This window comes from Erythrobacter sp. (assembly GCA_019739335.1).
Classification (GTDB): domain Bacteria; phylum Pseudomonadota; class Alphaproteobacteria; order Sphingomonadales; family Sphingomonadaceae; genus Alteraurantiacibacter.
The window spans coordinates 966,899-1,078,776 of the sequence record CP073261.1 but is presented as its reverse complement, the minus strand read 5'-3'; the positions used below and the strand labels follow the sequence as shown (position 1 = coordinate 1,078,776).

116 protein-coding genes and 2 tRNA genes (2 of these 118 running past the window's edge) are annotated in these 111,878 nt (G+C 63.9%); 57 read left to right on the top strand and 61 right to left on the bottom strand.

The features are described 5' to 3' along the window. The 8 genes from ribA to pabB all read right to left on the bottom strand — a co-directional run. Positions 1-935, bottom strand: partial view of a GTP cyclohydrolase II gene (gene ribA / locus JY451_05300; GenBank protein QZH75992.1) — the 5' portion only. Its footprint begins 103 nt before the window's first position; only the first 935 of its 1,038 coding nucleotides appear in the window; its start codon is at positions 933-935; its stop codon lies off the left edge, out of view. A 29-nt stretch (positions 936-964) separates the two neighbouring features. Next, a complete protein-coding gene (locus JY451_05295; GenBank protein QZH75991.1) occupies positions 965-1,756 on the bottom strand; it encodes an exodeoxyribonuclease III in 792 nt (263 codons plus the stop codon). 242 nt (positions 1,757-1,998) lie between these two features. After that, on the bottom strand, positions 1,999-2,670 hold the full coding sequence (locus JY451_05290) for an outer membrane lipoprotein carrier protein LolA (protein QZH75990.1): 672 nt from the start codon (positions 2,668-2,670) through the stop codon (positions 1,999-2,001). Positions 2,671-2,760: 90 nt separating this feature from the next. Further along, positions 2,761-2,928, bottom strand: a complete 168-nt coding sequence (rpmG, locus tag JY451_05285; GenBank protein ID QZH75989.1) for a 50S ribosomal protein L33 — start codon at positions 2,926-2,928, stop codon at positions 2,761-2,763. 146 nt (positions 2,929-3,074) lie between these two features. Continuing rightward, entirely contained in the window at positions 3,075-3,470 is a 396-nt protein-coding gene (arfB, locus tag JY451_05280; protein ID QZH76573.1) for an aminoacyl-tRNA hydrolase, read from the bottom strand. A 20-nt stretch (positions 3,471-3,490) separates the two neighbouring features. Further along, on the bottom strand, positions 3,491-4,147 hold the full coding sequence (locus JY451_05275; protein ID QZH75988.1) for an RNA pseudouridine synthase: 657 nt from the start codon (positions 4,145-4,147) through the stop codon (positions 3,491-3,493). Next, positions 4,144-5,262 carry a pyridoxal phosphate-dependent aminotransferase gene (locus JY451_05270; GenBank protein QZH76572.1) on the bottom strand — a complete coding sequence of 373 codons (1,119 nt, stop codon included), beginning with the start codon at positions 5,260-5,262 and terminating at the stop codon, positions 4,144-4,146. Before JY451_05270 ends, JY451_05275 begins: the two co-directional genes overlap by 4 nt. A gap of 56 nt (positions 5,263-5,318) precedes the next feature. Then, the gene (gene pabB / locus JY451_05265; GenBank protein QZH75987.1) at positions 5,319-7,112 is read right to left on the bottom strand and encodes an aminodeoxychorismate synthase component I; all 1,794 of its coding nucleotides are present in this window, start codon (positions 7,110-7,112) and stop codon (positions 5,319-5,321) included. A 57-nt stretch (positions 7,113-7,169) separates the two neighbouring features. Between pabB and JY451_05260 the strand changes: the two genes are divergently transcribed. Further along, the gene (locus tag JY451_05260; protein QZH75986.1) at positions 7,170-8,744 is read left to right on the top strand and encodes a DUF853 family protein; all 1,575 of its coding nucleotides are present in this window, start codon (positions 7,170-7,172) and stop codon (positions 8,742-8,744) included. 134 nt (positions 8,745-8,878) lie between these two features. Here JY451_05260 and JY451_05255 read toward each other — a convergent pair whose 3' ends face one another. From JY451_05255 to JY451_05235, 5 genes are all read right to left on the bottom strand, one after another. Continuing rightward, complete coding sequence (locus tag JY451_05255) at positions 8,879-10,297, bottom strand: two-component sensor histidine kinase (protein ID QZH75985.1); 1,419 nt, start codon at positions 10,295-10,297, stop codon at positions 8,879-8,881. A 5-nt stretch (positions 10,298-10,302) separates the two neighbouring features. Next, positions 10,303-11,040, bottom strand: coding sequence for a response regulator (locus JY451_05250; protein QZH75984.1), 738 nt, complete (start codon positions 11,038-11,040; stop codon positions 10,303-10,305). Further along, on the bottom strand, positions 11,037-11,594 hold the full coding sequence (locus JY451_05245; protein ID QZH75983.1) for an EF-hand domain-containing protein: 558 nt from the start codon (positions 11,592-11,594) through the stop codon (positions 11,037-11,039). The genes JY451_05250 and JY451_05245 overlap by 4 nt, the downstream gene beginning before the upstream one ends. A gap of 208 nt (positions 11,595-11,802) precedes the next feature. Next, entirely contained in the window at positions 11,803-12,117 is a 315-nt protein-coding gene (locus tag JY451_05240) for a cupin domain-containing protein (GenBank protein QZH76571.1), read from the bottom strand. A 77-nt stretch (positions 12,118-12,194) separates the two neighbouring features. Beyond that, positions 12,195-14,000, bottom strand: a complete 1,806-nt coding sequence (locus JY451_05235; protein ID QZH75982.1) for an aminopeptidase P family protein — start codon at positions 13,998-14,000, stop codon at positions 12,195-12,197. 116 nt (positions 14,001-14,116) lie between these two features. On the opposite strand from JY451_05235, the gene JY451_05230 reads away from it, so the two are divergent. The 3 genes from JY451_05230 to JY451_05220 all read left to right on the top strand — a co-directional run bounded on the left by JY451_05230 (position 14,117) and on the right by JY451_05220 (position 17,788). Then, a complete protein-coding gene (locus tag JY451_05230; GenBank protein ID QZH75981.1) occupies positions 14,117-16,285 on the top strand; it encodes a S9 family peptidase in 2,169 nt (722 codons plus the stop codon). Continuing rightward, positions 16,282-16,701 carry an acyl-CoA thioesterase gene (locus tag JY451_05225; protein ID QZH75980.1) on the top strand — a complete coding sequence of 140 codons (420 nt, stop codon included), beginning with the start codon at positions 16,282-16,284 and terminating at the stop codon, positions 16,699-16,701. The genes JY451_05230 and JY451_05225 overlap by 4 nt, the downstream gene beginning before the upstream one ends. Before the next feature lie 124 nt (positions 16,702-16,825). Then, positions 16,826-17,788: a DUF1080 domain-containing protein gene (locus JY451_05220; protein QZH75979.1), complete on the top strand. Its 963-nt coding sequence runs from the start codon at positions 16,826-16,828 to the stop codon at positions 17,786-17,788. A 49-nt stretch (positions 17,789-17,837) separates the two neighbouring features. Here JY451_05220 and JY451_05215 read toward each other — a convergent pair whose 3' ends face one another. Both JY451_05215 and ald read right to left on the bottom strand, forming a co-directional pair. Next, the gene (locus tag JY451_05215; protein QZH75978.1) at positions 17,838-19,541 is read right to left on the bottom strand and encodes a diguanylate cyclase; all 1,704 of its coding nucleotides are present in this window, start codon (positions 19,539-19,541) and stop codon (positions 17,838-17,840) included. Between the two features lie 99 nt (positions 19,542-19,640). Next, on the bottom strand, positions 19,641-20,756 hold the full coding sequence (gene ald, locus JY451_05210) for an alanine dehydrogenase (protein QZH75977.1): 1,116 nt from the start codon (positions 20,754-20,756) through the stop codon (positions 19,641-19,643). 162 nt (positions 20,757-20,918) lie between these two features. On the opposite strand from ald, the gene JY451_05205 reads away from it, so the two are divergent. Then, entirely contained in the window at positions 20,919-21,101 is a 183-nt protein-coding gene (locus JY451_05205) for a DUF1328 domain-containing protein (protein QZH75976.1), read from the top strand. Here JY451_05205 and JY451_05200 read toward each other — a convergent pair. Then, positions 21,098-22,543 carry an ATP-binding protein gene (locus tag JY451_05200; protein ID QZH75975.1) on the bottom strand — a complete coding sequence of 482 codons (1,446 nt, stop codon included), beginning with the start codon at positions 22,541-22,543 and terminating at the stop codon, positions 21,098-21,100. The genes JY451_05205 and JY451_05200 overlap by 4 nt on opposite strands. Before the next feature lie 94 nt (positions 22,544-22,637). On the opposite strand from JY451_05200, the gene JY451_05195 reads away from it, so the two are divergent. Continuing rightward, positions 22,638-24,200, top strand: a complete 1,563-nt coding sequence (locus tag JY451_05195) for a tannase/feruloyl esterase family alpha/beta hydrolase (protein QZH75974.1) — start codon at positions 22,638-22,640, stop codon at positions 24,198-24,200. A gap of 24 nt (positions 24,201-24,224) precedes the next feature. Here the strand turns inward: JY451_05195 and JY451_05190 are convergent, their stop codons facing one another. The 8 genes from JY451_05190 to JY451_05155 all read right to left on the bottom strand — a co-directional run bounded on the left by JY451_05190 (position 24,225) and on the right by JY451_05155 (position 32,190). Beyond that, positions 24,225-24,746, bottom strand: coding sequence for a hypothetical protein (locus JY451_05190; protein QZH75973.1), 522 nt, complete (start codon positions 24,744-24,746; stop codon positions 24,225-24,227). A 109-nt stretch (positions 24,747-24,855) separates the two neighbouring features. Next, a complete protein-coding gene (locus tag JY451_05185; protein QZH76769.1) occupies positions 24,856-25,614 on the bottom strand; it encodes a hypothetical protein in 759 nt (252 codons plus the stop codon). Further along, positions 25,541-26,689, bottom strand: a complete 1,149-nt coding sequence (locus JY451_05180; protein ID QZH75972.1) for a hypothetical protein — start codon at positions 26,687-26,689, stop codon at positions 25,541-25,543. The genes JY451_05185 and JY451_05180 overlap by 74 nt, the downstream gene beginning before the upstream one ends. Further along, a complete protein-coding gene (locus JY451_05175) occupies positions 26,679-27,578 on the bottom strand; it encodes a hypothetical protein (GenBank protein QZH75971.1) in 900 nt (299 codons plus the stop codon). The genes JY451_05180 and JY451_05175 overlap by 11 nt, the downstream gene beginning before the upstream one ends. Positions 27,579-27,710: 132 nt before the next feature. Beyond that, positions 27,711-28,616 carry a 30S ribosomal protein S6--L-glutamate ligase gene (gene rimK, locus JY451_05170; protein QZH75970.1) on the bottom strand — a complete coding sequence of 302 codons (906 nt, stop codon included), beginning with the start codon at positions 28,614-28,616 and terminating at the stop codon, positions 27,711-27,713. After that, positions 28,613-29,071 (bottom strand): ATP-dependent zinc protease, encoded by a 459-nt coding sequence (locus JY451_05165; protein ID QZH75969.1) that lies wholly within the window; start codon positions 29,069-29,071, stop codon positions 28,613-28,615. Before JY451_05165 ends, rimK begins: the two co-directional genes overlap by 4 nt. Before the next feature lie 42 nt (positions 29,072-29,113). Beyond that, positions 29,114-31,462, bottom strand: a complete 2,349-nt coding sequence (locus JY451_05160; GenBank protein ID QZH75968.1) for a DNA translocase FtsK 4TM domain-containing protein — start codon at positions 31,460-31,462, stop codon at positions 29,114-29,116. Between the two features lie 191 nt (positions 31,463-31,653). Then, positions 31,654-32,190, bottom strand: a complete 537-nt coding sequence (locus JY451_05155) for a thiamine phosphate synthase (GenBank protein ID QZH75967.1) — start codon at positions 32,188-32,190, stop codon at positions 31,654-31,656. Positions 32,191-32,213: 23 nt separating this feature from the next. On the opposite strand from JY451_05155, the gene JY451_05150 reads away from it, so the two are divergent. The 3 genes from JY451_05150 to JY451_05140 all read left to right on the top strand — a co-directional run bounded on the left by JY451_05150 (position 32,214) and on the right by JY451_05140 (position 33,868). Beyond that, positions 32,214-32,894: a YggS family pyridoxal phosphate-dependent enzyme gene (locus JY451_05150; protein QZH75966.1), complete on the top strand. Its 681-nt coding sequence runs from the start codon at positions 32,214-32,216 to the stop codon at positions 32,892-32,894. 58 nt (positions 32,895-32,952) lie between these two features. Next, positions 32,953-33,420: a hypothetical protein gene (locus JY451_05145; protein ID QZH75965.1), complete on the top strand. Its 468-nt coding sequence runs from the start codon at positions 32,953-32,955 to the stop codon at positions 33,418-33,420. 109 nt (positions 33,421-33,529) lie between these two features. Then, the gene (locus tag JY451_05140; GenBank protein QZH75964.1) at positions 33,530-33,868 is read left to right on the top strand and encodes a PilZ domain-containing protein; all 339 of its coding nucleotides are present in this window, start codon (positions 33,530-33,532) and stop codon (positions 33,866-33,868) included. A gap of 25 nt (positions 33,869-33,893) precedes the next feature. On the opposite strand, the gene JY451_05135 is transcribed toward JY451_05140, so the two are convergent. Then, positions 33,894-36,662, bottom strand: a complete 2,769-nt coding sequence (locus tag JY451_05135; GenBank protein ID QZH75963.1) for a [protein-PII] uridylyltransferase — start codon at positions 36,660-36,662, stop codon at positions 33,894-33,896. Between the two features lie 149 nt (positions 36,663-36,811). On the opposite strand from JY451_05135, the gene JY451_05130 reads away from it, so the two are divergent. Together JY451_05130 and JY451_05125 are read left to right on the top strand one after the other, a co-directional pair. Next, complete coding sequence (locus JY451_05130) at positions 36,812-37,741, top strand: prolipoprotein diacylglyceryl transferase (protein ID QZH75962.1); 930 nt, start codon at positions 36,812-36,814, stop codon at positions 37,739-37,741. Continuing rightward, positions 37,738-38,838 carry an SAM-dependent methyltransferase gene (locus tag JY451_05125; protein QZH75961.1) on the top strand — a complete coding sequence of 367 codons (1,101 nt, stop codon included), beginning with the start codon at positions 37,738-37,740 and terminating at the stop codon, positions 38,836-38,838. Before JY451_05130 ends, JY451_05125 begins: the two co-directional genes overlap by 4 nt. Positions 38,839-38,841: 3 nt before the next feature. Here JY451_05125 and JY451_05120 read toward each other — a convergent pair whose 3' ends face one another. Further along, complete coding sequence (locus tag JY451_05120; protein QZH75960.1) at positions 38,842-40,299, bottom strand: PAS domain-containing protein; 1,458 nt, start codon at positions 40,297-40,299, stop codon at positions 38,842-38,844. A gap of 202 nt (positions 40,300-40,501) precedes the next feature. On the opposite strand from JY451_05120, the gene JY451_05115 reads away from it, so the two are divergent. The 6 genes from JY451_05115 to JY451_05090 all read left to right on the top strand — a co-directional run bounded on the left by JY451_05115 (position 40,502) and on the right by JY451_05090 (position 46,694). Beyond that, positions 40,502-41,662, top strand: coding sequence for an acyl-CoA dehydrogenase family protein (locus tag JY451_05115; GenBank protein ID QZH75959.1), 1,161 nt, complete (start codon positions 40,502-40,504; stop codon positions 41,660-41,662). A 157-nt stretch (positions 41,663-41,819) separates the two neighbouring features. After that, positions 41,820-42,836, top strand: coding sequence for an esterase (locus tag JY451_05110; GenBank protein ID QZH75958.1), 1,017 nt, complete (start codon positions 41,820-41,822; stop codon positions 42,834-42,836). Continuing rightward, positions 42,833-44,434, top strand: coding sequence for a methylcrotonoyl-CoA carboxylase (locus tag JY451_05105; GenBank protein QZH75957.1), 1,602 nt, complete (start codon positions 42,833-42,835; stop codon positions 44,432-44,434). Before JY451_05110 ends, JY451_05105 begins: the two co-directional genes overlap by 4 nt. Before the next feature lie 76 nt (positions 44,435-44,510). Further along, a complete protein-coding gene (locus tag JY451_05100) occupies positions 44,511-45,173 on the top strand; it encodes a 1-acyl-sn-glycerol-3-phosphate acyltransferase (protein ID QZH75956.1) in 663 nt (220 codons plus the stop codon). After that, a complete protein-coding gene (locus tag JY451_05095) occupies positions 45,166-45,963 on the top strand; it encodes a DUF1295 domain-containing protein (GenBank protein ID QZH75955.1) in 798 nt (265 codons plus the stop codon). Before JY451_05100 ends, JY451_05095 begins: the two co-directional genes overlap by 8 nt. Before the next feature lie 77 nt (positions 45,964-46,040). Then, positions 46,041-46,694 carry a hypothetical protein gene (locus tag JY451_05090; GenBank protein QZH75954.1) on the top strand — a complete coding sequence of 218 codons (654 nt, stop codon included), beginning with the start codon at positions 46,041-46,043 and terminating at the stop codon, positions 46,692-46,694. A gap of 9 nt (positions 46,695-46,703) precedes the next feature. On the opposite strand, the gene JY451_05085 is transcribed toward JY451_05090, so the two are convergent. The 5 genes from JY451_05085 to JY451_05065 all read right to left on the bottom strand — a co-directional run bounded on the left by JY451_05085 (position 46,704) and on the right by JY451_05065 (position 53,640). Further along, a complete protein-coding gene (locus JY451_05085; protein QZH75953.1) occupies positions 46,704-47,423 on the bottom strand; it encodes a M50 family metallopeptidase in 720 nt (239 codons plus the stop codon). Continuing rightward, a complete protein-coding gene (locus tag JY451_05080; GenBank protein ID QZH75952.1) occupies positions 47,423-48,499 on the bottom strand; it encodes an AI-2E family transporter in 1,077 nt (358 codons plus the stop codon). The genes JY451_05085 and JY451_05080 overlap by 1 nt, the downstream gene beginning before the upstream one ends. Positions 48,500-48,521: 22 nt before the next feature. After that, positions 48,522-48,911 (bottom strand): hypothetical protein, encoded by a 390-nt coding sequence (locus JY451_05075; protein ID QZH75951.1) that lies wholly within the window; start codon positions 48,909-48,911, stop codon positions 48,522-48,524. Continuing rightward, the gene (gyrB, locus tag JY451_05070) at positions 48,908-51,475 is read right to left on the bottom strand and encodes a DNA topoisomerase (ATP-hydrolyzing) subunit B (protein ID QZH76570.1); all 2,568 of its coding nucleotides are present in this window, start codon (positions 51,473-51,475) and stop codon (positions 48,908-48,910) included. The genes JY451_05075 and gyrB overlap by 4 nt, the downstream gene beginning before the upstream one ends. A gap of 320 nt (positions 51,476-51,795) precedes the next feature. Then, on the bottom strand, positions 51,796-53,640 hold the full coding sequence (locus JY451_05065; GenBank protein QZH75950.1) for a hypothetical protein: 1,845 nt from the start codon (positions 53,638-53,640) through the stop codon (positions 51,796-51,798). Positions 53,641-53,789: 149 nt separating this feature from the next. On the opposite strand from JY451_05065, the gene JY451_05060 reads away from it, so the two are divergent. The 4 genes from JY451_05060 (at position 53,790) to JY451_05045 (ending at position 57,736) form a co-directional block, all read left to right on the top strand. Further along, positions 53,790-54,647, top strand: coding sequence for a winged helix-turn-helix domain-containing protein (locus JY451_05060; protein QZH75949.1), 858 nt, complete (start codon positions 53,790-53,792; stop codon positions 54,645-54,647). An 86-nt stretch (positions 54,648-54,733) separates the two neighbouring features. After that, on the top strand, positions 54,734-56,302 hold the full coding sequence (gene guaA / locus JY451_05055) for a glutamine-hydrolyzing GMP synthase (GenBank protein ID QZH76569.1): 1,569 nt from the start codon (positions 54,734-54,736) through the stop codon (positions 56,300-56,302). Between the two features lie 104 nt (positions 56,303-56,406). After that, complete coding sequence (locus JY451_05050) at positions 56,407-56,862, top strand: CHRD domain-containing protein (protein ID QZH75948.1); 456 nt, start codon at positions 56,407-56,409, stop codon at positions 56,860-56,862. An 85-nt stretch (positions 56,863-56,947) separates the two neighbouring features. Then, a complete protein-coding gene (locus JY451_05045) occupies positions 56,948-57,736 on the top strand; it encodes a hypothetical protein (protein ID QZH75947.1) in 789 nt (262 codons plus the stop codon). 3 nt (positions 57,737-57,739) lie between these two features. On the opposite strand, the gene JY451_05040 is transcribed toward JY451_05045, so the two are convergent. From JY451_05040 to JY451_05030, 3 genes are all read right to left on the bottom strand, one after another. Then, positions 57,740-58,294 (bottom strand): DUF924 domain-containing protein, encoded by a 555-nt coding sequence (locus JY451_05040; GenBank protein QZH75946.1) that lies wholly within the window; start codon positions 58,292-58,294, stop codon positions 57,740-57,742. A gap of 7 nt (positions 58,295-58,301) precedes the next feature. After that, on the bottom strand, positions 58,302-58,703 hold the full coding sequence (locus tag JY451_05035) for a hypothetical protein (GenBank protein QZH75945.1): 402 nt from the start codon (positions 58,701-58,703) through the stop codon (positions 58,302-58,304). A gap of 64 nt (positions 58,704-58,767) precedes the next feature. After that, the gene (locus JY451_05030) at positions 58,768-59,010 is read right to left on the bottom strand and encodes a zinc-finger domain-containing protein (GenBank protein ID QZH75944.1); all 243 of its coding nucleotides are present in this window, start codon (positions 59,008-59,010) and stop codon (positions 58,768-58,770) included. Positions 59,011-59,066: 56 nt separating this feature from the next. Here JY451_05030 and JY451_05025 point away from each other — a divergent pair, with 56 nt between their 5' ends. Genes JY451_05025 through JY451_05015 form a run of 3 tightly spaced genes read left to right on the top strand, consistent with a single transcriptional unit; the run spans position 59,067 to position 62,188 of the window. Continuing rightward, positions 59,067-59,999 (top strand): ABC transporter ATP-binding protein, encoded by a 933-nt coding sequence (locus JY451_05025; protein QZH75943.1) that lies wholly within the window; start codon positions 59,067-59,069, stop codon positions 59,997-59,999. Position 60,000: 1 nt separating this feature from the next. Then, positions 60,001-61,599, top strand: coding sequence for an L-aspartate oxidase (nadB, locus tag JY451_05020; protein ID QZH75942.1), 1,599 nt, complete (start codon positions 60,001-60,003; stop codon positions 61,597-61,599). A gap of 52 nt (positions 61,600-61,651) precedes the next feature. Next, on the top strand, positions 61,652-62,188 hold the full coding sequence (locus JY451_05015) for a hypothetical protein (GenBank protein ID QZH75941.1): 537 nt from the start codon (positions 61,652-61,654) through the stop codon (positions 62,186-62,188). Between the two features lie 5 nt (positions 62,189-62,193). Here JY451_05015 and JY451_05010 read toward each other — a convergent pair whose 3' ends face one another. Further along, positions 62,194-62,412, bottom strand: coding sequence for a hypothetical protein (locus JY451_05010; protein ID QZH76568.1), 219 nt, complete (start codon positions 62,410-62,412; stop codon positions 62,194-62,196). An 831-nt stretch (positions 62,413-63,243) separates the two neighbouring features. Here JY451_05010 and JY451_05005 point away from each other — a divergent pair. The 5 genes from JY451_05005 to JY451_04985 all read left to right on the top strand — a co-directional run bounded on the left by JY451_05005 (position 63,244) and on the right by JY451_04985 (position 66,718). Next, a complete protein-coding gene (locus JY451_05005; GenBank protein QZH75940.1) occupies positions 63,244-65,250 on the top strand; it encodes a ribonucleoside-diphosphate reductase subunit alpha in 2,007 nt (668 codons plus the stop codon). 148 nt (positions 65,251-65,398) lie between these two features. Continuing rightward, a complete protein-coding gene (locus JY451_05000) occupies positions 65,399-65,737 on the top strand; it encodes a hypothetical protein (GenBank protein QZH75939.1) in 339 nt (112 codons plus the stop codon). Continuing rightward, positions 65,724-66,023, top strand: a complete 300-nt coding sequence (locus tag JY451_04995; GenBank protein ID QZH75938.1) for a hypothetical protein — start codon at positions 65,724-65,726, stop codon at positions 66,021-66,023. The genes JY451_05000 and JY451_04995 overlap by 14 nt, the downstream gene beginning before the upstream one ends. 71 nt (positions 66,024-66,094) lie before the next feature. Then, the gene (locus tag JY451_04990) at positions 66,095-66,265 is read left to right on the top strand and encodes a hypothetical protein (protein ID QZH75937.1); all 171 of its coding nucleotides are present in this window, start codon (positions 66,095-66,097) and stop codon (positions 66,263-66,265) included. A 186-nt stretch (positions 66,266-66,451) separates the two neighbouring features. Further along, positions 66,452-66,718 (top strand): hypothetical protein, encoded by a 267-nt coding sequence (locus JY451_04985; protein QZH75936.1) that lies wholly within the window; start codon positions 66,452-66,454, stop codon positions 66,716-66,718. Here the strand turns inward: JY451_04985 and JY451_04980 are convergent. Beyond that, positions 66,715-67,578 (bottom strand): arylamine N-acetyltransferase, encoded by an 864-nt coding sequence (locus JY451_04980; protein ID QZH75935.1) that lies wholly within the window; start codon positions 67,576-67,578, stop codon positions 66,715-66,717. The genes JY451_04985 and JY451_04980 overlap by 4 nt on opposite strands. 170 nt (positions 67,579-67,748) lie before the next feature. Here JY451_04980 and JY451_04975 point away from each other — a divergent pair, with 170 nt between their 5' ends. Then, the gene (locus tag JY451_04975; protein ID QZH75934.1) at positions 67,749-68,144 is read left to right on the top strand and encodes a PepSY domain-containing protein; all 396 of its coding nucleotides are present in this window, start codon (positions 67,749-67,751) and stop codon (positions 68,142-68,144) included. A gap of 54 nt (positions 68,145-68,198) precedes the next feature. Continuing rightward, the gene (locus JY451_04970; GenBank protein QZH75933.1) at positions 68,199-68,504 is read left to right on the top strand and encodes a hypothetical protein; all 306 of its coding nucleotides are present in this window, start codon (positions 68,199-68,201) and stop codon (positions 68,502-68,504) included. Between the two features lie 3 nt (positions 68,505-68,507). On the opposite strand, the gene JY451_04965 is transcribed toward JY451_04970, so the two are convergent. Both JY451_04965 and JY451_04960 read right to left on the bottom strand, forming a co-directional pair. Beyond that, positions 68,508-68,666, bottom strand: a complete 159-nt coding sequence (locus JY451_04965; protein ID QZH75932.1) for a hypothetical protein — start codon at positions 68,664-68,666, stop codon at positions 68,508-68,510. Between the two features lie 34 nt (positions 68,667-68,700). Next, positions 68,701-68,907 carry a hypothetical protein gene (locus tag JY451_04960; GenBank protein ID QZH75931.1) on the bottom strand — a complete coding sequence of 69 codons (207 nt, stop codon included), beginning with the start codon at positions 68,905-68,907 and terminating at the stop codon, positions 68,701-68,703. Between the two features lie 183 nt (positions 68,908-69,090). On the opposite strand from JY451_04960, the gene JY451_04955 reads away from it, so the two are divergent. The 4 genes from JY451_04955 (at position 69,091) to JY451_04940 (ending at position 71,940) form a co-directional block, all read left to right on the top strand. Further along, positions 69,091-70,164 (top strand): ribonucleotide-diphosphate reductase subunit beta, encoded by a 1,074-nt coding sequence (locus JY451_04955; GenBank protein QZH75930.1) that lies wholly within the window; start codon positions 69,091-69,093, stop codon positions 70,162-70,164. Further along, positions 70,161-70,592, top strand: coding sequence for a TIR domain-containing protein (locus tag JY451_04950; protein QZH75929.1), 432 nt, complete (start codon positions 70,161-70,163; stop codon positions 70,590-70,592). The genes JY451_04955 and JY451_04950 overlap by 4 nt, the downstream gene beginning before the upstream one ends. Positions 70,593-71,132: 540 nt before the next feature. Beyond that, positions 71,133-71,627, top strand: a complete 495-nt coding sequence (locus tag JY451_04945) for a hypothetical protein (GenBank protein ID QZH75928.1) — start codon at positions 71,133-71,135, stop codon at positions 71,625-71,627. 148 nt (positions 71,628-71,775) lie between these two features. Continuing rightward, the gene (locus tag JY451_04940; GenBank protein ID QZH75927.1) at positions 71,776-71,940 is read left to right on the top strand and encodes an excalibur calcium-binding domain-containing protein; all 165 of its coding nucleotides are present in this window, start codon (positions 71,776-71,778) and stop codon (positions 71,938-71,940) included. A gap of 126 nt (positions 71,941-72,066) precedes the next feature. Here JY451_04940 and JY451_04935 read toward each other — a convergent pair whose 3' ends face one another. Beyond that, positions 72,067-72,495: a DUF559 domain-containing protein gene (locus JY451_04935; protein QZH75926.1), complete on the bottom strand. Its 429-nt coding sequence runs from the start codon at positions 72,493-72,495 to the stop codon at positions 72,067-72,069. A gap of 10 nt (positions 72,496-72,505) precedes the next feature. Here JY451_04935 and JY451_04930 point away from each other — a divergent pair, with 10 nt between their 5' ends. The 3 genes from JY451_04930 to JY451_04920 all read left to right on the top strand — a co-directional run bounded on the left by JY451_04930 (position 72,506) and on the right by JY451_04920 (position 73,933). Further along, positions 72,506-73,033 carry a YdcH family protein gene (locus JY451_04930; GenBank protein QZH76567.1) on the top strand — a complete coding sequence of 176 codons (528 nt, stop codon included), beginning with the start codon at positions 72,506-72,508 and terminating at the stop codon, positions 73,031-73,033. A 164-nt stretch (positions 73,034-73,197) separates the two neighbouring features. Further along, entirely contained in the window at positions 73,198-73,485 is a 288-nt protein-coding gene (locus JY451_04925) for a hypothetical protein (GenBank protein QZH75925.1), read from the top strand. A gap of 154 nt (positions 73,486-73,639) precedes the next feature. Beyond that, positions 73,640-73,933 (top strand): zf-TFIIB domain-containing protein, encoded by a 294-nt coding sequence (locus JY451_04920; protein QZH75924.1) that lies wholly within the window; start codon positions 73,640-73,642, stop codon positions 73,931-73,933. A gap of 22 nt (positions 73,934-73,955) precedes the next feature. Here the strand turns inward: JY451_04920 and JY451_04915 are convergent, their stop codons facing one another. Continuing rightward, positions 73,956-74,621, bottom strand: a complete 666-nt coding sequence (locus JY451_04915) for a hypothetical protein (GenBank protein ID QZH75923.1) — start codon at positions 74,619-74,621, stop codon at positions 73,956-73,958. A 123-nt stretch (positions 74,622-74,744) separates the two neighbouring features. Here JY451_04915 and JY451_04910 point away from each other — a divergent pair, with 123 nt between their 5' ends. After that, complete coding sequence (locus tag JY451_04910) at positions 74,745-74,987, top strand: hypothetical protein (GenBank protein QZH75922.1); 243 nt, start codon at positions 74,745-74,747, stop codon at positions 74,985-74,987. 26 nt (positions 74,988-75,013) lie between these two features. Here the strand turns inward: JY451_04910 and JY451_04905 are convergent, their stop codons facing one another. The 4 genes from JY451_04905 to JY451_04890 all read right to left on the bottom strand — a co-directional run bounded on the left by JY451_04905 (position 75,014) and on the right by JY451_04890 (position 76,499). Then, positions 75,014-75,610 (bottom strand): nuclear transport factor 2 family protein, encoded by a 597-nt coding sequence (locus JY451_04905; GenBank protein ID QZH75921.1) that lies wholly within the window; start codon positions 75,608-75,610, stop codon positions 75,014-75,016. A gap of 11 nt (positions 75,611-75,621) precedes the next feature. Beyond that, positions 75,622-76,176 (bottom strand): dCTP deaminase, encoded by a 555-nt coding sequence (locus JY451_04900; GenBank protein ID QZH75920.1) that lies wholly within the window; start codon positions 76,174-76,176, stop codon positions 75,622-75,624. Between the two features lie 112 nt (positions 76,177-76,288). Then, positions 76,289-76,364, bottom strand: a tRNA-Thr gene (locus tag JY451_04895). Between the two features lie 61 nt (positions 76,365-76,425). Beyond that, a tRNA-Cys gene (locus JY451_04890) sits at positions 76,426-76,499 on the bottom strand. A gap of 84 nt (positions 76,500-76,583) precedes the next feature. Between JY451_04890 and JY451_04885 the strand changes: the two genes are divergently transcribed. Both JY451_04885 and JY451_04880 read left to right on the top strand, forming a co-directional pair. Beyond that, complete coding sequence (locus JY451_04885) at positions 76,584-78,065, top strand: FAD-dependent oxidoreductase (GenBank protein QZH75919.1); 1,482 nt, start codon at positions 76,584-76,586, stop codon at positions 78,063-78,065. A gap of 94 nt (positions 78,066-78,159) precedes the next feature. After that, positions 78,160-78,447 carry a PilZ domain-containing protein gene (locus tag JY451_04880; GenBank protein ID QZH75918.1) on the top strand — a complete coding sequence of 96 codons (288 nt, stop codon included), beginning with the start codon at positions 78,160-78,162 and terminating at the stop codon, positions 78,445-78,447. Between the two features lie 2 nt (positions 78,448-78,449). On the opposite strand, the gene JY451_04875 is transcribed toward JY451_04880, so the two are convergent. From JY451_04875 to JY451_04860, 4 genes are all read right to left on the bottom strand, one after another. Continuing rightward, complete coding sequence (locus JY451_04875) at positions 78,450-80,102, bottom strand: dihydroxy-acid dehydratase (protein QZH76566.1); 1,653 nt, start codon at positions 80,100-80,102, stop codon at positions 78,450-78,452. 18 nt (positions 80,103-80,120) lie between these two features. Then, on the bottom strand, positions 80,121-81,527 hold the full coding sequence (locus JY451_04870) for an MFS transporter (GenBank protein ID QZH75917.1): 1,407 nt from the start codon (positions 81,525-81,527) through the stop codon (positions 80,121-80,123). 69 nt (positions 81,528-81,596) lie between these two features. Next, positions 81,597-81,995: a winged helix-turn-helix transcriptional regulator gene (locus JY451_04865; GenBank protein QZH76565.1), complete on the bottom strand. Its 399-nt coding sequence runs from the start codon at positions 81,993-81,995 to the stop codon at positions 81,597-81,599. A gap of 420 nt (positions 81,996-82,415) precedes the next feature. Beyond that, positions 82,416-83,615 (bottom strand): LL-diaminopimelate aminotransferase, encoded by a 1,200-nt coding sequence (locus JY451_04860; GenBank protein ID QZH75916.1) that lies wholly within the window; start codon positions 83,613-83,615, stop codon positions 82,416-82,418. A gap of 134 nt (positions 83,616-83,749) precedes the next feature. Between JY451_04860 and phaC the strand changes: the two genes are divergently transcribed. The 6 genes from phaC to JY451_04830 all read left to right on the top strand — a co-directional run bounded on the left by phaC (position 83,750) and on the right by JY451_04830 (position 90,004). After that, positions 83,750-85,624 (top strand): class I poly(R)-hydroxyalkanoic acid synthase, encoded by a 1,875-nt coding sequence (gene phaC, locus JY451_04855; GenBank protein ID QZH75915.1) that lies wholly within the window; start codon positions 83,750-83,752, stop codon positions 85,622-85,624. A gap of 137 nt (positions 85,625-85,761) precedes the next feature. Further along, positions 85,762-86,637, top strand: coding sequence for a phasin family protein (locus tag JY451_04850; GenBank protein QZH75914.1), 876 nt, complete (start codon positions 85,762-85,764; stop codon positions 86,635-86,637). A 239-nt stretch (positions 86,638-86,876) separates the two neighbouring features. Then, positions 86,877-87,233 (top strand): ATP-dependent Clp protease adapter ClpS, encoded by a 357-nt coding sequence (gene clpS / locus JY451_04845; protein QZH76564.1) that lies wholly within the window; start codon positions 86,877-86,879, stop codon positions 87,231-87,233. An 87-nt stretch (positions 87,234-87,320) separates the two neighbouring features. Next, positions 87,321-88,577 (top strand): LptF/LptG family permease, encoded by a 1,257-nt coding sequence (locus JY451_04840; GenBank protein QZH75913.1) that lies wholly within the window; start codon positions 87,321-87,323, stop codon positions 88,575-88,577. Further along, positions 88,567-89,664, top strand: a complete 1,098-nt coding sequence (lptG, locus tag JY451_04835; GenBank protein QZH75912.1) for an LPS export ABC transporter permease LptG — start codon at positions 88,567-88,569, stop codon at positions 89,662-89,664. The genes JY451_04840 and lptG overlap by 11 nt, the downstream gene beginning before the upstream one ends. Before the next feature lie 82 nt (positions 89,665-89,746). Continuing rightward, positions 89,747-90,004, top strand: coding sequence for a hypothetical protein (locus JY451_04830; protein ID QZH75911.1), 258 nt, complete (start codon positions 89,747-89,749; stop codon positions 90,002-90,004). Between the two features lie 62 nt (positions 90,005-90,066). On the opposite strand, the gene JY451_04825 is transcribed toward JY451_04830, so the two are convergent. After that, on the bottom strand, positions 90,067-91,152 hold the full coding sequence (locus tag JY451_04825) for a fatty acid desaturase (protein QZH76563.1): 1,086 nt from the start codon (positions 91,150-91,152) through the stop codon (positions 90,067-90,069). Positions 91,153-91,250: 98 nt separating this feature from the next. Here JY451_04825 and JY451_04820 point away from each other — a divergent pair, with 98 nt between their 5' ends. The 3 genes from JY451_04820 to JY451_04810 all read left to right on the top strand — a co-directional run bounded on the left by JY451_04820 (position 91,251) and on the right by JY451_04810 (position 94,019). Continuing rightward, positions 91,251-92,411 (top strand): N-acetyltransferase, encoded by a 1,161-nt coding sequence (locus JY451_04820; protein QZH75910.1) that lies wholly within the window; start codon positions 91,251-91,253, stop codon positions 92,409-92,411. A gap of 174 nt (positions 92,412-92,585) precedes the next feature. After that, on the top strand, positions 92,586-92,927 hold the full coding sequence (locus tag JY451_04815; GenBank protein ID QZH76562.1) for a response regulator: 342 nt from the start codon (positions 92,586-92,588) through the stop codon (positions 92,925-92,927). Positions 92,928-93,224: 297 nt separating this feature from the next. Next, on the top strand, positions 93,225-94,019 hold the full coding sequence (locus tag JY451_04810; GenBank protein ID QZH75909.1) for a response regulator: 795 nt from the start codon (positions 93,225-93,227) through the stop codon (positions 94,017-94,019). Here the strand turns inward: JY451_04810 and JY451_04805 are convergent. The 7 genes from JY451_04805 to JY451_04775 form a co-directional block, all read right to left on the bottom strand. After that, positions 94,012-95,388, bottom strand: coding sequence for an MATE family efflux transporter (locus JY451_04805; protein QZH75908.1), 1,377 nt, complete (start codon positions 95,386-95,388; stop codon positions 94,012-94,014). The two genes, JY451_04810 and JY451_04805, sit on opposite strands and share 8 nt — an antisense overlap. Before the next feature lie 53 nt (positions 95,389-95,441). Further along, on the bottom strand, positions 95,442-96,443 hold the full coding sequence (locus JY451_04800) for an alcohol dehydrogenase catalytic domain-containing protein (protein QZH75907.1): 1,002 nt from the start codon (positions 96,441-96,443) through the stop codon (positions 95,442-95,444). 4 nt (positions 96,444-96,447) lie between these two features. Continuing rightward, positions 96,448-97,566 carry an NAD(P)-dependent alcohol dehydrogenase gene (locus tag JY451_04795; protein QZH75906.1) on the bottom strand — a complete coding sequence of 373 codons (1,119 nt, stop codon included), beginning with the start codon at positions 97,564-97,566 and terminating at the stop codon, positions 96,448-96,450. Positions 97,567-97,576: 10 nt separating this feature from the next. Continuing rightward, entirely contained in the window at positions 97,577-98,437 is an 861-nt protein-coding gene (locus tag JY451_04790; protein ID QZH75905.1) for an SDR family oxidoreductase, read from the bottom strand. Further along, positions 98,434-98,976 carry a 2,4'-dihydroxyacetophenone dioxygenase family protein gene (locus JY451_04785; protein QZH75904.1) on the bottom strand — a complete coding sequence of 181 codons (543 nt, stop codon included), beginning with the start codon at positions 98,974-98,976 and terminating at the stop codon, positions 98,434-98,436. Before JY451_04785 ends, JY451_04790 begins: the two co-directional genes overlap by 4 nt. Positions 98,977-98,988: 12 nt before the next feature. After that, positions 98,989-99,528 (bottom strand): 2,4'-dihydroxyacetophenone dioxygenase family protein, encoded by a 540-nt coding sequence (locus tag JY451_04780; GenBank protein QZH75903.1) that lies wholly within the window; start codon positions 99,526-99,528, stop codon positions 98,989-98,991. 73 nt (positions 99,529-99,601) lie between these two features. Further along, positions 99,602-100,927: an MFS transporter gene (locus tag JY451_04775; GenBank protein QZH75902.1), complete on the bottom strand. Its 1,326-nt coding sequence runs from the start codon at positions 100,925-100,927 to the stop codon at positions 99,602-99,604. A 121-nt stretch (positions 100,928-101,048) separates the two neighbouring features. Here JY451_04775 and JY451_04770 point away from each other — a divergent pair, with 121 nt between their 5' ends. Next, the gene (locus JY451_04770; protein ID QZH75901.1) at positions 101,049-101,807 is read left to right on the top strand and encodes a class II aldolase/adducin family protein; all 759 of its coding nucleotides are present in this window, start codon (positions 101,049-101,051) and stop codon (positions 101,805-101,807) included. Between the two features lie 10 nt (positions 101,808-101,817). Continuing rightward, positions 101,818-102,378, top strand: a complete 561-nt coding sequence (locus JY451_04765) for a (2Fe-2S)-binding protein (protein ID QZH75900.1) — start codon at positions 101,818-101,820, stop codon at positions 102,376-102,378. On the opposite strand, the gene JY451_04760 is transcribed toward JY451_04765, so the two are convergent. Continuing rightward, positions 102,379-104,517, bottom strand: coding sequence for a TonB-dependent siderophore receptor (locus tag JY451_04760; protein ID QZH75899.1), 2,139 nt, complete (start codon positions 104,515-104,517; stop codon positions 102,379-102,381). Positions 104,518-104,622: 105 nt separating this feature from the next. Between JY451_04760 and JY451_04755 the strand changes: the two genes are divergently transcribed. Both JY451_04755 and JY451_04750 read left to right on the top strand, forming a co-directional pair. Further along, positions 104,623-104,967 (top strand): arsenate reductase family protein, encoded by a 345-nt coding sequence (locus JY451_04755; GenBank protein ID QZH75898.1) that lies wholly within the window; start codon positions 104,623-104,625, stop codon positions 104,965-104,967. 124 nt (positions 104,968-105,091) lie between these two features. Beyond that, entirely contained in the window at positions 105,092-105,724 is a 633-nt protein-coding gene (locus JY451_04750; GenBank protein ID QZH75897.1) for a methyltransferase, read from the top strand. A 7-nt stretch (positions 105,725-105,731) separates the two neighbouring features. Here the strand turns inward: JY451_04750 and JY451_04745 are convergent, their stop codons facing one another. Then, on the bottom strand, positions 105,732-106,562 hold the full coding sequence (locus tag JY451_04745) for a glycerophosphoryl diester phosphodiesterase membrane domain-containing protein (GenBank protein ID QZH75896.1): 831 nt from the start codon (positions 106,560-106,562) through the stop codon (positions 105,732-105,734). 91 nt (positions 106,563-106,653) lie between these two features. Here JY451_04745 and lipB point away from each other — a divergent pair, with 91 nt between their 5' ends. After that, positions 106,654-107,316: a lipoyl(octanoyl) transferase LipB gene (gene lipB / locus JY451_04740; protein ID QZH76561.1), complete on the top strand. Its 663-nt coding sequence runs from the start codon at positions 106,654-106,656 to the stop codon at positions 107,314-107,316. A 26-nt stretch (positions 107,317-107,342) separates the two neighbouring features. After that, entirely contained in the window at positions 107,343-107,621 is a 279-nt protein-coding gene (locus JY451_04735) for a hypothetical protein (protein QZH75895.1), read from the top strand. 5 nt (positions 107,622-107,626) lie between these two features. Here JY451_04735 and JY451_04730 read toward each other — a convergent pair whose 3' ends face one another. Next, on the bottom strand, positions 107,627-108,508 hold the full coding sequence (locus JY451_04730) for a CoA ester lyase (protein ID QZH75894.1): 882 nt from the start codon (positions 108,506-108,508) through the stop codon (positions 107,627-107,629). A gap of 88 nt (positions 108,509-108,596) precedes the next feature. On the opposite strand from JY451_04730, the gene JY451_04725 reads away from it, so the two are divergent. After that, the gene (locus JY451_04725; protein QZH76560.1) at positions 108,597-109,475 is read left to right on the top strand and encodes a DMT family transporter; all 879 of its coding nucleotides are present in this window, start codon (positions 108,597-108,599) and stop codon (positions 109,473-109,475) included. On the opposite strand, the gene JY451_04720 is transcribed toward JY451_04725, so the two are convergent. Together JY451_04720 and JY451_04715 are read right to left on the bottom strand one after the other, a co-directional pair. Beyond that, positions 109,450-110,793: a DUF2254 domain-containing protein gene (locus tag JY451_04720; protein QZH75893.1), complete on the bottom strand. Its 1,344-nt coding sequence runs from the start codon at positions 110,791-110,793 to the stop codon at positions 109,450-109,452. The genes JY451_04725 and JY451_04720 overlap by 26 nt on opposite strands. 288 nt (positions 110,794-111,081) lie before the next feature. Beyond that, positions 111,082-111,878, bottom strand: partial view of an aminomethyltransferase family protein gene (locus tag JY451_04715; protein ID QZH75892.1) — the 3' portion only. The gene runs 613 nt beyond the window's last position; 797 of the gene's 1,410 nt are visible here — the last part of the coding sequence; its start codon lies beyond the right edge, outside the window — the gene reads right to left on this strand; the stop codon is at positions 111,082-111,084.

The following is a 111,878-nucleotide window of genomic DNA, read 5'->3' as shown; positions in this document are numbered from 1 at the left end:
CCCGCCGCTTCCAGCGCCGCCACCTTCGCAGGATTGTTGGTCAGCAGCCGGACGGCGGGCACCGCCAGCAGGTCAAGCATCCGCGCCGCCAGCGGGAAGTCGCGCGCTTCCTCGGGCAGGCCGAGGCGGCGGTTGGCCTCGAGCGTGTCCAAGCCTTCGTCCTGCAAGCGATAGGCGCGCAGTTTGTTGACGAGGCCGATGCCACGCCCTTCCTGCCGCATGTAGAGCAGGACCCCCCAGCCGCCCGCTGCTGCCTCGGCGCTCATCGCTGCCAGCGCCGCGTCGAGCTGGGGGCCGCAATCGCATTTGAGGCTGCCGAAAATATCGCCAGTCAGGCATTCGGAGTGCAGCCGAACCAACGGCGCGCGGTCCGATGTCTGCTGCCCTAGCACCAGCGCCACGTGTTCGCGCATATCGTTCACCGAGCGGAAGGCGACGATTTCCGCCGTCTCCTCGTGGGTGATGGGCAGGTGGGCACGGGTGGCGATGGCGAGGTTGTGCGGATCGCTCCACAAGGCCAGGTCGCCGGTTGCAAGCGTCACAGGCTCTCCAGCGGGGATTGGATCGACCATGAAGGCGGGCAGGACTCCGGCGATGCGTGCCAGTTCCAGTGCGACCACCGCTTCTTCCCCCCAAGGCAAGTCCTCGGCAGAGAACGGCCCCTTCATCGGGTGCACCGGATCAAGCGCCGGATCGGCTACCGGCAGCGTGGCCTGCAGATCGAGCGGTTCCGCCGCGCGGATCAGCACCGGCGAATGCCCGTCCGCCGCCGCGCGCTGGTTGGTCAGCCGCAGCGTTTCCGCGCGCGCCGCCGAAATCAGCAGGCAGGTCGAGGTGGCATTGCGGACCGGTGCAGTCTCCACCGGTAGTAGCACCGGCGCATCGCCCACCTTGATCGGCCAGCCGTGCCGCAGCGCGTCGACCGCCTGCGCCACGCGGCGTGCCGGACTTGGCGTGTCCTCGCTCAGAGGTCGAACTCCGTCACCAGCGGGACGTGATCGCTGGGTTGTTCCCAGTTGCGGGTGTGCTCGGCAATGCGGTGCTCGCGGCTCTGCGCGGCGAGGTCGGGCGAGGCCCACATATGATCGAGCCGCCGCCCGCGATCCTTGCCTTGCCAGTAGGTCCGGTAGGACCACCACGAATAGTTGCGCTCGGGCGCAGGGATATGTTTGCGGCCCAGATCGACCCAGCCGTGCGCGTCCTGCAACAGGCCCAGACGTTCGACTTCGATCGGGGTGTGGCTGACCACCTTGAGCAGGGCCTTGTGATCGTAGACATCGCAGTCGAGCGGGGCGACGTTGAAATCGCCTACCAGCAGGCTGGGTCGGTCGATGGCCTCGGCCCAGCGAGTCATGCGTTCGACGAAATCGAGCTTCTGGCCGAATTTTGGATTGGCCTCCCGGTCGGGCAGATCGCCACCCGCGGGAATATAGACGTTCTCGATCACCAGGCCTTTGCCATCACCCAGCAGTTCGACGCCAACATGCCGCGCCTCGCCGTTGTCCTGCCAGTCGTGGCGTGAGAATTCCTTGAGCGGCACACGGCTGACGGTGGCGACGCCGTGATAGCCTTTCTGGCCATGCACCGCCTGATGGACATAGCCGAGTTCGGCAAAGGCCTGCGCGGGGAACAGGTGCTCCTGGCACTTGATCTCCTGCAGGCAGAGCACGTCGGGCGCTTCCTGCTCAAGGAATTGCGCAACGAGCGGCATCCGCAGGCGGACCGAATTGATGTTCCAGGTGGCGACAGAGATCATGCCCAACCCCTAGGCGGGGAAAAAGCATAAAAAAACCCCCGTCGCGGGGGCATTGCGACGGGGGTTCCTTAACAAGCGTTCGTCACGCTTAACAAAGCAGCGGCTTGTTGAAGCCAGGGCAACAGGGGGGAAACCCGGCCTCACCGCGCCTTGCCTTCGTAAAATAGGGATGCGAGCCTGTCTCGCCAATGAATATCTGCGGGCATTTGTCGCAAATTTACAACAATTGGGCGGGCGGGCGTTTATCCCGGCCGACGGGTGGTGCGGCGCGGATCGCGGTAGGTGAAGGCGCTGTTGGGCACGGTCATGCCATAGCGGTGATTGCGCAGCCGCACGGTGGTGCGGGTGTTCTGCGAATCCAGCGCGACCCAGCTTGCCAGTTCGAGCCCGCCGGGCGCGCTTGCGTCTTCGACAAACACCAGCGTGATCACGCCGAACTCTGGACGATCGGGATCGCGGACCTGCACGCTAATGACGTTGTCGGTGGAACTGGGCTGGAGCGTGCCATAGCGGCGCATGTCGCGATCGGGATCGAGCAGTGCCCCCAGCGGCGAATTGCTGATCGGCCAGCGTTCGACCTGGCTGACATCGTAGTCGACCAGCGTCAGCGCGCGACCGTCCGACACGACGAGCATGTTCACATCGTCGGTGTATTCGAAGCGGATGCGGCCGGGATTGCGCAGCGTCAGCACACCCGCGACGGAATTGCCCGCCCGGTCGGTCTGGGTGAAATCGGCGCGCATGGTAGTAATGGCGCGCAGGGCGCGTACCGCGCGGTCGAGCTCGTTGGCTTGCGCAGGCGCTGCGACAGCGGGAGCCACCGGCAGCGCGAGAGTTGCGGGGATCGCCAAGGTTGCCGCGCCGAAAAGGGCGACAGCAAGCGGGCGGGTGATGCGGTTTTTCAAGGCGTTCATGCTCCACAATTGGGGGTGCAGCGTTGAACTGTCACTGAACCCGGTACGTTCCCGGTGTTCATCAAATCAAGGGGTACGCAGGCGCGCGCCTTACTTGATCTTGCCTTCCTTGTACTCGACATGCTTGCGGGCAACCGGATCGTACTTGCGGAAGGTGAACTTCTCGGTGTGGTTGCGCGGGTTCTTCTTGGTCACATAGAAGTGGCCGGTATCCGCGGTGGAATTGAGGCGGATCTTGATGGTTGCGGGCTTCGCCATTGTCTTGCTTCCAGCTAATCGAGAAGGGCACCCGCCTGCACGGACCGCCCGAAAAAACACGGGCGACGCCCAGCGCCGCCCTCACAGTGCGCGCCTCTGCGCAAGAATCGGGGAAAAGTCAAGCCGTGCTGCTGCGCCGCGCGCGATCAGGAAAGGTCGATCTTGCCCCGCAGCGCTTTCTTCTCCCCCTGCGCCTTCTTGCCCGCCAGCCGCTTGACCTTGCCCACCCGGTTCACGCGCGTCTTGGCGCGCTTCTTCGGTTCGGTCAGCGCCGCCGTCACCATTTCCGCCAGCCGCTCGCGCGCTTCGCGGCGGTTGGCTTCCTGCGTGCGGTGGTTGCGCGCGTCGATGACGATCTCGCCGGCGAGGTTGAGGCGGTTGCCCGCCAGATCCTTCAGGCGGTGGAATACCTTGGGCGCCAGGCCGAGCGCGTAGATATTCACCCGCAGCTGCACCGCTGTCGCCACCTTGTTGACGTTCTGCCCACCGGGGCCGCTCGCGGTGACGAAATTTTCTTCGGCGATGGCATTGGCGCGGTTCATGATCGAATCGCGCTGGCCGGTCACTCTTCCGCTCCGAGCATCACGAAATCGGCGGGCAGCGGGGCCCCTGCGACGATATCGCTCTTGCCCTCACGCGGCACTGTGAGCGCGCGGGCGTGGAGCATGGTGCGGGTGACGCGGGCATCCTTGTGCCCATAGACCGGATCGCCGAGCAGGCTGCGCCCGAACATATGTTCGGCGTGGACGCGAATCTGGTGGGTGCGCCCGGTTTCGGGGCGGAATTCCACCAGCGTGATCCCGCCGGGCAATTCCGCCAGCTTGCGCCAGTGGGTGATCGCGGGCTTGCCTTTCTTGGCGACGATCATCCGCCAGCCCTTCTCGGCGCTGGAAATCTTCGACAGGCCCAGCTCGATCGTGCCTTCGTCCTCGGCGACCGTCCCGGCGACAATGCCGAGATAGACCTTCTGCACCGCCCGCGCCTCGAAAGCGGCATTGAACCGGCGCAGCGCCTTGTGGTTACGCGCCAGCAGCAGACAGCCGCTGGTGTCGGTGTCGAGCCGGTGGACCGGCACCGGCGCGGTCTGGAAGCCGAGCTTGAGCGAATCGAGATGATCCTCAAGGCTCGCTCCGCCCTTGCGCGGGCGTTCGATCGGCAGGCCGGCGGGCTTGTCGATCACGAGCGCCTCGCCGTCTTCGTAGAGGATGGGGATGTTCATGCCAGCGCGCTCTCTATCCTCGCGAGCGCCGCGTCCAGCACTTCCTCGCTGGCGGCAAAGCTGATGCGGAAGCCATTGCGCCCGCCGAAGGCCGAGGCGGCGACGGTGGCGACCCCATGATCGAGCAGGTGCAGCGCCAGCTTGCCGTCGTCGCCGCCAAAGCGGTCCATCAGCGGGCTCGCATCGATCAGGCAGTAGAAGGCGCCATCGGGCACGGGGGTGGAAAGGCCGGGAACCGCGTTCACTCGCGCCACCACCATGTCGCGGCGGCGGCGGAACGTTTCGCGCCAATCGGCGAGGAATTTCTGCGGCCCCTCGAAGGCGGCGACAGCGGCGGCCTGGCTGATTGAGGCGGGATTGCCGCTGGAATTGCTTTGCAAGCGCCCCATCGCCTCGACCAGCCAGCGCGGCCCTGTAGCGACACCGATGCGGAAGCCCGTCATCGCGTGGCTTTTGGAGACGCCGGAGACGGTCAGAATCCGGTCCGCCAGGTCGGGCGCGAGCGCCGCCAGCGTGGCGTGCGGCTGGCCGGTGTAGGACAAGGGCGCGTAGATATCGTCACTCAGCACCAGAATGCGCGGGTGGCGGCGCAGCACTTCGGCGATCCCCAGCAGCATATCGGCCGGATAGACCGCCCCGGTCGGGTTGCCCGGGCTATTGAGCAGCAGCCAGTTGGTGGCGGGCGTGATCAGTGCCTCGAAATCGCCGGGATCGAAGCGATACCCGCGCGCCGGGCCGGTTATCAGCGGCACCACCCGCCCGCCGCAGAAGCGCACCATCTGCGGATAGCTGACCCACCACGGGCTGGGCACGATCACTTCGTCACCTGCACTGACCATCGCCGCCAGCGCTTCGAAAATCGCCTGCTTGCCCCCGGCAGTGACGATCACTTCGCTCGCTTGCGTCACCAGTCCGAGATCGCGGCGGAAATGCAGCGCGGCAGCTTCCTTCAGCCGCGCGGTTCCGGTGACGGGCGTGTAGCGCGTGTCCCCCGCGTCGAGCGCAGCCTTGGCGGCTTCGATCACATGTGCGGGCGTGTCGAAGTCGGGTTCGCCGACGCTGAGCGAGAAGATGTCGCGTCCGGCTGCGCGCAATTCGCTTGCCCTGTCGGTCATCGCGGTGGTGGGCGAGGCCTCGATGCGCAGGAGCGCCTGGCTGAGATGAGCCGCACTCATGCGAGCACCGCAGGCATCAGGCCGCGCAGGGCATTGCCGATGAAGAACCCGCCCGCCAGATCGTCCAGCGTCAGTTCCACCTCGCGCGCGCGGCCCGCGTCGATCAGCGAGCGGCGCAGCACGCCGGGGAGCAGGCCCAGCGCCAGCGGTGGAGTGAGCAACACACCGTCACGCTCGACGAACAGGCTGGTCCAGCTTCCTTCGGTGACGAGGCCGCTGTCGCGCACCAGCAGCGCCTCGTCCGCGCCCGCATCGCGCGCCGCTGCCAGTGCTGCCTCATAGAAAGAACGGTCGCTGCTCTTGTGCCGCAGCCGCCAGTCGTGCGCCACGGTGGGGTGCGGCAGGGCAATGCAGCGCCTGGCGGGAGGCAGGCTCGTGTCGAGCGGAGAGCTTTCCAGCGTCACTGCCCCGCTGCGCGCCAGCAGCAGGCGCACTCTCGCGGGACGCTCCAGCTCGAAGCACAAAGCCTGGATGCGGTTGCGGGTGTCGTGGCGGTCGAAGGAAAAGCCCAGTTCCGCCGCGCTGGCTTTCAGCCGTTCGAGGTGCAATTCGAGTAGCGCAATGCCCTCGGACGGATCGAAGCGCATGGTCTCGATCAGGTCATGACCCCCGGCGGGCCCACGGACGAAGGCGGACTTGATCAGGCATTCGCGCCATTCGCCCATCGCCTCGCTGTCCGCCACGATCGCTCCGCCCACGCCGAGCACCGCCTTGTGCCGCTGGTTCTCGCCCGGCGTCAGGCGGATGGTGCGGATGGCGACGTTGAACGCGGCATCGCCATCCGGCGCGATCCGCCCGATGGTGCCGCAATAGGGGCCGCGCGCATCGCGCTCCACTTCGTCGATCAGTTCCATCGCCCGGATCTTCGGCGCGCCGGTGATCGATCCGCAGGGGAACAGCGCGTGCAGCATGTCCACCGCGCCCTTCCCCTCTCGCAAGCGCGCGCGAACGGTGGAGACCATCTGGTGGACGGTGGGGTAGGTCTCGACCGCGAAGGCCGCTTCCACCTTCACGCTGCCCGCTTCGGCCACGCGGCTGAGATCGTTGCGCATCAGGTCGACGATCATCAGGTTTTCCGCCCGGTCCTTGATCGAGGCGCCCAGTTCGGCGCGGATCGCGGCGTCCTGCGCGGGATCGGCAAGCCGCGGACGGGTGCCCTTCATCGGCTTCACCTTGGCCTCGCGCCCCTTGAGCGAGAAGAACAGTTCGGGGCTGAAGCTGAGCAGGTAGTGCGAACCGTCGAATACCAGCCCGCCGTAGCCTGCGCCTGCCGTGGGGCGGATCGCGGCATAGAGTGCCAGCGGATCGCCGCGCGCGGGGCCTGCCAGCGGGAAGGTTAGATTGGCCTGGTAGATGTCGCCCGCGTGGATCGCTTCCTGCAAGCGATCAAACGCGGCGCAATAGGCTCCGGCGGAGATCTGCGGATCGAGCGGACCGATGCTCGCCGTTCCGCTCGCGCGCGAGGCCAGCCATCCGGGCATTTCGGCAGCCGGGATAATCTCTGGCGCGTCGAACAGGCCCAGCCACACCAGCGGCCCGTCCGCCCCGTTGCGCGCACCGGCCAGGGCGGCGAGCCGTCCTTCCAGCGCTAGCCCCGCCTCATAGGCGAGATAGCCAGCGAGGTGTTTACCCGATTTTACCCGCGCTGCCTCGGCGGCTGCCAGCACGGTCCGCACTTCGGCGGGCTTGCGCGCGACAAACACCTCGATGGGCGCGGAAAAGAAATGCGCATCACTCGCCCCTTCGGCGCGCGCATCGTCGAGCAAAACAAAGGGGCTCTTGCCATCCATCCGCCCCGCTCTAGGGTTCCGCTCGGAATCGGGCAACACGCGAAATAAGGGGTAGGGATGAGCGATATTTTCATCGGCAACGATCTGGGCGGCAACCGGCAGGCGCTCGATCTGGGCCGGGCCAATCGCCACGGGCTGATCGCGGGGGCGACCGGCACCGGCAAGACCGTGACGCTGCAAGGCCTGGCCGAAAGCTTTTCCGCCGCCGGGGTTCCGGTATTCGTGGCCGATGTCAAGGGCGACCTTTCGGGCATCGCCATGCCTGGCTCCTCTCAGTTCAAGCACGCCGACAAGCTGGAAAGCCGCGCTGCCGAACTGGGCATGACCGACTATGCCTACAGCGACAATCCGGTGGTGTTCTGGGATCTTTATGGCGAACAGGGCCACCCGATCCGCACCACTGTTTCGGAAATGGGGCCGCTGCTGCTCGCTCGCCTGCTCGATCTCAACGAAACCCAGGAAGGCGTGCTGCAGATCGTGTTCCGCTATGCCGACGAGAACGGCCTGCTGCTGCTCGATTTCGAGGATCTACGCGCCATGCTCAATTGGGCGCACGAGAATGCGCAGGAGCTTTCGGGCACTTACGGTAATGTCTCGAAGCCCTCGGTCGGCGCTATCCAGCGGCAATTGCTGAGCTTCGAATCGCAGGGGGCCAATCACTTCTTCGGCGAACCGGCGCTGGAGATCGACGATTTCCTCAAGGTGGATGAGCAGGGGCGCGGGCATGTGAACGTGCTCGCCGCCGACAAGCTGATGGAAAGCCCCAAGCTCTACGCCACTTTCCTGCTGTGGCTGCTGGCCGAACTGTTCGAGAGCCTGCCCGAGGTGGGCGACCCGGAAAAACCCAAGCTGGTGTTCTTCTTCGACGAGGCGCACCTGCTGTTCGACGATGCCCCCAAGGCCTTGCAGGACACCATCGAGCGAGTGGTGCGGCTGATCCGTTCGAAGGGCGTGGGGGTCTATTTCGTCACCCAGAACCCAATCGACATTCCCGAGGAAGTGGCCGGGCAGCTCGGCAACCGGGTGCAGCACGCGCTGCGCGCCTTCACCCCGAAGGACCAGCGCGCGATCCGCGCGGCGGCGGAGACATTCCGCATCAATCCCGATCTCGATGTCGCCACCGCCATCACCGAACTGAAGGTGGGCGAGGCGCTGGTCTCGACGCTCGACGACGAAGGTGCGCCCACCGTGGTGCAGCGCACGCTGGTCAAGCCGCCGCGCTCACGGCTGGGGCCGGTGACGCCGAAGGAACGTGCGATCATCCAGTCGGTCAGCCCGTTCGAAGGCAAGTACGAAACGCGCGTGGACCGCGAAAGTGCGGAGGAAGTGCTGGCGCAAAAGGCCGCCGACGCTGCCGCCACAGCCGAGGAAGTAGCCGAAAAAGGCAAGGAGGAAGTCGCCAGACAACCGCGCAAGAGCACCAGTATCTGGGAAAAGGCCGGCAAGGCCGCGATGGGTGCCGCCGCTGCCTCTGCGGCCTCGGTCGCCGCAGGAGCCATCACCGGCCGCCGCAGCCGCGCCAACCCGATGCGCACCGCTGCCACCAGCGCGGCAGGCTCGATTGCAACCGAACTGGGCGGCTCGATTGCCGGGCGGTTCGTGCGGAACTTGATTGGCGGGTTGATGCGCTGAGAACTCGTCATTGCGAGGAGCCGAAGGCGACGCGGCAATCCATCTCCCAAGCGTTCGTCTTGGTGCTCCGGCAGGAGATGGATTGGTTGGCCTTTGGCCCTCTGCGAGTCCGCTTCGCTCGCAATGACGAAGGGTTAGAGAGGCAATCGCAACTCCGCCACCAGCCCCGTCACAGCACCACCAGCCCCCACCGCATTCGCCAGCCGCAAAGTCCCGCCATGCTGCTCCGCAATCGCACGAGCCAGCGTGAGGCCCAGCCCCGCACCTCCGGTTTCGCGGTTGCGTGACGCCTCGCCGCGCGCGAAGGGTTCGAACATCGCGGCGATCTCGGCTTCGGGGATGCCCGGCCCGCTGTCAGCAATGCGGATCACTGCTGCGCCATTCTCCTTCACCAGCGTGATTCGCGCCTGCTCTCCGTAGCGCAGCGCGTTGGAAATGAGATTGCGCAGGGCCCGGCGCAGCCAGGTCGCGCGCAGGGGCAAGGCCATGCGCTCGCTCGCTTCGAGCACCACGTCCTCGCCCATGTCCTCGTATTCCTCGACCACCGCGCCGACCAGGGCAGACAAATCGGTGCGTTCGAGCGGGTCCGACGGGCGGCCGACGCGGGCGAGCGAGAGGATGTCGTCGAGCGAGGTGGTGATATCCTCGATGGTCGCCGCCATCCGCGCGCGTTCGGTATCGTCCTCGACGCTTTCGATCCGCACCCGCAACGCGGCGAGCGGGGTCTTGAGATCGTGGCCGATGGCACCCAGCATCACGTCTTTCTCATCGAGGAGCGTGGCGATGCGAGCTTCCATCGCATTATGGGCGGCGATCAGGCGGCGGGCGTCTTCAGGCCCGGTCGGTTCCAGCGGCGGCTCCCCGTTGCGGGTTCCGCCAAAGCTCTCGACGCGATGGGTCAGTGCGGCGAGCGGGCGGGTGATCCGCCGCAGCAGGACGGCCAGCCCGCCCACCAGAACCAGGTACAGGATCAGGGTCTGCACGATGACCCCTGCCATCACCCCGCGGTTGCCCGCGGGGCGCGGAGCGCGGGCGACGAGCCAGCGGTCTTCCCCTTCGCGTTTCAGCCCCGCCAGCACCAGTTCCCCGTCGGGGTTCCAACGACGGCGGACGAACCGCGAATCGCGGCTAATGCCCCCCATGATGAAGCGATCATCCGAAACGCGCCGTGACAGCACCACCAGTTCGGCAATTGCGATATCCTGCTCGGTCAACACTTCGCGCAGCGCTTCCTCGCGCTGCGCATCGCGCGTCTCGCCGCTTTCCTGTGGGGACTGGAGCGCACGTTCGATCCGCAGGCGGCGGCGCTCGCCGCGATTGCGCCGGTCGCCCCGTGCACTCTCACCGCCACCAGCGCGGAAATCGACGCGCGGATCGGCGACCAGCTGGAAGGCGAGTTCGGCCACCAGCCCGTTCTCGATGCGCTTCTGTTCGGCGCGATAGATCAGCACGGCGGAAATCGCCTGCGCCACCAGCAAGGCCAGCGCGACTGCCAGCAGCATCTGACCCAAAAGACTCTTGGGCAGCAGGCTCTTCGGGAAGAAGCGGCGCATGGCGCTCAGTCGGCCTGCGGCACGAAACGGCGCACTTCGCAGGCGAGGCGGTAGCCGCCGCCCCAGACCGTCTGGATCAGCTTGGGATCGCGGCTGTCGACTTCGATCTTGCGCCTCAGACGACTGACCTGGTTGTCCACCGCGCGATCGAACAGGTGCGCCTCGCGCCCCTGCACCATGTCGAGCAGCCGGTCCCGGTCGAGCACCTGCCGGGGATGATCGAGGAAGGCGACGAGGAGGCGGAATTCGGCGGTCGAGATCGGCACCACCGTGCCTTCGGGATCGGTCAGGCGGCGCTTGAGCGGATCGAGCTGCCAGCCATCGAACTGGTAATGCGCTTCGGTTTCAGGCGCGGCTGTCGCGCCGTTCTTGCCCGCGCGGCGCAGGACCGAGCGGATGCGCGCCACCAGCTCGCGCGGTTCGAACGGTTTGACCACGTAATCGTCGGCACCGATTTCCAGCCCGACGATCCGGTCGGTCGCTTCGTCCCGGGCCGTGAGGAAAATGACCGGGAGATTCTTCGATTCGGTCAGATGGCGGCAGAGCGAGAGGCCGTCCTCGCCCGGCATCATGATGTCGAGCAGCACCAGCTGCGGCGTATCTTCAACAAGCGCGGCACGTGCCTTGGCGGCATCGCTCGCCTGCCGCACGGCAAACCCCTGGCGCGAGAGGTATTCGGCCAGGGGTTCGCGCAGACTGGCTTCGTCATCCACCAGCAGCAGTTTGATCGGTTCTTCGCTCACTCGGCGGGCTGGCCACCACGGCGGCCCCGGCGTTCGCCGCGCTGGGCCTGCCGCTCTTCAGCGGTGACAGTCCCGTCGCTATCGGCATCCATGCGGTCGAAGCGGGTAAGCGCAGCGGCAGTGAATTCGGCCTGGCTGATCGCGCCGTCACCGTCAGTATCGGCGCGCTGCATCATCATGCCGCGCATTTCGCCGCCACCGCGCATTCCGCGTCGGCCCATGCGGTGGCCGCCACGGCCTTCGGTGCCGCGCTCAGCACGCCGCTCTTCACGCGCTTCACCGCGAGCCTCGCGGGATGCCTGCATTTCCTCGAAGCTCAGCTGGCCGTTGCCATCAGCATCCTGTGCGTCGAAACGGGCGCGCATCCGGGCTTCGCGGTCGGCGGTATTGATCACGCCATCCGAATTGGCATCCATCCGGGCAAATTGTGTTGCGGCACGGGTTTCGGCTGCGGAACGGGTAACGTCACCGCCGCGCTGCGCCTCTTGCGCATAGGCGATGCCGCCAGCGGTCAGGCTGGTGGCTGCAAGGGCAAGGATCAGGGTCTTTTTCATGTGTCACTCTCCACGGGAGTAGAAGGGTAGAGCAACGAGGCACCGCCTTGAAGGGGGGAGGGAGGAGGATCGGCACCCCGCTGCTCTATGTTCCAGCTTCTACGGGTCACATGTCGCACGGATATGCCGGGATCGGGCAAAAGTGTCGCATATTGTCGCGCGCAGCGCTCGGCGTTCACCTGCGCTTTACTTGCGGGCGGGACAGGGATCAGGTTCGTGGCCGATGCTGGGTGCCGAGGCCGGCAGTGATGAACAACGCTTCCGCCTCGGTATCGACATCTGCCGTGTGCCAGACTCCTGGCGGATTGATCGCATATTCGCCGCGCGTCAGGCGAATGGACTGCTGATCGCCATCGATGTCCTGTATCAACGTGATTGCGCCGTCGGTGCAGATGACGACTTCCGCGCCTTCGGGATGCATTTCCCACATCGCCCAGCTTTCGGCGAAGCGGTATTGCGAAACCAGCCGCGCCTCCGCTCCGTCCGCAGCGGTGCGTTCGCCATAACGTTCGTACCAATCCATGCCGTCGAATGGCGGTAGCGGTTCCGCCGTGGCACCAAGGCCGAGGTTGATCCAGTTCTCGCTCAGCCGGTGTTTGGTCACAGCGGAGCGCAGCCGCGTTCGAGCCAGGCCAACGCTTCTCCTTCGAGTTGCGGGACGAGCACTTCACGCACCTTGGCGTGGTAGCTGTTCCACCAGGCGATCTCGGCTTCGCTCAGCAGGCTCTTGTCCACCAGGGTGCGATCGATCGGCACCAGCGTGAGCGTTTCGAAGCCGAACCAGTCGCCTTCCATGCCTTCGATCTCGCGCGGTTCCACCAGTACCAGGTTCTCGATGCGGATGCCGTATTCGCCGGCCTTGTAATAACCCGGTTCGTTCGAGAGGATCATCCCGGCGAGCAGTTCCTGATCGGTGCCCGCCTGCCCGCCGCGCCCCTTGGCGATCCGCTGCGGGCCTTCGTGGACCGAGAGGAAGCTGCCGACCCCGTGGCCGGTGCCATGCGCGTAATCGACTCCTGCGGCCCACAGGAATTGCCGCGCCAGCACGTCCAGTGCCGAACCCGGTGTGCCGGCGGGGAAGGTCTGGGTGTCGAGCGCGATATGGCCCTTGAGCACGCGGGTGAAGCGGTCCTTTACTTCGGCAGGCGGAGCGTCGGGGCCGATCCACACGGTGCGGGTAATATCGGTGGTGCCGTCACGATACTGCCCGCCCGAATCGACCAGGTACACCGAGTTGGGTTCGAGCGGCAGGCAGGTCTCCTCGCTCACCCGGTAATGGCAGATGGCCCCGTTGGAGCCTGCGCCCGAAATGGTATCGAAGCTGAGATCGACCAGTTGGCCGGTCTCTTCGCGGAAACCCCGCAACCTGGCGGCGGCGGACAGTTCGTCCACCGTGCCCTTCGGCCCTTCGCCTTCGAGCCAGTGCAGGAACCGGGTGACCGCCGCTCCGTCGCGCGCCTGCGCGGCGCGGTGCCCGGCCTGTTCGGCAGGAGTCTTGATCGCCTTGGGCAGCAAAGCGGGATCGGTTTCGCTGACGATCTGCGCGCCGACCTCGTCCAGCCGGTCGAAAATCGCATAGACCGAGCGTTCGGGATCGGCAGCCACGCGCTTGCCCGCCAATTCGGCGAAAGCGGCGGAGAAGCTGTCGCGATCGCGGATCCGCACGGCATTGCCCAGTGCTGCGGTGACTTCGGGAGTGACCTTTTCGGGCGCGATGAACCAGTCTGCCGTGCCGTCCGCCTGCACCATCAGGTAGGACAGCGCAACCGGTGTGCGGTCCACGTCTGCGCCGCGAATGTTGAGCGTCCAGGCCACCGAATCGAGCGCGGAGATCACCACTGCATCGAGTCCCTCGGCCTTCAGCCAATCGGCAATTGCGCCGCGCTTGTCGGTGCTGGAACGGCCGGTGAGTGCATCGTCCTGCACGAATGCGGGCGCGGCGGAGGCTTCGGGCCGGTCCGCCCAGACGGCATCGATGGGATTGCTGTCCACTGGCACTAGCTCCATGCCTGCCTTCGCCAGCCGGGCACCCGCAGCGCGCGCCCAGCCGCGCGTGTGCAGCCACGGATCGAAGCCGATGCGCGCGCCCGAAGGCGCCTTTCCGGCCACCCAGTCTCCCATCGAATCCTTGGGAACCGAGCAGTAATCGAACAGGCGCCCGTCCACCTGGTCGCGCACCTGGATGGTGTAGCGACCGTCGACAAACATCGCCGCATGATCCTTCAGCACCACTGCGCTTCCCGCCGAACCGCCGAAGCCCGTCAGCCACGCCAGCCTCTGGGCATAGGAACCGACATATTCGGACAGGTGCTCATCGCTGATCGGCACCACGAAGCCATCGAGCTGGCGGCGGGCAAGCTCCTCCCTGAGAGCGGAGAGGCGGGCTTCGTGGGTCTGCATCAGCATGGCGGGCTCTTTTCCGGTTTCGTGTGCAATCGAATGGCGATAGGCACTCCACATAGTCCCTCAAGGCTCCGGTTTCCAGCCGCAGCCGGGGGCGTCCATGCCAGAGGGATTATCCGATGTCGCAAATCCGCCCGCTAGCCCTTGCCGCCCTGCTGGGCATCGCTACGGCGCTTCCCGCAATGGCCCAATCGACCGAAAGCGAAAGCGAACCCGTGAACCACGATACCAGCATCGCGCCGCCGCGCGCCGAGCAGCGCCCGCACACCTACACGCACCACGGCATCACCATTTCCGATCCCTACAACTGGCTGCGCGATGCCTCCTATCCGACCATCGATGATCCCGACGTGCTCGCCTATCTCAATGCCGAGAACGCCTATTTCGAAGCGCAGATGGGCGGACAGGCGGCGCTGGTGGACGAACTGTTCGCCGAAATGCGCGCCCGCATCAAGGAAGCCGATGCCTCGGTGCCGCAGCGCGACGGGGATTACGAATACTGGTCCGAATTCGAGGAAGGCGGGCAATATCGCAAGCACTACCGTCGGCCCGTCGGCACTGACGAACGGCAACTGATCCTCGATGGACCGGCGCTGGCCGAAGGGCTGGAATATTTCAGCCTCGGCGCGATGTCGGTGAGCGAGGACGGGCGCTATCTCGCCTATTCGACCGATACCAGCGGCGGCGAATTCTACACCGGTTTCGTCAAGGACCTGACGACGGGAGAACTGCTGCCCGACCGGATCGAGAACCTCAATTCGGGCCTGATCTGGGCGGCGGGGGACTCGATGCTGGTCTATGGCCGCGCCAACGAGAACTGGCGCGTCGATCGCATTTTCGCGCACCGTGTCGGCGAGACCGGCGAGGACCGGGAAATCTACCACGAGGAGCAACTGGGCTTCACCGTCTCCCCCGGCCTCTCCTCCAATCGCGAATGGCTGATCCTCGCCACGGGGGACAACGAGACCAGCGAAGTCCGCCTGCTGCCCGCTTCCGATCCCTTTGCCGAGCCGCTGCTGGTGCGCGCGCGGGAGACCGGGGTCGAATACGACGTGGACGTGCGTGACGAGACATTGTTCGTCCTCACCAACGACAATCACGTCAACTTCCGCCTCGCCACCGCGCCGATGTCCGCGCCTGCAGAGTGGACCACGCTGATTGAAGGTTCTGACAGCTTCTACCTCACCGATTTTGACCTATTCCGCGATTTCTACGTCACCGAAGGGCGGCTGGCCGGCCTCGATCAGGTGCAGGTGCGCTATTACGACGATCCGGCGCGGGTGGACCCGATCAGCTTTCCCGAAGCCGCCTATTCGGCGGGTCTCGGCAACAATCCCGAATGGGCGATGGACGCCTTGCGGCTGAGCTACGAAAGCCCGATCACCCCTGCCACCGTCTACGATTACCACGTCGCCAGCCGTGAGCTCGAGACGCTGAAGGTGCAGGAGATTCCCAGCGGTTTCGATCCCTCGCTCTACACCGTGGAGCGAATCGCAGTGCGCGCACGCGACGGGGCGATGGTGCCCGTCAGCGTGATGTATCGCCGCGACCGTGAACCCGGCGGGCCGCTGCATCTCTATGCCTATGGCGCCTATGGCTATGCCGTGCCTCCCGGCTTTTCGACGACGCGCCTGAGCCTCGTCGATCGCGGGGTCGCCTATGCTATCGCCCACATTCGCGGCGGGGACGATCTGGGGCGCAACTGGTATCTCCAGGGCAAGATGGAGGAGCGGACCAACACCTTCAACGATTTCGTCGATGTCGGGCGGGCGCTGGTGGCGCGCGGGCTGACGGCGGAGGGCCGGATTTCCGCCAGCGGCGGCTCGGCTGGTGGCGAACTGATGGGCGCGGTGGTCAACCAGGCACCCGAACTGTTCGGCGCGGTGGTGGCGCACGTGCCCTTCGTCGATGTGCTGGGCACCATGCTCGACGAGACGCTGCCGCTGACTCCCGGCGAATGGCCCGAATGGGGCAATCCCATCGAGAGCAAGGCAGCGTTTACGCATATCCTGAGTTATTCGCCCTACGATCAGGTCTCCGCGCAGGACTATCCGCCGATGCTGGTGACCGCCGGGCTGAACGATCCGCGCGTGACCTACTGGGAACCCGCCAAATGGGTCGCCCGCCTGCGTGAATTGAAGACCGACGACAACCTGCTGCTGCTCAAGACCAATATGGGCGCCGGCCACGGCGGGCGTTCGGGGAGGTTCGAGGGCCTGCGCGAAACGGCGGAGGAAGTGGCGTTTATCCTGTGGCAGCTGGGGGTGGTGGAGCAGGGGAGCGAGTGAGCAACCACTTCACTCTCACCTTCACCGCGCTGCCCGAACACATCGACATTAATGGGCACGTCAACAACACCGTCTGGCTGCGCTGGATGGAAGACTTGTCGGGCGCGCACTGGGATGCACAGGCGCGTGCGGAGGACCGGGACCGCTACGCCTGGTTCGTTTTGCGCCACGAGATCGACTATCGCGGCAATGTCGGCCTTGGCGCGGTGGTGACAGGAACCACCGAAATCCGCGAAGGCCCCAGAGGCCCGCGCTTCAACCGGCATTACCGCTTCACCAATGAAGCAGACCGCGAACTGGTGCGCGCCAAGACGACCTGGGCCATGATCGACAGGGCCAGCGGCAAGCTGATGCGCGTACCCGGCGAAGTCGCCGCGCCGTTTATGCCCGAAGGCGGGTGGGAGCGGGCTGTCTGAGGATTCGGCAAAAGCCGCTATGCGCGGCAAAGCGCCCTGGAATGGCGCAATCTTTTGGCCTTCATCCTCGCCCCGCCGACGCGCTAGAGGGAGCTAAAGGTCATCGAAAAAGGGGAAAGTGATCATGGTACCGAAAGCCACAATAGTTGCGCTTGCCCTTGCATGCGGCGCATGTGCCCAGACATCAGGACCCGAAAGCGCATCCGGGCCGACTTCGCTTGACCGGGCGCGCGAGGTAAGCGGCGGCCTTTCGGCCATGTCGCAGCAACTGCGGCTTGTCGACCTGCCGACACCCACCGGCCCCGCCCGCAGCCTGTTCAATGGCCGTGATCTCAGCAACTGGGACAGCTGGCTTGGCTACCCCGATCCTGCGGTCACCTATCGCGACGATCCGGGAGCATCGCCCGTCGGCACCAGCCGCGATACGGCGGGTGATTTCGCGGTGCGCATGATCGACGGGGCGCCAGCCATCTGGATCAGGGGCGAGACCTGGGGCAGCCTGGTCCACCGTGAGGATCTGCGCGACTACCACCTGCGGCTGGAATTCAAATGGGGGGAGGAGACCTTTGCCCCCCGCGAAGCGCTGCCGCAGAACAATGGCCTGCTCTATCACACCCACGGCGAGCCGGGCGCGGTGTTCGGTACCTGGTCCCCGTCGATGGAGTTCGAGATCATGCGCGGCTCTACGGGAATGCTGGTGACGGTAGGCAGGGATGTGCGCGGCCGCACTACGGTTGCGCATGACGCTGCGCTGATCGAACCACACCTGCGCTTTCAGCTGGGGGGGACCGAGGTGGACATGGCCAACCGCACCCCCACCTGGAACGTCGAGACTGCGCAGGATGTGGAACTGCCGGTCGGGGAGTGGAACACGCTGGACCTCTATGTGCTCGGTGACCGCGCAGTGCATGTGGTGAACGGGGTTCCGGTGGCGCAGGTGTGGGATATGGCGACGGTGGCACCAGACGGCTCGCGCCAGCCGCTGACGTATGGCCGGATCCAGCTCCAGTCCGAAGGAGCCGAAACCTGGTTCCGCAATATCACGGTCGAACCCATCGCCAGCCTGCCGCGGATTGTCGCCGGGTAAACCTACCAAAGCCACAACGGCACGATATGACCGGGGCCCCTACAGCCAATCACGCCGCCACGCGGCGGTCGTTCTTGCGGCGGTCCGCCTTGCGGTGCGGTCGGAACACTTTGAGCCGCTCGCTGGCGGTGCAGTTGCGACCGTTTTCCTTGGCTTCGTAAAGCAGCCGGTCGGCGTGTTCATACAGCGACAGGAAGCCCGCGTCCGGCCAGGCGTCCGCCGGAGCTTCCACCACGCCCATGCTGGCGGTGACGGTAATCGGCACGGCGGCACAATTCTCTACCGCCGCCGCAATCGCTAGGCGCAATTCCTCGGCGCGCGCCAGCGCATGGTCGCCGCGCAGCAGCAGCACGAATTCCTCGCCACCCATGCGGAAGGCGCGCATCTGGTCATCGCGGCTGCGCAGCACCTTGCCCACGCAGCGCAGCACTTCATCGCCCGCGGCATGGCCGAAGCGATCGTTGACCGCCTTGAAATGATCGAGATCGATCGCGGCCAGCGCGGTGAAGCCTTCTGCGCGCAGGCCGGCAAACCGGGCTTCGAGCGCACGGCGGTTGAGCAGACCGGTCAGCGGATCGCGTTCTGACAGTTCCTCCATCACTCGCGCCGTGCTGCGGGCGCTATCGCGCTCGCGCTTGATGGTCATGAAGCGGTCGGCAACCGCAAAGGATGTCACCACGACTTCGAAAGCGAGGGCAAGGCATTGCTGCCACAGGCCCTCGATCGGGGCATTGATCGGCCCGAACAGGGTCGAGAATATCCGCATCAGCCCGACCAGTATCAGCGGGGTGTAGGCAAGGACAATGAAGCGGATCGCGCGGCTGCCATTCCTCCAGGCACGCCCCATCAACACCAGCAGCATGATCACGAAGAGCAAGTAGCCTGCGTAGTAGGCCTGTATCGCACCAGCGCCAAACACTGCCGGACCCAGGTACATTGTCAGCCCCAGGCCAATTGCGAGCACCGGAAGCGCTTGCGCGACCCGGCGATCGGTGCGGCTGAAAATGCCCGGCTCGATAAAGCTCATCAGGAACAGGGTGGATGCAGCGACCATCAGGTCAAATGATAGCGTGGATAGCGCCGGGAGGAGGTGCGGATCGATCGTCCACACCAGTTGCGTCACGCCGGTCACGGTCGCCGTGTTCACCGCGGCAAGGAAGCAAAACAGCCCGTGATAGAGCGGAAACCGCTGACGCAGGGTGCGGGCGAAGCCGAGATCGAAGAACACCGGTGCGAGCAGGAGACCGCACAGCAAGGCAGCGAACAGGTGCGAAAGCCCGGCGACCTTTTCGAACGGCGGGCCGCTGACCGCCGCAACATCCCGCATCCGTCCGGGAAAGTTCGGATTGTCGATGGCAAGAATGATTGCGGTTGCCGGTGAACCGAGTTGGGGAACCGGAACGAATGCCTCCCAGAAGGTCTCCCCATCGGTGAGATCATCCGGGCCAAGGCGATTCGACACGCGGCTGCCATCGGCGGCAACTGACTGGACCTCGAGCACGTCAAAGCGTTGGCGGCGCATCGAGATATAGTCGGCGGGTGCTTGCGCAAGCCGCTGATCGAGACGGACGACTATGCGCTGCCCTTCGCTCGGCCATGCATCCGGATTGCAGTTCCAGCGCCCTGCTTGGCGCGCCAGTTCCTCCAGCTCTTCACCGGAAGCTGCAACAGTGTGGCACACCGAGCCGGGCGCAAAGTGCGCTTCCTGCGCGCGCGCAGGTCCGGGCAGGGCCAGCCCGCTTATGGCCAGCAACAGGCTAAGAAAAAAGATTGGAATCCCCCGCATGATGCAGGGATTGGTATCCCCACTGCCCTTCTATCGGGTTAACCCAACAGGGGTATTGCTACGCGCTCAGGCGATCGCCTCGGCGATCGGCAGCAGCTCGTATCCCAGCTCGCTCGCCACTGCCGGATAGGTCACCCGGCCCGCGTGGACGTTCAGCCCCTGCGCCAAGTGCGGATCTCGGCGCATCGCTTCCTTCCACCCCAGATTGGCGATGCGGATGGCGTGGGGCAAGGTGACGTTGTTGAGCGCATAGGTGGAGGTGCGGCTCACCGCTCCGGGCATGTTGGCAACGCAGTAATGCACGATATCGTCCACCACATAGGTCGGATCGTCATGCGTGGTGGCCTTGCTGGTTTCGAAGCAACCGCCCTGGTCGATGGCCACGTCCACCAGAACCGCGCCCGGCTTCATCGTCTTGAGCATGGCGCACGTCACCAGCTTGGGCGCGGCAGCACCGGGAACGAGAACGGCGCCCACCACCATATCCGCTTCGGCCACGGCTTCCTCGATGTTCGCGCGACTGGCAAAGCGCGTGCTTGCCCGGGCTTCGAAATGGGTGCCGACCTTTTCCAGCACTTCCGGATTCAGGTCCATGATGACGGTATCCGCGCCCAGCCCGGCAGACATTTGCGCGGCGTTGAAGCCGACTACGCCGCCGCCGATAATGACGACCTTGCCGGGCATAACGCCCGGCACTCCGCCCAGCAGCACACCGCGCCCGCCGTGTGCCTTTTCCAGCGCGCTGGCGCCCGCCTGGATGCTCATCCGTCCCGCCACCTGGCTCATCGGCTTCAGCAGCGGCAGGCCGCCGTGTGGGCTGGTGACGGTTTCATAGGCGATGCAGGTCGCACCCGAATTGACGAGTTCCCTGGTCTGCTCCGGATCGGGGGCGAGGTGGAGATAGGTGTAAAGCAACTGGCCTTCGCGCAGCATGGCGCGTTCTCCGGCCTGCGGTTCCTTCACCTTCACGATCATTTCGCATTCAGCGAAGATTTCCGCCGCTGTGGGGACCACCTTTGCCCCGCGCTCCTCGTAATGCCGGTCGAACGCGCCGATGCCGTCGCCCGCGCCGGTCTCGATCCAGACCTCGTGCCCATTGGCGACCAGCTCACCCGCGCTTTCGGGCGTCAGGCCGACACGGTATTCGCGGTTCTTGATTTCCTTCGGGCAGCCGATGCGCATGACGAGTCTCCTTGCCGGGGGTCGTTACGACTGAAACCGGAAAAGGGCAATCTGCGGCGGGCTGATGGCTGCTGATCCTTTTACGCCCGAGCGAAGTTGCGGAACTCTCGGCCTGGGCAGCCATTGGTCTGACAGACAAACTCGCATTTCTGGAGGAATTTCATGTACGGCTGGGCATTTACCCTCGCCATCGTCGCCCTAATCGCGGCGATCCTCGGCTTCAGCGGCGTTGCCGGCGCGCTGGCCAATATTGCGCTGATCATCTTCGTGATCGCCTTGATCGGAACAGTGGTGTTCCTCGTCATGGGCTGGAAGGCTGCAAAAGGCGTCGGCCGCCGGCTCTAGCCGGCGTGCACTGCTTCGATGCCGGGGACGGTAATGGTTCGGTCCCCGCCGAAGTCTTCGTGGACGCAGATCAGCCCGGTCTTTTCGAGATGTTCGAGCAGGCGGCGGATGCGGCCCGGTGAAGCGGTGCCGTAAACGCGCGCAAGCGTCGCTTCGTCGGGGGTGCCGTGCCCTTGCGCGGCGGAGACGAGGATGGCGAGATATGGCGCGAGGACATCGTCCGCGACCCCTTCTGCCAGCCGTTCGACAGCGGCGCGCGGCGACGCCTCCAATTGGTCGACCCCGGCGGCAGCAAAGGCGAAGCGGCGGCGGAATGCGGGCATGTCGATATGCGCCGAGGCGATGCCGCGCTCCCGGCAGCGGGTGGCAAAGCTGCGGAACAGGGTGGCGGTGGGGAGGAAGGTTGCGCCTTCTTCGGCTGCGAGTTCCCACAGCACCTCCTCCACCGATCCAGTGGGAGCGGGCCCGGCGGGTTCGGCCCCGCGTTCGGCCCCGATCTCTGCAATGCTCTGCGCCAATTGCTCCAACGCCGGGGCTGGCGGGGACGAAGGCGGCGACGGGCGATGCACAGCCTCGGCAGCTTCCTGCGCCAGTTCGGCGTGCAGCAGTGCGCCCATTTCCACCGCATCGGCCTGCGGCAACGGAGTTAGCGCGGCAGCGCCGCTTTTGCCCCCCGATTGCACCGTGCCGATATGCACCGCCACCGGCCGGCGGCTAATTGCCGGGCCAAGGCCGAGGAAATGCCCGCGCTGGAGGTCGCGAATCCGCTCCGCCTGCTTGCGATCCATCCCGAGCAGGTCCGCCGCGCGCTGCATGTCGATATCGAGGAAAGTGCGCCCCATCAGGAAGTTGCTGGCTTCCGCCGCGACATTCTTCGCCAGCTTGGCGAGCCGCTGGGTGGCGACGATTCCCGCCAGCCCGCGTTTGCGGCCCCGGCACATGAGGTTGGTCATCGCCGCCAGCGACATCCGCCGGGTGTCTTCCGCCATCTCACCTGCGGCTGACGGCGCGAACATCTGCGCTTCGTCCACCACCACCAGCACCGGATACCAATGTTCACGCGGGGCATCGAACAGTGCGGTGAGGAATTGCGCGGCGCAGCGGATTTGCGCTTCGACTTCGAGATCGTCGAGCGCCAGCACCACCGAGGCGCGATGCTGGCGGATGCGGCCCGCCAATGCCTCGATCTCGCGCGGGGAATAGCTTGCGCCCTCGATTACCACGTGATCGAAATGATCGGCCAGCGAAGTGAAATCGCCTTCAGGATCGATCACCACCTGTTGCACCAGGCCCGCGCTCTGTTCGAGCAGCCGGCGCAGCAAGTGCGACTTGCCGCTGCCCGAATTGCCCTGCACGAGGAGCCGGGTGGCGAGCAGTTCCTCCACGTCGATGGCTACCGGCGTGCCATGCGCGTCCCGCCCGATTTCGATTTCCGCTTTCACGGGTGGGGGGATAGGAGAGGCGGGGCGCTTGGCCTAGGTGCGGCAAGCAGTTTATCCAGCGATCAGTGAAGATCGCGGGTTGGGGAGAGAGATTATGGGTAAGCGGGCAATCGCCTTGGTGGCAGTGGGCGCGGCGGCACTGGCAGCGGGTTCAGCGGGCGGCACTCCGGCGCAAACAGGAACCAGCGATTTCGGCGCACGCTGTGAAGTCCTGACTGGCCAGCGGATGGGCGAGGTGGTCATCACCTCGGCAGAGTTCCTGCCCGAAGGTCGCACCATCCCCGCCGGATTCGGTGGCCCGGAGGTGCAGATGCCGCCGCATTGTCTCGTCACCGGGACGATCAACCGGCGGACCGGGGCTGGCGGGGTCGAATACGGGATCGGTTTCGAACTGGCCCTGCCGCTCGAATGGACCGGCCGGTACCTGTTGCAGGGCGGCGGAGGGCTCAACGGCTCGGTGCGCCCGCCCGTCGGCCCGGTGGCGGCGGGTGCGGACAATGCCCTGGCGCGGGGTTTCGCCGTTGCCAGCCATGACAGCGGCCATCGCGGCGCGGTGTTCGACAACAGCTTCTACGCCGACCAACGGGCGGCGCTCAATTTCGCCGAAGCCTCGGTGCGTACCGTTACGCTGGCAACCCGCGCGATCACCGCGCAATTCTATCAGGCCGACCCGCACCATTCGTACATGACCGGCTGTTCCACCGGTGGGCGCGAGGGGATGCTGGCGAGCCAGCGCTATCCCGAGCTGTTCGACGGGATCGTGGTCGGCGCCCCCGCCATGCGCCCCGGGCATGGCAACCTGGCGATCGAACTGGCGCAGGTGCAGTTGAACGCCACACAACCCGCCGGGACCAGCACGCCCGCCGGTTTCGATGCCACCGAGCGACGCGTGATCGAGCGTGAACTGACCCGCCAGTGCGACGGGCGGGACGGGCGCGAGGATGGCATCATCGCCAATGTCGAGGCCTGCCGCGCCTTCGATCCCTCGGCGCTGCAATGCCGGGCCGGGCAGACTGGGGGCCAGACCAGCGAATGCATTGCCTCTCCCAAGGTCGAGGTGCTGCGCGAGGCCTTCGCGGGTCGCGACTTCTACACGGCGATCCCCTGGGACACCGGCATCACCTATAACGGCCCCGGCATCGCGGGCTATCTCCCTTCCGGCCAGCCCGGCCCGTTTGGTCCCGCCACTTCGGCCCGCGCGATGGATGAAGCGGCCCGTCTGCGCGAACTCGAATGGGATGCCGTGGGGCGGCTGACCGACACTGCCTACTGGACCAATCTTTCGACCTATCTCGGGCGCGGCAGCAAGATCATGTACTACCACGGCGTCTCCGATCCGTGGTTCTCCGCCTACGACACCTGGGACTATTTCGAGCGCGCCCGCGAAGCCAATGGCGCCGAGGCATGGGATCAGGCGGCGCGGTTCTACATGATGCCGGGGATGCTCCATTGTGGCGGCGGCGAGAGTTTCGACCGGATCGACCTGCTGACGGCGATGGTGGAATGGGTGGAAGGCGGCACTGCGCCCGCAGGCCTCACCGCAACCCGCAGCAGCGGCGCACCGGGAGAACGTCCGCTCTGCCCGCATCCGGCCTATCCGCACTATGTCGGCGGCGATCCCGATACGGCAGCGAGTTATGCCTGCAGGGGAGGGTGAAGCGACGCCTGGAATGCCCAAGCCTCAGGCCGCGCGCTGGAAATTCTCCACATTGCGCACCGCATCGGCGCCGTATTCGGCGTGCAGCTTCAGCTTCGCGAGCGTCGTGTGGACGGCCTGGTCCATCAGCGCGGCTTCTTCGAGCCATTCGCTGCGGGGCAAGCCCGCTTCGAAATGGGCTTCGGTCAGTAGCCGGACGATGCAGGTCGCCGCGCCGGTCGGGGCGATTTCATAGCGTTCGCTGGCGTGGGTGATGCGGCCTGCGCGCGGGGTGATCTGGGTGTCGAAAGCGTAGAGGCGGCCGGGTTCGGCATCGCTCACCACGATGGTGAAAACGTGTTCGGGCAGCAGATCGAGATGCAGGCGGAACCGCCCGGTGGCGACCGTTTCCACTGTGCCCACCGCGTGCTTCCAGCAGGTCGGATCGGCGAAATTGAGCAGGCCGAACAGCGTATCGGCGGCGCAATCCACTGCGATGGCGGCTTCTATGATGGCCGGACCCTGCTGAACGGGTGTGGCAGACTTTGCTTTGAACATACCGAACATGGGATTTTCCCCCTTTGCGACCCGTCAGGCATAAGACAACTGGCTTAAGACCGCCTGCGCGAACGTGGTTAATACCGGCTAACCATCATGATTTGCTGCTGGCCATGCGTCAGAACTTCTCTCCCGCCAGGATCATTGCCCGGCGCAGGCCTTTCTGGTTGATGTTCTGGATTTCGATGCCGGGGTGGGCGTTCACTTCCAGCACCATCGGCCCGTCGTTCTCGTCCAGAATGATATCGACGCCCAGATAGCCGAGCCCGATGGCGGCGCTGCATTTGGAGCTCATCAGCAGCACCCGGTCCCATTCGGGCACGGTGAAATCGATCAGTTTCGCGCCGGTATCGGGATGATGGGTGATTTCCTGCCCCACCACCATGGCCCGGGTGATGATGCCCGTCTCGATATCCACCGCCGCGCCGATGGCGCGCTGGTGGAGGTTGGCCTTGCCGTCCGAAGCTACGGTGGGAATGCGCATCATCGCCATCAGCGGATGTTCGCGCAGCGAAATCACCCGCACATCGGGCAGGCCTTCGGGCACCAGCCCGGCGATGCGCTTGTCGGGGCGGATCAGCGGTTCGATCAGCGCCGCGTCCTCGGCGGCGGTATCACCCGAAAAACCGCCATCGACGATCCGGCGCAGGTGGTTCATCACATCTGTCGCAGTAAGCTTGGTACCCGATCCCTTGTACCAGTCGTTGCCCTCGCGCCGCACTGCCAGCAGGATGCCATCGCCCTGGCTGCCGCGCGCAGGCTTGATCGCCCAGCTGTCGGGCAAGTCGCGCAGCGGATCGAAATCAAGCAGATCCCCATAGCTGGAGATGACGCATACCGTTCCGGTGGTTACCACGCCGCCAGCGTTCAGCGCCACCTTGGCTGCCACCTTGTCGCGCGCTGCCTCGATGGCCCAGCGCGGGTTGTACTTCGAGATGATCGCGTTGCGCAGGTTGATGCCGAGGATCTCGTCGATGTGTCCCTTCTGCGGAATTCTCAGTGGCGAAGCCGAAGGTCGATCCGAAGTTGGGCTCCGGGAAAAGCGGGACCACCACCGCCGGGCTGGCCTCGACAGCTCGGTCGGTATCCCGGACGGCAATTCCAGCACGTTCGTCGAGAGTTGCAGCAGCCTTGGCATTGCGTCTTCCTTCAAGCCAGATCGGGGCGAAACGTTTGATTTCGGACAGCCGCAGCCCGCGATACCGGCCCAGCAGGGCAATCGCGAGCCCGGCGAAACCGGGGAGCACCAGCGGCGAAATCTCGATCAGGGTGAGCGCGACGTGGCTCACCATCACGAACTGGATCACCAATGCCAGCACCAGTGTGTTGAGCGCCATCTGCGCGGCGGGGGCGGGGCCGTCCTTTTCCCATTGCCGCCACCAGCGTTCGACGCACAGTGCGGTCACCACCACGGGGAAGGCATCGACCTGCAATTCGGTGTCGAGCACCTGCTGCAATCCTGCGAGCACGAAGACCACGAACGAAATCAGCACCCCGAGGAAGCCCACCCGCGTCATCCGCAGCTTGAGCAGCGACGGCGCCGCGATCATGCCGACGCCCACCGCCGCAATCAGCACCACCGGCCCGAACACCGGGCCGATCTGGAGGAAGGCGATGGCGATCAGCATCGGGGTGAACAGGCCGAAGGCCTTCATCCCGATGAAACTGCGCGCCAGCACCACCAGGAAGGCACCGATCGGCAGCGCCATCAGCAGGTTGGACGGCTTCATGCCCCAGACGGCATAGGACACCGCCCGTTCGCCCAGCGAACTCGGCATCTGGAACGGGTTTTCGGTGCGGATCAGGCCGAGGATCACCAGCACGCCGATGAGGCCGATCACGGCAGCCCCGATCAGCGCCGGGCGCTTGATCTGCGGGGTGGCCTTTGCAAGCACCCGCCGCCATTTTCGCCAGCGGCTCAGCCGCCAATGCCGCACGGCTCTAGAAGGCATAGCCGACACTCAGCGACAGGCGATAGCCACGCCGGTCCCGAACCGGATCGTTGCTATCGCCGAACACGTACTTGGCTTCCGCTTCGATGCGCCACTGGCCCGGCCACCACAGCAGTTCCACTTCGGGAACGATCTGGCTGTCCTCGCGCGCTTCGCCTGCTGGGGTCAGCCGACCGCCAAAGCGGGTCTGGCGCAGTTCCACGGCGGGGCGCACCCTGAGGTCACTGGTGAGCGGGTGGGTGTAGGAAACACTGGCGCTTTCGCGGCTGTAGCGCCGGTCCGGATTGGCGGAATCGATGCTTTCGGTGCGCAGGTCGAAATTGATATAGTGATAGCGTCCCAGCCGGTGGCGGTAATCGGCATCCACGCGCAGGCCATCGCCCGTGGACGATGCGCCCCCTGGTCCTGCGCCATCGTCATACTCGCGATCCCGCCAGGTTCCGCGCAGGCGGAAGCGGTGCGCCTGTTCAGGTTCGAACTGCACGAGGATCGAGGTTTGCCGCTCGTCGGTATCGGCGGATTCGACCGAGACCAGATCGTCATAGGCGCGAAGGGCGAGTTCGACTTCCCATTGCTCGCCCAGCTCCTGTGTGAGCGAGGCCGAAATGCGGTCGCGATTGTAACCTGACCGCCCGGTGGCCGAACCGAACCGCTCGACCTCGATCCGGTCGGCCTCAAGCCGCAATTGTGTCGTCTCGTTGCCAAGTTCGACTCCGATTTGCCCGCGCAGATAGCCACCGTCACCGTTGATGATCAGCTCGTCGTCACGGTCCTCGCTTTGCGACAGGACTACGCCCGCCTCCAGCCGCGCAAAGGGATCGAGGCTCCAGCCGCCGCCGGGATCTGCCTGCGCGGCAATAGGGGTGGCGACCGCAAGCCCCACCGCCATGGAAAGCACCCGAAAATGTGCGCGAAAAATGGCTGCCCCGTTCATACTCGGGGCTTTTACGTAGTGATGGTTTACAACTTGCTAACTGTAAAACGAAAGGTTTGACCGCCCCGATCCGGACCCGCTCCGGCCCTATCCCTTGCCCCGCGTCTTCGTCTTCCCGGCGATTGCATTGTCTTCGAGGAATGCGATGATCTTTCCTGCAACATCGATGCCGGTCGCCGCTTCCACGCCTTCCAGTCCGGGAGAGGAATTGACTTCCATCACCACCGGGCCGTGGTTTGATCGCAGCATATCCACCCCGCACACGTTCAGACCCATGTGCTTGGCCGCGCGCACCGCGGTCGAGCGCTCTTCTGGGGTGATCTTGATGATCTTGGCGCTGCCGCCGCGGTGCAGGTTCGAACGGAAATCGTCTGCCGCGCCGGTACGCTGCATGGCTGCCACCACCTTGCCTCCCACCACCAGCGCGCGAATGTCGGTGCCGCCCGCTTCCTTGATGAATTCCTGCACCAGGATGTTGACCTTGGCCCCGCGAAACGCCTCGATCACCGATTTGGCGCTGCTCATGGTTTCGGCCAGCACCACCCCGATGCCCTGCGTGCCTTCGAGCAGCTTGATCACCACCGGCGGCCCCTTGACCGCCTTGATGATCTCCTCCGCCTGCTTGGGGTCATTGGCATAGGCGGTCAGCGGCAGGCCCAGCCCGTGCTTGGCAAGGATCTGCATCGAACGCAGCTTGTCGCGGCTGCGACCGATGGCAACGCTTTCGTTGAGCGGCCAGACCCCCGCCATCTCGAACTGCCGCAGCACCGCCAGCCCGTAATGCGTGATCGATGCGCCGATGCGCGGGATCACTGCATCGTACTTGCCGAGAGTCTTGCCTTCGTACAGCACCGTGGGGCGATGGCTGGCGATGTTCACCGAACAGCGGGTGGTGTTGAGGATATCGAGCGTGTGTCCGCGCGCCTCTGCCGCTTCGACGAGCCGTTGGTGCGAATAGAGCGTGGGGTTGCGCGCCAGCATGGCGATTTTCATGATCTGTGTCCTTTGGCCGGACGCATTCCCGGCGTCTGCAACCAGCTATGCCCGGAATCGACGACAAACCGGCGACGCAGCGAGGAACGCCCGATCAGCATCGGCAGCTTCATGTCCGAACGGTCGGCAAGGCTGATTTCCACGCGAAAGATCTGCCCGCCGATCCTGAGCGGAGTCTTGATGATCATCCGCCGCTGGGTCTCGCCATTGGAACTGGTCACACCGCGCCAATCCACCTGCACCGCTTCGCAGACCTGTCGCACGTGCTGCGCCGGAAAATCGACCGCAAACCGCACGAAATTCCTCCCGTCTCGCTCGAATTGCGCGAGCACGGTGGCGTGCAGCGAGGAAGTGCGTGCGCCGGTATCGATCTTGGCGGGGATGGCGTGGAGGCCGAGATCGGGCAGGTCCACCCGTTCGCGCCAGCCGATCACTTCGATGGGCCGGGCCGCCATTTTAGCAGGCTTTCCGGAGGCTTGGTCAGACATGCCCGCCCCCTAGAGCGGATTGCCGTCCCTGTCGCGGTAGATTTCGCGGCGGCCGACGTGGTTGGCCGGGCCGACCAGTCCGTCTTCCTCCATCCGCTCGATCCACTTGGCGGCGGTGTTGTAGCCCACTCCCATCTGCCGCTGAAGCCACGATCCGCTGGCCTTCTGGTTCTCGATCACGATCTGGCAGGCCTGCCGGTACTTGCGCTCTTCCGGATTGTCGGAGCCGGTGAACTCGTCCTCGTCGTAGCCGTAGCCGCCGTCTTCCGGCTCCTCGGTAACCGAATCGACATAGGCGGGGGCGCCCTGCGCGCGCCAGTGTTCGGCCACCTTCTCGACTTCCTCGTCGGAGACGAATGGCCCGTGGACGCGGGCGAGCGAGCCGGTGTTCGGCTTGTAAAGCATATCGCCCTTGCCGAGCAGCTGTTCGGCGCCCTGTTCGCCGAGGATGGTGCGCGAATCGATGCGGCTGGTGACGTTGAAGCTGATGCGGGTAGGGAGGTTGGCCTTGATGACCCCGGTAATGACATCGACCGAAGGACGCTGCGTCGCCATGATCAGGTGGATGCCCGCCGCGCGGCTCTTCTGGCTGAGCCGCTGGATCAGCACTTCGATTTCCTTGCCTACGGTCACCATCAGGTCGGCCAGTTCGTCCACGATCAGCACGATCTGCGGCAGCGCGGCGTAATCGAGTTCCTTCTCCTCGACCACCGCTTCGCCGGTGTCGGGATCGTAACCGGTCTGCACCGTCCGCTTCAATGGCTTGCCCTTGGCAGCGGCGGCGGCGACGCGTTCGTTGAAGCCGAGCAGATTGCGCGCGCCGATCTCGCTCATCATCCGGTAGCGGCGTTCCATTTCCTCCACCGCCCACTTGAGCGAGCGTACCGATTTGTGCGGCTCGGTCACCACCGGGGCGAGCAAGTGGGGGATGTCGTCGTAACTCTTGAGTTCGAGCACCTTGGGATCGATCAGGATCAGGCGGCACTGCGCGGGCGTGAAGCGATATAGCAGGCTGAGCAGGATTGCGTTGAGCCCCACCGACTTGCCCGAACCCGTGGTGCCCGCCACCAGCAGGTGCGGCATGGCGGCGAGATCGGCCACGATGGGATCGCCCGAGATTCCCTTACCCAGAATGATCGGCAGCCCGCCCTTGTTGGCCGCAAAGGCCTCGCTTTCGACCAGTTCGCGGAAGTTGACCGTCTGCCGGTTGGCATTGGGCAGTTCGATGCCCATCACCGTCTTGCCGGGGATCGAGGCGACGCGGGCGCTGATCGCACTCATGTTGCGGGCGATGTCTTCGGCAAGGCCGATTACCCGGCTGGCCTTGATACCGGGGGCAGGCTCGAGTTCGTACATGGTGACGACGGGGCCGGTCTTGACCGCCACGATCTCGCCCTTGACGTTGAAATCGTCGAGCACGGTTTCGAGCAGGCGGGCATTGCGTTCGAGCGCCAGCTTGTCGAGCGGCGGGGCCTGGTTGCCCTTGGCTTCCTCCAGCAGTTCGACAGAGGGCAATTCGTACTCGGCGAACAGGTCCTTCTGGCTGACCTTGGGTTCGGGCCTCGCGCGGCGCGGCGGAGCGGCGGCATCGCTGATTTCGGGCGCGCGGCGACGTTCGGCCAGGGCTTGCTCGTCGTCGTCGCGCTCGTCCTCGTCTTCCGCCACTGCGGGTTTGCGGCGTTGCTTGCGGGATTCGGGCTTGAGAGGATTGACCGGATCAGTGAGGCGCGGACGATTCCTGATCCAGTCGGGTACGGTGAGCAGACTCGCCCAGTCGAGCGCGAAAACCCGGCCCGCCAGTACCGCGCCGCCGATCAGGGTGGCGAGGCCAGCGCCAAGGATGGTCCAGACCCGCGCCGGTTCGGGCAGCAGTCCGGCCAGGGCCTGGATCGCGCCTTCGCCCAGCAGGCCCACGAGCCCGCCAAAGCCTGCCGGCCAGGAGTGGTTGCCGGGATCGGTGACGAGCGCGAAAGTCGTCGCCAGCAGGGCCATCGCCAACAGCAGCAGGCCGACCGCGCGCCACCATTTGCCGTCCCAGTGCTCTTCTTCCTCGGCATCGCGCCACAGCTTGCGCGCAGTGGCATAGGTGAGCGGCAGGAACAGCAGCGAAGTCCAGCCGAATGCAGTGAGCGCCAGATCGGCCATGAAGGCGCCGGGCTTGCCCATCCAGTTGTCCACCACGTCCCCGGCAGCGGTGGAAAGCGAGGGATCGGTCTGGCTGTAGCTGACCAGCGCCAGTGCAAGGAAAACTGTGAAGCCGAACAGCAACACCGCGCCCGTCAGCTGCGCAGAACGCGCGAGCGAGCGGCGGAAAGCGGCTTTCCAGTCTGTCCCGGCAGTGTTGGCCCGCGTGGCCATGGTGAATCCCCTTGCGTATGCGTCCCGACGGGGAGAATCCCACATGGGGACTCATGGGTCAATTTGTTTGTCATGAAGCCGCGTCCGCGGCTTCGTCCTCCCGGCTATTCCCTCCGCTTCACTGCGGGGCCGGTCCGGGCGGGCGGTTGCCCTTGCGGGCCTTCGGCCCGAGATTTGGCAAATTCAGCGTTTCAGGCTGAAAGCCCATCAATCGCAGCCCAACGCTCACATCCAAGGCGGCGCGAAGTGACGGAGTTCATCCCTCCCAGCGCGATGACCGGCATTTGCGCCTGCCGCGCGAGGCTATGCCAGCGCAGCGGGCCGAGCACCTTGCCGCCGGGATGCGAATTGGTCGGGAAGGCCGCAGAAAGCATCACCGCGTCCGCCCCCACGCGATTGGCCTGCGCAATCTCGCTCATATCATGTGCCGTGGCCACCCGCAGCAGATCGCATCGACGCGGATAGAGCGCCAGCGGGGCACCATAGATCCCGTCCGCACCCCATTCGCGCGCCGTCAGCGCCGAGTCGGCGAGGATCACCAGATGCCCCTCGGCGCGCGCGACCCGCGCCAGCTGGCGATATCGCGCCAGCCGCCCTTTCGGTGGCAGGTGGTAATGCCGGTAAACGAAGGCGGAAGGCGCGCCCAGTTGCCGCAGCCGAATTTCGAGCACCTCATCGTTGCGCGCGTCGGAAAGCAGCCACAGGCGGGGGAGGGACTGGAAAGACATGCCTCTCGCGCTATAGCGCGCCCATGAGTGAAAGTGCCACTGCCTCCGATTCTTCTGGTCGCATCGCCGCCGTGAACGCGGAAATCGCCCGCGCCTGCGCCATCGCCCGCCGCAAGCCGGAGGAGGTCACGCTGGTCGCGGTCAGCAAGACCCACAGCGCCGGGGATATCGCGCCCTTGATAGCCGCCGGACAGCGGGTATTCGGCGAAAACCGGGTGCAGGAAGCGCAGGCCAAGTGGCCAGCCCTGCGTGAAGCGACCCCTGGCATTCAACTGCACCTCGTCGGCAGCCTGCAATCGAACAAGGCGGAAGACGCCGCGCGGCTGTTCGATTGTATCCACTCTCTAGACCGGCCGAGCCTTGTCACCGCGCTGGCCAGGGCCTTCGACAAGTTCGGGCGGCAGGTTGCATCATTTGTGCAGGTCGATATCGGGCAGGAAGTGCAGAAAGGCGGCTGCCCGATTGCCGATTTGCCCGCCTTGCTGGCACAGGCGCGCGCGGCTGAACTGCCTCTTGCCGGGCTGATGTGCGTCCCCCCCGCAGGCATCGAACCCGCCCCCTATTTCGCGCTGCTGGCCAAGCTGGCCGACGATCACGGCCTGACAGGCCGCAGCATGGGGATGAGCGGGGACTTCCCCACCGCGATCATGCTTGGCGCGACCCATGTGCGCGTAGGTACCGCGCTGTTTGGCGCCCGCACTTGACGCGGGGGTGCTGCACGCGCCAAGTCCTTCATATCCGCCAATTCCGGGACGCCACGCCATGACCAGCCGCCTTCTCGCCCTGCCGCTCCTGCTCCTTTTCGCCGCGCCCGCCGCTGCACAGGACGACCCCTATGCCGCCTGCGCCGCGATGGAGAGCGATGCCGAGCGGCTGGCCTGTTTCGACGCCACCTATGCGCGCCAAAGCGTGGTGATAGCCGAGCGGGCGGAGCAGGCCGCAGAACAGCGCGAGGAGGTGTTCGGTTTTCGTGCCAGTGACGAGAATATCGAGCGTGACGCCACCGACAACAGTGTCACCGCCACCGTCACCGAGATCCTCCAAGGCGCGCGCCGGTCACAAGTGGTGCTGTTCGACAACGGCCAGCTTTGGCGCGAGATCGACGGCTCGACTCTGCGCAATCGCGTCCGCGTGGGATGGGTGGGAACGATCTCGCGCCACTGGAGCGGGGCGTACGAAATCCGCTTCGAAGAGGGCTCGGGCTATCTGCGCGTCGAACGGATGCGATAATCTTGCTACAGGTCGTACTTTACGCAGGTACGCCGCAACCGAACCTTAATGCCACCGGGGGTATTGCGTTGCAACACACAGACCCCCTCAGGAATTGCAAGGTTAACGGGTGAACGCGATGATAGATGTGGCCCAGCAGACCGGTCTGTCCGAAGGCACCGACTCCGATCACCGGAACAATGGCCGGGCGCGTGTCGATATCGATTGCGATATCCGGATCGGCAACCGCGCCTGGCGCCGGGCGCAACTGGCGGATCTGACGCCGGACGGCTTCCAGGTCACCATTCTCGACATGCCGCCGCGCGGCACTCCGCTGTTTATCCGCTTCGCCGGAATCCAGTTGCTTCAGGCCGAAGTGTGCTGGGCAAAGGTGGACACGGCGGGTTGCCGCTTCCTGACCCCGATCAGCCCCTACGTCTTTGATCACATCGTCGCCACCTGCGGCTGACGCAAGCCGGCAGCATTGCGCCGCGCTATTGCGCCGCTTCCTCCAGTTCGGTCTCGCCCGCCGCAACTGCATCGAGCAGGGCCCGTTCCACCTTGCGTAGCCGTTCCGCCGAATCGACCTTCATCCCCAAGAGGTCGGTGACGTAGAAGGTATCCACCGCGCGCTCCCCGTAATGGGTAATGTGCGCCGAATTGATCAACAGGTTCTGTTCGAACATCGCCCGCGTCAGCCGGTTGAGCAGCGCCGGGCGATCGGTTGCGTTGACCTCGATAACCGTAAAGCGGCTGCTCGCGTCATTATCAAAGGTAACTTCAGCCGAAACGCGGAAATTCTGCGCCCGCATGTGCTTCAGCGGGCGCTTGGCCAGGCTCGGTACCATGTCGATGCGATTTGCCAGTGCATCCTCGATCGCCTTCTGCAGGCGCTTGAGCTGCGATGGCTCGCTGAACGGCTTGCCCAGCGGGTCTTGCACCAGGAAATTGTCCACCGCCTTGCCAACCTTGTTGGTGTGGATGCGAGCGTCGCAGATATTGCCGCCTGCCAGATGGATGGCCCCGGCAATGCGGAAGAACAGGCCCGGATGATCGTTGCCGATCACCGTCACAAGCGTGGCCCCCAGTGCAGCGTAATACACGGTATGGATCGAAAGCGAATCCTGCGCTGCGCGGGCTGCAGCATAATGCGCGAGGTTGATGGCGATCACGTCTTCCGGCTCGGCGATCCAGTAGGTATCGTCGAAACGATCATCCAGATCGGCCACCAAGTGCGCCTTTGCGCCGAGCAGGTCGCCCACCCGCTCCTTCTTCGCCGCCACCCGCTCGGCGCGCCCGTGGGTCTTGTGTCCGAGCCGCAGCAATTCCTGCGCCGCTTCGTAGCAATCGGCGAGCAATTGCCGCTTCCAGCTGTTCCACACCCCCGGCCCGACCGCGCGGATATCGACGATGGTGAGCACGGTCAGCAGCCGCAACCGTTCAAGGCTCTGCACTTCGGCGACGAAATTGGCGATGGTGCGCGGATCGGACAGGTCGCGCTTGAAGGCGGTGGCGCTCATCCACAGGTGGTAGCGGACCAGCCAGGCGACGAGTTCGGTCTCCTTCTCGTCCAGCCCCAGCCGCGGGCACAGCTTGCGCGCCACCTCTGCCCCCAGCACCGAATGATCGCCGCCGCGCCCCTTGGCGATATCGTGCAGCAAGGTGGCGACGAACAGTACCCGGCGGTTGACCAGCTTGGGTATGATCTCGCTGGCGAGGGGGTGATCCTCGCCGTGCAATCCGCGCTCGATCTCGCTGAGCAGACCGATGGCGCGGATGGTGTGTTCGTCCACCGTATAATGATGATACATGTCGAACTGCATCTGCGCGTTGACCTTGCCGAAATCCGGCACGAACCGGCCGAAAACGCCGGCTTCGTTCATCCAGCGCAGCACCGTCTCAGGATCGCGCTTGCCTGCCAGCACCTGCATGAACAGGTCGTTGGCCCGCGGGTCGCGGCGAACTTCGGGGCCGATCAGCCCGGCATCGCGGCGGGCGATGCGGATGGTGCCGGGGTGGACTTCCAGCCCCTCGCGTTCGGCCACGGCGAACACTTCGAGCAGGCGCACCGGGTCTTTGGCGAACCAGTCGTCCGAGGGCGCAGCCAGCCTGTCTCCTTCGGCCAGATAGCCATCGACCTTCCGCGAGCGGCCCCGGCGGATCGAGGAAAAGAACCCTGCCACCCGGCTCTTTTGCGTCGCCTGTTCCTCCAGCTCGGCAAGGAACACCCCCGTCAGGTGGCCGACGTGCTTGGCCTGGAGGAAGTAGAACTGCATGAACCGTTCGACCGCGCTTTTGCCGGGGCGGTCGGCATACTGCATCCGCTCGGCCACTTCGCGTTGGAGATCGAAGGTCAGCCGGTCCTCTCCGCGACCCGAGATCGAATGCAGGTGCGCGCGCACTGCCAGCAGGAACCCTTCGGCACGGCGGAAGCTGCGGTATTCGCGTTCGGTGAACAGCCCGGTTTCGACCAGATCGGCGGCGCTTTTGACCCGGTGGGTATATTTGCCGATCCAGTAGAGCGTCTGCAAATCGCGCAGGCCGCCCTTGCCATCCTTCACATTGGGTTCGACGACATAGCGCGAATCGCCCATCCGCTTGTGCCGCGCGTTGCTTTCCTCGAGCTTCTCCTGCACGAAAGTGGCCTGGGTGCCGGGGACGACTTCGTTCCAGAACTGGGCGCTGGCCATGTCGTACACGCCCTTATCACCCCACAGGTAACGCCCTTCGAGCAGCGCGGTGCGGATCGTCAGGTCGCCCCTCGCCATCCGCACCATTTCCGCCAGCGAACGGCTGGAATGGCCGACCTGCAAGTTCAGGTCCCACAGGTAATAGAGGATCGCCTCGATCACCTGTTCGCACCAGCTGGTCGGCTTGTGCGGGGTGATAAACGCCAGGTCGACATCCGAATAGGGTGCCATCTCGCCGCGCCCGTAGCCGCCCACTGCCAGCAGCGCGATACGTTCGCCGCTCGAACGGTTGGCGGCAGGATAGACGTGGTCGATCACGTGATCGTGGATAACCCGGATCAGCTGGTCGATCAGGAATGCCTGGCTGTGCGCGTGCTCGTGCCCCGCGCCGGGGTGTCGGGCGAGCCTGGTACCGATTTCCTTGCGACCTTCGGCCAGCGCGTGGCGCAGCGCATCGACCACCCGCTGCCGCCCAGCCGTTGCGCCGTGCTGCTCGACGATTGCGGCGACGCTGGCCGCAAGCGCGCGGCGATCGATGATCTTGCGCTGCTGGGGGATGCTGGGAAGGTTCACGCGGGCGGAAATAGGCGCGCGCTGGCCGCATTGCAAAGCGGCAATCCCTTCCGTGCGGGTTAGCGGGGCTTTAACCCGCGCCTGCTCTATGCCAAAGCCGCGCGCATAACGGGCCGCGCGCGGTCGCAACGCCAAGGGGCGCACATACAATGCTGGATATGCTGGCCACAGCATCGGGCGAAGTCATCCGCTGGAGCGAGCTGGGCCTGCGCCCCGGCCTCGATCTCGGGTTTTTCGAGCTGAAGTACTATTCGCTCGCCTATCTGGCGGGGATTATTTTCGCCTACTGGCACCTGTCGAGAATGATCAAGGCTCCTGGCGCGCCGATGGCGCAGGTCCATGTCGATGACCTGTTTTTCTGGTGTACGCTGGGCATCATCCTCGGCGGGCGGATCGGTTATCTGACCTTTTACGAACCCGGCCTGTGGACCGACTTTTCGGGCGATGGCTTCATCTCCTGGCGCGCGCTGCGATTGTGGGACGGCGGGATGAGCTTCCACGGCGGACTGGCCGGCGTGGTAGCAGCCATCGGCTATGTCAGCTGGCGCGGCGGGCTGCCGTTCCTGCGGGTCTGCGATTATATCAGCGTCAATGTCGGCATGGGGATGCTGCTCGGGCGGCTGGCGAATTTCATCAACGGCGAGTTGTGGGGTCGCGTTGCGGGGCCGGACGCGCCACTGGCAATGATCTTCCCGACCGATCCCGACGCGCTCCCGCGCCATCCCAGCCAGCTCTACCAGGCGTTTGGTGAGGGGCTGCTGGTGCTGGTGGTAATGCTGAGCCTGTTCTGGCTGACCCGCGCGCGCTTCCGCACCGGGTTTCTTGTCGGCGTGTTCACCGTGCTGATCGCGGTAGCCCGCTTCACGGTTGAATTCTTCCGCCAGCCGGACGCACAGCTGACCGAATTCGCCGAGCGCACCGGGCTCAGCATGGGGCAATGGCTGACGGTGCCGATGCTCGTGCTGGGGCTGGGGCTGGTGGTCTGGTCTTTGACCCGCCCGGCCACCGCCACCGGCGCGAAGAAAATCCCGGCAACGCCCACGGGCGCGCCGCCGGAGGTGGATACCACTTCCGCATGAGCGACTTGCGCGAAGAGGATGCCCGGCGCGACCTTGGCGAAACCTTCCGGCGCCTGATCGCAGCTACCGGGCCAATCAGCCTGGCGCATTACATGGGCGAATCCAATGCCCGCTATTATACCGATCGCAAGCCCATAGGCGGTCCCAGCAGTGTGGGGGGCGGGGACTTCATCACCGCCCCCGAAGTGAGCCAGATGTTCGGCGAGCTGATCGGGCTGTGGCTGGCGGACATGTGGATCCGCGCCGGGCGAACCGAGCCGGTGCATTATGTCGAGCTTGGCCCCGGTAGGGGCACGCTCGCGCGCGATGCCTTCCGGGCGATGCTGCGCTACGGACTCAAGCCGAAGATGCACCTTGTGGAGACTTCGCGGCGGATGCGCGATGCACAACTGGCGACGCTTCCCGAAGCAATCCATCACCACGATCTCTCCCGCATTCCGCTGGCCGGACCGGTGTTGCTGGTGGCCAACGAATTCCTCGATGCCTTGCCGGTGCGGCAGCTTGTGAAAACCGAGGAAGGCTGGCGCGAGATCATGGTGAGCGTGGACACCGCGGGCAATTTCATCGAAGTGCCCGGTCGCCAACCGATGGATTCCGCGGTGGCCGAAGCGAAACGCAATTCACAGCTGGGTACGGTGATCGAAACCTCGCCCGCCTGCGCCACCATTCTGTTCGAAGTGGCGGGGCGGCTGGCGGAACAGGGCGGTGCGGCCCTGTTCATCGATTACGGCCATGCCGATGGGCGTTCCGGTGCCAGCTTGCAAGCGGTACGCGATCACCAGAGGGTCGGCGTGTTCGATGCTCCGGGAGAAGTGGACCTCTCCGCCCATGTCGATTTCGCGCAGATGGAACAGATCGCCCGTTCGCGGGGCGCGCGGGTGCTCGGCACGGTGGAGCAGGGGGCCTGGCTGAAAGCGCTGGGGATCGACCAGCGCGCCGAGGCGCTGGCCAAATTCGCCCCGCAGCACCGCGAAGCGCTGATGCGCGCGCGCGACCGGCTGACTTCGCCCGAGCAAATGGGCAGCCTGTTCAAGGTGATGGGCCTGACCGGACCCGACTGGCCTGATGCAGTCGGCTTCGCCCCGCCCGTCGCCTGACCGCTAACGCGCGATAGATTTCTTCGAGACGGTCAGTTGCACAACCAGTCCGTCGGGCGTGAACCGGCGTTCCCAGCTGCCGCCGAGCTGCCCCTTCACGCTCATTTCCACCAGCCGCGAACCGAAACCGTCCTGCCCGCTATCAACTGCGGGAGGGCCACCATGCTCGGCCCAGTTCAGCGCGATGTGTTCGCCGCGATCCTCCACCGCCAATGTCACATGGCCAACCTCTCCCGAAAGAGCGCCATACTTCGCGGAATTTGTCGCGAGCTCGTGGAATACCAGCGCCAGTGGCGTCGCGGCATTCAGGCCGATGGCACTGTCTGCCCCGCTCACCAGCACCCGCGGGGTGCTCGCATTGTCAGAGTAGGGCGCGAACAGTGCTGCCAGCAATCCCTGCAACCGATCCTGCGCCGACGCTGCACCCGGCTGGACGAAATCGTGCGCCCGGCCCAGCGCGCGGAGCACTTCGACCAGTTCGTCTGCATAGGGCTGGTGTTCAGGCGTTTTGCGCACCTTTAAGGTTGCCAGTCCGATCATTACCGCGAAGATGTTCTTGATCCGGTGCGACAATTCGCTGGCGATCATGTCGCGCTGTTCCAGCGCCTGGCGCAATTCGTGGACGTCGGTGACCGTGCCGAACCAGCGCTTGGTTCCGTCCGCTTCGGTTACCGGTAGGGCCTGCCCCATTACCCAACGGTAACTTCCATCAGCGAAACGCAGCCGATATTCTGCAGCAAATTCCTCCCCGCTCCTGAGTGCCCCATACCAATCTGCGAAGATCATCTCGTGATCGTCGGGATGGATGAAGCGCTGCCATTCGTCGGAAGATCCCGGCGGCGCCGCGCCGATCTGCTTTTCCCAGCGAGCGTTGAAATAGTCGAAATTGCCCTCCGCATCGGCAGACCAGGCGATCTGCGGCATGCCTTCGAGAATGCGTTGCAGGCGGTCTTCGCGCAAGGCGATTTCCCGCTCCGCCCGAATGCTTTCACGCTGCGCGTTGAGCCGACGCATTACCGCCTGACCCAGCACTTCCATACCCTGACGCTGAAGCGCGGTGAGCCCATCTGGTCGCACGACCGTGCCGATGACGCAAAGCGCACCTAGCGGCACTCCTTCTGCAGAAATCAGCGGTTGTCCGGCATAGAAGCGGATAGCAGGCGCGGAAGTGACCATTGCATGGGAAGCGAAACGCGGATCGCCGGTGGCATCGCGCACTTCCATCAGTCCCGGCGACAGCATTGCCTCGGCGCAGAAGGAGCCGTCGCGCGAAGCCTCGCACACGTCGAGTCCCAGGCCGGAAAGGAAGCGCTGGCGCAATTGCTCAACCAGCGTGACCTGCGCAATCGGCACATCGCACAAGCGCGCGGCAAATTGCACGATGGCGGCGAGTTCGGCATCGTCCTGCAGTGAATCAGGCGCGAAACTATCGAGCACGCGCAAACGCTCAGCCTCGTCCACGATTCGTGGAGCGGGGACAAACTTTCCCGGATCTGGTAGAATAGTATTTAAATTCAAAGGCTTATTCCCCAACAGGCGAGCTTTAGCGCGGTTTTGCGGGAATTGCAAAGCCGAGCTTATCAGTGCCGGTTTCGCGTGCAACCTGTTTGCCTCCCCGCGCTCGCTTGCTATTGCCCCCGCCGACCAACCAAGGACCATTCCCATGCGTGCCACTCCCGATTTCGACTTCGGCCTGACCGAAGAGGCCAAGATGATCCGCGAAAGCGTTGCCCGCTTCGCCGACGAGCGGATTGCGCCGCTGGCTGCACAGGTGGATGCCGAGGACTGGTTCCCGATCGAGCTCTGGCCCGAGATGGGTGAACTGGGCCTGCACGGCATGACCGTAAGCGAGGCCGACGGCGGCACCGGGCTCGGCTATCTCGAACATACCATCGCGGTGGAGGAGGTTAGCCGCGCCAGCGCCTCGGTCGGGCTCAGCTACGGCGCGCATTCGAACCTCTGCGTCAACCAGATCGCCCGCTGGGGCAATGCCGCGCAGAAAGCGAAATACCTCCCTGGCCTGATTTCGGGCGAACATGTGGGTTCACTGGCGATGAGCGAGCCGGGGGCGGGTTCGGACGTCGTTTCTATGAAACTGAAGGCCGATGCCGTGCAGGGCGGCTACGTGCTCAACGGCACCAAGTTCTGGATCACCAACGGTCACGCTGCACAGACACTGGTGGTCTATGCCCGCACCGATGCCGATGCCGGCAGCAAGGGCATCACCGCCTTCCTGATCGAGCGGGACATGCCCGGCTTCTCCTGCGGGCAGAAGATCGCAAAAATGGGCATGAAGGGCTCGATCACCAGCGAACTGGTATTCGACAATTGCGAGGTGCCTGCAGAGAACGTGCTCGGAGAAATAGGCAGGGGCGTGCAGGTGCTGATGAGCGGGCTCGATTACGAGCGCGTGGTGCTCTCCGGCGTCCAGCTCGGCATCATGCAGGCCTGCCTCGACACGGTGATCCCCTATGTCCGCGAACGCAGCCAGTTCGGCAAGCCGATCGGCGCGTTTCAGCTGATCCAGGCCAAGGTGGCGGACATGTATGTCGCGCTGCAATCGGCGCGCGCCTATGCCTATGCCGTGGCCCGCGCCTGCGATGCCGGTCAGACCACGCGTTTCGACGCGGCGGGCGCGATCCTGCTGGCGAGCGAAAACGCCTTCCGCGTAGCGGGCGAAGCGGTGCAGGCGCTGGGCGGCGCGGGCTACACCACCGACTGGCCTGTCGAACGCTACCTGCGCGACGCAAAGCTGCTGGACATCGGCGCGGGGACGAACGAGATCAGGCGGATGCTGATCGGGCGGGAATTGATCGGGGTTTAGCGCCCTCCTTGCCATCCAGACAACACCGCCGGGGTGATAACTTCCTGCGCCATCTTCAGCTGCCCGGCGCTCCCGCCTACGGCATGGCCGATGCGATTGTCGGGCGATTGTCAGGCGCGGCCCCTCCGCCTAGGGACATGCAAGAGGAGGAGGAATCATGCTGAAATCCGCCGTTACCGCTCTGTCCGCCCTGCTGTTGCTGGCTGCCCCCGCTGCTGCGCAGGACACCGCACGGGTGGCGCAGTTGACCTTCGAGGCGCCCTCGCTGGCGGGCAATCTCGAAGGCAATTCCACCGCGCGCAATGTCGTGGTCGTCACTCCTCCCGGCTATGACGAGAACCCCGAACGCCGCTATCCGGTGGTCTATTTCCTGCACGGTTACTGGATGCCGGTCGAGGTGCAGCAGGCCGGCTTCCGGCTGGACGAGGCGGTGCAGGCGTCCAGCGAGACGGGGCATGATTTCATCATGGTGATGCCCGACGGGTTCTCGAAGCTGCGCGGCGGCTTCTATTCGTCCGGGCCGATCGTGGGTGACTATGAAAGCATGGTGGCGGATGATCTGGTCGGCTGGGTCGATGCCAATTACCGGACGCTTGCCGATCCCGCCTCGCGCGGGCTGGCTGGGCATTCGATGGGCGGCTACGGCACGATCCGCATCGCCATGCACCGCCCCGGCATCTTCTCCAGCATCTACATGATGAGCGCCTGCTGCCTGCCGCCGATGGAAATGACGCCCGATCAGGCGCGCGCCATCGAAGCCATGAGCGAGGAGGACGTGGCCGCCGCCGAATTCTTCCAGCTGGCGAGCGTGTCGACGCTGGCAACCTGGTCGCCCGATCCAACAGCCGAGCACTTCCTCCGTATCGACACCGGCCTGCGCGAAGACGGCACCATCGATCCGCTGATCAACCAGCGCCTCGCTGCCAATTCGCCGGTAGTACTGATGCCGCAATTCCTGCCCGAACTGGCGGCACTGGAAGGCTTTGCGATGGACATCGGCGATGCCGACTTCCTGCTCGAAGGCAATGCCCAGTTCCGCCGCGAGCTGGATCGCTTCGGCGTGGAATACCAGTTCGAACTCTACGAAGGCGACCACGGCAACCGCATCCGCGAACGCATCCGCACCGAAGTGCTGCCGTTCTTTGCACAGCATCTTGCAATCGAGGCCCAATGACCGCTCCTGTACTGTCTTCCAAGCTCGACCGCGAAAGCCCCGAAGCCAAGGCGAGGTTCGCGTATAACAAGGCGCTCGCAGAAGACCTGCGCACTCGCGTGGCCGAGGCCGCGCTGGGCGGGCCGGAGAAGCACCGCGAGCGGCATGTTTCGCGCGGCAAGCTGCTGCCGCGCGAGCGGGTCGAGCGGCTGCTCGATCCCGGTTCGCCGTTTCTGGAGATCGGTCAGCTGGCGGCCAACGGCATGTACGAGGGAGATGTCAGCGGTGCCTCGATCATTGCCGGGATCGGCCGGGTGTCCGGGCGGCAGGTGATGATCGCCGCCAACGATCCGACGGTGAAGGGCGGTGCCTATTACCCGATGACGGTGAAGAAGCACCTGCGCGCGCAGGAAGTGGCGCAGGAAAACCGCCTGCCGTGCATCTACCTGGTCGACAGCGGCGGGGCCAACCTGCCCTATCAGGCGGAGGTTTTCCCGGACCGCGACCATTTCGGGCGGATTTTCTACAATCAGGCGCAAATGAGCAGCATGGGCATCCCGCAGATCGCCTGCGTGATGGGCAGCTGCACTGCGGGCGGGGCTTATGTCCCGGCGATGAGCGACGAGAGCGTGATCGTACGCGAACAGGGGACGATCTTCCTCGCCGGTCCGCCTTTGGTGAAAGCCGCGACGGGCGAGGAAATCAGCGCCGAGGATCTGGGCGGCGGAGCGCTCCACGCGAGAAAGAGCGGCGTGGTCGATCACCTCGCCGAGAACGACGAGCATGCGCTTACCATTGTGCGCGATATCGTCTCGCATCTGGGCTCTTCCACAAAAGCTCAAGTGGACATGAGGGAGCCGCGCGCCCCGCGATTCGACGCCGACGATCTCTACGCGCTGATACCCGACGACGTGCGCGCGCCCTACGATGTGCACGAAGTGATCGCCCGGCTGGTGGACGGCAGCGAGATCCATGAATTCAAGCGCGAATACGGTGCCACGCTGGTCACCGGCTTCGCGCATATCTGGGGAATGCCGGTCGCGATCCTCGCCAACAACGGGGTGCTGTTTTCCGAAAGCGCGCAGAAGGGAGCGCATTTCATCGAACTCGCCTGCCAGCGCGGCATCCCGCTGCTGTTCCTGCAGAATATCTCCGGCTTCATGGTCGGCGGCAAGTACGAAGCCGAAGGCATCGCCAAGCACGGCGCCAAGCTGGTGACGGCAGTGGCGACGGCGCAGGTGCCCAAGGTGACGGTGGTGATCGGCGGCAGCTTCGGCGCGGGCAATTACGGTATGTGCGGGCGGGCCTACTCCCCGCGCTTCCTGTTCACCTGGCCCAACGCGCGGATCTCGGTGATGGGCGGCGAACAGGCGGCTTCGGTGCTGGCGACAGTGCACCGCGATGCGGATTCCTGGACGCCCGAACAGGCCGAGGCGTTCAAGGCCCCGATCCGGCAGAAGTACGAGGACGAGGGCAACCCGTATTATGCGACTGCGAGGTTGTGGGACGACGGAGTGATCGACCCGGTACAAACGCGGGACGTGCTGGGGCTGGCGTTCGCTGCTTGTCTGGAAGCGCCGATTGCGGATGCGCCGCGCTTTGGGGTGTTTCGGATGTGAGGCGTCGAGGGGGCAACGATTATGGCACTTAAATCCTCCCCAAACCTAGCCCGTGGAGGTTGGGAGAAGAACGCGCGTGACCCGCACCCCTAGCCTCCTCTCCCGCATAGTCTGGCGCTTGCTACGCGGCCTCTACCGGTGGAAAGGCTATCGGCTCGAAGGTTGCGCGCCACACATTCCGAAGTTCATCCTCATCGGCGCTCCGCACACTACCAATTGGGATTTTGTCTTCTTCGCCGGGGCGGTAAAGGAACTGGGGATCAGCCCCAGCTTCATCGGCAAGCACACGCTGTTCAAATGGCCGATGACGCGGTTCATGCTCGACATGGGCGGAATGCCGATCGATCGATCCTCCCCGCGCGGCTATGTCGGCACGGTCATCGAGGCGGTGAAGACGGCGGACCGGATTGCGCTGGTGATCGCGCCGGAGGGCAGCCGCAACAGCGACGGGCGCTGGCGCAGCGGGTTCTATCATATCGCCCTGGGTGCAGGGGTGCCGATTGTTCCGGCCTGGGTAAACCAGCAGACCAAGCGCGGCGGGCTTGGCGAACCGATCTGGCCGAGCGGCGATTTCCATGCCGATCTGGCCAAGCTGGCCGCGTTCTATCGCGAGAACTACCCCGAATGTGCGCGGTTCGCGGTGCTGGCCGAGCAGGCTAGCGGCGAAGTGGCGACGCCCAAGCCGCTCTCGCCCCGCCCGTTGCTGGTAATTCCGCCTGTAAGGCTGGACGATGGCTGAAGCGCTGGCGCTCAACGCCGCTGCTATGTTTGCCGCGGCGCTGGCGTTGTGGCTGCTCTCGCTGGTGATGCACAAGGTCAGTTACGCCGATGCCGTCTGGGGGCTGGCGATGGCCGGGCTGGCAGTGCTGAGTTGGTGGCAGGCGGAGCCGCAGGGGCCCTCGGCTCATCTTATCGCGGCAATGACGATCGTGTGGGGTCTGCGCCTGGGACTGCACCTGCTGCGGCGTTTCCTCCGCCACGGGGAGGACAAGCGTTACGCCGCCATGCTCGCTCCCGCGCGCGAAGCGGGCCGCTTTGCCATGACCGCGTTGTGGAAGGTCTGGTTGCTGCAGGCCGCGCTGATCCTGCTGGTGAGCAGCCCGTCGCAGGTGGGCATCCTCGCCAGCGACGCCGTGCAAACCCCCGGCTCGCTCGCCTGGATCGGGATTGCGATCTACTTCCTCGGTCTGCTGTTCGAATGGGTGGGCGACTGGCAGCTCGACCGGTTCAAGGCCGATCCGTTCAATCGCGGCAAGGTGATGGATTGCGGCCTGTGGCGTTATACCCGCCATCCCAATTACTTCGGTGACGCCTGCGTCTGGTGGGGAATCTGGCTGGTGGCGGTGACTATCGCTCCGGAAGCCGTGATCTGGACTTTGCCAGGGCCGCTGTTCCTGACCTTCACGCTTGTCCGCTGGTCCGGAGCAGGGATGACCGAGGAAGGAATGCGAGAGAGATATGGCGCGGCGTTTGCCGACTATGTGCGACGAACTCCCGCGTTTGTCCCCTGGGTTCCGCGCAAGTCCTGACAGCCGTTGAGCGGAACGGCCAACGTTATCGCGCGTTAGGAAGCGCAAGGCGGAGGGGTCTCTACTGGAGAATTCCGATGGACCAGAATACACTTATTGCCATACTCGCCCTCGTGGTGCTGGTTATTATCATCGGCGTGTGGCTGATGGTGCGGCGGCGGCATACCGACCATCTTCGCGACCGCTTCGGCGACGAATACGACCGGACGGTGAAGGAAAGTGGCGATCGCACTGCTGCGGAACGCGCGCTGCTCGAACGCGAGAAGCGGGTCGAGGCGCTGGAAATTCGCCAGCTTACCGCCGACGAGAACCAGCGCTTTGCCACCGAGTGGCGAGAAGTGAAGGCGGTGTTCGTCGATAGTCCGACCGAAGCAGTGCTGCACGCGGACCGGATGCTGGCGACGATGATGAAGACCGTCGGCTACCCGATGGCCGATTTCGACCGCCGCTTCGAAGACCTGACGGTGAACCACGGCGATGTTGCGCGGCATTACCGTGAAGGCAATGCCATCGTCCAGCGCCACGGCCAGGGCGCCGCCACCACCGAAGACATGCGGCAGGCGATGAAGCATTACGAAGCGGTGTTCGATCACCTCTCGACCGGCAATGAGGCTGCGCCCACCGTCGCCGAAACGCACGACCCAAATCCGCCGGCGACGACCCGCAGAACCGATCTGGACGGGGACGGGCAATCTGATCTGCGAGCACCCTCTGCGGCTGTGCGCGATTGATGAAAGGGGTCAGCCCTCGCGCTTGAGCGCGTATTTGAGACTGGCCCCAACCATCAGACCCGAGAGCCCGATGATCAGCGCCGCCCAGAGCCAGTGGGGCAGCCACAGTTCTGCCTCCATTGCTCCAGTGTCCGAGAGCATCGCCTGCCCGCCGACCACGCCGCTTTCGGAAAACAGGTAGCTCCAGTCGGCGAACATGCTCAGCGCGCCGAGCACGCCGAAGAATTGCAGCGCGAATACTTGCCACGATGCGGGACCGCGCAGCGCGAGCCAGGCAATCCCCAAGGCCAGCAACGGCAGCACCGCCCACCCGACCAGGCTGCGCACCCAGATCAGCGTCGACAAAGCGAGGGCCAAGGCCAGCGCCAGCAGCGCCGGCTTCCAATAGCGATGCGCCGAACTGGCTAGGATCAACAGCGAGCCCAGCACACTCGGCCCCAGCGGCCCGCCCATCGCGATGAAAGCGCGAGTGAAACCGGAGGCATCCATTGCCGTGCTCGATTGCGCGTAGCCGGAGCCATCGGCATTGATCACCAGCAGTTCGAAGCGGTTCCCCGTCGCCAGCGCCGCGAGTCCGTGGCCCATTTCGTGATACCAGGTGGAGAGGATCACGAACGGGAACATCAGGTAATTGCCCAGCGGTACGGCAGGCAGCATGGTGACCAGCACGGCGGCAAGGATCAGCCGCCCGACCTGCTCCTCCCGCGAACCGGGGCGCACCAGCGACATCAGGCTGACCCCGCGTCAGGATTGCGCGAGGCGTAGAGGATCGACCATCCGGCGAGGAACAGCCCCGCGATCATCGGCCCGACCACGATCCCCGCGAGTCCCATCGCCGCGATGCCGCCCAATGTGGAAATCAGGATCATCCAGTCGGGAATGCCGGTATCGCGTCCGACCAATATGGGCCGCAGCACATTGTCCACCATACCGATCACCGCTACACCGGAGACAAGCACCAGTACGCCCTGCCAGATCTCCCCCGTCGCCAGGAGGTAGATCGCCACCGGCGCCCAGACGATCGCCGGGCCCACCGCGGGCAGCAGCGAGAACAGCGCGGTCAGCAAGCCGAGCAGCACTACCGAAGGCATTCCCGCGATCCAGTAGGTGATTGCCCCCAGCGCGCCCTGCACCAACCCAACCACCACCGATCCCTTGATCGTCGCACGGACGATCGACAGGAACCGCTCGGCCAGCCGCTCCGCCACGTCGCCTGCGAGAGGTAGGTGCGCGAGCAACCGCTGGCCCATCTGCCTGCCGTCGCGGAGGAGGAAATAGGTGACATAGAGCCCGACGCCGAACGAAAGCACAAAACCCACTGCACTGCCGGTGATTGCCAGTGCCTGTTGCGCGATCAGGCCCGAGCTTTCGAGCGCGAGATCCTGTGCGCGTTGTTGCACCAGTTCTGCGGTGCCCAGACCTTCCATATCGAGATTATCGCGCACCGCTGCGGGCAGTGCGGACTGGATAGTCTCAAACCATCCGGCAAGGTCGATATCGCCTCGTTGGAAAGCGAGCACGACTGCCGTCGCCTGCTCCACCACCACTCCGCCGATGAACAGCGCGGGGATGATCACCGCAACGGTAATCACCAGCAGCGTGGCAATGGCCGCGCGATTGCCTCCGCCGCCCAGGTTGCGCAGGAACCACTGGTAGAGCGGCTGGAACATGATCGCCGCCAGCGTCGCCCACAGCAGCGGCGAAGCAAACGGCCAGATGACGACGATGAAGGCGAGGGTGACCAGCGCGAGGAACAGCAGATAGCCGCCACTTTCCAGCCTTGCGCGTCCTTCTCCCTGCGTCATCCGTCTCTTTCCCCCTTCGTAGTCAAGTCGCCAGATAGGCCAGACCGCCGCCCAGCAAAAGTGTCGGCAGGGCCAGCGCGCGAAAAACCCACGGCGGAATCCGCTCAGCCCACCATGCAGAATAGTGGTTGTGCCACTGGCGGGGCGCGACCATGATGACGATCGAACTGGCGACCAGGAACCAGCCGCCCAGCTCGAACAGGAGCGGAGCCTTTGATTCAACCGCGCGCAGGATCATCGCCGCGCCGACTAGCGCCCGCGGCACATGTTCGCCGAAATGGATCGCCCTGGTGCTGCCCATCGCTGCCAGCGAGCGCACCGCGACCTGCGGGGAAAGCGCCATTATAACGGCAACCAGCCCCAGCCACAGCGCCGCGATCAGGATCGCGCCCAGAGCCAGCGGCTGGATCACACGTCGAGATTGGCCACGTTGAGGGCGTTATCCTGGATGAATTCGCGACGAGGCTCGACCACGTCGCCCATCAGCCGGGTGAAGATCTCATCGGTGACGTCGGCGTCCTCCACCTTCACCTGCAGCAATTCGCGGTTTTCCGGATCAAGCGTGGTTTCCCACAACTGCTCGGCGTTCATCTCGCCCAGACCCTTGTAGCGGCTGATCGCCAGGCCCTTGCGCCCGGCGGCCAGTACCGCTTCGAGCAACTGGCTGGGGCGGGTGATTGCGCCTTCGGGGTCGAAGCTCGGCGTCTCCGCAGCGGTGTCCTCGCTGTCCTCCTCGACCGGCTGCACCGAGGTGCTGCCGATCTTCACCAGCCGCGTCGGCGAGGCATAGGTATCCGCCTGCTCGACCCCGCGCTTGTGCAGCTTGCGCGCCTCGGCTGAATCGAGGAACTTGCCGTCGATCAGGTGGACATCGGCCACCCCGCGCCACACCCGGTCGAACCGCACGTCGCCATCGTCAGTGAGCCGCGCAGACCATTGCGCTTCGACATCGCTCAGCTGGATCTGCGCCGCCGCGTGGGCGAGCCGTTCATTCCGCTGCGCTTTCGACAGTTCGGGATCGAGCACGCCCGCCATCGCCATCGCTTCGATCACGGCGGCATCGTATTTCTTCGGCACGAAAGCCATCAGGTTCTTCAGCAGCAGCGCCTTGTCGACCAGATCGGCAAGGTCGGCACCCGAACGTGCACCCCCGGCGGTTTCCAGCACCCGGTCGTTCAGTCCGTTTTCAACCAGATAGCGATCGAGCGCGCCCTGATCCTTGAGGTAAACCTCGCTGCGCCCCTTGGCGACCTTGAACAGCGGCGGCTGGGCAATGAACAGGTGCCCCGCCTTGATGATGTCGGGCATCTGCCTGTGGAAGAAGGTCAGCAACAGCGTGCGGATATGCGCGCCGTCGACGTCGGCGTCGGTCATGATGACGATCTTGTGGTAGCGCAGCTTTTCAAGATTGAACTCGTCGCGCAAGCCCGTGCCCATCGCCTGGATCAGCGTGCCGACTTCACGGCTGGAAATGATCCGGTCGAACCGCGCGCGCTCCACGTTGAGAATCTTGCCCCGCAGCGGCAGGATCGCCTGATATTTGGAATCGCGCCCGCTCTTGGCCGAGCCACCGGCGCTGTCGCCTTCGACGAGGAACAGTTCGCTCTTGGCCGGATCGCGCTCGCGGCAATCGGAGAGCTTGCCCGGCAGGCTGGCGATGCTCATCGCGCCCTTGCGGCTCATCTCGCGGGCCTTGCGCGCGGCTTCGCGAGCGGCGGCGGCATCGATGATCTTGGCGACGATGGCCTTGGCGTCGGCGGGGTTTTCCTCCAGCCATTCGCTCATCTTCTCGCCCATCAGGCTTTCCAGCGGCTGGCGCACTTCGGAGGACACCAGCTTGTCCTTGGTCTGGCTGGAGAACTTGGGATCGGGCAGCTTGACCGAGACAATCGCGGTCAGCCCCTCGCGCATGTCCTCGCCCGAAAGCGTGATCTTGGTGTTCTTGAGCAGGCCCGATGCGGTGGCGTAGTTGTTGAGCGTACGGGTCAGCGCGGCACGGAAGGCGGCGAGGTGGGTGCCGCCGTCGCGCTGGGGAATGTTGTTGGTGAAGCAGAGGACGTTTTCGTAATACGAATCGTTCCATTCCAGCGCCACGTCGATGCCGATGCCGTCCTTTTCGGCTGACACCGAGATCGGTTCGGGCACCAGCGGCGCCTTGTTGCGATCGAGCCATTTGACGAAGGCCGCAATTCCGCCCTCGTAGAACAGGTCATGCTCCACGGTTTCCTCGTGGCGCCGATCGCGCAGCAGGATGCGGACGCCCGAATTGAGGAAAGCCAGTTCGCGGTAGCGGTGCTCCAGCTTGTCGAAATCGAATTCGAGCACGTTCTTGAACGTCTCTTCGCTGGCCTTGAAGGTGACGCGGGTGCCTTTCTTCAGCCCGTTGTCGTCGCCATTGGAGGCAACCGGCGGTGCATCGCCGGTAACGCGCAGGGACTCCACCGCATCGCCGCCTTCGAAGCGCATCCAGTGCTCCTTGCCCTCGCGCCAGATTACGAGTTCGAGCCATTCGGAAAGAGCATTGACCACCGACACGCCCACACCGTGCAGGCCGCCGGAAACCTTGTAGGCATTGTCGTCGTTGGTATTCTCGAATTTCCCGCCTGCGTGCAGCTGGGTCATGATGACTTCGGCGGCGGAAACGCCTTCCTCGGAATGGATTCCGGTGGGGATACCGCGGCCGTTGTCTTCCACCGAGACTGAGCCATCGGCATTCAGTTCGATCAGCACCAGGTCGCAATGGCCTGCCAGCGCCTCGTCGATGGCATTGTCGGAAACCTCGAACACCATGTGGTGCAGCCCGCTGCCATCGTCGGTATCGCCGATGTACATGCCGGGCCGCTTGCGCACGGCATCGAGTCCTTTGAGCACCTTGATGCTCTCCGCCCCGTATTCGCCCATCCGCTTGGCATTATTGGGGGTGAGATCGGGGGTGTTTTCGCGATTCTGCTCGGGGGTATCTGTCATGCCGAGCATATAGGAATTGCCAAGGGAAATAGGAAGCATTCCGGCCCGCCGCAGGCAGGTGTTCCACAGCTATTGCAAGGAGGGGAAAGGGTGGCCCGGAAGCGGGTTTGGGGGGAGGGTGCTTCCGGGCCGGGGTTCGGGATGGGAATGAAATTCCCGGCGCGCCGCTTACCCGGCGTCGCCTGACGGGGCGCAGATAGGCGGTGTAATATTGTTAGGCAAATGCGAAATAGTCGCCAAGTGTTGCGTCCGATGCAACAATCTATTGCATGGCCCTCACCATTGGCAAACCCCGCGCTGCCGGGGCGTCAGCAACAGGCGGGTGGCTGCTAGCGCGGGTTCGGAATCCTGAAGGTAATGCCGATCGTGCCCTGATAGATCCAGGCATCGTCACGCCCGAGGCCAGCGATCACACCGGCGAGCACCGCGTCGCCATCCTCGGGCGCAAAGGGCGCGGCGAGGTTGGAGAACCAGCTGGCCGAGCCGCCGATGGTGAGCGCGACATCGTCGCTCAGCGCCACGCTGACCCCAGCGCCAAGGTCGCCGCGAAACAGCGCGCCCTTGTCCTTGTCCTCTAGCTCAATGGTGAAGCCGGGCGCGTCCGAACCGAAATTGAGCGTGTTGACCTCGGTTAGCGCGAGGCGGGAATCACGGTAGAACACCCCGGCGCTGCCCCCGCCATGCGCGATCACGCGCGGCGCCAGCGGGATGGCGATGCCACCGGCCAACCCGGCCCCGAACAGATGTTCGCGGATCTCGAAAGCGCGGTCCTGCTCGAAAGCGAAGCTGAAGCCGCCCGAGGTAGTGCCCGAAGCCCCCGCGCGCACGCCGTAATCGCTCTCACTGAAAGTGTAGCTGGTCCAGAACGAGGCTCCGAACAGGGGCTGGGTCGGAAAGCTCTCGCCCCCGTCGAACCACGATTCGTTCCATGCGCCGCCACTATAGATGCCAAGCTCGAAGACCGGCACGATGCCTCTGCGACCCGCGATCTGCACAGAGCCGGCCACAGTGATGTCCTGGCGCTCGACGCGCGCGGTGCCGCCGACGCCCTCAGAGGCGCTGATCCCGGTGCTGCCGTTGGGCGATTCGGCGCCGTTGACCACGCCCGAGCGGGTTCCGGACGGGACATCGAACACGCTTGAACCCGACCCTTCGCCGTAACTGGCGCCGAAGCGCAGCGGCAGGCTTCCGGCATTGAACTCGATGAACCCTGCCAGGCGGAAGTAGTCGATTCCGCGCGGGCTGGTTCCGGCTGCGACTTCCTCGCCGCCCTGCTCCTGGAAGCCGCCGCTCGCCTGCGGGACGCGTGCCTGGCCGAAGCCGCCGAGCAAGCCGATGGTCGGCCCGTTGCTCTGCGGGCCCGGCCGGGGTGCGCAAAATTCCTCGTAGATCGCCCGCATTTCGGCGATCATCGAATCGCGCATGGCGTCAGGTATCGTCATGAATGACAATTGCAGGAAGGAATCGCGCAACTCCGCGACCCGCCGGCAATCGCCGTTGCGCGCGGCAATCTCCATCTGTGCGACCATCGGCCCGATCAGGTCCAGCCGCGCCTGCTGCGCGGGGGTGAGCGCTGGCGCGCCCGCTCCGGCGGCGTCAGGAGTCGGCGTCGCGTCCGCATCCCCTGGCGTCATACCGCTCGAGCGCGTCCCCGCGTCCGGATCGTCGGAGATATCGGCGCTATCATCCGCGTCGGGCGCGGCCTCCGCCTGTGGTGAAGGGGCCAGCGCTGACGGATCGACGAACCGTCCCTCATCGTCCATGACTAAGCGGGATCGCCTTTCGCATTCGGGTAACGACGCGCGCCAGCGGGTCAGAATGTCGTCCACCGATGCCGATACGGCTGACGCCTGGCCAGCGTCCACCTGACTCGGGGCACCTGCTTCGGCGGCGGCCGCGGCTGCGCGCGCAATCGCCCGGCCTTCGTTTGCCAGACCTTGGAGCGTTTCAAGTTCGCTCCGGAATCCTTCAAGGTCGCACGGCTCCAATGGTTGGGCGGATCCGAACAGATCGTACAGACGGCTGTTCGAGTCTGCGGCGCGCACCGCGAAATCGCGCAGCATTTCTGTCTCCTGCGCCGCCACCGGGGCAGCCAGAGCCAGAGTGATCATGCTCGCGCCAGCCAGTGCCATGGCCTGCAATTTCCGCTTCATCGCCTTCCCCCCGTCGATCATAGGCCGGATCGCTGCGCCCGCGACCTTCAGGCTACTTCCAGCCGAACGTGCACCATGTCTTTCCCGAGTTCTGAAAAATTATGAAAACGCGCTCTCTAGGACGTATCGACGGCGCTGAAAAACAATGTCATATCGGGACCGGAGGGCCGATGGACCACGGCGTGACGCGTTTCGGCAAGGTCGAGTTGGACGCCGCGCACAGCCGGTTGACGGTGAACGGCCGCCGGGTCGAGATTGACCGTCCCTGCATCGCCATCCTCGCCATCCTGCTCAGCGATCCCGGCAGCACCGTGGACAAGGATCGCCTGCTCGAAGCGGGCTGGCCCGGCCGCGTCGTGCACGAGAACTCGCTCGCCAAGGCGATCGGGCGACTGCGCATCGCGCTGGGCGAGGATGGCCACGCGCTCAGGACGGTCCACGGCTACGGCTACCGGCTGGAAACCGAGCCGGAGCCGGCCGCCACTTCGGCGGTCCGGCCCGCCACGCCGAGGCTCGACCGCAACAAGGCGGCACTGATCGCGGCGAGCCTGGCGGTGGGGGTGCTCGCAACCTGGTGGCTGGTCAGCGCGCCGCGTACCGGCTCGGCATCGGAACTTTCCGCGCTCCAGCGCGGCGAGGCCGCCGACGCGGTCGGACGCGTGCTGTGGGTCGACGACAACCCCGACAACAATTCCGAGGAGACCAGCTACCTTGAGCGGCGGGGGATCGCCGTCTACCAGGCCCCCAGCACCGAGCAGGCGCTCGCCTTGCTGGAAATGTACGATTATAACGCGGTCATTTCCGACATGAATCGCGGCGAAACGCCACTGGCAGGGCTTGAACTGGTGCGCGAGATGCGGCGTCGCAATGACCCTACGCCGTTCTTCCTTTATACTGTGGTGCCTTCCGTGGCGCAGGAGCGATTGCTTGCCGAGGCTGGCGGGCAACGGGCTGCCGTGACTTCGGATGAGCTTTACGCGGCATTGTTGCCATTGTTCGAAATCGACGACGAAGTGTCGCCGCGCTGACACTGCTTTCGCTGCGAAGATCGCGGCGTTCGGCTCTCGCCATCTTCTAGACAGGCAGGCGCCGCCGACCTAAGCGCCTGCCCATGATGAATCAGCCCACCGACTCCATCCTGATCGTCGATTTCGGCAGTCAGGTGACTCAACTCATCGCCCGCCGGGTGCGGGAAGCCGGGGTCTATTCCGAAATCGCTCCGTTCACGCTGGCGGAGGAAGCGTTTCACCGGCTGAAACCCAAGGGCATTATTCTCTCCGGATCACCCGCCGGCGTGCCGGAGGAAGGCAGCCCGCGCGCGCCGGCCATGCTGTTCGAAGCCGGGGTGCCGATCCTCGGCATCTGTTACGGCCAGCAGGTGATGAGCCACCAGTTGGGCGGCGAAGTGCGGCCGGGCCACGAAGTGGGTGACGGCGGCGAATTCGGACGGGCCTTTCTCACCGTCACGAAAGAATGCGCGCTGTTCGATGGGCTGTGGCAGGTGGGCGAGCGACACCAGGTGTGGATGAGCCACGGCGACAAGGTAACCCGCTTTGCGCCCGGTTTTGAAATCGTCGCCGTCAGCGATGGTGCGCCCTTCGCGGTGATCGCCGACGAAGCGCGGCAGTTCTACGGCACCCAGTTCCATCCCGAAGTGGTGCACACCCCCGATGGGGCGAAACTGCTGGCCAACTTCGTCCACCGCGTCTGCGGGCTCAAGGGGGACTGGACGATGGCCGCCTATCGCGAGACCAAGGTCGCCGATATCCGGCGGCAGGTTGGCAGTGGGCGCGTGATTTGCGGGCTTTCGGGCGGGGTCGACAGCTCGGTCGCCGCGATCCTGATCCACGAAGCAGTCGGCGACCAGCTCACCTGCGTCTTCGTCGATCACGGGCTGCTGCGGATGAATGAGCGCGAGCAGGTCGAGAGCCTGTTCCGCGATCATTACAACATCCCGCTGGTGGTGGTCGATGCCGAGGAACGCTTCATGGCGGGTCTCGCGGGCGAGACCGACCCGGAGAAGAAGCGCAAGTTCATTGGCGGTGAATTCATCAAGGTCTTCGAGGAAGAAGCGGCCAGGATCGGCGGCGCGGATTTCCTTGCCCAGGGCACGCTCTACCCCGATGTGATCGAGAGCGTCAGCTTCACCGGCGGGCCGAGCGTGACGATCAAGAGCCACCACAATGTCGGCGGCCTGCCCGAACGCATGAACATGCAGCTGGTCGAACCCCTGCGGGAACTGTTCAAGGACGAAGTGCGGGTGCTGGGCCGCGAACTGGGGCTGAACGAGTTGTTCGTCGGCCGCCACCCCTTCCCCGGCCCCGGCCTCGCGATCCGCATCCCCGGCGAAGTCACCAAGGAGCGCTGCGACATCCTGCGCAAGGCCGACGCGATCTATCTCGAGGAAATCCGCAACGCCGGCCTCTACGACGCGATCTGGCAGGCCTTCGCGGTGCTGCTGCCGGTCAAGACCGTGGGCGTGATGGGCGATCACCGCACCTATGACAACGTTTGTGCGCTACGCGCGGTGACGAGCATGGACGGGATGACGGCGGACATCTATCCCTTCGATGCCGCTTTCCTGACCCAGTGCGCCACCCGCATCGTCAACGAGGTGAAGGGCATCAACCGGGTGGTCTACGACTACACCAGCAAGCCCCCGGGAACGATTGAATGGGAGTAGGCGCATCGCTCACCGCGTCACTGCCGCAGGGAACGTAAATTCGTGACCACTCGTTGGAGCTGACATGGGCGCGAGGTCGCACGTGTCGCCCGAGGAGAAATGCCATGAAAATTGCTGCAAGTCTGGCCGCTAGCGCTGCCATTATCGCCTTGTCCGGCTGTGCCACGCTCGAAGAGAGTGTCGCCGAGGAAGTCGCCGAAACCTATTACGCCACGCTCACCGGAGCTGCCGAAGTCGGCGGCGGGGATACCGATGGCGCAGGTGAAGCGGAGATTTCCTTCTCCGACGAAACCGACCAGGTCTGCTGGGACCTGAACAACATCCGCAACATCGGGCCTATTACTGCCGCGCATATCCACTTCGGTAGGGCAGGAACGAACGGCCCGCCGGTGTTCCCGCTGCGCGCGTCGAACGAAGGGACATATACCGGCTGCACCGATGCCGCCGAATGGACACAGAACCGGCTCGACGGCAATCCGCAGGATTTTTACGTCAACGTCCACACAGCACAGTATCCCAACGGCGCGATCCGCGGCCAGCTGCGCGACGACGACAATTAAGTAGAGCCTTCGAGGCCGCGCGCGTTGCTTGGTGCAACTCCGCGCGGCCTTGCATGATAAGGCGATTCAGGCGATTGCCGCGTCCATGAGCTGGGACGACTATTTCGCCGAAGATGCAGGCGCCTCCGAGGCCGAGGAACGCGGCAAGGGCCGCACGGTCACGGTCGGCTGGACGGTCCGCTGGCCCGGGGCAGGCGGCTCGATCTGGGGCCCGCCCAAGGCCTTCGCACGCACCGATCCCAAGAGCGCCAGTGCCAAGTCTATTCAGGCCTGCCCGGCGGCGATCGATTTCGACCGGCGGCATTTCGTCATTCCCTGCCCGGTCGATCTGGAACTCGCCTTCGTGCGCAATGGGCAGGGACAATTGCAGCTGACCGACGCCGATGGCGAGCAATCGGCGATGCGGCCGCAGGGGCGGGCGAATCTGTTCCAGTTGCAGCCGCCGAGCGAATGGCGGCATCCCGATCGCCCGATCCTGCAATTCACTGCGCCCTATGTCTTCGTGGCGGACCAGCCGTGCTACGTCGTGCAGACCGCGCCCTACCTGCACTGGTTCCCGCAGGCGCGCCCCGGGGTGGCGATGGGCGGGCGGTTCCCGGTCCACATCTGGCCGCGCCCGCTGGCCTGGGCGTTCGAATGGTACGACCTCTCCCAGCCGCTCAAGCTGACGCGCGGGGAGCCGTGGTTCTATGTTTCGTTCGAGACAGAGAATCCCTCGGCGCGGGTTCGGCTGGTCGAACAGGAACTGACGCCGGAACTGACCACCTTTCTCGATTCGATCATCGACGTGTCGAATTACGTCAACAAGACCTATGGCCTGTTCGGCGAGGCGCAGCGGCGGCGACCGGAGAAGCTGGTCAAGCCGAAGGGCTGAGCGTCACCAGGCAAATCCCGCTTCCACCGCGCGCTTTTCCGCAGGAGTGCTTCGGCGAGCGAGTACCTTATTACGATGCGGGAAGCGGCTGAAGCGGGCTATCATCCGGTAATGGCTGCGCGCAAAGGCGAGATTGCTGCCACTATTGATGCGCCGGAACACTTTCAGCGATAGCCGCTGATCGGCGATATGCTCGCTGTGCATCAGCGGCATCGCGAGAAATTGCGCCTGCTCTCCTGTAAGCGCCGAGTCGAAACCCAGATCCAGCGCCTGACGGGTAATTGCGCAAGCGAGCGGATCGGTGGCGAAGGCGCGCGGGGTTCCGCGAAATAAATTGCGCGGCACCTGGTCGAACAACAGCACCGCCGCCAATGCTTCGGCGGGCGTGGCGGTAAAGCTGGCGGGCGGCATAAGAAAAAGCGCCTCCAGCTCTGGCCGGAAGCGCTTTTCGATTTCTCTGTCCAGTTCCGCCGATCCGCCGAACCAGGCACGCGGGGTCAGGCGATGGAACCAGAAGTGCAGCAGTTCCCCGGCCCAGCGCCGCTGTGCCCCGCTCACCCGTGGATCAGCCTTCGGCCACCTCGGTGTAGGGCACGAAATCACCCAGGAACAGGTTTCCGGTGAAGAAGCCCGAACCGCGATCAATCGTGCGCATCACGTCGTGGCGGCACAGGCGGCTGCCGTGACGTTCGATGATCGGCACGTCCCACGCGCCCAGGTCTTCGGGATTGCTGGCCCGCGCGACCCACAGCGTGTCGCCGTCACGATAGGCAAGGCCCACGCGCTCGACCACCCGCAGGCGGTTGCTGTTGAAGGTATTGATGCAAGACTGCGGTTCGCCAGCAACCCGGCCATCGACCAGCTCGGCAAAGGCAGCTTCGGCACGTTCGGCCCGATCCTGCGCGGACGCGGGAACGGCCAGCGCGAGTGCAGCGGTGGCAGCTGCGGCAATCATCGGTATTTTCATGACGATTCTCCTGTTTGCCGTGGCCTAGCAGGATATCACTGAACGCAGGCTGACCGCAAGCGGCCTAGGCAGCGGCTCCCGCGGCGGTCACATCGGGTGCATCGCCCCCGTCTGCCGGACCGCCCTTCAGCACGAAGCGCCGGTCGCAATAGCCGCAATCGACATACCCTTTCTCGTCGATCTGCATCCAGACGCGCGGGTGGCCGAGGCTGGCGGGCAGATAATTCGCACCGCCGCGAATGTCCCCGGCGCCATCGCACCAGACGCGATCGGTTTCGACAAGAGTGGTTTGTGGTGCCTGTTCCATTCCCGCGCTCCTATCGCTTTACGCAGGGCTGGAAAAGCCCCTAAGAGCACGTCGATATGACCGAAGCCGCAATTGAAATCCGCGACCTGCGCAAGACCTATGCCGGGAGCAAAAAAGCCCCGCCCAAGCTGGCGCTCGACGGGGTGAGTTTCGATGTGCCGCAGGGGCAGGTGTTCGGACTGCTCGGTCCGAACGGCGCGGGCAAGTCCACCCTGATCAACATCATGGCCGGGCTGGTGAACAAGACCGGCGGGACGGTGAAGATCTGGGGCCATGATATCGATGCCGACCATCGCAATGCGAAACTCAACATCGGCATCGTGCCGCAGGAAATCGTCTTCGATCCGTTCTTCACCCCGTTCGAAGTGCTGGAAAACCAGGCCGGTATGTACGGCATCGCCAAGACGCTGCGCCGCAGCGAGGACCTGCTGCGCGCGGTGCGGCTGGAGGACAAGCGCAACGCCTATGCCCGAACGCTTTCGGGCGGGATGAAGCGGCGACTGCTGATTGCCAAGGCCATGGTCCATTCGCCACCGATCCTGGTGCTGGACGAGCCGACGGCCGGGGTGGACGTGGAACTGCGCCGCCAGCTGTGGGAACTGGTGCAGCAACTGAACGGCGAGGGGGTGACGGTGGTGCTGACTACCCACTACCTCGAAGAGGCCGAGCAGCTTTGCGAGCGCATCGCCATTATCGACAAGGGGAAGGTGATCGCCAACAAGACCACCCGCGAACTGGTGGGCATGGCGCGCGAGAAGATTGTCCGCGTCACGCTGGACAAGGACCTCGCCGGCCCGATTATGGAAGCGGCCTTCACCAAGGCCGAGGTGATCGAGGACCGGGTGCTCGAAGTCACTTATAACCGCGATGCTGCCAGCGCGGGGCAGGTGTTGGCACTGATCCAGCAGCACGGCTATGGCATCGAGGACGTGACGACACGCGAGGCGGACCTCGAAGATGTATTCGTGCAGTTGACCGGGGCGGGGTGAGATGGCGGCAAGCGAATACGACGTCCTCATCATTGGTTCCGGCGCCGCCGGTCTCACCGCCGCGCTCACCCTGGCGACGAAGCTCCAGGTGCTGGTGCTGGCAAAGGGCCCGCTCAACTCCGGTTCGACCGCATGGGCGCAGGGCGGGATCGCTGCCGTGCTCGATGCAGGTGATACGTTCGAGGATCACATCCGCGACACGATGGTCGCCGGGGCGGGGCTGAACGATCTGGCGACGGTGGAAATGGTCATCGAGCGCGCCCCTGCCGCGATTGACCGGCTGTGCGAACTGGGCGTGCCGTTCAACCGTGAGCGGATCGAGGAAGGCGGCGACCTCCACCTCACGCGCGAAGGCGGGCATTCGCATCGCCGCATCGTCCATGTGAACGACGCGACCGGCTGGGCAGTGCAGGCGGCGCTGCTGAAGGCGGCGGAGGAAAATCCCAACATAACCCTGCTGCCCGAACAGAGCTGCGTCGATCTGATCACCGGGCGCAACGAGGAGCGCTATTCGGGTTCGGGCCGGGTCTGGGGCGCCTATGCGCTCGACAGCGCGAGCGGCAAGGTGGTGGCCTATACCGCGCGGGCGACGATCCTGGCGGCGGGCGGCGCGGGGCGCGTGTATCAGTTCAGCACTTCTCCGCGCGGGGCGACGGGGGACGGGATCGCGATGGCCTGGCGTGCGGGGGCGCGAGTTTCCAACATGGAGATGATGCAGTTCCACCCCACCTGCCTGTACAATCTGGAGGTCAAGAACTTCCTCATCACCGAGGCCGTGCGCGGCGAGGGCGGGCGGCTCTACCATCCCGAAACCGGCCACCGCTTCATGGCCGATTACGATCCTGAACGGATGGAACTGGCCCCGCGCGATGTGGTTGCCCGCGCGATCGACGACCAGATCAAGCGCTACGGCCTCGATTACGTCCATCTCGACATCAGCCACCAGCCGCCGGAATTCGTCCGCGAGCATTTCCCCAACATCTACGAAAAGCTGATCGGCCTCGGCATCGACATGACCACGCAGCCGATCCCGGTGGTTCCTGCGCAGCACTATACCTGCGGCGGCGTGGTGATCGATCTCGATGGCCGCACCGACCTGCCGGGGCTCTATGCGGCGGGCGAATGCACCGAAAGTGGGCTGCACGGCGCGAACCGGCTGGCATCGAACTCGCTGCTCGAATGCTTCGTGTTCGGCGAGGCGGCGGCGCAGCATATTCTCACGCGCTGGGACAGCTTCGAAGCCCCCCCGCTAGTGCGCGAGTGGGACGAAAGCCGGGTGACCGATTCGGACGAGGAAGTAGTCATCAAGCAGAACTGGACCGAAATCCGGCGGATGATGTGGAACTATGTCGGCATCGTCCGCACCACCAAACGGCTCGAACGCGCCAAACACCGCATCGACCTGCTGGCGAGCGAGATCGCCGACTATTACGGCCATTTCCGGGTGACGACCGACCTGATCGAACTCAGGAACCTCCACCAGTGCGCCGACCTGATCGTGCAGTGCGCGCTGCGGCGGCACGAGAGTAGGGGGCTGCACTATACGCTCGATTATCCGGAGACCGACGCAGTGGCGGTGGATACGGTGCTGGTGCCTTGAACAGAGAATAGTAGACTACGGAAGGACAAAGGGGGGAATTGTCATGCCATTTGTGAACGAGACCGATTTTAACGACCAAAAACATCGCACTGATGTTGCCAAGGGCATTGTTGCCCCTCAGCCAACGTCCCTTCAGGCGGGCACTCGCCTGTACCGCTTCGGAGATACTTTCGAGAAAGCAAAATCCGGCACTTGGTGGATATCGGCCAAACAGTTTGCGATTATCGACGGCTACGCGAGCGAGAAAGGTATCCCGTCAACGCACGCTGCCCGGCTGCTGGCTTCCGTCCTGCATTCATACAGCACAATGCGTGTTATGGTTAGCGTTCGGTTGCTCACCGATTTGCGTGCTTGGACGGGCCTGTCCAGGCCTCAGCAGCGCACTTACGAAGGTCATGTCCTGGAAACGATCGACACCACCCAAACTTTTGCCGGGTCAAAATTCCATCAACTCTACGTTCCCGGTTTGGAACTGAACAGCCAGAGTTTCCGTTGGCTCAGCGACAAGGTGCAGATCACAATGTACATGGAAGGCGATAGCCACATCTTCGGTACATCCGGTGTTCCCGCCGGAACAATCATGCACTGATGGATCTAATCCCCCATCATCAGCATGAACACGAACGCCAGCCCGGTTCCGCCGAGGAACAGCATCCAGCTCCAGTAAAAGCTGAAATCGAGCCACAGTGTGGGATAGTCCACGTCCACGCGGAAGATATTGAGCATCCCGCCGGTCGCGCCGCCCGAGCCCATGAACAGGGCGACCAGAATGGTCAGCAATATGCCAAAGGGAATGGCCTTGATGAAAGCGATCATGCTGCGCCCCCGTAATCTGCGATTGAGCCGTCGATCTCGTGCCGGCATAGTGCCTGCCCGGCAGCCTTTCGTCCAGCACGGGTAAAAGCCGGGTGAACATTTCGCAGCTTTGTTGCGCTGCCCGATTCCATTGATTCCCCGCTGGCACACAAAGAATCGCAATCGCGCAACGCCGGAGAATTTTTCCCCCGCTGCATTTTGCCCCTTGCGCAGCCCACCAGCCGTGGGAATTCCACACGTCGCGGCGTGTTGGCCCGGCAATACAGCGACAGAATCAGGCACGGTCGCATGTTAAAGCCGACTTAACCCTCTTGCGCCCCGGCCCCTCCCTATTCACTATGGATTGTGGTCGCCAAGCCTGTTTGAAGGTGCGAGGCCCAACATCTTGTGTAATTTTGCAAAGGACAGCAAATGGGCTCTTGGAATCGCAGACCGCCGGTTGAGATAGCGGGTTATGTGAATCGGCTAATCTGGGTTGTGGATATTCACGTTCCAAAATTCAGGCAAAAATGGATGTCGGTCATTAACGAGAATTACGCAGACGACGAGATTCTGCCGTGGTCCGGCGATTCAGCCCCTGACACCTGCCCGTTTTAGCCGGCATTTTGATCGAAATTTCCTGTTTCCGTCAGATTGACAATCAACCTTACATCGACTCTAACCACAATCGCTTGTGTGAACGGCTACTTCCGCACGCAAGATTGTGTAGGGCAGATCGACGTTTGATTAGGGGTGATCCAGCCCGAAAAGCGATATCGCTTTTCGGGTCAGTCTGACTCGTGCCTGTTCTAACAGAGTGAAAATAGGCAAGAGAAAGAGGACTTCCATATGGAATTTTCAGCGAATGATCGCCAATCAATGTCACCTGATCAGTCGCATGTAAGCTCCGTCGGTAATGATCCTGTGGAGCCTTCAAAGGCAGTAAGCATGGATACCAAGGATATGGCTTCGGAAGCGCTGGTGGCGCAGGCGAGCGCCGGGGCGCTGGCGGCAGTCGCCACGGCGGCGGCAGCATCGAAGAGTGATTCCAAGACCATCCAGGCCCGCCGGTTCGACGTGCAGACCGATTCGTCGCGTGACGCCAATCTCACCGATTTCGGCCGTGAAACGCTCAAGGACCGCTACCTGCTTCCGGGCGAGTCCTATCAGGATCTGTTCGCCCGCGTCGCCGATGCCTATGCCGACGATGCCGAACACGCGCAGCGGCTCTACGACTACATTTCCAACCTCTGGTTCATGCCCGCCACTCCGGTGCTGTCCAATGGCGGCACCACCCGCGGGCTACCGATTTCGTGCTACCTGAACTCGGTCAGCGACAGCCTCGACGGCATCGTCGGCACCTGGAACGAGAACGTCTGGCTCGCCAGCAAGGGCGGCGGCATCGGCACCTACTGGGGCAATGTGCGCGGCATCGGCGAACCGGTGGGGCTGAACGGCAAGACCAGCGGCATCATTCCTTTTGTGCGGGTGATGGACAGCCTGACGCTGGCGATCAGCCAGGGTTCGCTGCGGCGCGGATCGGCCGCCTGCTACATCGACGTGCACCACCCGGAAATCGAGGAATTCCTCGAAATCCGCAAACCCTCCGGCGATTTCAACCGCAAGGCGCTGAACCTGCACCACGGCGTGCTGCTGACCGATAAATTCATGGAAGCGGTGCGCGCCGGGGAGAGCTTCGATCTCCTCAGCCCCAAGGACGGTTCGGTGCGCAAGACGGTGGATGCGCGCGCGCTGTTCCAGAAGCTGGTCGAAACCCGGTTGGCCACGGGCGAGCCCTATATCGTCTTCTCCGACACGGTGAACCGGATGATGCCCAAGCATCACCGCGATCTGGGGCTGAAGGTTTCGACCTCCAACCTGTGCAGCGAAATCACCCTGCCGACTGGGATCGACCACCTCGGCAACGATCGCACCGCGGTCTGCTGCCTGTCCTCGCTCAATCTCGAGAAGTGGGAAGAGTGGGAAGGCGACAAGCAGTTCATCGAGGACGTGATGCGCTTCCTCGACAACGTGCTGCAGGACTATATCGACCGCGCGCCGGAAGAAATGGCCCGCGCCAAGTATTCCGCCATGCGCGAACGTTCGGTCGGCATGGGGGTCATGGGTTTCCACTCGTTCCTGCAGATGAAGGGCATCGGCTTCGAAAGCACGATGGCCAAGGTGTGGAACCTGAAAATGTTCAAGCACATCAGCGCCAAGGCGGACGAGGCGAGCATGATGCTGGCCAAGGAACGCGGCCCCTGCCCCGATGCCGAGGACATGGGCGCGATGGAGCGGTTCAGCTGCAAGATGGCGATCGCACCAACCGCGTCGATCAGCATCATCTGCGGCGGCACCAGCGCCTGTATCGAGCCGATCCCGGCGAACATCTACACCCACAAGACGCTCTCGGGCAGCTTCGTGGTGAAGAACCCCTACCTGGAAAAGATCCTCGACAAGAAGAGCAAGAATTCCACTACCGTGTGGAATTCGATCCTGGAAAAGGGCGGCTCTGTCCAGCACCTCGATTTCCTCAGCGACGAGGAAAAGGCGGCGTACAAGACCAGCTTCGAGATCGACCAGCGCTGGCTGCTCGAATTCGCCGCCGACCGTGCGCCGTTCATCGACCAGGCTCAGTCGTTGAACCTGTTCATCCCGGCGGACGTCGACAAGTGGGATCTGGCGATGCTGCACTTCCAGGCGTGGGAGAAGGGCATCAAATCGCTCTATTACCTGCGTTCGAAGTCGGTCCAGCGCGCCGGGTTTGCGGGCGGGGTGGAAGCGGACAATACTGCCGAAGCTGCGGTCTATGAACTGCCCACGACGGATTATGACGAGTGTCTGGCTTGCCAGTGAGGGAGAAAAAATTAGGCCCGGCAAAGCGCTAGCTTGCCGGGCCATGAGCTGAGAGTTTCCTCTCCACTCGGTGCAACCCGACAATGCGTCGGGAGAGTTTGGAAATCAAGGATGCTCTCAACATTTCGTCTCAAAGAAGGAGATGTTGATGAATATTTGGAACAATTTTCAAACCGTTGACGGTCGGCAAATTCGCTTTCGAAGGAAGCACCAAAGCGAGTCATTCGCTGGGTCTCCGGGGATCTACGCAGTGACGGTCGTAAGAGACCTCGAGGTTCAAGCGTTATGCTTCCACGCGGCAAACGACCTCGCAGAGGCTGACGAGTCCAATCTCAAGGTCAAAGATTTCTATTGTCGCCTGCTTCGCCACGGTGAACTGGGAGTGTCGGTCTGCATCATGCCTCGGTCTGATCACGTAGGTCGGGCGGCAATTGCTCTTGCTCTTGAGGGCGCGATCAATGACGAAGAACGACATGCAGCAGCCTGAGGAGTTTAGAGCGCGGTGGGTCACGCTCGTACTCGTCACTCTCCTCCTGTCCGCCTGCGCCAGCCAGATGCCTGCCGCCGTCGATACTGCACCGCAGACCCCCGGCTTCTGGTGGGGCATCTGGCACGGGTTCATTTTCCCCTTCGCCTGGATCGGTTCGCTGTTCCGCCCCGACATCGCCGTCTACGCCGTGCCAAACTCGGGCGGCTGGTACGATTTCGGCTTCTTTCTCGGTATCACCGTCCTCGGCGGCGGCTCGTTTTTCGGCTCACGCAAGCGCAGCTAGCCAAGTAGCAGAATCAGGCGTATCCCGGCCATGCGGTCGCTGGGCGCGCTGAGGCGCGGGGGGAGACGCATATGCTTTTCTATGGTGGCATCGGCCTGGTTGTTGCGGGAATTATCTTCCTGCTAGCGGCAGACAAGGTCGTGAAGGACGCCGAAAAGGCGGCGCAGGCGAAGAAGCAGGCGCCTGTCCTGCTCGGAGTCGGCGCAGTGTTCTTAGCGCTTTCGGTCGTTCTGGCGGTGTAGAACAGCGATTGGTACTTTTGACGAAGCCTCCGCGCCCGGTTCCGGTCCCGGCTTATTCCTCGGAATTTGCGTTTCGGGCGGGGAAAGCCGGCTTAGTTCCAAGAAGGGCAAGTAGCACAGGTTCGGAACCTTGCCCCCCGCTCGCCCATTAGACGGATCGCGGGAAGGGGCGAGAAGGAGCGAACCATGCCGCTTGAAGTGCCGCAAATGCTCATCGCGACGTTCGGCGTTATCGCGCTGGCGAGCGGGCTCTGGTTGCTGCTCAACTTGCGCAGCGTTGCCGCCGCATTCGGCAACCATCGTGGGATCGTTCCGGGACCAGGCCCGCGCACCGCATCGCGCCGGAAAGTGATCGCTGTCCTGATCGCGTTCAACCTTGGCTGGCTCGCCAGCATCGGCCTGTGGGCCTGGGCCATCGACCGGGATGCCAGCGACGTCGTGGTGAGCGACTAACACTCGCCAGTGAAGAGCGGCAGGCGGTTGATGTCCTGCGCGGCGAGATCGAGCCCGAATTGCTGCGCCAGCGTTGTGCGGTAATCGGCAACATCGGCAATCGTGCGCTTCACCGGCTCGCATCCAGCCTGCCCGAGGGAAAGCTCGCGATCGACCAGGCTAGCGAAGCCCGTGGCCAGACACAGGCTCGCTACCGTCACCTGCGTGAAGCGCGACATGGGATGGGTGGCGGCCCAGTGGCAGCCGAGCGCCATGTCTGCCTGTGCCACCTGCCCAAGATCGAAGGCGAACTGCTTTTCCCACGCGCTTTCACTACGCGCGCGGCCATCGGTGGCATGGAGCGGCCCCAGCCGCTCGAGCAGCCACGAGCCGGGCAGCGTACCCTCTTCGCCGATCCGCCGCAGCCGGTGGCGCGCGCCGTCGCCGCTCTCTGCTTCGGCTCCGTCGATCAGCGGCATCGGCGGGGCATAGGCGCCGCCAAACCCGGCATCGGCGATCCATGGGGCGCCGTCGATCTGCACCAGCACCAGGCAGTGGGTGCGCGGGGGAAGTTCCGCGGGCTCGCCGAGCAGCACGCGGGCGAGCAGCAGCCGCACATCGAAACCCATCGCGGCCAGCATGTCCGCCAGCAAACGATTGTGTTCGAAGCAGAACCCGCCGCGCCGGGCGGTGACCAGCTTGGCGAACACCGCTTCGCTATCGCAGGCCACACTTCCGCCCGCGCGAATGGCAAGGTTCTCGAACGGGATCGTCTGCCGATGGGCCGCCTGCACGCGGGCAAGGCTGGCGGCATCGGGCAAAGGGGCCTGCGCCAAACCGATGCGGGAGAGATAAGCCGGGAGTTGTCGCTCGGTTTGCATGGTTTGCCAAATGCCTTCGCGGAGCAGGCAAGGCAATCGGAACAAGTTCGCGAAACACATGCGACAGGAAGCGACAATTTGCGACTTGCCTCGGACCCTGCAGGGGCGGATATGCCGCAATTATATAACGATAATTCTAATTCAACCGCAGTGAGCAGGGATCTTCGACAATGCGCAAGTGGCACCGCTGGATGAGCGTCTTTTTCGCCGTGGTGATGATCTGGGTCGCGATCACCGGGCTGCTGCATTACGCCGTGGTGTGGTGGCCTGCGGGCGAGCCGACGGCGGCCGCCATTGCCGCCACCCAGCCGCCGCCCGGCTTTACCTGCCCCGAAGGGTGGCGCTGCATGGCGCCGCGCCCGGACGCCGGCAATCCGCTGGGCGAATATCTCGGCCTGTTCCACCACCTCCATGCCGGCACCGAGGGCGGAATCTGGGGCGAGATCATTGTCATGCTATCGGGCCTCGCGCTGGTGTTCTTCACCGTCTCTGGCATGTGGATGTACCTGCGCATGTGGGGCAACCGCCAGTCCAAGGGGCTGAAAGGCGGGCTGTTCTGGAAATAGCCACGTGCCGGCGGGTAAGCATTTCCTAACCATTTCCGGGTTATCCCTTCGCGCATGGCAGGACGAGGCAGCAGGCGCTTTCTGACGCACCACGGGCATGGCGAGATCCAGGTCTCGCGCTACTTCGTCCTCTATGTCGCGCAGGTAGCCTGGTTCACGCTCGGTCTCTACCTCTATTCCGGCGCCTATTGGCCCTCCACCTGCCAGCCGGAAAACCTGCTCGAGATCTACGGCTGCTCGGCACGCCTGCCGATGGACGGCGGCGGCTGGCGCGAGGCGGCACTGCTCACCTGGCTGTGGGCCACGCCGATCCTGATCGCGCTGGAAATTTCGCGCCGGTTCAACAAGGACGAAGGTTAGCCGCTAGATCGCGTCGCGTTCCCGCGGCGGCCTTTCCAGACTGGCGAAGCCGTGCTTCTGCACCCCGACATGCTGCGACTGGTCCATGGTCAGCACTCTGGGCGCGCGGGATTTCGGCTGCTGGTCCCGCGCTGGCAAGTTATTGGAAACATGATCGAACATGGCGCAACCTCCGCTGCGATGATGACATGAATCCTCAACCCCGATGGCGCGGGTCGGTTCCGTCGCCCGGTCGCTTCTGGTCGCCATCCTCCGCGCGCTCGCCGCGCTCCTTCGCCCGTTCGCGGGCGAGGGCAACGCGCCGCGCCCCGTCTTCCTGCGGGCCGGTGCGCTTGATGCCGCCGGGTTCGTGACCGGGCTCGAGCGTGACCTTGCGGCTGTCGTCGGGTTCGTATTCGCCCATCGGGGCCTCCTGCATTTACGATTGCTACAGTGCTGAAACGGGCCTCCCGCACCCGCGTTCCCCCCTCCAGCCCGCCGCACAAAAGGTTCCACCGTTTATCCCCCGCCGAAAGTCCGGGCTTGCTATCGAATCGCTGCCGTGATTCCCTATATAGGTTGTTCGCATACCTGCCGGAGATACCAGATGTCGTTGCTCGAAGCCCGCAAGACCTACAAGCCCTTTGAATATCCCTGGGCTTACGAGTTCTGGAAGCGCCAGCAGCAGGTCCACTGGATGCCGGAAGAAGTTCCGCTCGGCGAAGATTGCCGCGACTGGGCGCAGAACCTCACCGATCATGAGCGCAACCTGCTCACCCAGATCTTCCGCTTCTTCACCCAGGCCGATATCGAGGTGCAGGATTGCTACCACGAGAAATACGGCCGGGTGTTCAAGCCGACCGAGGTGAAGATGATGCTCGCCGCCTTCTCCAACATGGAGACGGTGCACATCGCCGCCTATTCGCACCTGCTCGACACCATCGGCATGCCCGAAAGCGAATACGGCATGTTCCTCGAATACCAGGAAATGCGCGACAAGCACGATTACCTGCAGCAGTTCGGCGTCGATAACGACGAGGACATTGCCCGCACGCTGGCAATGTTCGGCGGCTTTACCGAAGGGCTGCAACTGTTCGCCAGCTTCGCCATGCTGATGAACTTCCCGCGCTTCAACAAGATGAAGGGCATGGGGCAGATCGTCAGCTGGTCTGTGCGCGATGAAAGCCTGCACTGCGAAGGCATCACCCGGCTGTTCCACGCCTTCTGCGCCGAACGCGGCTGCCTCACCAAGGCGGTGAAGGAAGACATCATGGACATGTGCCAGAAGACGGTGCGGCTGGAAGATGCCTTCATCGACCTCGCCTTCGAGCAGGGGCCGGTGCCGGGGATGACGGCGAAGGAAATCAAGCGCTACATCCGCTACATCGCCGATTGGCGGCTGGGCCAGCTTGGCCTGCCGAGCATCTACATGGTCGAAGACCACCCGCTCCCCTGGCTCGCCCCGCTGCTGAACGGGGTGGAACACGCCAACTTCTTCGAAACCCGCGCGACCGAATATTCGAAGGCCGCAACCAAGGGCAACTGGAACGACGTCTGGTCCAGCTTCGACTCGCGCCAGAAGGCCAAGGCGGTCGCGGCGAACGAGGTTGAGGACGAGGGGCCGGATATGTTTGGCGAGCGGTCCGGCGGTGCGGCGAGTGGGAGCGTGGCGGCGGAGTGATGCATAAGGTCCGGATATTCATCAGCCATTCGTGGTCATATTCGGGACATTACGACAGTCTCGCGAATTGGATATTTCAGGAGAACTGGAACGTATCAGGCGTTCCCTTGATCTTTGAAAATTTCTCCGTTCCCAAAAGCGATCCGATCCACTTCGCAAATAGCGAGGCCCAGCTCCGGGGGGCAATCTATACAAAGATAACACTGTCGGATGTGGTGGTGATTCCAACCGGAATGTATGCAAACTACAGCACTTGGATTCAAAAAGAGATTGAAGGGGCTGTTTCGTTCGCAAAGCCCATTTTAGCAGTTAACCCTTGGGGTCAGGAAAAAAAGTCAGCGGTAGTAGCTCAAGCAGCCAAAAAACTGGTGGGGTGGAATAAGCAAAGTGTCATCGACGGAATCTGGAACCTCTACTGCGGAAATTGAACAGCTACTAGCACTGCATGCTACCGTAGTCGAAACTGCTTGCGCGTCCGAAACGAAACGCCAGAGCGTCTCGGTTACCTCTACTGCATTGATCTCGGCGGGCGTCGCTATTTTTGCATCTGACCGCGGGTTTTCCTTCTCCTACTTAATAATCCCATTTCTCATAATATCTTCTATTTGGTTTGTAACTGTTCGATTTTATCAACAGCTTGCCAAAGCGAAATGGGACGTTATCCACGATATCGAGAAAAGTCTTGCCTACGCTCCGTTCACCCGCGAGTGGGATTGCTACAAAAGAATTAAGGGGCCATTTACGTTTGGCCCATCCGGAATTGAGCAGATTATTCCGGCAATAATCTTCGTTTGTAGCTTATTCTACGGCTTGGGCTGGTTGTACAATAGGGTTTTTTAGATTTGCCCACGTACCGCTCAGACAATTGGAAAAGGCTCGCAGAAGGTCGAGCAAATCGGAAGCTAGCGACTAAGAAGCGCGGCGAGCACCCGCTGTCTCACGTTGAGGCAGCTCGTCGTCATCAGTGGATGCGCGAGGATTGCTCCCAATACGAAACAGCGAGGGAAGCAAGAGAAGATAGTCTAATCTCAACGGTAATCCAAATAACCTCAGCTTCGCTTCTTGGAGTGCCGGGGCTAATTTTCGGCGTTGAAGGGAAATTCCCTGATTTTTCTGAGGCTTATCTTCTTTACATTGGCCTGATCTGTTTCTTGTTAACGCTCATTGCCGCGATGGGGGAGCAGTACTTATCTGGAATCGCATATAAGCGTCGCGCTAAGATTGCGCAGGAATATTATTTAAAAAAGAGCGTAAAAACTTCCGACCCAAAATTTTCAAAATGGCTAGTCCGTTGTCAGAATGCGGCATATCTGCTATTTATCATTTCTTTGAGCACTACTGCTGTTGCTATCGTTGCATACGGAGGGAAATCTGATGGCCGATCCGAAATCACCACCACCATCGCCTCCTCCTCCTCCTCCTCCTCCCCCGCCACCACCTCCACCTCCGCCACCGCGGATTGATGAAGGCTATGTAAAGCGATCGGACCCGCGAGATATTCTCCCTCCTCCAGATCGAGACTGATGATATTTTGACGCTTTTGCTGACTTAGCATCTGCCGCAATCGCCTTCGCCGGAACGTTGATCGCCGCCGGCAAGGTCGAACTGGCCATGATGAGCCCCGCAGAGCGCGCCGCGATCGAGGGCAGCGTCACCTATTCCGGCTGCGACGAGGTCCGCGCGCTGGGCAGGGCGCCGATCCATGAAGGCGAGCCGGGCTATCGGGTGACTATGGATGGTGATGCGGATGGGGTGGCTTGTGAGCCTTGGCGGTAGGGTTGGGCTCTTGGGTTCGTTGTCGTGAGGGTGGTCGTTCCCACTGAGGGTTGTCGTTCCCACCCTTAACCGCTGGAGCTCCGCCCCCTCTTCGAGTCCCCGCCCGCGGGAGGGGGACTTGTCGTTCTACTCCCCTCCCGCTGGCGGGAGGGGCTGGGGGTGGGCCTGACAGCCGTCTGAAACGGAGCGCTGACCTCGCAACGAGCGCAACCGCTCCACCTCAGCGGCGATCATGTAAACCACCCCCTCGGTATTCCCCAGCACGTCGGCATTGGCGAAGCGCAGCACGGTGTAACCGGCGCGGCGCATGAAGGCGTCGCGGTGGGCATCGTGTTCGGGGCGCAGGTCGTGGCTGAAGCCGTCGCACTCCACCACCAGCGCCAGTTCGCGGCAGAGGAAATCGGCGTAGTAGCGGCCTACTGGCAACTGACGGGAGAATTTTGCGCCACCGGTCTGGCGGCGGGAGAGGTGTCGCCACAGGGCGCGCTCTGCCGGAGTGGCGGCGCTGCGCAGGGCGCGGGCGCGCTGCGTGTCGCGGGGTTCCCAGTCGGTCATATTGGGAATGATGTTCTTGGTTTGTTTTGTTGGCAAGGGGTTTTTGGTGCTTCTATCGCTAGGGCTGTCGTTCCCACCCCCGGCCCCTCCCGCCAGCGGGAGGGGAGTTCAGGTCCCCCTCCCGCTGGCGGGGACTCGAAGAGGGGGCGAAGCCCCAGCGGTTAGGGGTGGGCCTGTCTTCGGTAACACCCCTTTCCCCTCCCCCATCCTTGACCCAAAGCAAATCCCCCGCCCGCAATCGCGCCTAGGCTCCTCCCCACACACCACCGGAAGGAACCTCAGATGTCCCCAGCACACCCCGCACGAATTGCACGACGCATTTCCCGAAAGCGCCGCGCTGATCCACGATCTCAAGACCAGCGACGCGCATTTCGCGCGGCTGGCGGAGGAGTATCACACGGTCAACCGCGCGATCCACCGGATCGAGACCGAAATCGAACCCACCAGCGATGCCCATGCGGAAAGCCTCAAGAAGCAGCGGCTTGCCCTGGGGGACGAGATCGCGGCGATGCTCGCCAAAGCCGGGGCTGCGGCCTAACCCAGATCAATTTCTCCACCATTTCGGTAACTTGGCGGTGACTGGGCGGTCACTGGGCGCGGAATCCGTGCGGTTCGGCGCAGGTCTGGAAACGACTCTCTCTCCCGGCGCTTGATAGGGCATGACCGGGTTTTTCCGGCCACAATCGAGAGAGGAGAATTATCATGGACCACAACCAGGACCAGAACCGCAATCAACAGGGCGGCCAGGGCGGAAGCGAGCAGGATCGCAACCGCCAGATGGAGCAGGAGCGTAACCAGCAGGGCGGCCAGCAGGGCACCCAGCCGGGTGCCGGACAGGCCGGTCAGTCGGGCCAGCAGCAGCAGCAGCAGCAGGACTCCGATCGCCAGCGCCAGGGTGGCCAGTCCGGGCAGTCGCAGGGCGGCGGCCAGCAGGAACAGCAGGGCGGCCAGTCCGGCCAGCAGGGCGGCTCCGGCCAGAACCAGCGCTGATTGCGTAACGCGCGCGGTTCCACCCCACCTTGTCGCGCGCGGCGGCCGCTTCCTGGAAAGGAGGCGGCCGCTTTGCTGTGCGCCACCGGCACGGCTTGAACCGCCGTCCGGAAGCGCCATCTAGCGACGACAATCAACCGAGAGAGAGTATCCCATGCGCACCGAAGCCGAAGTCGCCGCCATGCCATGCCCCGTCTGCCGCGTGCCGCTGGCGATGAGCGACCGGCAGGGGATCGAGATCGATTACTGCCCGCAGTGCCGCGGGGTGTGGCTCGATCGCGGCGAGCTGGACAAGATCGTCGAGCGCAGCGCGCCGCAGGCGGCGCAGGCTCCGCAGCGCCCCGCCCCCGAATATGCGCGCCACGGCGGGCAGGGCCATTCCGGCTTCGGCCACGGCACCCGCCAGCACAAGAAGCCCAAGCACTGGCTGAGCGAGATTTTCGACTAGGCGGTTCGCGGGTTCGGCAGGCTCACCAGCCCCAGGCGGGCGGGGGTGGGGCGACCGGGCGGCTGGCGTCGAACTCCACGCGGAACAGCCGGGTCGGATCGTTGCGGCGGGTGAGCTGGTAGGCGAAGCGCGCGCCGCGGGTGCCCGCCGGGTCGACTTCCGCGCGCCAGACATTGGTGGTGGAAACATCCATCCCCAGCCGCTCGAACATGGCGATCGAGTAGGCGTCCACCGGGAAATCCTGCACCCGCGCGGTGCCGCTGCTGAGCGTATCGCCGCCGTACTGCGTCACTTCGTCCTCGCTGCCATCCGCATGGCGGTGATCGTGCTTGAGGCGCAGGCCGTCACCCGTGCGGGTGATGACCCACGTGCGGCTGCGGTCCCACCCGCCGGGCGCGCTGGAATCGGCAATGTGGAAGGCGACGGCGATCCGCGTGGGGCTGCACTCGGCCCAGTGTGCCAGCATGGCCTTGCCCGCCATGTCCGCATCGCGCTCATCGCTGCTGGCGAGGGAGCCCGCATAGGCATTGCCGCCCCCCGAATCGTTACAATGGCTTTCCAGCGCGCTCCAGAACGCCTCCTGCGACGGAGGCAGCGCGGGCAAGTCGGGCGTGCTGGCACAGGCGGCCAATCCGAGCGCAAGGGGGGCGATGAGGAGCGGGGCGAGGGCAAGGGGGCGCTGGTTCATGGCGCGGAGCCTAGCGAGTTATCGCGCGGAAGGGCAGGGCCAATCCGCCCCGATTCCCCCGCGCGCCGCTTGTATGCTCCGCCACGGACGCTACACTGCCGGCATCTGCCAAGGAGACCTGCGATGTCGAAACTGACCGGACCCGTTCTTGCCCTAGCCGTGCTGGCCCTGCCGCTCGCCGCCTGTGGCGAATCCGAGGAAAACACCGCCTACGAAGCCGATGTCGAGGATCTGGGCGGCGGCGAGATCCAGGTGCGCGAGCCGGTCGAAGGCGAAGTGCCGGTCGATCTTCCCGAAACCGAGATGACCAGCGTCCCGCCCGAAGAAGTGCCCGCTGACCCGGAAGCCGATACAGCGGCGGAATAAGGCACCCGGCGACCGTCGGGACAGCGTCATACCTCGTCGTAGTGGAATGGGGCGATCACGGCTTTCGGGTGCGCCTCATATTCGAAGGACTGCGGGCGGTCAGGCTCTAGCCCGTCGGTCGAACGCAGCAGCGGCACTCCGCCGCGGTGCCAACCTTCGTCATATTCGGCGTAGAAGTTGATGATTCCGTGCAGCGAAGCGATGCGCCATTTGCCATGTTCGACGACATAGGCGTTTTCGTAGGTCGCCTCCCCCCAGCGCCCCTCGCGACCGACGAAGCCGACCATCATCAGGGTGCGCCAGCGCCCCCTTGCCGTTCCCGCCTGTGCATCGATATGCAGCACCGGTTGCAACTGCATGTGGTTGAAGATTGTCCCGTCGCCATATGCGGGCAGGCAGTGGAGGTAGGCGCGCACCCGTTCCCGCCCGACGTAAACCCCGCGACCGGCGATCTCCAGTGTGCCGCCACTGGCGAACAGATCCGCCGCCTTGTCCCACATCCCCTTGTCGACATAGTAGCCATAGGCCGCCTGCAAGTTGCAGATATCGCGATAGGCCTCCGCGTCGGAAGCACGGCTTTCCAGTGCTTCGATGCGGGCGAGCAGGTCCTCGATTGTCGGCATGGCGTGCTCCCTCACAGGCGCGGCAGTGTCACTCCGCGCTGGCCCATATATTTGCCTGCCCGGTCGGCATAGGTCACTTCGGGCCTCTCGTTGCCCTGCAGGAACAGGAACTGGCACGCCCCTTCATTGGCGTAGATCTTCGCTGGCAGCGGGGTGGTGTTGGAGAACTCCAGCGTCACATGCCCTTCCCAACCCGGTTCTAGCGGGGTGACATTGACGATGATGCCGCAACGGGCATAGGTGCTCTTGCCAAGGCAGATCACCAGAACGTCGTCCGGAATGCGGAAATACTCCACGGTTCGGGCCAGGGCGAAACTGTTGGGCGGGATGATGCAGACATCGGTCTTGCGATCGACCAAGCTGTCACCGTCGAAGTTTTTCGGATCGACCACGGCAGAATTCACATTGGTGAAGATCTTGAACTCGTCCGCAACCCGCGCGTCATAGCCGAAGGAACTGAGACCGTACGAAATGCACCCCTCACGCCGCTGGCTTTCGACGAAGGGCTCGATCATCCCCGCAGTCTGCGCCTGTTCGCGAATCCATTTGTCTGAAAGAATAGCCATATGCGTTGGAATTCCCCAACTGCGGCGTGCGGGCAAGCCATCCGCGGTAAATATCCCCCTTGCAATGCCGACCCCAAGGGAAGCACAGCACCGGCAAGGGAACATATGTCGATGGTGCCGCTTACAGGACTCGAACCTGTGACCCCCGCATTACGAATGCGATGCTCTACCAACTGAGCTAAAGCGGCTCCCGAACCCGGCCCTTAATCGCGCTGGGGCCGGGCCGCAACGCCATTTGTCAGCAGGGAATGGAGGCCCGAGCCGGAATCGAACCGGCGTGCAAGGATTTGCAGTCCTCTGCGTAACCACTCCGCCATCGGGCCGGAAGGCGCGCCACCTAGCCCACAAGGGACGGGGGCGCAATGGCCTTCCTTGCGCAGCTTGGCGCGCGGCGATAGACGCAGGGGATGAGTCAGGACAAAGTCAAATTGCAGCAGGTCGAGGGGCACCGCGAGGATCGCTTCCTCGGCTCGGACGTGTTCTCCAGCGATTCGCGCAACCTGCCGCCGCCGAACGGCACAGGAACACTCCGCGAAGAGGCGCGCGATATCGCGATCTATCACGAGTGCGACGTGGCGGTGATCGGGGGAGGTCCGGCAGGCTGCGCGGCGGCCTGGGCGGCGGCGAAGGCGGGGGCGGATGTGTGCCTGCTCGAACGCTACAACTGCCTTGGCGGGCTTTCGACTGGCGGACTGGTGATGTGGATCGACCGGATGACCGACTGGGCGGGCAACCACGTAATCCAGGGCTTCGCGCGCCACTTTATCGAACGGATGCCGGCAGAAGGCATAGCCGGGCCGCCGCGCGCCGACTGGGGCAGCCGCGATCCGGTCAAGGCGGCCTACTGGGGGCAGCGCACCACGGCCTTCCATGGCGTGGTGCAATGGGCGCCGACGCTCGATCCGGAGCGGATGAAGCTCAACAACCAGGAAATGCTGCTCGAGGCTGGGGTGCGGATCGTCTTCCATGCCTGGGCCGCGCGGCCTTTGGTGGAAGACGGCGTTGCCAAGGGCGCGATTTTCGAAAGCAAGGCGGGGCGGCAGGCGTTGCTCGCCAAGGTGGTGGTCGATACCACCGGCGATGGCGACATGTTCGCCCGCGCGGGCGCGCAGTTCGATACCGATATCGAGGAAGGCGATGTCCACCATTCGATGAACACCGGCTGGGTGCTGGGCGGGGTGGACATGGACCGTTGGATCGACTGGAAAGTCCATCACCCTGACGAATTGCGCCAGTTCATGGAGCGCGGGCGGGCGGAGCTGGGCTATTTCCAGACCCCCTATGTCAGCTGGCGGCCCGATATCGCGCTGTTCCTTGGGCCCCGGCAGAGCGGGCTTTCGGCGCTGGACGTCGATGACCAGACCGAGGTGGAAATCCGCAGCCATCGGCTGATGGAAGGCCACTGCCAGTTCTTCCGCCGCCACGCGCCGGGGTTCGAGCAGGTCTATTCGCTGCAAAGCGCCAGCCAGCTGGGCGTGCGCCACACGCGGCGGCTGGCGGGGGTCGGGCGGATCGAGCGCAAGGACTGGAGCGACGGCACACCGGTGCCGGATGAAGTTGGGGTATCACCGTCGATCAGCCCCAAGTTCCCGGTTGTCTCGGTGCCCTACGGATCGCTGGTTCCGCGCGCGCTCGACGGGCTGCTGGTGGGCGGGCGGCACATCAGCTGCGATGCCAACAGCCACGGCTTCATGCGCGAGATCCCCCAATGCTGGCTGACCGGGCACGCGGCAGGTGTGGGCGCGGCGCTGGCGGTGGATTTGGACATTCAGCCGCGCGCGGTCCCGATCGATGCAATCCGCAAGGTGCTGCGTGAGCAGGGGGCGCATTTGCACGACGATGCGGTGGTGGCAGCGGCGCAGGCAGAGCAGGCGGTTCCGGCGCATTAACCCTGTTCGCTCAAGATGCATTTACCCTTTCCGGTAGGCCGGGGTAAACCATTGCCGCCCTAGTTTGCCGACTCACCCCCCAAGGAGCGCGCGAATGGTTTCGGCGGCATTGCATGAACGGCAGGCACTGCGGATCAAGTGCCGATCACGCCGGGGCAACAGCGCCGATCTCGAAGTGCTCGACCTTTCGATTGGCGGGGCGATGGTGGAAGCGCGAGGCTGGGCGGGCACGCCGGGGGAACGGATGCTGGTGACGCTGCCGGGCCTTTCCGCGCAACCCGGCGAACTGGTGTGGATCGAAGACGGCCGTGCCGGAATCGCTTTCGAACAGCCGCTGCACGAAACGGTGTTCGACAAGTTCGATGCGCTGGTGGTGCGGTAGGCTCAGCAGCTTTCCGGCCGCAACACCCCGCCCGTGCGCATTGGCCGCACGGCTTCGCGGAAGTTTGCCAGATAACCGGTCGCACCGGTGCGATAACCGGGGCCGGTGCGCTGCGCCAGTTCGGTTGCCGGGACATCGAGATCGAGGCTGCGGTTGGCTACCGAAATGCGCACCGTATCGCCGTCCCGGACCAGCCCGATAGGGGAACCATCCGCTGCCGCTTCGGGCGAGACTTCGGCCACGGTCAGGCCCTTCAGGCACAGGCCTGAAAGCTGGCCGTCAGTCACAAAGGCGGTGGTCTTCGCCAGCCCGGCTGCATCGAGCGCGAACAGGATAAGGCTCGCCCCGCCGCCCATCGCCGGGCCGCCTTTCAACCCCTGGTTGCGGCTGATGACCACGTCCCCGTCCTTGATCTCGCCCGCTGCGATGGCCGCCATGCAGGCGTGGGTATCCTCGAACACCCGCGCTGTGCCGGTGAATTCCTCCAACCGCGAACCGTCGCGGATGCCGAGCCGGACAACGGCCGTATCGGCCATGGTGCCGCGCAGGATGGCAATGGCGGGGCCGGGGCCGACGGGGTCCTCCATCGGATGGATCACGTCCGGCCCTTCGATCTCATAACCGGCGAGGTTTTCCGCCAGTGTTCGCCCCGTCACCGTCAACGCCTCGCCCGAAATGCGCGGCAGCAGCCGCTTAAGGGTGGCGCGCGCTCCGCCCGCATCCTCGAATTGCTCGATCCGCACCGCACCTGTCGGGCGCACGGCGGAGAGCACCGGCACGTCGCTCATTTCCTCCCACAGCGCGAAGACATCGACGCCGTTTTCTGCTTCCACTGCGGTGGCCTGCAAATGCTTGATCGCGTTGATCGAGCCGCTGACCGCCAGCACGGTGGCGACAGCATTGCGGAAGGCGGCTTCGGTGAGGATCTGCCGGGGGCGCAGGTCTTCGTGCACCATCGCGACGATCCGGCGCCCCGCCGCGCGGGCGTTGGCCTGCATCCTGGGCGAATTGCCGCGCACCGGGGCGTGGCCGGGAAGCGCCATGCCAAGCGCCTCGACCACGCAATGCATGGTGTTCGCCGTCGCCATGCCGGCGCAGACGCCGGGGCCCATGATCGCGTTCTCGGCCATCAGCGGGATCGGGAATTTCGGCTCGTTGCCGAACATCGCCCCAACCTGGCCCGACCAGACATCCTCTACGTCCACCGGCTCGCCGTCGATCTCGCCCGCCTGCTGGTACCCGCCGATCACCAGGATGGTGGGAATGTTCAGCCGTGCCGCCGCCATCAGGTGGCCCGGCGGGGTCTTGTCGCAGGACGTGAGGCAGATCATCCCGTCGAGCAGCGCGGCTTCCACCTGCACCTCGATATCGTTGGCGATGATGTCGCGTCCTGCGAGGATGTAGGAGCCCGCCTTGGCCGCGCCGGTGATGAAGTCCGACGGAGCGGCAGTGCGCACCTCGAACGGCACGCCGCCCGCCGCGCGGATTTCTTCCTTCACCATCTTGGCGATGCCATCGAGATGTGCGTAGCAGATCGCCAGTTCGCTGGAGGAATTGACCACTGCGATCTTGGGCTTGAGCATGTCCTCCGGCGAAAGCCCCAGCGCCCGCCAGTTGGCACGGCGACCGGGATTGTTGGCGGCGAGCGAGCGCAGGGTTACCATGGGATTTCCTTATTGAGCGGGTTGGGCGATGGCGGGCGTCTCGGCCGCCCGCAGGCCCCTTGCAAACCAGGCGAGCGCGAGGATGCACACGGCGATCCCGGCAAGGCAGAAGGCGGTGAAGACATAGCCGTCCATCGCCCCTTGCGTCCCTTGCAGGAAACCCGCCGCCGCGCCGATATTGGGAGCGGCCACGGCAGCAAACTTCGCCATGAAGCTGGCCCAGCCGCCGCCCGTCGCGCGCACCGCGCTGGGGTAATAGACGCTGGTGATGGAAATCACCGCAGCATGGCCCGCACCCACCAGCGTCGCCCCGATCAGCAGCACCGGCACGAACAGCCAAGATTCGCCCAGCACATAGCCAAGCCCCACCAGCAGCGTGAAGGGCAGCGCAACGATGGGCGCAAAAGCAATCCAGCCCGGTCCACGCTTTTCGGTCAGCGCCAGCAGCGCTACCCCGCCGATCGCGCCGAGAATGCCCGAGGCCGCGCCCAGCCAGGCCGCATCGGTGCGCGCCATGCCGAGGTTTTCCATGAAGATCACGCCGTAGGAGCTCTTGAGATACATGGCGAAGCTGGAGAAGAAATAGGCCGCCCATATCAGCGGAGTGACGATCAGCATCGCGCCGACGAACAGTTCGCGCATCTTGCGGATGGGATTGGCGCTGGTGGTCGTCTTGCGTTCGTCCGACAGTTCGAAAGCCGTATAGGCGCTGGCATCCAGCTTGGGCGAAAAGCGGGCGAGGGCGGGGGCGATCTTGCTGGCCGGCTTGCCCTTGGCCACCATCCACCTCGTGCTTTCCGGCAGGGTGAACAGCAGGATCAGCGCGAATACCCCGGTCATCGCGCCGCAGACCCAGAAGATGCCTTGCCAGCCAAGCACCGGGGCGACCCAGTTGGCAATCGGCGCGGACGAGGCTCCGCCGAAGGAAAAGCCCATCATGATGATCGTCACGCTGGTGGCGCGCATCGATTTCGGCATCGATTCGATGCTCAGCGACCAGACCGGTGCGAGCAGCCCGCCGATGGCGAGGCCGGAAACGAAGCGCAACACGATCAGTGCTTCGGGCGATCCGGCAAAGCCCACCAGCACGGTCATTACCGCACTGCCAAGGGTACACCAGATGATGACCGGCCGCCGCCCGAACATGTCCCCCAGGTAGGAACCCACCAGCGAGCCGATCATCTGCCCCAGGAAGGCCGCCGAACTGACATAGCCGGTCATCGTGTCGTCCAGCGCCATGTCTTCGCGCAGGTAGGGCAAGGCATAGGTGAGCGCGGCGAAATCCTGTCCGTCGAAAAAGGTGACCAGGCTGCACAGGATCAGGATCGTGAAATGATAGCGGGAGAAGGGCAATTCCTGCAGGAATCGCGACACGTCCAGCGTGGATCCCGGCGTGGATTGCGGCGACGACGCCATCTGAACCTGCTCCCCAGATTGATTTTGTCCGGCAGCCTAACCGTCATCGCCACGGCGCGCCAGTCCCAATCAGGCAGAAGGCTCCTTCAGCCAACCGAGATCGTGCAGATAGGCATCCAGCGCGTCGGCTGCGGGCGGCTCCTTTGCGAGCATGAATTGTTCGGGTTGGGTGAGCCGGTAACCGCCCTCGGTGGCGGTGGCGACCAGCCCCTCGCAGCCCGCCCCGGCCAGCTTGGAGCGCAGGCGGGAGACGTGGACTTCGACGCTGTTGGTTTCCGGCTCGTGATTGATCCGCCACACGTCCTGCAGCAATTGCCGCCGCGTTACCCGCTCCCCCGGCGTGTCCGCCAGCCGCCAGATCAGCCCGAATTCGCGCGGATGCAGGCCGAGCCAGCGCGACCCGCGGCGGGCATCGCGGTGGAACAGGTCAAGCGTCAGCGGGCCGAGGCTGCGCCAGCGCGGCAACATGCCGAACATGTCGCTCACCCGTCGGGCGCGGGCCTGCAACTCGAACAGGTCGGTGGCGGCGGGGAGCGCCTCGGCGCAGCCCATCATCAGCAGGCTTGCGCGCTCCTCCGCCACTTCCACCCCCAACAGGATCAGCCGCCAGGCGGGGCGGTCAGCCTCGGCCAGTGCGATTCGTTGCGACGCGGAGAGCAGGCGGGTATCGCAAACGAGGACATGCCGGCACTCGGCGCGACAGCCGTCCTCGCCGTGGCACAGGTGCCAGCCGTGCTGGCGCAGGTCCGAGCGCGGTGGCGGCTCGCGTGTGTCAGCAATCCAGCCGAAAAATGCCAATCCGCCGCTCCGTAAACCCCGTTCGCGGCAAATCAGCCGTTCCGGGCCTTGTGCGCAAGTGCGTATTGATCCGCTTTGGTGATACCCGTGTTACGCGCCCGGCGTGTTGATGCCCTTGCTTTGCAGATAGCGCTTCACATTGCGCGCCGCCTGCCGCAGCCGCTGTTCGTTCTCTACCATCGCGATGCGGACATAGCCTTCGCCGTCCTCGCCATAGCCGACGCCGGGGGCCACGGCGACTTCGGCCTCGGTCAGCAACTGCTTGGAGAACTCCAAGCTGCCGAGATGTTTGAGCGCAGGTGGCAGCGGCGCCCAGGCGAACATACTGGCGGGAGGGGCAAGAATGTCCCACCCGGCGCGGGCGAAGGATTCAACCATCACGTCGCGCCGCTTGTGATACATCAGCCGGTTGCTTTCGACATAATCCTGCGGCCCGTTCAGCGCCGCGCAGGCAGCAGCCTGGATGGGGGTGAAAGCGCCGTAATCGATATAGCTCTTCACCCGCGTCATCGCCGAAATCAGGGTGCGATTACCCACGGCGAAGCCCATCCGCCAGCCGGCCATGCCAAAGGTCTTGGACAGGCTGGTGAATTCCACCGCCACTTCTTTCGCCCCCTTCGCTTGCAGGATCGAAGGCGTTGGCTTGCCGTCGTAATACAATTCCGAATAGGCGAGATCGGACAGCACCCAGATCTTGTGGAAGCGCGCCCAGTCCACCAGCCGCTCGTAGAAGGCCAGATCGACCGTTTCGGCGGTGGGATTGGATGGATAGTTCACCACCAGGATCGTCGGGCGAGGCACGGTGAAGGTCATCGCCTGTTCCAGGGCGCGCCAGTAATCCTCGTTCGGCGTGGTGGGGACGGAGCGGATCGAGGCCCCGGCAATGATGAAGCCAAAGGTGTGGATCGGGTAGCTGGGATTGGGCGCAAGGATGGTATCCCCTGGCGCAGTGATCGCGGTGGCGAGGCTGGCTAGCCCTTCCTTCGAGCCGAGAGTGACGATCACTTCGCCTTCCGGATCGAGATCTACGTTGAACCGCCGCGCGTAATAGTCGGCCTGGGCCTTGCGCAGGCCTGGAATGCCTTTGGATTGGGAATAGCCGTGCGCATCGGGCTTGCGCGCCACTTCGCACAGTTTGTCGATCACGTGCTGCGGCGGCGGCTGGTCGGGATTGCCCATGCCCAGATCGATGATATCGCGCCCTTCCGCTCGCGCAGCCGCTCGCATCGCATTGACTTCGGCGATGACATAGGGCGGCAGGCGCTTGATGCGGTAGAAATCGGTTTCCATGTTATCCTTCTATAGGGAAGCGACTTGGGTCGCGCGCTCAATGACGCAATCTTGCGCGGGGTGCAACGCGCAGTATCGAATGATTGCGCGCAATGTGCCTCCCAATCGATGTCAGGTGCGCTATAGCGAGGGTGATGGCCAAGAATGACCCCAGCGGGCGCGATGCCGCCGACGTGTTCACCGAAATGCTCCGGATCCAGGGCGAAGCCGCGCGGCAGATGATGGCCACCTTCGCTCCGCAAGCGACCAGCCCGGTTCCCGAACCCAGCGCCATCGACGCGATGGGCTCGGCGATGCTGGAATTCCAGCGCACCTGGTTGCAATTCGCCCTGCCCGAAGAACAGCGCCCCGCGCCGCTGCTCGCAGATCCGTCCAGCTGGATGGAGGCGATGCAGCATTGGACCAAGTCCATGCCGATGCTGGATCCCTCGGCGCAACAGCAGCTGTGGGCGGACGGATTTGCGCTGTGGCAGGACGTGCTCGCGCAATATGCCCCCGATTCAGCTGATGGCGAAAGCCCCGCCGATCCGCAGTTGCCGCGCCGGGACCGCCGCTTTTCCGACAAGAAATGGCGCGAACAGCCGGTGTTCGCGCTGATCCACCAGACCTACCTGCTGTTCGCTGAACGGCTGAGCCAGAGTGTCGACACCGCCGACGGCCTTTCCGAGGAGGATCGCAAGAACCTCCGCTTCGCCACCCAGAACGTGCTCGACGCGATGAGCCCGGCCAATTTCCCGCTGATGAACCCGGTGGTGCTCGAACGGACGATGGAAACCGGCGGCGAAAACCTGCTACGCGGTTTGGAGCGCTTGACCGCCGATCTGGAAAAGGGCCAGCTGACCCACACCGATACCAGCAAGTTCACCGTCGGCGAAAACATCGCCGCCACACCGGGCAAGGTGATTTACGAGACCGAGCTGTTCCAGCTGATCCAGTATTCGCCCACCACCGAAACGGTGCTCGCCACCCCGCTGCTGATTTTCCCGCCGTGGATCAACCGCTTCTACATTCTCGATCTGAATGCCAAGAAGAGCTTCGTCAAATGGGCCGTCAATCAGGGGCTGACAGTGGTGATGACCAGCTGGCGCAGCGCCGACGAGAGCCTCGCGCATATCGACTGGGACGACTACTTTCTCGCCCAGATGGAAGCGATCGACGTGGTGCGCGAGCGGCTGGACGTGCCTTCCGTCCACACCATCGGCTACTGCGTCGCCGGGACCACGCTGGCGGGCACGCTGGCCGTGCTGGCGCGGCGCGGGCAGGCGGGCAAGGTCGCCAGCGCCACCTTCTTCACCGCGCAGGTCGATTTCACCCACGCGGGGGATCTTGCGCTGTTCGTCGATGACGGGAAGCTGGAATTCATCCGCCAGGCGAGCAAGGGCGGCTATCTTGATGGGCGCTATCTTGCCGCCACGTTCAACATGCTGCGCGGATCGGACCTGATCTGGAACTACGTGGTCAACCACTACCTGCTGGGGGAGGACTACCCGGCCTTCGACCTGCTGTTCTGGAACGGCGATGTCACCAACCTGCCCGCCAAGTGGCACGCGGCCTACTTGCGCGATCTCTACCGAGAGAACCTGCTGGTGCAGCCCGATGCGCTGGGGGTGGCGGGCACGCCGATCGACCTGAAGCTGGTGGAAACCCCTTGCTATGTGCAGGCCGGGCGCGAGGATCACATCGCCCCGCCGCAAAGCGTGTGGAAGATCACCGAGTACTTCACCGGGCCATTGCGCTTTGTGCTCGCCGGAAGCGGCCATATCGCGGGGGTGGTCAATCCGCCCGATGCGGGGAAATACCAGTACTGGACCAACGAGACGGCGTGCGAAACGCTTGAGCAGTTTGTCGAAGGCGCGACTGAGCATCCGGGAAGCTGGTGGCCGGACTGGCTTGGTTGGTTGGAAAGTCTCGACGCCACTCGGGTGAAGGCGAACGGCAGGCGCAAGCCGGGGAGCAAGGCGAATCCGGCAATCGAGGACGCTCCTGGGCGCTATGTCACAATGCGGTAATCTTCGTAAGCCGCAGTATTTGCGCGGAATATCGAAAATGGTGCACTGCACAAAAACCTTGACTTCGCACCTGCACAAGCCTAAATGGTGCAGTGCAACAAGAGGCCGCAGAATTGCGACCTGAGAAGCGAGGAATTATGGCCCAGTCCGAAACTGCCAAGCCTGATGCCAGCGCCGAGAAGGCTTACGCTGAAGCTGCGGCTGAAGCGAAGCCTGCCAAGGCCAAGCCGCTGGTCGAATCGTTGAAGGCCGACACGACGGAGAACACCGCCGCCGAGGTCGAGCCGACGCCAGCTCCGGTGTCCGCTGACGAGAAGCCGGCTGCCAGCCCCCCGGTAGAAAAGGTCGCAGCGAAGGCAACTTCCGCCAAGCCCTCCCCGGCGAAGAAGGCCGTAGCCAAGAAGGCTCCGGCCAAGAAGGCACCGCTCGCCAAGGCTGCTGCTCCCAAGCCCGCCGCCAAGAAGATTGCCAAGAAAATTGTCGCCAAACCTGCCGCCAAGCCCGTGAAGCCGGCCCCGGTGGCGAAAACCAAACCCTCTGTTACCCAGCTCAAGGAAAAGATCATGGCCGCCAAGACCCCCGATTACACCAATGTCCTCACCGCCACCATGACCGACGCGGTCAAGGAAATGCAGGAGCGCACGCAGACTGCTTTTGAAAAGAGCACCTCGGCGATGACCGAAGCGACCGAGTTCGCCAAGGGCAATGTCGAAGCCGTGGTCGAAAGCGGCAAGATCTTTGCCGAAAGCGTGCAGACGATGGGCAAGTCCTACGCCGACGAAGCCAAGAGCGTCTACGAAACCGCCACTGCCGACATCAAGGAAATGGCTTCGATCAAGAGCCCGACCGAGCTGTTCCAGCTGCAGGGCAAGATCATGCGCCGCAACTTCGATGCGCTGATGGCGATGACCTCGATGGGCACCGATGCCACGATGAAGCTGGCTAACGACGTGATGGCGCCGATTTCGGGCCGCGTGAACCTCGCCGCCGAGAAGCTCTCGAAGGTCGCGTAACTGCCGACAATTCCGGGCCGCCACTTCTCCTCTCCCTCGGCGGCCGGGACGACGGGCCGGGCAGCGCAAGCTGTCCGGCCTGTTTCGTATGTGGCCTCGAAATGGCCCAAAGCCCCGCTTCAAGCCGCGGGCGTTTTGCCCTATGCGCAATCCACCTCTTGCAGCTTTCCTGTCCGATACGATATTTGCTCCTCACCATGACCATCTACTCCACTCCCGATTCCGCCCAGCATTGGGCCGTGACCGCCGCTGATGACGGCGAGGGGAGCGGTACGGGCGATGACGATGAGGGAGGCGGTCAAGGTCAGGTCGGCACCGCCACCAAGACCCGCGCCAAGCCGAAGAAGCCCAGCCAGTACAAGGTGCTGATGCTGAACGACGACTACACCCCGATGGAATTCGTCGTACTGGTGCTGAAGCGCTATTTTCGCATGGATCTGGAACAGGCCACGCGGGTAATGCTCCACGTCCACCAGCGCGGCGTCGGCGTTTGCGGGATTTTCCCCTACGAAGTGGCCGAAACCAAGGTGAACCAGGTGATGGACTTCGCCCGCGAACACCAGCACCCGCTGCAATGCACGCTGGAAAAGGCGTGAGGGCCGACAAAACGATACAAAGGCGGGACTACCCCGCTGCACAATTGCCGCTAAGGGTAACTGACCAGCACCAACGAAACGCCGCCCTTGTCCCGCTTCATCACCGCCACTGATCGCTACATCTTCCGGCTCGTGCTCGTGCCGATGATCGGCATTTTCGTGCTCGCGGCCAGCCTGCTGCTGCTGGAAAAGATGCTCCGGCTGTTCGAATTCGTCAGCACCGAAGGCGGGCCCATCGGCATCGTGTTCGAGATGCTGCTGAATGTCATTCCCGAATATGCCGGGCTGGCGATCCCCCTGGGGCTGATGCTCGGGATCCTGTTCGCTTTCCGCAAGCTGGCGACATCGAGCGAGCTGGACATCATGCGCGCGGTTGGCTGGTCCTACACCCGGTTGCTGCGGGTGCCCTATATGATGACCGTGGTGCTGATGGCGGTGAATTTCGCCATTGTCGGCTATATCCAGCCGCAGTCGCGTTTCGCCTATGAGGAAATGGAATTCGAGCTGCAATCGGGCGCGCTGGGCGCTTCGATCAAGGTGGGCGAGTTCAATGTGATCCAGGACCGGATGGCACTGCGGATCGAAGGCAGCCGGGATGACGGCCGCCAGCTTGACGGGATTTTCGCCCGCTTCGCCGATGACGAGGGGCAGGTGCTTTCGATCACTGCGCGGGAAGGGCGGTTCCTCGCCAACCGGGAGGATCGCAACACCATCATCCTGCGGCTGGCCGACGGGACCATCGTCCACGAAGTGGCGAACGGTACTCCGCGCGTACTCAGTTTCAGCCAGCACGACCTGCCGATCGACCTGCCCGCGCTGGAGGAATTCCGCGCGCGCGGGGAGGACGAGCGCGAATTCGTGCTGCCCGAACTGCTCGAGATCGGCTGGAACCCGGACAGCACCGCAGAAGAGCGCGCGGGGAGCCTCGCCAATTTCAATTACCGCATGGTCGAAGTCGTGATGATGATCATGTTGCCGATGCTGGCAGTAGCACTGGCGATTCCGCCCAAGCGCTCGACATCGGCGCTGGGGGTGTTCCTTTCCATCGTCATTGTCGTCGCCTATCACAAGATCAACCAGTACGGATCGGAAGTGGCGGCGCTGGGCCAGCTCGATCCGTTTCTGGCGCTGTGGGGGCCTTTTGCAATTCTCGCCGCGCTGATCGCCTGGATGTACTATCAGGTCGCCTTTGTGCCCGGCGGGCAGGCAATCGGCTTCCTCGAAGCCTTCTATGCCAGGATCGGCCGTGCGGTAAGTCGTCTGTTCGGGCGCAAGCGTCTCAAGGGGCTGGTGCCCGAGACCGAGTTCGGTGTCGACGAGGAGGCAGTGCCCGGTGCTGCTTGACTTCTTCCCCTCGCGCCGCCTGACGATTTATCTCGCCAAGATGTTCGCGCTGCGGATTGTGGCGGTGCTGCTGATGCTGGTGCTGGTGCTGCTGATGCTCGACCTGCTCGGCAGGACGGGCGATATCCTTGCGGTGGAAGGCAATGGCGAAGCCCAATTGTGGCAATATGCCTCGCTCCGCCTGCCGCAGCTGATCGCCCGGTTCCTGCCCTATTCGGTGCTGCTGGCGACGATCATCACCCTTGCGGGACTGAACCAGAATTCGGAAGTGATTGCGATGAAGGCAGCGGGGCTGTCCGCGCACCAGATCCTCGCTCCGCTGTTGTTGATGGGGCTGGTGGTCTCGGCGATTTCCTTCGCGTTCAACGAGCGGGTGGTGACTCGCGCCAGCGCGACGCTGAAGGCGTGGGAAGCGGTGGACTATGCGGCGGTGCCCGAAGACCCGACAACGCGCGGAAATGTCTATTTCGCCGATGGCCGCAACATCCTCATGGCCGACACTGCTACCGGCACCGGCGAGGACACGGTGTTTCGCGAAGTCACTTTCTACGAACGCGATGCGACCGGGATGATCGTGCGACAAGTCTCCGCCGACAGCGCCAGCTATGCCGCGCCGGGGTGGCGGATGACCGATGCGACCGCCTTCACGGTGGCCAGCGCGCAGTCTGCCACGATCACCGAGCTGGTAGTCGCGCCGGGAGTGGAGCTGGGGCAGGTGGAACTGGGCCGGGTCGATCCCGATGCCGAGACCTTGCCGCAGCTCACCCGCAGTATCGAGGCATTACAATCGGCCGGGCGGCGCACCAGCGAGCTCGAAGCGAAATGGTGGCACAAGTTTTCCGGGCCACTCTCGGCACTGCTGATGCCCTTGCTGGGTGCGGTCGCGGGCTTTGGGCTGGCGCGATCGGGCAACCTGTTCATCCGCGCGGTAATCGGCATGGCGCTGGGCTTCGCCTATTTCGTGGTCGATAATGCCGCGCTGGCGATGGGCAGCTTCGGCGGTTACCCGCCGTTGATCGCCGCCTGGGCTCCATTCTTCCTGTTCCTGTTCGTGGGAGAGACGGTTCTGGTGCGAACCGAGGAGTAACCTCACTTCGGCATCTATTCGCGCCTCGCGAATCATCGTATCGCCGCCTCGGGTCGATTTTCGAGGTGAGGAGAATGAGTCGATGAGGAAATTTGCTTTTGCCGCCATGTCCGCAGCTGCACTGCTGGCACTTGCTGGCTGCTCTGAAGAGGCTGCTACCGAAGAGGCTGCGCCTGATGCTGCTGTGGCTGAGGAAGCTGCCGAACCTGCTGCCGACGACGCTGCGGCCGCCGAAAAGCCCGCCGCAGACGCCGCCCCCGCAGAAGGCGAAGCCGCAGCCGAAAAGCCGGATGCTCCGGCGCCCGCACCTGCCGGCGAAGCGGTTGACAAGGCCGAATAGACTTTCGGTTCGATTTCCGGGAATTGGGGGCCTCTGCCAGTGCAGGGGCCCCTTTTTTGTGGCTAGGCGCGCCGTCCCATCGTGCTGCGGGCGATACGGCCGACCAGCGGCCACATGCCGGGATGGCTGGCCTCGTCAAAGGTTGAACACTCGCCCAGATGCGCAGAAATGCGCCGGTGCGCCTCGTGAAGCGAGTGATAGGGCACCGATGGAATCAGATGATGCAGCGCGTGGTAACGCAGGCCCACCGGCGCCCAGAACCCCGCCACCAAACGTGGTACATTGACACTGTCAAGATACTGCGCGGTCACCGTCATCGCCTCGCCGTCGTTCTCCCACAGGTGCGCCACCAGCGTGCGCAACTGGTTGAACACTGCCACGGCGGCGGCCACGGCCAGTGCCACCAGCAGCGGCTTCCAGCCCAGCCAGAACGGGGTGGACATCACGAACAGCGCCCAGACACTCGCACCGACCTGCTGGAACAGGAACCAGCGGCGCTCCTTCTCGCCCGCGGGTTTGCGGCGAAACACGGGGTTGATCGACAGCGAGGACAGGCGCTCCCAGGCAAGGCGGCGGAGCGGCGGGAAAATCGCGCCCAATGGCGCGAGCACGCCCCAGCGGATCAGCAACGCGGGCGGGGCGAGTGCGGCGATCAGGACGAACAACGGCAAGCTCCACGGCTTCATCAGCGCCAGCGGCATGTATTCCGGGTCTTCGACGGTGCCGTACTTGGTCCGGGCGTGATGCAGCGTGTGGACGCCTTCATACATCAGACTAGGCGTGAGCATGGGAATGCCGACCAAGAGATTCCACGCGGTGCGGAAGCCGGGGAGGGCATCGCGGTGCAGGTGGCTGATTTCATGGATGAACAGCAAGGCGCGATAAAGAGCAAACACCGCCACCAGCGCGCTGGCCAGCGCCAGCCATAGCGGTTCGAACAGGATTGCGCCCGCGAGCGCGGCATAGCCAACCAGGGCGCTGAGCAGCATATCCGGCCAGTAAATGTCCGCCCGCGCCTCCCCGATGTCGCGCGTCAGTTCCACGGCCGCACGCAGCATAGCCTTGTCGTCCGGAATCTGCGCGTGCACGCGCCGCCGTTCGGCCGACGGGCCGATGGCAGCAGCTTCAGGAAATGGTGTCGCATCCATCGCGAAAATACTCTCGAACAATCTTGTCGGCGGGTGTGCTTGACATGACGCCCAAAGCACAAGCAGTGCTTCTGCCACATGAACAAAAGGCAGGATTTGTGGCAGGTCAAATAGAGATTGCGCCGGTTTCGGGCAAGGGCGACCTCAGTGCATTTATCGATTGCGCTTATCGACTGAACGCCAATGATCCCAACTGGGTGCCGCCGTTGCGCGCCGATATGGTCGAACTGCTGACCCCTGGCCGCAACCCTTTCCACGAACATGCAAGGGTGCAATTGTTCCTCGCTCGCCAAGCTGGCGAGGTGGTGGGGCGGATTTCCGCGCACATCGACGAACTCGCACTCGCCCAGCCGCCCGAGCAGGGCTTCGGGCCGGGCACCGGCAACTGGGGGTTGATGGAAGCGACCGATAAGGAGGTAATGGCGGCCCTGATCGCGCGCGCGGAAGAATGGCTGCGCGAGCAGGGCATGACCCGTGTGCTCGCGCCGATCAGCCTCTCGATGTGGGAGGAACCCGGCCTACTGGTGCAGGGCCACGATCATCCGCCGATGCTGATGATGGGGCATCACAACGCCGCTTACGAAGGCTGGATCGAGGCGCAGGGCTATGCCACCGCCAAGCGGCTGTTCACCTACGATCTGACCCATGTGCGCGACGGCTTCCCCGAACTGGTGAACCGCATCGTTGCTTCGGGCGAACGCAGCAGCCGGATCATGGTGCGCAAGGTGGACAAGAGCCGCTTCGACGAAGACGCGGCGATCTGCATCGAAATCCTCAACGCGGCATGGTCGAAGAACTGGGGCTTCGTGCCGTTTACGCAGACCGAGATCGCATATGGTGCAAAGAAGTTGAAGCCACTGATCCAGGAAGGCGCGAACATGATCGCCTATGTCGATGGCGAACCCGCTGCCTTCATGCTCGCCTGGCCGGATATCAACCTGAAGACGAAGGACTACGGCGGCAGGCTGTTCCCGTTCAACTGGGCGAAGCTGCTGTGGTGGTTGCGCAAGCCGCATTCGGAAAACTGGCGGGTGCCGCTGATGGGGGTGATCCCGAAATATCAGAACTCGCGGATGGCCAGCCAGCTGGCCTTCATGATGATCGAATATATCCGCCGCCATACTGTTGGCGAACACGGCGCGCAGCGCGCCGAGGTTGGGTGGATTCTGGAGGATAACCAAGGGATGGTAGCGATCGCCGATGCGATCCAATCCAAGGTCAATCGGGAATACCGGATCTACGTCAAGGAGCTGGCTTGAGCCGGGAACTTGCTGGCGACAGGCAGCGTTGTGGCGCATGATACGGCGTTCGTATCCGGAGGGCTTTTCTTGAAACCGAATGACACATCGAAGAAAGTTGCTCCGGACAAGAAAGCCGCCAGGCGCCAGCCGCTTGGACGCGTAATCCTGGTGGAAGACGATCCGGTGCTGGCGATGACGCTGGAGGATGCCTTCCTGCGTGCCGACACTGGCGAAGTGGTGATCTGCCAGACGATGCAGGCGACGATGGAAGCGCTCGAAAAGGGGCGTCCCGATGCGATCGTGCTCGACGTACACCTGGCCGACCGGGACGATGGGTGGGCGATTGCCGAACTGGTAACGATGCTGGGTACCAATCCGCCACGGATCGCTTTCTCGACCGGATCCCCACAGGACATCCCGTCCGAAATCGCCGAAATGGGGCCGGTCTTCGAAAAGCCCTATGATCCCGAACTGCTGGTTGCGGAACTTACCGCAGGTCGCAAACGCGGCCTGTTCGCCCGGCTGCTGGGCTGAGCGACACCCTCAAATGCAAGGCAGTTGCGATGTAAGGTCGGCGTGGAATCCCGTACGCCCGAAAAAAAGGCCTCCGCTTGATCAGCGGAGGCCTTGGGATCGTATCACCAGCCGTTTGGACGGGAGGGGGGGTACCGGCGGTGATATAATGATAATGACCGGTCCCCGGATGGGTTCCCGCCAATCTTTGCATTCTGCAAATTTTTTCCTTCCGGATCCTTTTTGCTTAAGTTGGAACCGACCGCGCGCAGAGGCGTTCAATGCCCACATGCATTCCGGGAAGGGTACAGGAATTCTATGACTATCGGAGCCGAAGTCGCGGCACATCTGCCATTTCTGCGTCGCTACGCGCGCGCGCTTACAGGTTCGCAGGCGACAGGTGACGCCTTTGTCCATGCCACACTCGAAGCCGCACTGGCGGATGATAGTCTGGCGGATTCGCTGCGTGGCGGGCGGGTTCCGCTCTATCGGGCGTTCAGCAAGGTATGGTCCAGCGCCTATCTCGAAGTGGCCGATCGGGGCGTAGCTGCGAGTATGCATGAAGAGGCGGCACAGGATCAGCTCAAGCGGATCACTCCCACCAACCGCCAGGCGCTGCTTCTGACGACGGTGGAAGATTTCACCACAGCGGATGCTGCGCGGATCATGGAATTGAGCGAAGACGATGTCGAAAGCCTCGTTCGTGAAGCGGTAGCTGAAATCGAACGCGAAACCGCAACCAGCGTCCTGATCATCGAAGACGAACCGCTGATTTCAATGCAGCTCGAAGATCTCGTCCGTTCGCTCGGTCACGAAATTTGCGGCACGGCCGCCACCCGCACGCAAGCGCGCGAGGTGGTGGAGGGCAATCGTCCTGGCCTGGTGCTGGCTGACATCCAGTTGGCAGACGGTTCTTCGGGGCTGGACGCGGTCGACGACATCCTCGAAATTACCAGTGTGCCGGTTATCTTCATCACCGCCTACCCGGAACGCCTGCTAACGGGCGACCGGCCTGAACCGACGTACCTGATTACCAAGCCGTTTCAGGAAGACACCGTTCGCGCGGCCATCAGCCAGGCGCTGTTCTTCGGATCGAGCCGCCCGCTCAGCTAGGGGCTTTCCACAGCACCCACCAGGCAATTGCCGCCGCCGCCAGCCCGCCAAGCAGGTTGGCGGCAAGTTCGGCAATGTAGATCGCCTGCGTCCCTAGGGTAGCGCGGGCAAGCCACGCAATCGGCACCATCACCAGCAGCACGCGGGTGAGCGACAGCGCGAGTGCATTCGTCGCCTTGTCGATCGCATTGAGTGCGCCGTTGACCACGATCAGCACGCCGAATCCGGCATATCCCCAGACCGAAATCGCAAGATAGGCTCCGGTAGCGGCCAACACCTCGGGATCGTCGCTGAACAGGGCGGCGAACCAGTCGCGCGCAAAATAGAGCACCAGCGCCGATCCCAGTCCGTATGCAAGGCAGAACAGCCCTGCCTGTACCAGCGCCTTGCGCGCCCGGTCGAATTCGCGTGCGCCCCAGTTCTGGCCGACAATCGCGCCGATCGACCCTGACAATGCCAGCAACGGCACTATGGCGAAACTTTGCAGTCGCCCGCCTGCACCGAAGCCCGCCACCGCTGCTTGTCCCTCCACAGCGAGAAGCGCGGTGAGCACCGCAAGACCGGCCGGGTTGATCGAATTGGTGAAGGCGGCGGGCCCGGCAACGCGCGAAATCGCGGCGACCTGCTTCTTCCAGTTGCAATTGCGCATCGCCGACGGACGAAACGGCAGGTCGTGCTTGCCCAGCAGCCAGAATGCGACCCCGATGGCTGCCAGCCACCCGCCAAGCGTGGCGTAGGCTGCGCCCGCCACGCCGTATCCTTCCATGCCGAAAGCACCGGTGATGAGCAGCGGATCGAGCACCCAGTTGGCGGCGGAGTAGACCAGCAGCACCAGTGTATTGCTCTTCGCCGCCCCTTGCCCGCGCAGCACGCCGTTCATCCCCATCATCGCCATCATCAGCGGAAAGCCGATTGCAAAGGGTGCCATGTACGAATCGATCAGCGGCAGGATTGCGGCATCGGCTTGCATCAGCCGGAACAGCGGCAGGCGCATCGCGAACAGCAGCACGCCCAGCACCACGCCTGCGGCCAGTCCCAGCACCATGCCCAGGTTGGCGCGGGCCAGCGCGCGATCGTGATCGCCTTCGCCCAGCGCGCGGCTGACCACCGAGTTGATACCCACCATCACCCCGACTCCGAGGCTTTGCAGAGCAGTGATGACAGGGAAGATAAAACTCATCGCCGCCAGCTCGGCGCCGCCAAGCTGACCGACGAAGTAGGCGTCGATCACGCCCACCGACATGATCGCGGCGACCCCGACGATAGCGGGCGTCGTCTGCCGCACCAGATGCCCGGCAATAGAGCCGCGTATCAGTCTGGCCCGGCTGGTATCCGGAATGGAAGTCTCTGCGGTGGATGCTTCGGCCATTGGCCCCCTTGGTGGACGACCCCGGATTGTCGCAAGCCGGCTCTAGAGCCCGGTCAGGGAGCGATCAACACCTTGCACTGCGCGGTGCGGCGCTTGAGGCTCTCGAAGATATCGGGCGTGCTGGCGAGGCTGATGGTGTCTGTCACCATCAGTCGCGGTACCAGTGCTCCCGCTTCGAGAGCGGCGAGCGACGTTTCGTATTCAGGCACGGTGAAGAAGGCGCTGGTGACCAGCCGCACTTCTTTGCTCAACATCGCGAAGCTGTTGAATGTATCGGGCTGGGTGCACAGGCCCAGCAGCAGGATGGTGCCGCGCGCTTTCACCTGCTGGACGGCCTGCGCGATGAGGCCGGGTATCCCGACGCATTCGAACACAATGTCAGCCTTGCCGCCCAACGCACGTTCGGCACTGCCGACCGGGTCTGCCGGATCGACCACGAAGGCGTCTGCGCCCATCTCCAGCGCGCGCTCCTGCTGGAACGGGGCGATGTCCTGGATTGCGACCCGGCTCGCACCCATGCGTTTGGCCCAGAAGGCGACGGCCAACCCGATCGGCCCGGCACCGAGCACCAGCACCTTGTCTCCCGCTCGCAGGCCCGAAAGGTTGATCCCGTGCAGCGCCACCGCCAGCGGCTCGATCAGCGCTCCATCCGCAAGGCTGAGGCCTGACGGCAGCGGCACGCACTGGTTGGGACGGGTGACGGCATATTCGGCATAGCCGCCGCCTTGCAGGCCAAACTGGCTACACCACTGCACTTCGCCCTTGCGGCAATGTTCGCATTGCCCGCAGCTCTTGAGCGGGATAACCGAAACGAGATCGCCGACCTTGGGGCCTTCGGTGTCCTTTCCCAGCGCCACCACTTCGCCTGCGAATTCGTGGCCGAGAATATCGCCCTGCTGGCAGCCGTATGCCGCGTCTTCGGACATGTGCAGGTCGCTGCCGCAAATGCCGCAGCGGCCTACTTTCACCACCAGTTCGCCCTTGCCCGGTGTGGGATCGGGCAGTGTTTCGAGCATCAGCGGCTGGTGCAGGCCTTGGAAGACTACCGCTTTCATCGGCCTACTCTGCCGAGATCCGCAGCACCGGCTTCACCACAAGCCCTGCTTCGCTCGCTTCGATGGCTTCGTTGATCTGCGCAAAATCGAAATGCTCGATCAGCCGGTCGAAGGGGAAATTGCCCGCAAGGTGATGGTCGAGCAGTTCGAGCAGGAACGGCGCGCCGTTGGAATTGCCGCCGAGGATCCCCATCACCGTGCGCCCGCCGCCCATGAAGGCAGCCTCGTTGAAAGTGAGGTTATCCGCCGGATCGCTCGCGCCGACGATGCCGCAGATGCCCTTGGGCGCTAGCAGGTTCCAGCCATCCTCGATGACCTTGTTGATCCCTGTGGTGTCGAAAGCATAGCCCAGGCCATGCGGACACAACTCGCGGATTTTCGCCGGGGCATCGTCCTTCGCGTTGAAGGCGTGGGTCGCGCCCAGTTCCTTTGCCAGTTCGAGCCGGGCATCGTTCACGTCCACCGCGATGATCGGGTTCGCACCGGCAATCTTGGCCGCCATGATCGCCGCCATGCCAACGGTGCCGGTGCCGAACACCGCAATCGGCATTCCCTCTCGCACTTCCATCGCATTCAGCACCGCGCCCGCGCCGGTCATCAGGCCGCAGCCGATGGGCGCGATCATGTCGAGCGATATGGAATCGAACCGCGAGGGCAGGGCCACGGTGTTGTTCTGGTGCGCGATGGCATGGGTGGCAAAGGCCGACTGGCCGAAGAAATTGGCCGCCATCGGCTCGCCGTTGTGGCGCATGCACGGCGTGCCGTCGGCGCGGGTGCCGGACCAGTTGTTGGGGAAGAAATTGTAGCAATAGGTCGGCGCGTCGATTTCGCAGCTGGGGCAGGAACCGCAGCTGTTGAAGCTCATGACGACCCGGTCGCCCGGCTTGGCAGCAGTCACCGCGTTGCCTACCGCCTCGACAATGCCCGCGCCTTCGTGGCCCAGCACCGCCGGGAGCGGAACGGGCAATTGCGCGTCGCGCACCGCCAGATCGGTGTGGCAGATGCCGCAGGCAATCACGCGGACGAGAATTTCATCCGGCGCCAGATCGGCCAGTTCGACCGGTTCGATAGAGAAGGGGTGATCATGGCCGCGGCAGATGGCGGCGTTTGCGGTGGTGGTCATGGTATGGTCCTCAATCAATCGGTTTCACGGTGCCCAGTTGCATCCCGCCATCGATCATCACATGCGCGCCGGTCATGTAGCTTCCCGCATCCGAAGCCAGCAGCAAAGCCAGCGGCTTGATCTGGTAGGTCTCGGCCATGCGGCCCACCGGCACCATCTTGTCCCACGCAGCCTTGGCGACCGGGTTCTTCTTCACCCAGCCATCGCCGATATTGGTGACGAACGGCCCCGGCGCGATGGCGTTGACGCGGATGCCGTAGGCAGCCAGTTCGTAGGCGGCGTGGCGCATGAAGTGCTTCACCCCCGCCTTGGCCGCCATGTAGGGCACGCCGACAATCGCCTCGTTCACTTCCGCCGCGTTGGAACTGGTAATAACGATCGAGCCGCCCCTGCGCCCCGAACCATTGCGTTCATTGGCCTTCATGACCCGCGCCGCTTCGCGCACGGTGTGGAAGCAGCCGGTGAGGTTGATGCCGATGCTTTTGTACCAGCGGTCCGGATCGTAAACGTCGATCTGGCCATCGGGATTGCGCTTGTCGTCGGGCGACCAGAAGCCATTGCCCACGTCCAGGCCGGCATTGGCGAAGACGATATCGCAGCCGCCATAGGCCGCGACATGGTTGTCGAACGCGCGGGCGACCTGCGCGAGTTCGTATACGTCGCAGGTGTCGAACCGCGCCTCGAAGCCCTCGTGGCTCAGCCGCATCGCCTCCCGCGCAGCGCCTTCGGCATCGACATCGGTCAGCGTGACCTTTGCCCCCGCTTCGACCATCACTTCGGCATACGCAAGCCCGATGCCGCTCGCCGCGCCGGTAACCAGCGCCGAGCGGCCGCGAATGTCGAACTGGTCGAGAGTGCGCGGTTCACTCACAGATAGAGCTGCCGGTTGATCTCCAGACCGTGCTCGCGGCAGTAGCTTTCGTAGTGGTTGATGAACCACCACACGTCGAGCGTTTCGACGTGGTTACCTTCGTCGTCGTAGAACTCGTTCGCGCCCTGCATCCAGAAGAACGCCTTCATCCCGTCCGGCTCGTCGGTCACCAGCGTGTGCGCGTGGCCGGGGAATTCGGTGATGAAGTCGCCGGGGCGGCAGACCCAGTCGTATTCGAGATAGCGGAACGAGCCTTCGAGCCCGATCGCCCAGACCATCCCGCGATGCTTGTGCGTGCCGATCACCCCCGCGCTCTTGATCCACAGGACGTTGGCATAGACATTGTTGCGCACATCGAAAGCGAGGTGCCGGATTGCGGCATTGTCGCCGAACGGCACCCACGGGCTTTCATCCTCGTCGGTGCCCACATAGCTGCCGGGGCGGACATACTGGTCGATCACGTGCTTGTAGGTCTCGGGCACGGCAACGATCTTGAACGCGCCCGCTTCGGCAGCGGTCTTGGCGCCGAGTTTGCTCATGGTTGCGCCCCCTCAGAGATACAGCTTCGGATTGATCGGCAGGCCGTTCTCGCGGCAATATTCCTCGTAGTGGTTCATGAACCAGAACACGTCGGTGGTTTCGACGAACTTGCCGTCGCCGTCGAAGAAGTCGATCGGCCCCTGCATCCAGCCGAACAGCTTCACGCCGTCGGGGTGCTCGGTCACCAGCGTGTGGCTTTCGCCGGGGGTCTCGAGGATCACCCCGAACGGCGTCGCCACCCAGTCATATTCGAGATAGCGCACCGATCCTTCGAGGCAGACCATCATGATCGTGCCGCGATGGAAGTGCGTGCCGATGGTGCCGGGGCCTTTGACCCACAGGATGTTCGAGAACAGGTTCTGCCGCACGTCAAAGGCGATGTGCTTGATCGCGGCGTTGTCACCGAAGGGGATCCATGGGCTTTCCTCGTCGCTCGGCGTGTCGATGTAGCGGCCGCCGGGCGACGTGCGCGCCACCAGATCGGCATAGGGATACTTGATATCGACGATTTCCTTCTTGTCCGAAGGCGGGGCTTTCATCTGCGTGGCCATATTCTCTCTCCTGTTGTTCCGGTCCCGGCGTGGCGGGACTCGCGTTGCGGCTATCCTATCCTAACATTCGTTATCATGCGAGTTCCGCCGTCAGCCCCTTGCGCCGTAGCGCGGCGGGTGCGGTTTCCCTGAGGCCCATGGCGACGAAGCCCGAGACAACCGAGAGGCCCATCAGCACATAAAGGAAGGTATCGGGGCCGATGGCATCGTTGAGTGCCCCCGCGATCGGCGGGCCGAACACACCGCCCAGGACCTCGCAAGAGCCCATCGCCAGCCCCAGCACCGTGGCATGGTGGATCGGGCGGAAGCTCTCCGAAGGGATTGTCGCCATGAAGATCGGGAAAGTGCCGTTCACCATCCAGCCGATGAAGAAGATCGGGATCAGCACCGTGGCATAGCTCGACAGGCCGAACGCGCCGGTGCCGGTGAAATCGGCGGGATCGAGCAGCAGCACTCCCAGCGGCCCGACCAGCGCGAGGAACGGCAGCACCACCATCACCGGCTTGCGCCCGATCTTGTCCGACAGGCCGGACACGACGAAGCTGTAGATCGCCGCCGCAATGCCGAGCGAGCCGACCAGCCAGCTCATCGAGGTCGCATCCATCCCGCGCGTCTGGACGAGGAAATTGGGCATGAAGGCCCAGGTGATCACGAAATGTGCCACCATCAGCACGCCGACGACCACGCAGATCCACATGTTGCGGACCTTCAGCGCCTCCAGGAAGCCGATGGACGCATCGTGACTGCCTTCGGGCTTTTTCGCGGGGACGGGTTCCTTGAGCAGGAACCAGATAAGCGCCGCGCTGACGAGGCCGGGCACGGCAGCCAGGTAGAATGCTTCGCGCCAGCTGTACTGCGTCGCAAACCACACCAGCACCACCGGGGCCAGGAAGCTGCCGAGCAGGTTGGAACCGAGGTTCTGGGCGACGCCCTGCGCCAGCCCGCGTCGCTCGGGGTTCACTTCGCTCGCCACCATCGCGTGGCTGATCGGCATCACCCCGCCTTCCGCCGCGCCCATCAGCAGCCGCGCCGCGAACAGGAACAGGAAGGTGGTGGCAAGGCCCGAAAGGAACGAGCACAGCGAAAAGGCTATTGTCGCCAGAACCAGCAGGATCTTGCGCTTGCCCATGCTGTCCGACAGCCGTCCGACGAAGAACGCAGCAATCGCCCAGCTGAAAGACAGGCCCCCCGCCAGCAGCCCGATCTGGGTCCCGGTCAGCGCCAGATCCTGCTGCACGCCTACCGGAATCAGCACGTTCAGCGCCTGCCGGTCGAAGAACACGATCCCGAAATTGAGGCTGAGCAGGAAGACCAGAAGTGTCTGGTATCCGGCCGAATTGGTCAGCCAGTTGCCTTGCGCAGTCTCATGCCCCTGCGAATGCGCCGGATGCGTTGCCATATCGATTCTGTCCCTCTCCCCGGAACCCGGTCATCCGCCGGATTTTCGCAAGGCTTGCCAAGCACTGTGACAAAGTCAATCTGCGCGTGTTAGGAGAGACGCGCAGAAAGGAACGCAGAAAATGGCGACCCAGTTACGGCAGAAACCGGAATGCAGCCCCGAGGAATGGCAGGCGCGGCTCGATCTTGCGGCCGCCTATCGCATTTTCGCGCATCTGGGCTGGTGCGAAAGCATCTACAACCACATCACCCTGCGGGTGCCGGGCACGGACAATCATTTCCTGATCAATCCCTATGGGCTGCTGTGGGAGGAAGTCACCGCTTCCAACCTCATCACCATCGATGGGGAAGGGAACAAGGTTTCGGACAGCCCGCATCCGGTGAACCTTGCCGGGTTCACCCAGCATTCGGTGTTCCACCGCAATCTCCCCCACGCCCACGCCATCGTCCACACCCACACGCCTGACACTATGGCGGTCTGCTCCACTGAGGGTGGCTTGCAGGCGAGCAATTTCTATTCGTGCTTCTTTGCAGGAGCGATCGGATACCACGATTTCGAAGGCATCACCGTGCGCAGCGAGGAAGGCGAGCGGCTGGTGCGCAATGCAGGCAATCACCAGATCCTGCTGCTCAAGAACCACGGCCCGGTGGTGATGGGCCGCACGATCCATGAAATGTTCCTGCTCTACTACATGCTCCAGCGCGCCTGCGAGGTGCAGGTGAAGACCGCCAGCCTCGGCGCGCCCATCGTCGTTCCGCCGGAAGTGATCGAACAGCACCAGCGCGACCGCGACAAACAGTTGACCGACAGCTTCGGCAAGCTGGACTTCGAGGCCTGGACCCGCAAGATAGACGCTATAGACCCCAGCTGGCGCAACTGACGGATCCAATATGCCCGCAATGACGGTGAACGAGCGGCCGGTGTTCTTCGAGATGGATCCGGAAACCCCGCTGCTCCATGCGCTGCGCGATGCGGCGAACCTGACCGGCACCAAATATGGCTGCGGGCAAGGCGATTGCGGTGCGTGCATGGTGCTGGTCGATGGCGAGGCACTGCGGAGCTGCCTCGTCACCATTGCCGAGGCCGAGGGACGATTCATCACCACCATCGAAGGCCTGAGCCGCGACCGTTCGCATCCGGTGCAGCAGGCGCTGGTGGCCGAGCAGGCGATCCAGTGCGGCTTCTGCACACCGGGCATCGCCATTGCCGGAGCCGCACTGCTGCGCCGCAATCCCGATCCCACGCCTGAGGACATTCGCGAGGCGATCCCGAACCTGTGCCGCTGCGGGGTCTATCCCCGGCTGATCGCCGCGATCCAGCGTGCGGGGCGAGTGACGCGCCGCAGTGAAACCATCAGCGCCGCGCCTGCACCGGGTATCGACCCGGCCGACGCGGCGCGCGCAGTGCCCGCGATGGGGGGAGGGGAATCTCGCGAGCCTGCGGAAGAGTAATCAGAACCGCAAACGCGCCCCCACGGTTGCATTGAGCGGTACACCCGGCTGGATATTGTTGTCCCCATGCGCGGCGGCGTAATAGTTTTCGTCGAACAGGTTTTCGACGTTCAGTTGTAACGAAAGGTTATCGGTCGCCTCGAAGAACAGCGCCGCATCGACACGGGTATGCGCTGGCAGCACGACATTGTTGCTGTTGCTAGCAAACTGGTCCGACACATGCGTCACCCCGCCGCCGATCCCGATCCGGTCGGTCACGTCGTAACGAGCCCAGGCGGTCACCTGGTGCTCGGGCACCTGTTGCAGCACCGTGCCGAGGTTTGCCGGGTTGGCATCGTCGGTGATCTTGCCGTCGAGATAGGTATAGCCAAGGCTCAGCGAGAGGCCCGTCACCGGCTCGCCCACGAGGCCCAGTTCCAAACCTTCGACCCGGCTTTCGCCTTCGAGAGTGGTCAGCCCCGTCCCCGGCTCCACTGCCGGAGTGTTCGAACGCGTGAGGCGGAACAGTGCCGCGGTCAGCAGCAGGTTACGGTGCGGCGCGTATTTCAAGCCGAGCTCGATATTCTCGAACAACTCCGGCTCCAGCCCTTCCTGCGACTGGCTGAGAACGACGAACTGGTCTCCGGCGGAAGGCAGGAAACTTTCGGCGTAGCTGGCATAGATCGAGAGGTTGTCCTGCGGCTTGACGATCACCCCGAAGCGCGGCGATACCCGCTCGTCCACCCGTGCGCCGTCGAACCCTGTCGCCAGATCGGTGCTGGTCAGATCGAAGCGATCGTAGCGTAAACCCGCCACCAGTTGGACAATCCCGATATCGAGCTGTTCCTGCGCATAGGCGGAGAAGGTGGTCAGTTCCGAGGTGCTGGCACGCTGCGGGACGAGCGCGAAGGCAGGAACCGCGATCACGTCCTCCAATGCCACGGTGACATTGCTGCTGGTTCCACTGTTGAAGCGCGCCTGATTGCGGACCGAATCGGTATCCGAACTGGTAAATTCCGCGCCCAGCAGCAGCGTGTGGCCGAGCGATCCGGTCTCGAATTGGCCTACCAGGTTGACCTGCCCGATCAGGTTCCGTCGGTCGGTCCCGCTGTCGTAACCGGACAGGCGGACGGTGGTCGCAGTGGCGCTGTCGGGAACAATGTTGGCATAGAACTTGTCGTAATCGGCAAATTGCACCGCGGCATTCACGCTCCATGCGTCGCTGAAGCGATGGTCCAGACGGGCGCGAGCAATATGCGCTTCGACGGTGCCGTAGTTGTAGTCGCGATCGCCGAAGAAGGTTTCGTCGAAGCCTTCGAGCGGCAGGCCGTTGAGGCTGGGTACGCCGCGATCGACAGTGCGCGCATCGTCGTCGTAGGTGTAGCTGGCGGTCAGCGTGGTGTCCGGACCAAGCCGCGCGGAAAGCGTCGGCGAAATGCCGATGAAGCGGCCTTCATAGAAATCGCGGTGGCTGGCGAACTCCTCGTACGTCGTGTTCAGCCGGAAGGCGAGGGATTCGCTGGCGGGCAGGTTCAGATCGGCGCTGAGGGCGAAAGCGCCGAAGGTATCGACCTGCGCGGCCAGACCGTATTCGGTCATGGCGAACCCGGCCGCCTTGCTCACCCGGTTGATCGCGCCGCCGCCAGCGCCGCGCCCGAAGATCAGCGCGTTGGCTCCCTTCAGAACTTCGATCCTTTCGATGTTGTAGAGCGAGCGGTAATATTGCGCATCGTCGCGCAGACCGTCGAGGTAGAAGTCCGCAGTGGTTTCCTGACCGCGAATGAACACTTCGTCTCGGTGGCCCTCGCCGGTTTCCAGCGACACGCCAGGTACGTAGCGCAGCGCATCGTTGAGCGTAGTGACTCCCTGGTCTTCCATCTGGTCGGCAGTGATCACCGTCATCGCCTGCGGCACATCGATGATCGGCGTCGGCGTGCGGGTGGCGGTGCTGCCGTCTTCCCCGGCGTAACCATCGAGCGCGCCGGTCACCACAATATCTTCGGGCAGGTAGACGCGCTGAGGAGTGTCCTCGGCATGGGCGACAACCGGAAGGCTGACAGCACCGGTCAGGAGGGCGAGGCGGATGGCTGCTGTACGAATGGTAAATTCCCTCAGGTTCGTTTTGTGAGTCGCTATTGCGAGTAATTTGCAAGGCTGCATTTATTGCGAGTGATTATCACTGGCAACAGGCAATGTGTCTTGGCTTGAAAATTCTGCGCGGCTAAGGGGTCGGCAGCTTCGAACTACGCATCAGCGAGACACACCATGAAGGCGACAATCTGGCACAACCCCGCCTGCGGAACCTCGCGCAAGACGCTGGCGATTCTCCAGGAGCGGGAGGGCGTCGAGGTGGAAGTGATCGAGTATCTCAAGAGCCCGCCCAGCCGCGAGAAGCTGGTCCAGCTTTACGCCGATGCCGGGATGACGCCTGCGCAAGGCTTGCGGCTTAACGGCACCACGGCCGAAGAACGCGGGCTGCCCGGCGCCGATGCGGACACTGTACTCGATGCGATGGTGGCCGAGCCGATCCTCATCAACCGCCCGCTGGTGGAAACGCCCAAGGGTGTCCGCCTGTGTCGCCCGCAGGATCTGGTCGAGGAATTGCTCTGACGGGCACGAATGTGGCTCAGGCGCATTGCCAATGAAATAGCCGCTCCGGCTTGCAAAGCAGCGTTTTGAATGCAAGTCCCCGGTAACCGCATGTATCCGACAGCAACCAGGATGAATTCACGCAATGAACGGTAATGAATTGGCGGCCAAGCGCCGTGTCGGGCTGCGCCAGAAAATCATGCGAGCGCTCGGTCCGGCGGGCGTATTCTTTCGCGGTTTCATCGAGCATCCGCGCATGGTCGGCTCGATCATTCCTTCATCCGGGGTTACGATCAAGGCCATGCTCGCCCCGGTAGACTGGGATCGCTGCAAGCTGTTCGTCGAATATGGCCCCGGGGTCGGCACGTTCTGCCAGGCCGTGCTGGACCGCCTGCCGCGCGATGGGGAATTGCTGGTGATCGACACCAATCCGCTCTTCATCGACTACCTGAAGAAGACCTTCCGCGACAGCCGCTTCCATGCCGTGCTCGGCTCCGCGGAAGATGTCGAGGAGATCGTCCGCTCGATCGGCCACGAGCAGGCGGACTATGTGCTCTCCGGCTTGCCATTCTCCACCCTGCCCGAGGGTGTGGGGCAGAACATTGCCGAGGCTACTCACCGGGTGATCCGCGAAGGCGGTGCCTTCCTGACCTACCAGTTCATGAGCGCCGCCCGCGATCTCACCGCGCGCTATTTCCCGCGCGTCGAGACCGGTTATGTCTGGCTGAACATTCCCCCATGCGTGCTGGCCTGGGGCTGGAAAGACGCAGCAGACTAAAGCGGCGTCAGTCGAAAGTCTCACGCACGGCTTCGCTCGTTCCGCCCGACAGTTGCCGGTGGACAGCTGCCAGCACCGCCAGCATTACTGCGGTCACACCCATGCTGATCAGTGCCCCGCCGATGGCGCTGGCGAATAGCCCGACCTGCTCGCCCACGAACCCGAAGATGGCGAACACCATCCCGCCAATCAGAGAGATAACGATCATCACCAATCCCAGCAGCAGGTAGAAGGCGAGAAGCAACAGCGAATTGCCCTTGGTGAGTTGCCATGATCGTTGCATCGCGGCGAGCGGGTTCAGACGCTTTTCGATGCCGATCACCGGTGTGGCCAGAGACAGCTTGATCCACACGTATATGGCAAGGATTACACCGACGAGACCGAGCAACGCCGCAACAGCCACACTGATCAGTGCGCCGATGCCGATCAGCACACCCATTACGGCTGTCACCAGCAAAGCGACCAGCAGCTGGGTGGCGATATAGGGGATCAGCGCCTTCAAACCGAACTTCAGCGCATCCCCCACGGTGGGACGTGATCGATCGGTCAGCAGCGCCAGTACGCACAGTGCGCCGATGGCCTGTACCAGCCCGATCAGCAGGAACATCCACCAGATCTGGCCATAATAGGCAGAAATCGCACCAAGCAGCGCTTCGGGATTGGGCTCTGCAGAAGCGCTCAGTGCCTCGATCTCGGTCGGCTGGGGCATCGCTAGCGAAGCGATTGCGCTGGGCAGGAAGAAGAACACCCCCGCCACCACGAGCACAACGTCCCTGTTGGCGGACAGAAGCGCCACCGCATCGTTCCAGGCCTTGCCCATATCCAGCTTGATCGCCATGCGTGTTTCCTCGAAAAAGTCCTCGCGGTCCTGTTAGGCCGCGCAAGGCCACCCACGCAACCACTGCCAGAGCATGACCAACACAATTTCCATGCCACTCCCTGAAGAAATCGAATGGCGGCAATCGCCGGGCCTTGTCGATTATCGCACCGCCTTGGCGGAGCAGGAGACGCGCAATGCCGCAATTGCGGCTGGCGAGGCGAAAGAACTGGTCTGGCTGCTCGAACATCCGCCGGTCTATACCGCCGGGACCAGCGCCGATCTGGCCGAACTGGTCGATGCCCGGTTCGACGTGGTCGAGACCGGGCGCGGCGGGCGCTATACCTATCACGGCCCCGGCCAGCGGGTGGCCTATGTGCTGCTCGATCTGGCGCGGCGGCAGAAGGACGTGCGCAATTTCGTCCACGCGCTGGAAGACTGGGTGATCGCCACGCTCGGTCACTTCGGGGTCGAAGCCTTCGCCGTGCCCGACCGGGTCGGAATCTGGACCCGCGCGGGCGGCACGGAAGCCAAGATCGGTGCCATCGGCGTGCGCGTGCGACGCTGGGTGACGATGCACGGCTTCGCGGTGAACCTCGCGCCCGACCTCACCCATTTCGGCGGCATCGTGCCCTGCGGAATTGCCGAATACGGCGTGACCAGCATGGAAGCGCTGGGGCTTGCGGTCAGCCCCGAGCAGTGGGATGAGGCGCTGCTGGCGCGCGCGGGGCACTTCCTCGCCGCGCTGGACGATCATGAGAGGATGCGTGCGTGAGAGTTCCCTTTGCCCTTTGTGCCCTGTTGCTGATCGCAGCCTGCGGCGAGGACACGGCACCGGTCGAAAGCGATGGCGAGGGCGAAGCGGCGGGCGAAGTGCTGGAAGGCACAATCAGTGACGCGATGCTGCCGATCGACCAGACCCGATCTCAAGCCCCGCTAGCTGATCCGGAGCCGGGTGAAGATAGCGATGGCGGCTCCCCCGCCAGTAGCGGAGCTACTCAGGACACCGGGACTGAAGCTTCCGCCGAACCGGTCGAGCCTGCTGCGGACGAGCCAGCCGAAACCGCACTTGACGAGTAAATCCCCTACGCCACGCTCGCCAGCAACTTCTGCGCCTGCGCCAGATGCGGCTGGTCGATCATCCGTCCGTTCAGTTGCAGCGCCCCGACCCCCGGATTGGCGGCGAACAGTTCCACGATGGCGCGCGCTTCGGCCAGTTCGGCTTCACCCGGTGAGAAGGCCGCGTTGATGATCGGCACCTGCGCCGGGTGGATCGCCATCATCCCGGCAAACCCGTCCTGATAGGATTCGCGCGCCACCCGGCGCAGGCCCTCCTCGTCGCGGAAATCGGCATGCAGGGTGTCGATGGCAACAACACCTGCTGCGTGGGAAGCAAGCAGCACCTGCGCGCGGACCAGCCGGAACAGGTCGGTCCACACACCGCGCTCGTCCCGCTTGCGGCTCGCGCCGATGGCGGCGGAAAGGTCTTCCGCGCCCCAGCTCAGACCTGCCAATCGAGAAATCGCGTGCTGCTTCAGACCGTAGGATGAAATCGAATTGGCCGCCCGCGGTGTCTCGCTCACCAAGGGCAAGAGTTGCGTAGTACCCGGTACGATCCCGTGGGGCGCTTCGATTTCATACAGCATGGTAACAAGCCGCTGCAATTGCTCCGGTCCCGCAGCCTTGGGTACCATCAACCCGGCAGGCTTCGCGGATATGACCGCTTCGACATCATATTGCCACAGCTGGGTATCGAGCGGATTGATCCGCACCCAGTACTGCGGGCCGGGCGCCTCTCGGTCGCGTGCCATCAGCCAGTCGCGGGTGAGCGCGCGCGCCGATTCCTTGGCATCCGGCGCAACGGCATCTTCGAGATCGACGATCACAACGTCCGCGCCGCATCCCGGCGCCTTGTCCAGCTTGCGTTCGCTGTCTCCGGGAACAAACATCCACGACCGTATCGGCAATCCCGCTCTCCACCCAACTGCTTGTCACAACTATAGCCAAGCCGCGCGCCCGCGCTAGAGCGGATGGGTGGACCAGGCTGGGGACAAGATTCGCGCGAAGTTGCCAATTTTGGCGCTGCCGATTGTGGCGCTGATCGGCGGCAATGTCGCGCTTGCCTTGGGGCCTTGGCTGGTGCGGCTGGCGGACACCGGACCGGTTTCGGCAGGGTTCTGGCGAGTGGCGCTGGCGCTGCCTTTCCTCGCACTGATCGCCGGGGCGAACGGCCAGCGGCTGAGCGGCATTCCGGCGAAAATGACCGGGCTGGTGCTGCTGGGCGGGGTGCTGTTCGGATTCGATATCGCCAGCTGGCACATTGGCATCGGCGAGACTCGCCTGGCCAATGCGGTCCTGTTCGGCAATGCGGGCAGCGTGATCCTGATGCTTTGGGCATTCGTCGTTCTGCGCCGCCTGCCGCACGGGCGCGAATGGCCCGCGATCGTCGCGGCGCTGGCGGGGGCGGCGATCCTGCTCGCGCGCTCGATGGAAATCTCGCAGGCCAATCTTGTGGGTGACCTGTTCTGCCTGCTTGCGGGGCTGCTCTATGCCGGATACCTGCTGCTGTTGCAGGACGCGCGGCGCGAGATCGGCGGCTGGGCGCTGCTGACACTGGCAGGTCTGGGTTCGGTCCCGGTGCTGCTGATGACAGCACTGGCGCTTGGCGAACCTGTCTGGCCGACCGATTGGACACCGGTGGTGGCACTGGCTTTCACCAGCCAGATCGTCGGGCAGGGGCTGCTGGTCTATGCCCTGCGGCACTTCTCCCCGCTCATTATCGGCATCGCCCTGCTCACCCAGCCTGCGGTAGGCGCGCTGGTGGGTTGGCTTGCTTTCAACGAGGTGCTGGTGCCTCTCGACTTTCTCGGCATCGCGCTGGTTGGCAGCGCGCTGGTGCTCGCTCGCGCTACGACGCCGCGCGTAAGGGCGTAGCTGGCAGCGTGGCCTCGAACTGGCGATAGCGCGCCTCCAGTGCTTCCAGATCGGGACCGACCAATGCAAGCCGCGCCTGTGCGATCAGCGCTTCGCCTTCCAGTCGTAAGGCCTGCCTGCGCCGGGGATGCTGGATCGGTCCGGCAGCATTCTCCAGCGCTTCCAGCATGATCCGTGCTGCGGTGGGGCTGGTGGCGACCGCGCTGCGGATCGAGCCGAACCCGCGATCAGTGTAATGCTCGAAACTGTCGGCGCGCGGGATCACCGGGCAATCACCTTCCGCCCCATCGTTCCCGCAGACATCCTTGCACAGGTCGCGCCGTCCGATTTCCGCCGTCGCCGCACCCAGCCAGTGCAGCGCGGTAATCGCGGTAAAGGGATCGTTGATGCCGGGTGACAGCGCGCGCAGCCCGATTTCCACCAGCTCGTCGATCAGGAACTGCGGGTCCTGCTCGGCAGTGCGATTCGAACCAAGAGTGAAACAATCGAGCACCTTGTCCGCGACATCGTTCGCCGAGCATCCGGCAACGCGAATCACGGGCAGGTCGCGGTGGACGAAATCTCCGGTGCGAACGACGAGCGAGAAAGTGCCGCCGCATTCGCGGGCGATCTTCTGCAATTCCGCGTAATCGATCAACTGGATGTAACCGGTAGATTGCGCCCGTATCTCTTCACCGCCCTGCGCTTCGCGGGCTTCGCCGGGGGAACCCTCCACCGGATAGGTCTCGCGGATGGCATCAAGCAATCGCGAGCCGATGCCTTCAAGCACCTTGTTGATGCGGATCGAAGAAGGGATGTGGTTGAGGAAATAGACCAGCACCGCCACGCACAGCGCCAGCAGCGCGTAGGCGACCAGCAGCGACAATTGCGGGGTGAAACCGGGCAGGGCGGTGGCCACTTCCACGCCGCTGGCGGGAACTTCATCCTCCGCGCGGACAGAGCGAAGCACCACCAGCGCATAGACGAAGCTGCCGATAAAGGTTGCAAGGCTGAACTGGTTGCCCCGGTCCTCCATGAAATTGGTCAGCAGCCGCGGGCCATAGTTGCCGCTGGCATAGGCGACCGCGGCAATGGTGATCGAGAACACCGTGGCGGCAACCCCGATCATGCTGCCCGCCATCACCGTCAACATATCCGCCGCGCCCTTTGGCCGGGCAGGGGCGAGCCATTCGACGTCGCTCAGGAACGACGCTGCCCCGCTGCGATCGAGCGCGATCATGGCAAAGCCCAGCAGCGCAGCCAGCAGCGAGAACAGTGCCGGGAAGAACCAGTAATTCGCCGTCAGACGCATCCAGAGGAACTTGAGGTTGGTGGTCATCGGGAAGAGTAACGCCTCTAGGCTTGGTTGGTTGCAGGCTTATGCCCAATCATCTCGTCGAATGATATGCTAACCGCTTTCGCGCCACTTTTTTCGGCGATGGATTTGAGAAGACCGATTGCGGCGATCTGCTTCATTCTTCCATGCAATCAAGCCTTTATAGAGCCGTCTTCTATGCCTCCGGGCTACAGGTATCTTCCCACGCGGCAGTAGGAAAATCTTGGGGTGGCCATGAAAAAGGGCGGCGCCTCGCGGCACCGCCCTTGTTCTTGCAGCAGAATTACCAGTTCAGGCCTTCTTCGAAGTCCGCCAGCCGGTAGCGTAAGTATCCGCCGCCATCTTGCCATAAGGCACCGGCGAAACGATCGCGCGGACCGCCATCTGCTTGTGCTTTTCCACCGTGGTCTTCTGCGTGTTGGGATCTTCGCCCCACAGCACATTGATCTCGGTGCCGAGCGGCAGGTCGTGCTCGACGGTCGCCAGCGACAGCGCCTTCTTTTCGTTGAACGAATAGCCGGTGAACATCGACAGGCCGATGGTGTTGCCGTCGGCATCGACCACCGCGTCGTAGTTCGAGTTGGCATAGTTCGCCAGCGGCAGGTCGAAGAACTTGTACTGCTCGCCTTCGGGATCGAACATCGAACCGACGATCTTCTTCATGTCGTCCGCGTTCCATTCCAGCGTCACCTTGCGGCGCTGGGTGTCCTTGTTCTCGGCCACTTCCTTCAGCGCATCGGCACCGTGGAAATCATGGTCGAACTTGACGAACGGGCCGTAACCCAGCTCCCACGGGTTGAGGTAGTATTCCTCGATCGACTTGCCGACGAACGAGCCGCCGATCGAGCCGGTGGCTTCGTAGCTGTCGGCACCCAGCCACTGGCGATAATCGGCCAGCTTTTCGCCGGTGTAGATCGCGGGCAGCGGCGAGGGGATCCAACCCGATTCGAGCGTGTTCGACGGATAGGCGCGGCTGCCGACCGGGATCAGGCCGAACTCTTCACCCGCCTTGAGGATGTGCTCGCGGACATATTCCTGATCTTCGTAGGGACCCCAGATCTCGAGGCCCGGCGAACCGGCCATGCCGT

Excerpts from the sequence above, each read along its gene's own strand:
- JY451_05295 (QZH75991.1), bottom strand. The coding sequence starts at position 1,756 with ATGATCTCTGTCGCCACCTGGAACATCAATTCGGTCCGCCTGCGGATG.
- JY451_05290 (QZH75990.1), bottom strand. The coding sequence starts at position 2,670 with ATGAACGCCTTGAAAAACCGCATCACCCGCCCGCTTGCTGTCGCCCTT.
- rpmG (QZH75989.1), bottom strand. The coding sequence starts at position 2,928 with ATGGCGAAGCCCGCAACCATCAAGATCCGCCTCAATTCCACCGCGGAT.
- arfB (QZH76573.1), bottom strand. The coding sequence starts at position 3,470 with ATGAACCGCGCCAATGCCATCGCCGAAGAAAATTTCGTCACCGCGAGC.
- JY451_05275 (QZH75988.1), bottom strand. The coding sequence starts at position 4,147 with ATGAACATCCCCATCCTCTACGAAGACGGCGAGGCGCTCGTGATCGAC.
- JY451_05270 (QZH76572.1), bottom strand. The coding sequence starts at position 5,262 with ATGACCGACAGGGCAAGCGAATTGCGCGCAGCCGGACGCGACATCTTC.
- pabB (QZH75987.1), bottom strand. The coding sequence starts at position 7,112 with ATGGATGGCAAGAGCCCCTTTGTTTTGCTCGACGATGCGCGCGCCGAA.
- JY451_05260 (QZH75986.1), top strand. The coding sequence starts at position 7,170 with ATGAGCGATATTTTCATCGGCAACGATCTGGGCGGCAACCGGCAGGCG.
- JY451_05255 (QZH75985.1), bottom strand. The coding sequence starts at position 10,297 with ATGCGCCGCTTCTTCCCGAAGAGCCTGCTGCCCAAGAGTCTTTTGGGT.
- JY451_05245 (QZH75983.1), bottom strand. The coding sequence starts at position 11,594 with ATGAAAAAGACCCTGATCCTTGCCCTTGCAGCCACCAGCCTGACCGCT.
- JY451_05240 (QZH76571.1), bottom strand. The coding sequence starts at position 12,117 with ATGGATTGGTACGAACGTTATGGCGAACGCACCGCTGCGGACGGAGCG.
- JY451_05235 (QZH75982.1), bottom strand. The coding sequence starts at position 14,000 with ATGCTGATGCAGACCCACGAAGCCCGCCTCTCCGCTCTCAGGGAGGAG.
- JY451_05230 (QZH75981.1), top strand. The coding sequence starts at position 14,117 with ATGTCGCAAATCCGCCCGCTAGCCCTTGCCGCCCTGCTGGGCATCGCT.
- JY451_05220 (QZH75979.1), top strand. The coding sequence starts at position 16,826 with ATGGTACCGAAAGCCACAATAGTTGCGCTTGCCCTTGCATGCGGCGCA.
- ald (QZH75977.1), bottom strand. The coding sequence starts at position 20,756 with ATGCGCATCGGCTGCCCGAAGGAAATCAAGAACCGCGAATACCGTGTC.
- JY451_05205 (QZH75976.1), top strand. The coding sequence starts at position 20,919 with ATGTACGGCTGGGCATTTACCCTCGCCATCGTCGCCCTAATCGCGGCG.
- JY451_05195 (QZH75974.1), top strand. The coding sequence starts at position 22,638 with ATGGGTAAGCGGGCAATCGCCTTGGTGGCAGTGGGCGCGGCGGCACTG.
- JY451_05190 (QZH75973.1), bottom strand. The coding sequence starts at position 24,746 with ATGTTCGGTATGTTCAAAGCAAAGTCTGCCACACCCGTTCAGCAGGGT.
- JY451_05180 (QZH75972.1), bottom strand. The coding sequence starts at position 26,689 with ATGCCTTCTAGAGCCGTGCGGCATTGGCGGCTGAGCCGCTGGCGAAAA.
- JY451_05175 (QZH75971.1), bottom strand. The coding sequence starts at position 27,578 with ATGGCGGTGGGGCTTGCGGTCGCCACCCCTATTGCCGCGCAGGCAGAT.
- rimK (QZH75970.1), bottom strand. The coding sequence starts at position 28,616 with ATGAAAATCGCCATGCTGGCGCGCAACCCCACGCTCTATTCGCACCAA.
- JY451_05165 (QZH75969.1), bottom strand. The coding sequence starts at position 29,071 with ATGGCGGCCCGGCCCATCGAAGTGATCGGCTGGCGCGAACGGGTGGAC.
- JY451_05160 (QZH75968.1), bottom strand. The coding sequence starts at position 31,462 with ATGGCCACGCGGGCCAACACTGCCGGGACAGACTGGAAAGCCGCTTTC.
- JY451_05155 (QZH75967.1), bottom strand. The coding sequence starts at position 32,190 with ATGTCTTTCCAGTCCCTCCCCCGCCTGTGGCTGCTTTCCGACGCGCGC.
- JY451_05150 (QZH75966.1), top strand. The coding sequence starts at position 32,214 with ATGAGTGAAAGTGCCACTGCCTCCGATTCTTCTGGTCGCATCGCCGCC.
- JY451_05145 (QZH75965.1), top strand. The coding sequence starts at position 32,953 with ATGACCAGCCGCCTTCTCGCCCTGCCGCTCCTGCTCCTTTTCGCCGCG.
- JY451_05130 (QZH75962.1), top strand. The coding sequence starts at position 36,812 with ATGCTGGATATGCTGGCCACAGCATCGGGCGAAGTCATCCGCTGGAGC.
- JY451_05125 (QZH75961.1), top strand. The coding sequence starts at position 37,738 with ATGAGCGACTTGCGCGAAGAGGATGCCCGGCGCGACCTTGGCGAAACC.
- JY451_05115 (QZH75959.1), top strand. The coding sequence starts at position 40,502 with ATGCGTGCCACTCCCGATTTCGACTTCGGCCTGACCGAAGAGGCCAAG.
- JY451_05110 (QZH75958.1), top strand. The coding sequence starts at position 41,820 with ATGCTGAAATCCGCCGTTACCGCTCTGTCCGCCCTGCTGTTGCTGGCT.
- JY451_05105 (QZH75957.1), top strand. The coding sequence starts at position 42,833 with ATGACCGCTCCTGTACTGTCTTCCAAGCTCGACCGCGAAAGCCCCGAA.
- JY451_05095 (QZH75955.1), top strand. The coding sequence starts at position 45,166 with ATGGCTGAAGCGCTGGCGCTCAACGCCGCTGCTATGTTTGCCGCGGCG.
- JY451_05090 (QZH75954.1), top strand. The coding sequence starts at position 46,041 with ATGGACCAGAATACACTTATTGCCATACTCGCCCTCGTGGTGCTGGTT.
- JY451_05085 (QZH75953.1), bottom strand. The coding sequence starts at position 47,423 with ATGTCGCTGGTGCGCCCCGGTTCGCGGGAGGAGCAGGTCGGGCGGCTG.
- JY451_05080 (QZH75952.1), bottom strand. The coding sequence starts at position 48,499 with ATGACGCAGGGAGAAGGACGCGCAAGGCTGGAAAGTGGCGGCTATCTG.
- gyrB (QZH76570.1), bottom strand. The coding sequence starts at position 51,475 with ATGCTCGGCATGACAGATACCCCCGAGCAGAATCGCGAAAACACCCCC.
- JY451_05065 (QZH75950.1), bottom strand. The coding sequence starts at position 53,640 with ATGATCGACGGGGGGAAGGCGATGAAGCGGAAATTGCAGGCCATGGCA.
- JY451_05060 (QZH75949.1), top strand. The coding sequence starts at position 53,790 with ATGGACCACGGCGTGACGCGTTTCGGCAAGGTCGAGTTGGACGCCGCG.
- guaA (QZH76569.1), top strand. The coding sequence starts at position 54,734 with ATGAATCAGCCCACCGACTCCATCCTGATCGTCGATTTCGGCAGTCAG.
- JY451_05050 (QZH75948.1), top strand. The coding sequence starts at position 56,407 with ATGAAAATTGCTGCAAGTCTGGCCGCTAGCGCTGCCATTATCGCCTTG.
- JY451_05045 (QZH75947.1), top strand. The coding sequence starts at position 56,948 with ATGAGCTGGGACGACTATTTCGCCGAAGATGCAGGCGCCTCCGAGGCC.
- JY451_05035 (QZH75945.1), bottom strand. The coding sequence starts at position 58,703 with ATGAAAATACCGATGATTGCCGCAGCTGCCACCGCTGCACTCGCGCTG.
- JY451_05030 (QZH75944.1), bottom strand. The coding sequence starts at position 59,010 with ATGGAACAGGCACCACAAACCACTCTTGTCGAAACCGATCGCGTCTGG.
- JY451_05025 (QZH75943.1), top strand. The coding sequence starts at position 59,067 with ATGACCGAAGCCGCAATTGAAATCCGCGACCTGCGCAAGACCTATGCC.
- nadB (QZH75942.1), top strand. The coding sequence starts at position 60,001 with ATGGCGGCAAGCGAATACGACGTCCTCATCATTGGTTCCGGCGCCGCC.
- JY451_05005 (QZH75940.1), top strand. The coding sequence starts at position 63,244 with ATGGAATTTTCAGCGAATGATCGCCAATCAATGTCACCTGATCAGTCG.
- JY451_05000 (QZH75939.1), top strand. The coding sequence starts at position 65,399 with ATGAATATTTGGAACAATTTTCAAACCGTTGACGGTCGGCAAATTCGC.
- JY451_04995 (QZH75938.1), top strand. The coding sequence starts at position 65,724 with ATGCAGCAGCCTGAGGAGTTTAGAGCGCGGTGGGTCACGCTCGTACTC.
- JY451_04990 (QZH75937.1), top strand. The coding sequence starts at position 66,095 with ATGCTTTTCTATGGTGGCATCGGCCTGGTTGTTGCGGGAATTATCTTC.
- JY451_04985 (QZH75936.1), top strand. The coding sequence starts at position 66,452 with ATGCCGCTTGAAGTGCCGCAAATGCTCATCGCGACGTTCGGCGTTATC.
- JY451_04980 (QZH75935.1), bottom strand. The coding sequence starts at position 67,578 with ATGCAAACCGAGCGACAACTCCCGGCTTATCTCTCCCGCATCGGTTTG.
- JY451_04975 (QZH75934.1), top strand. The coding sequence starts at position 67,749 with ATGCGCAAGTGGCACCGCTGGATGAGCGTCTTTTTCGCCGTGGTGATG.
- JY451_04970 (QZH75933.1), top strand. The coding sequence starts at position 68,199 with ATGGCAGGACGAGGCAGCAGGCGCTTTCTGACGCACCACGGGCATGGC.
- JY451_04965 (QZH75932.1), bottom strand. The coding sequence starts at position 68,666 with ATGTTCGATCATGTTTCCAATAACTTGCCAGCGCGGGACCAGCAGCCG.
- JY451_04960 (QZH75931.1), bottom strand. The coding sequence starts at position 68,907 with ATGGGCGAATACGAACCCGACGACAGCCGCAAGGTCACGCTCGAGCCC.
- JY451_04955 (QZH75930.1), top strand. The coding sequence starts at position 69,091 with ATGTCGTTGCTCGAAGCCCGCAAGACCTACAAGCCCTTTGAATATCCC.
- JY451_04945 (QZH75928.1), top strand. The coding sequence starts at position 71,133 with ATGCGCGAGGATTGCTCCCAATACGAAACAGCGAGGGAAGCAAGAGAA.
- JY451_04940 (QZH75927.1), top strand. The coding sequence starts at position 71,776 with ATGATGAGCCCCGCAGAGCGCGCCGCGATCGAGGGCAGCGTCACCTAT.
- JY451_04935 (QZH75926.1), bottom strand. The coding sequence starts at position 72,495 with ATGACCGACTGGGAACCCCGCGACACGCAGCGCGCCCGCGCCCTGCGC.
- JY451_04930 (QZH76567.1), top strand. The coding sequence starts at position 72,506 with ATGTTCTTGGTTTGTTTTGTTGGCAAGGGGTTTTTGGTGCTTCTATCG.
- JY451_04925 (QZH75925.1), top strand. The coding sequence starts at position 73,198 with ATGGACCACAACCAGGACCAGAACCGCAATCAACAGGGCGGCCAGGGC.
- JY451_04920 (QZH75924.1), top strand. The coding sequence starts at position 73,640 with ATGCGCACCGAAGCCGAAGTCGCCGCCATGCCATGCCCCGTCTGCCGC.
- JY451_04915 (QZH75923.1), bottom strand. The coding sequence starts at position 74,621 with ATGAACCAGCGCCCCCTTGCCCTCGCCCCGCTCCTCATCGCCCCCCTT.
- JY451_04910 (QZH75922.1), top strand. The coding sequence starts at position 74,745 with ATGTCGAAACTGACCGGACCCGTTCTTGCCCTAGCCGTGCTGGCCCTG.
- JY451_04905 (QZH75921.1), bottom strand. The coding sequence starts at position 75,610 with ATGCCGACAATCGAGGACCTGCTCGCCCGCATCGAAGCACTGGAAAGC.
- JY451_04900 (QZH75920.1), bottom strand. The coding sequence starts at position 76,176 with ATGGCTATTCTTTCAGACAAATGGATTCGCGAACAGGCGCAGACTGCG.
- JY451_04885 (QZH75919.1), top strand. The coding sequence starts at position 76,584 with ATGAGTCAGGACAAAGTCAAATTGCAGCAGGTCGAGGGGCACCGCGAG.
- JY451_04880 (QZH75918.1), top strand. The coding sequence starts at position 78,160 with ATGGTTTCGGCGGCATTGCATGAACGGCAGGCACTGCGGATCAAGTGC.
- JY451_04870 (QZH75917.1), bottom strand. The coding sequence starts at position 81,527 with ATGGCGTCGTCGCCGCAATCCACGCCGGGATCCACGCTGGACGTGTCG.
- JY451_04865 (QZH76565.1), bottom strand. The coding sequence starts at position 81,995 with ATGTTGCCGCGCTGGCGCAGCCTCGGCCCGCTGACGCTTGACCTGTTC.
- JY451_04860 (QZH75916.1), bottom strand. The coding sequence starts at position 83,615 with ATGGAAACCGATTTCTACCGCATCAAGCGCCTGCCGCCCTATGTCATC.
- phaC (QZH75915.1), top strand. The coding sequence starts at position 83,750 with ATGGCCAAGAATGACCCCAGCGGGCGCGATGCCGCCGACGTGTTCACC.
- JY451_04850 (QZH75914.1), top strand. The coding sequence starts at position 85,762 with ATGGCCCAGTCCGAAACTGCCAAGCCTGATGCCAGCGCCGAGAAGGCT.
- JY451_04830 (QZH75911.1), top strand. The coding sequence starts at position 89,747 with ATGAGGAAATTTGCTTTTGCCGCCATGTCCGCAGCTGCACTGCTGGCA.
- JY451_04825 (QZH76563.1), bottom strand. The coding sequence starts at position 91,152 with ATGGATGCGACACCATTTCCTGAAGCTGCTGCCATCGGCCCGTCGGCC.
- JY451_04815 (QZH76562.1), top strand. The coding sequence starts at position 92,586 with ATGACGCTGGAGGATGCCTTCCTGCGTGCCGACACTGGCGAAGTGGTG.
- JY451_04810 (QZH75909.1), top strand. The coding sequence starts at position 93,225 with ATGACTATCGGAGCCGAAGTCGCGGCACATCTGCCATTTCTGCGTCGC.
- JY451_04805 (QZH75908.1), bottom strand. The coding sequence starts at position 95,388 with ATGGCCGAAGCATCCACCGCAGAGACTTCCATTCCGGATACCAGCCGG.
- JY451_04800 (QZH75907.1), bottom strand. The coding sequence starts at position 96,443 with ATGAAAGCGGTAGTCTTCCAAGGCCTGCACCAGCCGCTGATGCTCGAA.
- JY451_04795 (QZH75906.1), bottom strand. The coding sequence starts at position 97,566 with ATGACCACCACCGCAAACGCCGCCATCTGCCGCGGCCATGATCACCCC.
- JY451_04785 (QZH75904.1), bottom strand. The coding sequence starts at position 98,976 with ATGAGCAAACTCGGCGCCAAGACCGCTGCCGAAGCGGGCGCGTTCAAG.
- JY451_04780 (QZH75903.1), bottom strand. The coding sequence starts at position 99,528 with ATGGCCACGCAGATGAAAGCCCCGCCTTCGGACAAGAAGGAAATCGTC.
- JY451_04775 (QZH75902.1), bottom strand. The coding sequence starts at position 100,927 with ATGGCAACGCATCCGGCGCATTCGCAGGGGCATGAGACTGCGCAAGGC.
- JY451_04770 (QZH75901.1), top strand. The coding sequence starts at position 101,049 with ATGGCGACCCAGTTACGGCAGAAACCGGAATGCAGCCCCGAGGAATGG.
- JY451_04765 (QZH75900.1), top strand. The coding sequence starts at position 101,818 with ATGCCCGCAATGACGGTGAACGAGCGGCCGGTGTTCTTCGAGATGGAT.
- JY451_04760 (QZH75899.1), bottom strand. The coding sequence starts at position 104,517 with ATGCAGCCTTGCAAATTACTCGCAATAGCGACTCACAAAACGAACCTG.
- JY451_04755 (QZH75898.1), top strand. The coding sequence starts at position 104,623 with ATGAAGGCGACAATCTGGCACAACCCCGCCTGCGGAACCTCGCGCAAG.
- JY451_04750 (QZH75897.1), top strand. The coding sequence starts at position 105,092 with ATGAACGGTAATGAATTGGCGGCCAAGCGCCGTGTCGGGCTGCGCCAG.
- JY451_04745 (QZH75896.1), bottom strand. The coding sequence starts at position 106,562 with ATGGCGATCAAGCTGGATATGGGCAAGGCCTGGAACGATGCGGTGGCG.
- lipB (QZH76561.1), top strand. The coding sequence starts at position 106,654 with ATGCCACTCCCTGAAGAAATCGAATGGCGGCAATCGCCGGGCCTTGTC.
- JY451_04720 (QZH75893.1), bottom strand. The coding sequence starts at position 110,793 with ATGACCACCAACCTCAAGTTCCTCTGGATGCGTCTGACGGCGAATTAC.